Source organism: Sinobaca sp. H24, from assembly GCF_023845525.1.
Map to the genome: position 1 here is coordinate 56500 of NZ_JALBWT010000006.1, position 114670 is coordinate 171169.

Sequence of the window (114670 nt, forward strand, 5' to 3'; positions counted from 1 at the left end):
TTATAAACTGTAATAAATAATTCATTTTTCTCATTAAAACATTTCTTACTCAGCTTCTGCGCCTTTCTGGTTTTTCCATGAAAAAAGCTGGCCATAGAATGGACCAGCTCAGCTTTTTTATAATACGTCCTAACTAAGCATCATGCTTTTTACCTTTAGGAACTATACGTTTCTCTTTCTATTTAAACTTCTGGCCCAGTTTCTGGTCCTGTAGTCAAATTAAATGTCACCGTAGAACTATACGTTCCGGGAGAAGCATCAAGATAGTCTACATCTAAGTCAAGCAGTGATCCTGCAGCGTCAAATTCTCCTAAGCCTTCACCAGCAGCAGCATTCATAAGATTTATTCCTGTCGCATCGCCCAGACTACCCGCATTGGTAGTAATAGCAAGTGCGCTTGTAGAATTTTCTCCGGCGGTAACGGTTGGAGCCGTAATACTAAGGGCATTCTCCAGTACATTATCGCCATCTACAAGAGCAAGGTCTGTAGCGGACACATTCAGGTTCCACCCTTCCGATGCACCAGTTGTATCTGTTACAGCAAAGCTTCCTTCCGCGCCTCCAATAGCTTCACTTCCAGACAGATCTTCCATTGCAGACAGGTCAAACGAATCAAAAGCTATATCATTGATCTCAGAAAGAGTTAACGTTCCTCCTATAACCTCTGCGCTTACCCCGACGTCCGCACTATCTTCTGCTAAAGCAACAGTGGAAAAGGACACCGCTGCGATTGATACGGTTAAGGTACTAATAAGACTTCTTTTTAGAAACTTTTTCATTTCTCTTCCCCCTTTTTAAATTTTTTTTAGCTCAAATAACGAGTATCAGCGACGGGAAACTAATATTTTCACTATATTTTTTCTCTATAGAGAACGACTTGAGTAAAAAAAATAACTACTAAAAAATTTTTCCAGTAGTCAGCGAGGGGAACTTTCTGTGAAAAAGAAGAAAGTTTAGTATTCTTTTCTTTTAATGGTTTGAATTGCTTGGCTTCTATCACTCATACTAGCACTCTTTTTATAGATAGCAATGCTTGATTATCTATTTATACCTAATAAAATTCAAATTATTTCCATCAAAACCTTCAATACCCTACTAGTGAAGGGTATTCGTATGAAAAAAATCTTTTTTTATTAGTTTAAAAAGATTACGGACCGGAAACAAGGGAGAAAGTCACGGTGGATGAATAAGTCCCGGCAGCCGTGTGCTGCGGCTCGAAAACAAGAGATAACGACATATCAGACACTTCATATTGCCCCATCCCTGCTCCATCCTCTGCGGTAATTACATTTAATCCGCCTGGCTTATCCAATGCTCCTTTTTGAGAGATACTCATCCCTTCTGACGCGGACGATGCTCCTTTTTTCGCTGCTACAGCGACACTCGACATTGAGAAAGTCCCTTCTGGCAGAGAAGATCTTTCGCCAGATGTGCCCTCTGTCTGTAATGTTAAAGGGGTAGCCGATACATTCAAGGTCCAGCCCTGCCCCGTGCCACGTCCATCCTCTATCGTGAACGGCTTCATATCTGTTTCTATCGTCTGGGTCGTGCCATCAAGCGTTACGCTCTCCCCTAATCCCACATTTGATAAGCCTTCCAGCAGCAGCTCACCCTCTTTCAATGACGTTTCGACATCTATTTCCTCTTCAGCTGTTCTTTCTTCTTCGACCACGTTCTCTTCCCTTTGTTCTGTATCAGCTTCCTCTTCTAGCTCTTCAGTGTTTTCTTCTTCTTCTAATTCCTCTGTCTCTTCTGTATTTGCTTCCTCTTCTGTATTTGCTTCCTCTTCTGTATTTGCTTCCTCTTCTGTATTTGCTTCCTCTTCTGAAGCTTCTTTCTCTGTCTCTTCTGCGTTTGCTTCTTCCGGTTCTTCTACTTCTTCCGGTTCTTCTACTTCCTCCTCGTCTACTTCTTCTGTATCCTCTTCTATTGCTGATGGGGCGTTTTCATTTGCTGCGTTTATATTCTTGTTTTCCTCCTCTTCCAGCTCTTCCGGGCCAATTTCATTCGTTTCTTCAATATGTTCTTTGCTTTCTTCTTCTCCCGGTTCTTCTGCAGAAGTATTAACAGCCAGCATTCCCATCCATAGCCCTCCAATGAGAATTCCACTGGCAGCATATCCTTTTTTCATAACATTCACCTTCTTTCTCTTTCAATATGAAATTGCATTCCATTTATACTAAATTCACTATATAGAACATCGTTACCCTCAGTGTAAGTATTTTCCATTCATCTGTCTACAAGTTTTCAGAATTTTCTTTATTAAATGGAAACTAGAAAGACTACGGGTCGATTAACTTAAAAACAAAAAACTCTGAATGAATGGATAAATTTAAATCAAATTTATCCTGCTTACCTTGTTTCTTAATAAAATCATCGTCTTCATTTATGTTAAATGTAATAATAGAGAACAAATAATCAATAAATGGAAAGTCAATATATTGTGAATAGCAGCAGAATACGATTATCAAGAAAATATTAAGTGTTCCTATTAAATCTATTTTCAATGTTGGAGGCCAAATTTATGAATATTAGACCTTTTAGTGTTGCTATTTCTGATGATCAACTACTAGATTTAAATAGACGACTAGCGTTAACTAGATGGCCTGATGAAATTCCTGATTCACACTGGAGCTATGGGATACCATTGGATATCATGAGAAAGCTGGCTTCTTACTGGCAGAATCATTTTGATTGGAGAGTAGTTGAGGAATACATTAATATGTATCCCAATTACAAAGTCGAGATTGATGGTATAGACCTTCATTTTCTTCACATCCGAGGAAGTGGTCCTAAACCGATGCCCCTTCTTCTTCCACACGGGTGGCCTGGGTCGGTCTATGAAATGTTAGATATCATTCCTTATCTAACAACTCCTGAAAAGTTCGGCGGCGACCCTCAGGATTCGTTTGATATTGTGATCCCATCTATACCTGGGCACGGATTCTCCTCTGCCCCATTGAAACCTGGCTTTGAAGATCGACAGGCTGCAGATATATTTGTGAAATTAATGGATGTATTAGGTTATGAAAAGTTTGGAGCCCATGGCTATGATTTAGGAGCCAGCATTATAGGGTTAATGTGTCTGGATTATCCTGAAAAATTGATTGGTTATCATACTACTTCCCCGGTAATCCCAGTCCTTACATATCAGAGGAGACTCTATTATCAGAAGCAGAAGAAGAATACCTTACTTATTGCAAACAATGGTATCAAGAAGAAGCTGGATATGCTCACCTTCTTGGGACGAAAGCCTCAAACGATAGCCTATTCACTAAACGATTCTCCCATAGGTTTAGCTGCGTTCATACTGGAGAAATGGTATTTATGGACAGACCCGCCAAGCGGAGATCTTTTAAAGCACTTTGATAAAGAAACATTACTCGCCAATGTTTCCATTTATTGGTTTACCCAAACGATAAATGCTTCAAATCGATATTATTATGAAGGGCAATATACAAAGTGGCCGGGGAGAAATGACGTTTCAAAAGTACCTATAGGAGTTTCCCTAAATGCTACACAGTTTCATGAACGCCCCCCAAAAGAATATGTCGAAAGGTTATTTCCCAATGTTATTTGCTGGGAAGACCTAAAGACTGGCGGACACTTTGTGGCTACCGAGCAGCCAGAGCTAATCGCTAAGAAAATAAGAAGTTTTTTTAATAACGTTAATCAATATCATGGATAATACCTTGAAATTGATCGTGCAAAATCTGTTCTATTTTTTTATCGTAAAAAGCTAGTTAGTTGATTTTCCTTACTGGATATTTTTCTTCGGCAAACCCAGCGCAGACAGATCAATCGTTTCTCCTGCACCTATTTTTAGAACATGATGGAAGCGACTGAATCCCAGGGATTTCGTGAGGCAGCTTCTTTATAGGCAGCGCACGAATTCACCGCCTGCCCTCTTTTTGTGTTTCTCTTAAACCGTTATATTTTTCTAACCACTCTGTAACAGATTGCACTAAAACACTATTTCTTTTATTGATCTATCTTGTTTTATATATATTCGATTATCCTGTGAAAAAAAATAGCACAACCCCATCCTGAATAATCGAATACTTAAAAAATTTTAAAAATGTATTATCTCTTATTGACTTTCATCAAAAGCGATTGTATTCTAAATATTACTAATTTAATACACAACTATTTTATCAAGAGAAGTGGAGGGACTGGCCCTTTGACACTTCAGCAGCGGACTAGAAATAGTACTGTGCTAATTCCAGAAGCAGCAGGCTTGAAGATAAGAAGAGCAATTTGTCGTATTTCGTCAAACCCCCTTCTTTATTTAAAGAAGGGGGTTATTTTGTTAGACGAATGACAGGAGAATAAAGAATAATAGAGAGAAAAAGGAGAGTATGGAGATGAAACGCAGCTTAGAACAACGACTTAAAGAAGGAACGGTTATTGCCGGAGAGGGTTTCTGTTTGAACTGGAGCGCAGAGGCTATTTACAGCGGGCTCCTTTGTACCGGAAGTGGCACTGGAAAATCCGGAGCTCTAAAAGAACATACCGTGATTCATGAAGGCGGGGTCTGATGTGGTACTGGCTTTCACCTACAACGCCCATAGAGAAAAAATGCGCATCATCGGCAAGGAAGATTTGCTGGAACCGCTAACAGAAGTGCGATCCGCTTAGCGAAGGAAGTAGCTAAAGAACATCCGACGGAAGAAGCATTGGTAGCGGGTAATATCTCCAATACGAATATTTTCGATCCAGAGGACCGGAATCGAAAGAAAAAGTCAGAGGCATGTTTGCCTGAGATGATCGGATGGTGCAAGAAGAAGGCGTTGATTACATTCATGGCGAAACGTTTTACTACCATGAGAGGCAGAAATCGCACTGGAGGAAATCCAGAAGCAGGGACTGCCGGCTGTCATTCTGCTTGGACTAATGGGTGAAAATATACTACGGGACGGCTATAGCGTAGAAGACTCTTGCAAAAACTTCTGAGAAAGGCGCACTGGTCGTCGGAATGAATTGTTTCCGCGGACCGGATACGATGCAGCCATACCTCGAAAAAATATGCGCTCAGGTGGATGGTTACGTAGGCGGACTGCCCGTTCCTTATCGCACCACCGAAGAACATCCGACATTTTTCAACCTGCCTGATGGCGGATGCAGCTGCCATCTGCCGACCGAAACGACATTTCCAACGGCACTGGAGCGCTATCCCACAATCGGTATGAATTGGCTGAATGGGCAAAAGAAGCAAAAAAATCGGGGTCAATTACATCGGATTATGCTGCGGTGCTTCCCCGGCTATGTCGGGCGGTTGCTGAAGCAACAGGAATGGAAACCTCAATTCACAATACTCGCCTGATATGGAAAAACATTTTCTGTTCGGTAAAGACAAGACATTAAAACAGCACAACCTAAGCTATCGTTCAAAAGCCTAAAGAGTAGATGATTTTATATCTTATGTAAGTTGATTAGAACCAGATAGTACGACTAATGCCAGCTTGTCCTTTGGAATTATCCATGGGAAAGGCTGGCATTTTATTGCTGCCGCAGATCAACTTATCTCCCATTTGAATGGATAGAGAAATGCACTGGAGTATTTATTTAGATCTATACTTATACCTGTAAATTCAGCATAGTTTCCCCTCTTCACCCTGACGAGTACAAACTTATTTTCACTGCGTCTTTTCGAAAAAAGGAATTTAATACCAGCCGCCGAATATATCTAATAGCAGGTTGTAAAAAATCAATCAGCCATCTTTTTATTTTTGACTGTACAATCAGGCATATCTATTTAAGTTAAAGGAGCTATTATGACAAAATCCTGATAAGAAACTAACCATGTGGGCTTTTTTTGTAAACGCCTTGAGCGCTCCCAGAAAAAATATTAAGAAGGATCATCATTTAACGATTATAAACAGTATCTCTCTATTGTTCCTTCTTTTGCTTGCCTTTGTCTTATATGCAGTTAACCTAATCATTATGGGAACTTTTCTTCCTGTTTATGAAACATGGGAATATTTATGTACATTTTTTTGGGACAAACATTGTTTGTGCTAAGTGTTCCAGCCGTGCTTGTGAACTTTTATGTGATCCGCTGGTTCAGCAGGCGTTACTCTGCGACTGAAAGAAGTACGCAAAATTTTCAGTGATATGGTAACACTCTCTATTATGTATATTGCTTTATAATCTCAGTTTTTCTTTTTATTCCTACCTGGGTTCATGGCGGTCGATTACTTATCCCTTGGAACGTTGTTCATTATTCTCACGTTTGTTTTCTATTTCTGCCGCTCCTTTCATTTAGTAAAATACTACGTATCAGACAGCCAAAAAAATACCTCTATGATTATGCTTCTGTACACAGTAATACTTCTTGTCTTATTCCTTTTTCACTTAGGTATGTTTCTGTCGTTTGGTCCCTTTAATGTCAGCTGAAGACTGCTCTCAAATGGTCTGGTTCCATTTGAAGAAATTCAATTATAAAAGTGCTCCCCGTTCCTGTAAGTAAAGCATGCTTTCAGAAAACTTGGTCCACCAGCCGGAATAAATAAGATTGACATGTTCGTCAGAGAAGAGTACATTATAAGAAATAACTTGATATCCTTTGGAAAAAGGGGAGTAGCTTTTCAATAAAATCGTCAGTACGGGAGAAATCCCCGGTTTTATTGGCAGCCAGTATGCTGTTAGCGAGACCTTTACCTATGAGACAGGTGAAGGCTTTTTTGTGTACCTTCACCGACTCAGCGGTGAAGGTTTTTTGTGTGTATACGCAGAATTCATATCACGGCAGGATACTAAGTTTGTCTTGAAAAGGAGAAGATAAACGTGAAAATTTAGTCCGCTGATGGAATATGGATAGATGCCTATCGTTTTGATACTTATGGAAGGAATACTAAACACATTATTAAATATCTTGTGTTCTCTTTAAACTATTTAATAAAAACAAAAAAGGAACGGGGGATGGAGAAATGACTAAAGGGGATTATCAAGCAGGAAAAGAGACCCTGACCGTTATAGGGATCGGATTAGGTTTAATGATCATAGTGTTTACCATTATCCATTTTGCATTTGGAGTCCCAATCTTCCCTTCTTAAAGAGGAGCAATAGAAACTAAAGGAGAGTCTGTGGTGGAAGAATGGATTATCGACTTTATCGAACAATTTGGGTATGCAGGCGTCTTTTTCCTTATTGCGCTGGAAAACGTTTTTCCCCCGATTCCGTCCGAAATCATTTTAACATTTGGTGGTTTTGCAACGACTACCTCTTCTCTTCATATACCGGGTGTTGTGGCGGCTTCTACCCTGGGATCGGTCTTTGGTGCACTGATCCTTTATGGGATCGGGCGATTAATCGACATAGATCGTATGGAAATCCTCGTGGGAAAATACGGCCGCTGCCTTCGAATATCCAAAAAAGATATTCGGCGGGCTGAGTCATGGTTTACAAAGTATGGTGTATGGACCATCTTCCTCTGCCGCATGATTCCGTTGGTTCGAAGCCTTATCTCCATTCCGGCAGGGATGTCTAAAATGAATATATCCGTTTTTCTGCTATTTACAACGGCCGGAACTCTGATTTGGAACATTATTTTAGTAAATTTAGGAGCCGCTGTTGGAGAATCCTGGACAGACATTTTAGAATTTTTGGATATTTATTCGTCCATTGCTTACGTTTGTATAGGAATAGCCCTTTTATGGGTACTGTTTCTTTTTTCAAACGATTTCAAACAAATGGAAAGAAAGAAGAAATAAACAGGTAGTATACGAAACATAAAATTTATACTTTCGAAGTAAACAAAATAGCAGGAGTGATATCAAAAAATGAATTCATTTAATACTAACGCAAAAAAGAATCAGCTGGACTCTAACACCATAACACGTATAGCCTCAGGCACAGCTATACTTTTACTACTCAGCAGCTTGTATCTAATTATATTTAACTCCACCATCTTATATACCGGGATAGAGGGATACGTGGTTCTATTGCTTTTGATAGTACTCCTTTTATTATATGCGGTTAGTTTAATGACCGGAGAACTCTTTGCGGATTATATCATTAGAAAACGCAATAAATAAAAAATCCATCGTTTATCTCCGGCTTGGTATTACACGGTGAAAGATTTTATATAGCAAACCCTGCGTCGTGCAGATAAAGGCAGTTTCGTCTTATAATAATCACATAAAGGAGGAATATACATGACTGTAACCATTAAAGCTTTTTTGCAGGCGGAAGCTGGAAAAGAAAAAGACTTGAGAAAAGAGCTTAAAAAGGCAGTGGCTCCATCTCGTGCAGAAGCCGGCTGCCTGGAGTACGTATTATATGAATCAGAAGCGCAGGACGGGGTGTTTATCTTTTCGGAAAAGTGGAAAGATGAAGAAGCCGTTCAGCAGCACATCCAGACTGATCATTACCAGGCCTACCGCGAAAACACAGAGAATCTCGTTGTTTCCCGGGAAGTATATAAAGTACAACCTGTAGAATAACTAAAAAGAAGCTGCTCACCGGCAGCTTCTTTTTGTCTATTATTGCGGTTTTGCTTTTTTCGCATGAGCCGCAGCCTTCACTTCTTCAGGCGTGGTTCGATTGTCTTCTGCTTCTTTCTTCGTCGCTTCATCCCCGCACACAACGTGATCTACTTTATTCTTGAACGCTTCGTACCCCTGCTGTGCGACTAGCTCTTTATCGTTTTTGTTTCTTTCATCGCCGAAATACGTAGAATCCATACCGGCGTTATGATGGAAATCTGTATTGGTCGCACCGGGAAGCATCGCTGTTACATTGACTCCTGTTTCTTTTAACTCTTCTCTCAGCGATTCCGCGAACATAAATCCAAAGGCTTTAGAGGGACCGTATACTGTTTCATACGGAGTCGGCAGCGTCGCAGAGACAGATGACACGAGCAGTATGTTCCCCTCTTTATTTGGAACCATATGCTGCACGACGCGTTTTGCCATATGCACCGTTCCCTTAATGTTAATATCGATTAACTTTAATTCCTCTTCTAAATCATTCTCCAGAAAAGAACTGCCCATACTAACACCGACATTCAGCACAGCTGCATCCAGCTTTCTATTTTTGTTTTTACAAACTGCCAGAATGCTTCGACACCTTCATAGGTAGAGGCATCGGCCTGGAGAGGATACGCTTCGACTCCATAGCTTTTGATAGTCGTTTCTGCTTCAAAAATCCGCTCACTAGAGCCTGAAACCGCAATATCATACCCATCCTGAGCGAATAATTTTGCAAGTTCCAGCCCTAATCCGGAAGAAGCTCCTGTGATCATGACAAACGGACGTTCATTAGACATAGTATCTACTCCTTTTATCTTTCAATTGCTACCATGTGAAAAAGCACAGCTGGATTCCATTAGCTGTGCTTCTTCCATAAATGGCCCATAATACTGTTTATTTGTTATTGGTTAAGGCTTTTCATCTGCTCTGCAGGATAACGTTCGCCGGCAAAAGCACCACGAGGGGCTATTTTATCGATTTGTTCAAGGTCCTGCTTCGAAACGTTTACCTGCAGCGCCCCAAGGTTGCTGTCCAGATATTTGCGGCGTTTGGTTCCAGGGATGGGAACAATGTCTTCTCCCTGAGCAAGAAGCCAGGCTAGAGCAAGCTGGGATGGTTCACAGCCTTTTTCTTCAGCCATGTCTTCTATTTCTTTACCAGATCGATATTTTTCTGGAAATTCTCGCCCTGAAAGCGCGGGTTGTATCGGCGGAAATCGTCTTCTTCCAGATCATCGAACGTTTTTAACTGGCCGGTCAAAAGCCGCGGCCAAGCGGGCTGTATGGAACAAACCCAATGCCAAGCTCACGGCATAGTGGTAGAATTTCTTCTTCTACGTCCCGGCTCCATAGGGAATATTCTGTCTGCAGCGCAGTAATCGTATGCTCCTGATGCGCTTTTTTATTGTTTCGGGGAAGCTTCGGATAACCCTAAATAACGGACTTTGCCTTCTTTTACGAGTTCAGCCATGGCGCCCACGGTCTCCTCGATCGGCACCTCCGGGTCCACACGATGCTGGTAGTATAAATCGATATAATCGATTCCCAGTCTCTTTAAACTATCCTCACACGACTGCTTCACATAGTCCGGATGGCCATTTACTCCCTGAAAAGAGCCGTCCTGCCCGCGAACATTACCGAATTTTGTAGCCAGTACTACGTCATCGCGGCGGTCTTTTATTGCCCGTCCGATCAGCTTCTCATTGTGGCCGACGCCATACATATCGGCTGTATCCAGAAACGTGACTCCCTGATCAAGCGCGTGATGAATCGTTTGTATGGACTCTTCTTCGTTTCCTTTTCCGTAAAATTCAGACATGCCCATGCATCCAAGTCCAAGCGGTGACACTTCAAGTTCTGACATTCCCAGTTTTCTTTTTTGCATGTCTTGTCATCCTCTCTTTTTACGTACTTTCTATTCTTTAATAACATTTCGTAACTTTTTTGTACATAAGTAAACTTTCCTCTTTTTTAAATGTTTAAACCTTTTCCTTAAAGAAAATACTCTAAACGCAGAGGAATCATCATCCGTCTAATGAAGCAGACAGTATTTGCTTTTAAGTGGATAATTATGGAATATAAGGTTATAATTATTTTTGTTAAAAAAATTTAAATCAACCAGATACACTCAGAGGACGCAATGGACAATAAAGCAATGGATGCATTCGCAGAAATATGACGGAACAGCATAACATTCCCGGTACAATGATTGCCATAAATAAAGATGGTGCTGATTACTTACAAGAGAGGTCTTGGGTACCGCGATGTCGAACAAAAGCTTGCAGTGTCGGACGAGACGGTTTTCGGAATTGGAAGTATCACTAAGTCGATGACTTGTGTTGCCATCCTGCAATTACAGGAAGCCGGAAAACTCTCCGTCCATGACCCTGTACTTACCTATCTGCCGGGTTTCTCAAACGCCGGATGAATCGAAAACAAAGCAAATGACGATTCATCATTTCCATGACGCATTCTTCCGGTATTCCTCCCCTGCCCACCTTATTTTATGCCAACAAAAACAGCATCGAAATCGAAGGATCCAAAGAGCAGTATGAGGCGATGGGAATTACTTGGGATGAGGAAAAAGGATCCATTGAGACCAATGCAGATCTGCTCGCTTTTCTCGCTGATTTGGATTACACCCTTCTCGGAGAGCCGGGTCAATATATGAGTTATTCCAACGTGCCTACGCGCTTCTTGGTATGATCATTGAACGTGTGAGCGGTCAGACGTATGGTGACTATTGATCGAACATCTATTCAAACCGCTGGGGATGAAAAAAACATTCTTATCCCCCGACACGCTTCAAGATCAAAACGACGTTACCCTTCTTTATACTCCACAGCCAAATGGGGATATGGCTGCGTTTTCCTTATGGTGGGATGCCCCTCCTATGTATCCTTCCGGCTACGTTAAATCAACAGCGGAAGATATGCTGCCGCTATGGGAGCTTTTTTCGAATCATCACCCACAGGTTCTAACACAGGAGAACATTGATGCAATGATGTTTCCTCATATTCAAATGCAGCCCGGTATATACTATGGGTATGGCTGGATGGTTTCTCCGGATTATTTTGGAACGACTCTTATTGAACACAGCGGCGGCATCAAAGGAGCTTCAGCTTCTTTTGCAATTCTGCTGAGAAAGGCATCAAAGGAATCAGCTTATAACAAATGCGACAGGAGCGCCAGCCAACCCTATGCTGATGGTGGATTAAAATCGCAAATGAAAGAGAGCCAAATGAGAGTTATCTTCCATACGGCGATTATGAATCGAGTAAAACAGAACGCCAATCGATGGTTGGCACGTACACCAGCCAGGAAGGCAATAGAGTGGAAATGAAAGAGCAGGATAACCAGCTTCTCGTTGTCTTATATGGAATGGAAATTCCCGCACCCCGTCGGCCCCCTCCAGTGGACCATTCCTTTTCAGAATCAGGTTATCTACATCGGAGGCATACGTATCGATAACGAGATCAAACGCATTCACTTTGCAGGGCGTCAGTTATCGAGAGACGAAGGAAACAACTGCTAACATAACAATAGAGAGAAGACGCTTTAATAAGCATCTTCTCTCTATTTTTTAAATGGCTTTTATTTTTCTTCTTGTTTATGCAGTTCGAGTTCAAGGTGAATTTTTACATCTTCACCGACAAGAACGCCGCCTGTTTCTACTGTTGCATTCCATGTCAGACCAAACTCTTTCCGGTTAATGACGGCCTGGCCAGTTACTCCAGCTACTGTGTTTCCACTCATAGGGTCTTTGCTCTGCCCTTCAAATGTTGTATCAATCGTAATTTCCTTGGTCGTTCCTTTGATCGTAAGATCTCCGGTCACATCATATTGACTGTCTTTTGTTTTGTAATATTTTTCGCTTTAAATGTAATGTTAGGATGATTGTCCGCATCAAAGAAATCAGCAGAGCGAAGATGGCCGTCCCGATTTTCTTCGCGGTGTTTATGCTGGCAACCTCGATTGCTATTTCAGCCTCAGAATTTGTTAGTTCATCTTCATCTAATACGAGCGTTGCATCGAATGTTTCAAATGTTCCTTTAACCCTTGATATCATCATGTGCTTTACGGAAAAACCAATTTCACTGTGTGCAGGATCAATGGACCATACTGTTTTTGTCATTCAAAATTCCTCCTGTAGTTTTATTAAATAAACGATATACGATACATTCATATATCGGCAGAACATGTGTTATGTTTAATTATACCATTTTTAAAGCCGCTTCATGCCCGCTCGTTTCTTTATGTAATCTAAACTCATTACATGATAAAAGGCTGACTAGGATTCACACCACTACAATGTTAAATTTGGGGAGGATCATAATGGAAAAAAAAGCTTTACTGCTGGTTGATGTTCAAAATGCATTTTATGATTCGACATGGGGAGAGCGGAACAATCCAGATGCCGAAGAAAATATCAGTAGATTAGTAAAAACATGGCGGAAAAAGGACTGGCCGGTTATCTACATACAGCATGTATCCGACAATCCTTCATCGCTGTTTTATAGTAAGGGTACAGGTGTCGAAATCAAAGACATGGTTAAACCGCTGGAAAATGAAAAAATCATCAAAAAGAAGGTCAACAGCAGCTTTATAGGAACCGACCTGGAACGTTACTTACGAACAAACGGCTTATCCACAGTAGTTATAACGGGGCTCACTACACCGCACTGCGTGTCGACAACTACGAGAATGAGCGGTAACCTGGGGTTCGATACCTATCTCATTTCTGATGCTGTCGCAGCCTTTGGGATAACGGATCATACGAATACCTACTACGATGCAGAAACAATCCATACCCACTCTTTGGCTGCACTGCATGACGAATTTGCTGTTATTTTATCAACGGAACAGCTTTTGAATGATATTTATTAAAACATTCTCGTTAATATTAAGGGAATCTCTATGAGATCCCCTCTGCTTCTTTATTTTAAAAGGGAGATTTCCTCTTTTTTTAAGAACAGCAGGCAGCTGCATCACTTAATGCGTCTTCGGGAATGAATACTCTATTGTTCTCAATCTTATATGGAATATTATTATTATCCAGTCTTTCTACATTTGTATTTCCATTTTCTCCCCATTGTACGTATTCTCCATCGTACTCTGTTTGGCAGGCTGTCAGCGTTATACTCAGTAGAAATATAGTCATAAGGCCTACTTTCATCTTCATAAACCTCCACCTTCTCTGAAATAACTTGTTTAGTATTCAAGTCCATAAAGCACTTTACAATATTACTGGTTTAGCGGGCATATTCATTCCAGTATTATTCTCCGTTCTGGGAATAATTTGCGGTGCTTTTTCCAAGAAAGAAGTTCGATTTTTTTTGATTAGTATTAATTTTATCATTGCATTCTTACATGTATTCGTTATTCTTATTGCTGTTTTTGGTTTTACCAATCCTTAAATATAATTGCTGTTACGGTGTTTTCGTATTTTAAAGTAAAAATATGTCTCGCATACGCTTCCCACCCCTGCCAGGGTAAAGCCTATAATCATCCAGTTATTAAATGTAAAAGATTCATTAATAGAATTCGTAATTAAACCTACTAAAGCAATCGTCATTCCCAATTTAAAAATCAAAACACTTATTTTTTTCCCTGTCATAACAATTCTCACCTACCAGAAGTATGTTTAAATCTATTTAAGAAAAATCAGCCCTTGTTTTCATAAGAATGTGTATCTTGTTTAAATCTTTTAATTATCTGTTTCCAACAAGGAAATAGTATGTATAACAGAATAACAGCGCAGACAACTGACAAAAATCTCGACAAATTTGATGTACTAATAAAAAACGTATAGGCATTAACAAAAAAAGCAGGACAACATTATTCCAATAGCCAGCTCTCCAATAGAATCTCCATCGTTTGATTTATTTCCCATTATCCACCCTCCCAATTTATTTCCAGTTTAACATAAGACTCCCCTTCCTTTTTTATCACTATCCTATTAAGTGAACGCTTGAGAAATGAAATAACTAATCTTTTCCATAAGGTTTTATATATATTGTAAGCAATCGTATTGACTTTTTCTGCTATTTTAGATAGGTTATTTAATGTTGACTAAATCGATAGGTTTTTATAAAGGAGGGTTTCATTTGAAGCAGTTGATTAAAAAATATTTTGAAGTGTCATTGATTAAAAAAATTACCGTTGCTCTTATAGCTGGTATTGCAGTTGGACTTATATTTGGGGAAAATGCCTCTGTGCTTGAACCATTCGGCGATCTGCTGATGCGGCTCCTGCAGTTTATTATTATTCCACTTATTTTATTTACGCTTATTGTCGGGGTAAACCAGACAACGATAGAGGGACTTGGCCGTATGGGCGGAAAAGTATTTCTCTATTACGTCGTTACCTCCGCTGTTGCTATTATTGTCGGTATTTCTGTCGCCAGTCTCTTTAACCCGGGGACAGGAGTTACACTCGACGGCAGCGAAAGCTTTGAATCGCCCGACAGCCCGGGATTGACAGAGGTAATCTTGAGTATTGTACCGGATAACATCGCTGTCGCTTTCACCGAAATGAACCTGCTCGGAATTATTTTTACCGCGATCGTGTTCGGTATTGCGATTTCCTACCTGCGCTCCTCTTCTGCTGCAGGAGATATGGGAGAACGACTATACCGCGGCGCAGAAGCGTTGAATGAAATGACGATTACCGTCATGAAAGGAATTCTGCAGTATATTCCATTCGGTATCTTTGCTATTATTGCCGGCATCGTCGGCAGTCAGGGTGTAAGTACCCTGCTCTCACTTGGAAACTTTATACTCGTATTATATGTCGCGCTTGCTGTGCAGCTGGTCCTGTATATAGGACTGCTGCTGGCGACGAAAACCAAACTCGGCGCCTTTTTCAAAGAAGCCCGCACACCAATGCTCACTGCTTTTGTCACCCAAAGCAGCACGGGCACGGTTCCCATTACACTTAATGCCGCTAAAAATCTCGGTATTCGACAAAGTTTATACGGATTCAGTATTCCGCTCGGCTCTACAATCAACATGGATGGCGCTGCGATCCGCGTAGCTGTATCCGCCGTGTTTGCTGCTAACGTTATCGGCGAACCGCTTGGCTTTGTAGCGATTCTGCAGATTGTGCTGATCGGTACACTCGCTACCGTCGGTACAGCCGGAGTACCTGGAGCCGGAATTATTATGATCGCCACGGTTTTTGCCCAGCTCGGACTTCCGATGGAAGCTGTTGCACTGCTGGTAGCGGTCGACGTGCTGATCGGCATGGGTGCCACAGCGCTTAATGTAACAGGTGACCTGGTCGGAACTAGAGTTATTGATAAAACAGAGAAACACAAAACAGAAACAGACGCATAAAGAAAACGAGCAGGGAGATAAGTCCCCTGCTCGTTTTTTACTGTTCTTTTTGCTGCTGTTGAATAGTTTCTTTCAATTCCTGATACCCCAGCTTCATATTTAAATAATCATCAATCAGCCGAGTCGTGCGGTCCAGCTCTTCTTTATCTTCATTCTTTAGCTCATAGCCAATTTCCAAAGCCAGCTCCCGGTGCGCGTCCGCAAGGACATTCTCCGGGAATCCTTCGATATTCTGCTTCATAATCGTCAAATCAATAACGCGGGTTAATTTATAATCGAGCATAAAAAACCTCCTAAAGTCTATGACATAGAATACTTAAGAGTTCTATTCCCGGTTTGTGATTGTTTAAGCAAGTTTGCTTTTAAATGTTTTTAAGACTAATAATAAATGAACTAATGGTAAGGACCACCATGCATTATCCTAAAATTGTAATTTTATTAAAAAAGCGCACCCAGCCCTCCGGCTGCATGCGCTTTTTTCAAATCTTATTAAACTAAATTCCCCTGCTTTTTTTCTTCCTGTTCCAGGTTTAGTGCTTTTGCTGTGGATTCGTGCAGCTCGTCGACCAGTTCGGGGTGATCGGACAGCTGTTTGCCGTAGGATGGGATCATTTCCTTGATCTTTGGCTCCCAGCGGCTGACTTTGTCCGGGAAGCATTTCTGCATGACTTCCAGCATAACGGCAACTGCCGTAGATGCACCTGGTGAAGCACCTAACAATGCCGATACCGAGCCGTCGGCCGAGCTGACCACTTCGGTACCGAACTGCAGCGTTCCTTTGCCATCGGCCGTGTCTTTAATAACCTGCACACGCTGGCCGGCAACGAGAAGCTCCCAGTCTTCACTTTTTGCTTCCGGTACGAAGTCGCGCAGTTCTTCCATCCGCTGCTCTTTATTGAGCCTTAGCTGGTTAATCAGGTATTTTGTCAGCGGCATATTCTTCATACCTGCCGCTGACATCGTAATCAGGTTGTTGGCCCTGACCGATGTAAAGAGGTCCATATTTGATCCGGTCTTTAGGAACTTCGGTGAAAAGCCGGCGAAGGGACCAAAGAACAGCGACTCTTCTTTATCAATCAATCTTGTATCCAGATGGGGCACGGACATTGGAGGGGCTCCAACCGGCGCTTTACCGTAGACTTTCGCACGGTGCTGTTCAACAATTTCCGGCTTCTTGCATACCATGAACATGCCGCTTACAGGGAATCCGCCAATACCTCTGCTTTCCGGTATGCCTGTCTTTTGCAAGAGATGAAGACTTCCGCCGCCTCCGCCGATAAAGACAAACTTGGCCTGATGATGTTCTGTCTTACCGGTTTCCAGGTTCTGAATTTTCAGCTTCCATCCTCCGCCGCTCACACGCTTAATGTCTTCGACCTGGTGCCTGAATTTCATATTAACATTCTGGCTTTCCAGATGATTAAACAGCTTGCGTGTTAAAGCGCCGAAGTTCACATCGGTTCCCGCATCAATTTTTGTCGCAGCAATTGGAGCGTCCATTGAACGTCCTTTCATCATTAAGGGGATCCACTGCTTCAGCGTTTCCTCGTCTGTTGCATAATCCATTCCCTGAAACAATGGGTTTGTAGATAAGGCATCCAGTCTCTTTTTCAGAAAGTCCACGTTGTCTTTTCCCTGGACAAAGCTCATATGCGGTACCGGCATAATGAAGTCTCTTGGATTCTGAATTCTCCCGCTCGTGACAAGATAGGACCAGAACTGCTTGGACAGCTGGTACTCTTCGTTTACTTTGACGGCTTTACTGATGTCAATGGAGCCGTCCGGCTTCTGGTCCGTGTAGTTAAGCTCACAGAGGGAAGAATGGCCCGTGCCTGCGTTGTTCCATTCGTTGGAACTTTCTTCCCCTGCTCCGCTCAACCTTTCAAACATCGTAATGTTCCATTCCGGCGCTACTTCTTTTAAAAGTGAACCGAGCGTGGCGCTCATAATGCCTGCGCCAATTAAAATGACGTCTGTAGAAGTATGTTCTTTACTCATGTTATCGCCTCTATATCTTCATTTTTATTTGAGAGGATGTAAGCGTTTTACTTTTTGATCTTACATAACGTTGCCGTACATCCGCTTTATACACATAATTACCTCATTATATTGTATCATCATCGTTCCAAGATGAGAACACCGGGTCGTGTTTTAATACAGAAATTATTTTATCTATTGTTATAGTATACAGTAAATATATACCCATTTCTATGTTAAATTATTCACGTTCATTTTTCCGGTTTCTATAATATGGTACGATAATGAAAATACACTCAAGGAGAAAATATGGAGCATTTAATCATAGAAAATCATTCATTTACCAGACCTGCTATTGATTCCATGCCCGTACAGGCATTAAACAATCAACCTGTTATTTACATTTTGTATCAAAACGCTCAGCCAAAACCAACGGCCTATATCGGCCAATCTGTTCAGGCGGTGCGGCGTCTGCAGAACCATCTCAGCAACCCCAAGCGCAAAGGACTGCACTCTATTCTTATTTACGGGCATAAAACATTTAATCAGTCAGCTACATATAATATCGAATCCAACCTGATTAATTATTTTATTGCCGATAATAAGTACATGCTCCAAAATGTCAGCCAGCGGGCCTCCAGACAGATGCACCAGTATTACCAGAAAAGCTATTACAATGAGACTCTTTTTAAGGAAATCTGGCAGCACCTGCGCAGTATGGAGTTGGTTTCTTCATCGCTGGAATACTTAGAGAATAAAGATCTGTTCAAGATTTCTCCTTTTAAAGAGCTTTCTCCGGAACAGGTCGATGTGAAAGAAAAAATACTCGCCTACTGTAAAGAAAATAGTAAACAGACCGAGCATCAGGTTTTTATCATCCAAGGGGATGCCGGCACCGGTAAAAGCGTACTGCTCAGCTCTTTGTTTAACACCATCCAGGATGAAGCCGGTGATCCCGGATCGACGCTCTACAAAACGAAAAACTACCTGCTTGTTAATCATGCGGAGATGCTGAAAACTTATAAAAATATGGCAGACAGCCTCCCTAACTTAAAAAAGAATAATTTTGACAAACCGACATCGTTTATTAATAAAATGACGAAACTCGATCAAACAGCAGATATTACGCTCGTAGATGAAGCGCACCTTCTGCTTACAAAAGAAGATTCCTATAATAACTTCAACGCGGCCAACCACCTTCAGGAAATTATGAAGCGCAGTAAAATCACCATTATTATATTCGATCCAAGTCAGGTGCTGAAAATAAAAAGCTATTGGAACGAAAAGATAATGCAGGATATCAGCAGGCAGTATAAAACCAAAACGCTCCCGCTTACTTCTCAGCTGCGGATGACTGCAGATCAGTCCGTCGTAGACTGGATTAATGCTTTTCTTGAAAAACGGGTGCCGGCTTTTCCAAGAAACCGGCCGGACGACTATGAGTTTCAGCTCTTTGACGATCCGGATGCCTTCCGCAGTGCCATCGAGGAAAAAAATGAAGAGTACGGCCTCTCCCGGGTTGTATCAACATTTGACTACCTGCATAAAAAGGACGGCGGCACGTACTACGTTGATGAAGATGGTCTGAATATGCCGTGGAACCGGACAGAAGATAAAAAGACCTGGGCCGAGAGCCCTCAGACGATCAAGGAAGTAGGCTCTATTTATACCGTGCAGGGATTTGATCTAAACTATGCCGGTGTTGTGATCGGCCCTTCCGTAAGCTATGATGAACACACGGACAGACTGGTCATTGATACGGCGAAATACCAGGATAAGGGCGCATTCACGACTAGAAAAGATTATACCCAGGCACAAAATGAACAAATGAAAGAGGAAATTATTCTAAATTCGCTTACTATGTTAATGAAACGGGGAATCCACGGTTTGTTTTTATACGCTGTTGACCCTAAACTGAAAAAGAAACTACAGGCGGTCAGTAAAGGAGCGGACGATGAGCGACATTAATCAATTAATAGAAAGCATTAACCACTTTCGGGACGAAAGAAACTGGCGGCAGTATCATAACCCAAAAGATCTGGCAATTTCCCTTTCCATTGAAGCTTCTGAACTGCTGGAGGATTTTCAGTGGAAAACCAGTGACGAAGCACTACAAGCCAATGGAGACAATATTCAGGAAGAAATAGCCGATGTGCTTATCTATGCATTGATGATGTGCTCCGACCTGGATCTTGATGTGAAAGAAATTATTGAACATAAATTAACAAAAAATGCTGCTAAATATCCGGCTGATTCCAGCTGAACGTTTAGCAGCATTTTTTTATCTTGTTCGCTTAAATCATAACCTTCTCTTCTTGTTTAATCGAGCGCTTTACCGCATGCACGACTTTCATTGTTTCCAGCGCATCTTCTCCTGTGACAAAAGGCTTTTCTTCCTTATAAAGAACGTTAATAAAATGATGCAGTTCCCGGGCGATCGGATCATTCATATCCGGCTGTTGATTCTCATGCTGAAGCGGCTCATACCAGCCGTGCTCCTCTTCAGTATAGCGGTACACGTCCAACTGCGGAAACGAAACGCTGCCACGGCTGCCAAAGAGGTGGTAACAGTTTTCTTTATAGGACACATACTTTGGATTCTCCCGGGCAGTCACTTCGTAGGACCACGGAGAAGGAGCACCGTCTGAGAGGAAATACGTAAAGGATGGCCCTTCTTTAGTTTCGAGCAGTATCGACGCTGAATCTTCCACTACGTTTCCCCTGATACTGTTCTGCGCTGCAGCATAAACGCTCGTAAATGTCAGCTTGGTTACAAAACGAAGATTGTCTATATCATGGGTGCTGTTAATGAGCAGCGGTCCCCCGCCTTCTTCCGTACGCCACGCTTCGTTATAATACTCTTTATCCTTAGCGAGTGCCCACACCATCGTTCCGCCTATCAGCATTCCCAGCTCGCCCGAAGCAACGATCTGTTCCAGCCGGCGTACTTTACTCGAAAAGCGGCGGTGATGACCTACGGCAAGAGAGACCCCATACTCACGGCACACGTTAATAATGGCCTCTCCTTCTTCGATCGTCGGAGCCAGCGGTTTCTCCACCAGCACATCTATTCCCCGTTTGGCACAGGCTTCTGCCGCTGGCAGGTGAAGCTTGTTGGCAGAGCAATCACGGCCCCGTCCGCCTCCGGGTGTTTATCCAGAAGCTCCAAATAATCTTCATAGACCGGTACATCAAGCTCTTCTGCCTGCCTGCCGCGTCCCGCTGCGGCAATAAGAACGGCGTTCTCCGTATGCTTTACCGCTTTTGCAAACGCCCAGCCGTGATTCAGACCCAGTACTACTATTTTTTTCATATATCCTGTCTCCTTACCTAAAATTTCGGGCATAAAAACCGTCTGTTTCCAGACGGCCGGGTGCTTATTTTTCTAACTTTTCCTGTGCTTCCACTTTGCCATGAAGGTTTTTGGAAGGACCTGCCTGCAGCATGTAGCTTCCGCCGTCATGACCGATCAGGCGCCGTGCCTCTTTTGCGGACGCAATAACTTTATCCAGATCTGCTCCTGTCTCCACTCCCATTTCATGAAGTGCATGAACCAGATCTTCTGTCGCTACGTTTCCGGAGGCCCCCGGAGCATAAGGGCATCCGCCCAGTCCCGCGATGGAACTGTCAAAACGGGTCACTCCCTGCTCGAGGGCAGAGACCGTATTGGCAATAGCAAGGCCTCGTGTATTATGAAAATGCATAGAGAACGTTACCTGTTTGAATTCATCCTGAAGCTGGCCGAGCATGTCATACACCTGCTTTGGATTCGCCATACCTGTTGTATCGGCAAGTGATACTTCCTTGATGCCCATTTTTTCATACCGCTCGAGAATGGGACGAAGCTGCTCTACTGAAACTACTCCTTCGTACGGACAACCAAACGCCACCGATATCGATCCGCCTACTTTAACATCGTGTTTTTCAGCCAGCTCTATAATTGGCTCCAGCTTATCCTGGGCTTCTTTTACCGTGGCATTGGCATTGGACAAACTGTGCGAATCTGTTGCGGAGAGCATAAGCTTCAGCTTCGTAATACCGCTGCTGATCGCACGCTCTGCGCCTTTTACATTCGGTACGAGCGCCCGGAATGCCAGATTGGTTTCATCCTGTACAGCACGAACGACTTCTTCAGCGTCCCGCAGCTGAGGGATTGCCTTTGGATGAACAAATGATGTTACTTCCATCGAGGTAAGACCTGTCTGGGCTAGCTGGCGGATGATTGCTATTTTGGTTTCTGTAGGAATCCACGCATCTTCTGCCTGGAACCCGTCCCGCGGCGCCACTTCGCAGATAACTGCTTTTTAGGAAGAATCATAGAGGAGGTGCTCATCATTAAATCACTCCTTCTTCTTTTAATGCGGCTACTTCTTCAGCGGAAAAGCCTAGTTCGTTCGTTAGAATATCTTCGCTGTGTTCGCCAAGTTCCGGGGCACGCATACGGATACTTCCCGGCGTTTTTGAAAATTTGGGTACAACGCCCGGCACCTTTATTCTGCCGAGTCGCGGGTGCTCCACTTCTACAATATTTTCTCTTGCCTTGTACTGAGGATCATTAAAGATATCCTCAATGGTTAGAATAGGACTGACTGGTACGCCGTAGCTGTCGAGCTTTTCACTTATTTCCGCCTGGGTGAACTGCTTGATCCAGGTACTGACGATTTCCTGCACATCGTCATCATGCTTCAATCGCACGGCATTCGTGTAATAGCGGTCATCTTCGAGCATATCTTTGCGGTCCATCGCATCAGCAAGCCGGTCGAACGTCGAGTCTGTACTGCACACAAGCACCATGAACTTTCCGTCTTTTGTCTGATACGTGCCCGCCGGACTGGAATGGCCGGAAAGACCCGGGCTGCGTTCGCGTATTTTCTGATTCTGATCGTATTCTGCTACGAGAAATTCCAGCATACGGAATATCGATTCATACAGGCCCATTTCGACTTCCTGGCCTTCGCCGTCTTCACTTACATCCCGGCTGTACAGTGCACTTACTGTCGCAAGACCGATGTGAATGCCGGTAATATAATCCAGCAGGGAGTAGGATGGGCTGACCGGCGGACGATCCGGATATCCCGATATCCCGGTATGTCCGCTGAAGGCCGTTCCCGGGGTGCCGAATCCGGCTTTTTCCCGGTATGGTCCGGTCTGGCCGTAGCCGGAGACACGCGACATAATCAAATTTGGATTCATTTGTTTCAGCTCTTCGTATCCCAGTCCCCATTTTTCAAGCGTTCCGGGACGGAAGTTTTCTATCAGTACATCGGACCCTTTAATTAATGATTTAAAGATCTCTTTTCCTTTTTCGGTACGGATATCAAGCGTAATTGATTTTTTGTTCCGGGCCAGCCCCGGCCAGCGCAGAGGCTCGTCCCCTTTCCATGGGCCTACTGTGCGCAGGGTGTCTCCTTTTCCGGGGAGCTCTATTTTTATTACCTCTGCACCAAAATCACCTAAAAGGGTCGCGCCGAACGGCGCAGCAATCATTGTAGATATATCCAGTACTTTAACCCCGGTCAGGGGTCCAGCATTTTTTGCAGTCATGCTGAGTCCCTCCTCTCGTTTTGTATCTCTCGTCTTTCTTTATATAGAGTGTGCGGCATGTTGTTTTACAAACGATTTAGCTGACTCCAGACAGCGGCGGGCAAACTCTTCATGCCCGAGCTCCTGAGCTCGTTTAGTATGGGGAATTTCCAGTGAATAAGGCATATCCGGCAGTACATTTATCATTCCTGCCAGATCAATGCTTCCTTCTCCAACATATAGACGCTCTTCTCTAAGAATCCTGGTCATCTCTTCTTCAGATGCCGGCTCGTGTCCGGGGGCATCACAGAGGTGCATGTAGCGGAACCACTCTTTTGGTACACGGCTCAATGCTTCCAGCGTATCGCCGGACCGATAAAAATGATGGGCATCAATCATCAGGCCGGAATTGGGCTGCTTTGCTTTCTCGAGCATGTCCACCGCCCCGGCCAGCGTCGTAATGCTCGCAATCGGCACGAATTCAAGCTCCACGGTCAAACCGTACGTATCGGCAAGCTCGCAGACCTTAACAAAGTTGTTCAGGGCATAGTCGCTGTCATCGGTCCAGACGCTGCTCAGCACGTGACGCCCGCCGAGCTCGGCCGCTACTTCAAAGGCGGGCTCAAAATTTTTCGGATCAATTCCTTTATCAATTCGGGCCAGTTCTATATCAAGAAGACCCAGTCCGGTCTCTTTGAGAGCGGTTTTCGTATCCCGCAGCATTTTTTTATTAGCAGCCAGTTCATAATTCTTTTCCCCTGGCAGCCCCATATAGATCGGCCGCAGACTGACAAAGTCATACCCGGCGCGGGCCGCCAGATAGGTCAGCTCAGGTGGTGCATAGTCCAGTGCTGTTAGATGAGCCAGTGAAAATTGCTTATTCATGGCATTGTCCCCCTTTCTGGATGTCATTACAGGCTGGCGTGGTGTACTTTTTTATCAGGAGAGTAAATGTCCATAATGTTCCAGTGGCCATCTGTCGGTACTGGATTATTAATCATTGCCACATCGAGGACGAACGGCACATTCGCGTTCACTGCTTTTTCAAACGCCGGCTTAAATTCGTCTGCCGATTTTATTTTCAGCGATTCAATTCCGTATGCTGCAGCAATAGCAGCATAATCCGGAGTATACGTCTCTCCGTTGCGCTTGAAGACCGTTCCATAGGTCGTGTCATAGTGGGCTTTTTCCAGGCCGGCAATCGTTCCGTACGCTGAGTTATTCATGACCACCCAGATCACCGGTATATTTTCTTCCGCAGCCGTAGCAAGCAGGGCGGGGTTCTGGCCGAATCCGCCATCGCCTACCAGGCTGACAACCACTTTATCCGGCGCAGCAATCTTTGCTCGAGCGCGGCCGGTGCACCAAATCCCATCGTTGCGTATCCGCCCGGTGTAAGCACCGTGCCTGCTTCATATACAGGAAACTGCTGGCCCATACCGTTTTTATTCCAGCCTACATCTGTTGTGATATACGCATCGCGCGGGAGCACATTACGCACTTCTGCCAGAATACGCTGCGGCATCATAGGAAAGCTGTTATCTTCCACAAGCTCCTGGTTCTTTTCAGCAAAGTCCTCGCGGTATTCCATAATCCGGCGGCGTACGTCATCGTTTTTAAGACCTTCCGGGTGCATTTGTTTCGCTTTACGCAGCAGCACGCCCAGCGCCTGCTTTAAATCAGCCACGACTCCGATTTCTGCCGGGTAGTTGCGGCCGATTTCACCAGGTTCGATATCAATATGAATTAATTTGGTATCCGGAATGCTGAACGTGTACTCGTCTTCCCAGGAGCTGCTGTCTGCTTCAGCGAAACGAGTGCCAAGCGCAAGCATCCAATCCGCCGTTCTCGTATAATCATTAATGAATTTTGTGCCCCAGAATCCTGTCATTCCCAATGTGAGATCGCTTTCATCCGAGACAGCACCTTTTCCCATGAGCGAGTGGCTGACAGGGATACTCAAATGCTCCGCCAGTTCACGCAGCTCGGCAGCTGCATCTGCCAGCATAATTCCGCCACCCACATGGAATACCGGCTTTTCTGCCTTGGTCATTTTTTGAATAATTTCCTCAGCCTGCGTATCATCTATAGACGGCTTCGCCAGCGATTTTGTATGGGCGCGTCCTGAATCAAACAAAGACTCTTCTATCTCTTTGGAGAATATATCCATCGGAACGGAAATGAGAACCGGCCCGGGGGTTCCTGTTTCAGCCAGCTGGAATGCTTTGTTTAAAATCTGCGGGAACAGGTCTTCGCGGTCCACGCGCCACGCGCGTTTTACAAAAAGGACGGTAAACTTCATACTGGGAAGCATCCGAATGCATGTTCATTTCCTGATGCGGATGCTTTCCGTAAAAGTGACTCGGAATATCTCCTGCGATAACGACCATGGGAATCGCGTCAAGTGCAGCGTTGGCCACACCCGTTGAGGCGTTTGTCATGCCGGGCCCTACGTGGCTGAGAAGAACCGATGTCTTATTTTTTACTCTGGCGTACCCATCTGCCATGTGAGCGGCGACCTGTTCGTGCCGTACGTTTATAAAATCAATAGAGCTTTTTTCTACCTCTGCCAGAACCGCAATGTTCGTGTGCCCGCACAGTCCGAATAAATGCTCCACCCCTCTGTTTTCCAAGTCCTTTACGAGTAATTCCGACACTAACTTTTTCATCTTGCATCCTCCTTAAAGTTAATAATAATTTTTCCATAATGACCGGATACGGCATCTTCATAGGCTGTTTGATAATCTTTGAGGGCAAAAATCTTGGAAATGACCGGCTCTACATTCAGCGACGGGCGCTTTAAATAGTCCATGCTCGTTATAAAGTCTTTTGGCGCCTGGTAAATGATCGATCCATAGACCGTTACTTCCTTGCGTACTGCCTTGGACACTTCCAGATCTGCGTGCGGGGCCAGGCCGATAACGACGATCTCGCCTCCCGGCTTAACGATGTCGAGGCTTTTTTCAAATGTTCCTTTCGCTCCGGCCGCTTCAAGTACATAATCATACTGATTCTGCTCTGCCTGCCCGGGAGTCATTGTATGAACCTGCTTATAGTGCTGGTTTACTTTCTGCAGTTTTTCTTCGTTAATATCAATCGCTGTTACGTCGGCTCCGAGATGTTCGGCCAGCCCTATCGCAAGAATACCTTCGGTGCCGCAGCCTACGATTGCTATTTTTGTAGAAGCATCTACCCTAATTTTTCGAAATGCATGGACGATCACGCTGAACGGCTCCACGAGTACTGCTTTTTCATCACTCAGCTCTTCCGGCACGGGGATGGCATACTTTTCATTTATCGTAAATTGTTCCGCAAACCCGCCGTCTACGTTAATACCGAGGGATTTCTTTTCCGGGCAGATATTTGTCATGCCTGCTGCGCAGTACTCACATTCTCCGCAATAGGAATTAGGCTGAATCACAACCCTCGTCCCTTTTTGTAAAAGAGCATTTTCTCCTGTTTCAATAATTTCGCCGAGCAGCTCATGTCCCGGTCGCACAGGATAGCTTGCATGAACAATCTTTCCCTTATACACGCCTACATCTGAACCGCAGATGCCTCCGTAAAGAAGCTTAATTTTAATGTCCCTGTCCTGGAGGTTCTCTTCTGAAGCATAGGTCTGCATTTCGATATGACCAGGCTCTGTCATAATTAATCCGTACATAGTGTCACCAGCTTTCTTATCTATACTCATGAAAAATCGGGCAGCCGTAGTACAATCATTTTCATTTCTGTCATTTCTTCAATCGCATAACGCGGGCCTTCCCGTCCGATGCCGCTGTTTTTTACACCGCCGTAAGGCCAGTGATCAAGTCGGAAGTTGGACGTTCCATTAATAATGACCCCTCCTGCTTCCAGCTGATGAGCAGCCTGGTAGGCCAGATCAATATTCTTGGTAAAAATACCGGTTTGCAGGCCGAAATCGGAATCGTTGGCTTCGGCAATTGCATCATCGAATTCTTTATAAGGCACGAGGCTGACGATCGGTCCGAATACTTCGCTGTAAATAACCTGGCTGTTTTTGGAAGGATTTTTCAGCAGTGTCGGCTCCATTGTTGCCCCGGATTGATTCCCTCCAAACATTACTTCTGCTCCGCTGCTTACTGCTTCTGTTACCCAGGAATGAATGCGTCCTGCTGCATTGGTGTCGACCAGTGACCCGATATCGGTTTCCATGTCGAGAGGATCTCCTACTTTAAGCTGGCTGACCTGTTTCTGCAGAAGCTCTGCAAACTGATCCAGTACCTTTTCCTGAACGTAGACACGCTGCACGGAAATGCAGCTTTGACCGGAATTGCTGTAGCCGGTTTTCGCGCACATCGCTGCAGCCTTTTCCAGATCTGCATCTTCATGGACAATCGTTGCTGCATTGCCCCCCAGTTCAAGCAGTACCTTTTTCATGCCGGCTAAGCTGCAGATATTCTCAGCTGCTACAGTGCCGCCTGTAAACGAGATAACGCTTACACGTTTGTCGCTGACAATCTGCTGTCCTGTTTCTACTCCGCCAAGAACCATCTGCACGGCCTCTTCTGGAAAGCCTGCTCTAAGAAGGAGGTCAACAAAAGAGGTCGCAATTAGTGTCGTCTGCGGAGCCGGCTTCAAAATCGTCGTGTTGCCGCCTGCAAAAGCGGGACCGATTTTGTGGCACACGAGGTTCAATGGCGCATTAAAAGGAGTAATAGCTGCGATAACGCCTACCGGAACCCGGTGCGTGGAGGCAATCGTATTCTCTCCCCGGACTGATGCATCTCCTGGAATCGTTTCCCCGTGAAGTCGTTTGGCCTCTTCTCCGGATAATTCGAGCGTTTCTATCGATCTTGATACCTCATCTATCGTGTTTTTCATTGGTTTGCCAAGCTCTTTTGCAATAAGTCTCGCAAATTCCTGCTTTTCTTCTTCTAGAAGGGCCGCTGCTTGTTTTAAAATAGCTGCTCGCCTGCCGGATGAAATGGCTCTTATTTTCCCTCTTGATGCGTAAGCGGTTGCAAGAGATTGTTCGACATCTGCCTCTTCGGCAATATATTGTTCTCCTATCGTTTCCTGCGAATAAGGGCTAATGATTGGTGTGGTTTCGCGGCTGCCTGAGAGCCATTCCCCATTCACGAACGGCATTGCTTTTAATTGAGTCATATCCTTCATCCTCTCGCATTGGATCGATCTACTAGATCGATCTAGCAATTTAATTATAGAGTAACTTATTTTCCTGGAGAAGAGAAGGGTTTTCTTCTCTTCTTGGAAAATAGAATGCTTGCCATATTTTAAAAACCTATTGCAGAGCGGTTTCCACGCTTCTCACTAAATCGATTGGAATTTGTCCTGGAGCCGAACTGCTACTGCCGACGGCAAATGTAAGAACCGATCCATACTGCCAGCCGGTCAGCCGGGTAATGCCTCCCATTTTTCCCATTGCCATTGTAATAATCGGGATATTCAATGATCCGGAGGCTTCTTCTGTTACGGACAGCACATTCAGCACATCTGTATTTTTCTGAGGCATAACGGCGAGCTTGCCGAAGTCCGGGCTGCTCTTTTCCATATCTTTTAAAATCCGGAGCATCTCCTCTGGCTTCGGCGTCTCCTGGAAATTATGGTAGGACAGAATAGACTTTACCTCGTTTTCCCTGCAGGCTTGTTGTACCTGTTCCACCTGGTCTTTGTGATTGCTTAATTCATAATCGATGGCGCTGACTGTATGAGATGCAGCCACCTGTTTAATCAGTTCTATTTTACCTTCCTCTTCTAAATCAATAGTCTCTCCGCCTTCATGAATAGAACGGATCGTAAATATAATGGGAAGAACCCCTGCTCGTTCTCTAATATAAGAAGCGATATCCAGCACCTGCTTTGTATCAGCCAGCGTGTCCAGATGATCGGCCCGCCATTCCAGCACGTCCGGCTGTTTCGGCAGGATAATATCAAGTTCCCCGCCCAATTGTTCTTTCGTTTTACCTACCAATGCGGTACATACATTGGATTTATATTTCTGCAGATCAAGAGTCTGTGCTTTTGTTGTCATTTTATGTGTTCCTCCTCTTCGATTTGAGCTTTATGACGTGTCTGCTGTTTTTTATATCCTAGTCTAACAGATATTTCTTCAGCGCTTTTTTGGATTGTATCCTTAAGCCTCTCGTCATTTAACGGATGAAACCGCTGTGAAGGGCCGGACACGCTCAGCGCGGCCTCCAGCTTTCCACTTCTGTTAAAGATGCCGGCTGAGGCAGCCGCTGTTCCTGCTTCCCGCTCATCAACACTTACTGAATAATTAAGCTGTTTTATGAGAGCCAGCTCCTCATTCAGTCTTTTCTCCTCAGCTAACGCTTCAGCTGTAATGACTTTCTGCTGATAGGAAGAATCTTCAGCTGCAAGCAGCATTTTCCCGCCGGCTCCTACACTTAAAGGAAGCTGCTGCCCTATTTTAATCATATGGCGGACCGACTGTCTGCTTTCAAACTGCTGGATACAGACCCTGGCATCGTCATCACGAATATAAAGGTTGACCGTTTCATTTGTTTGATCACGCAGACAGCTCATCACCGGTTCTGCGATTGTTTTTAATTCCATTGAAGCACTCGCCGCGTGCCCGATAAAATAAGCCTGGCGTCCCAGACGATATTTAGAGGTGGAGGCATTCTTTTCAATGAAGTCATTATATTCCAGCGTATGAAGCAGCCGGGAGGTCGTTGATTTTGTAAGATTAACATCTTTTGCTATTTCGGTAAGAGTCATCTGCTGTTTGTCTTTTGTAAAGCTGTTTAGGATGTCGATCCCCCGCTGCAGCGAGCGGATGATTGGTACATCTCCCTCCATTTTTCCGCCTCCCTCTATATAAAACCCAAGCTATTATTTAGTTTATCGGAAACGAGCGGATGCTGTAACTAATTTTCCATTTTTTTCTGCACTTCCTTTAAGAGTTTCATTTGATGAAACAAATTTCCACTGGACGAAACTATAATTTTATATTATCATTTTATGTAATCGCTTTCAACTATTAATTTTTTACGGTGGACAAAGGGGAATATCTTCTCAATCGTTCAGGTTGATTCAAGCGGCCTCGATATTACGTATGAAAAGGAGAGATTATGACATGAAAAAAGAAATAATGCGTTCTAAACTGCTAATGCTCTCGCTTCCTGTTTTTGCACTAGCTGCCTGCGGAGGCAATGACAATGCAGGAGATGGTGACTCTTTTCCTGATCAGGACATTAATGGAATTATTCAATGGGGAGAAGGCGGAGCAACAGATAATATTTCCCGTACCCTTGCCCCCCTGGCTGAAGAGGAGCTTGGCGCAAGTATGGTAATGCAGAACCGTGAAGGGGCGAGCGGTGCTACCGGCGCACAGTATGTTTATGACCAGCCGGATGATGGCTACACCCTTTTATTCGGCGCGGAAAATCCTAACCTGTACCCTGTACTAGGCATTTCTGATCTGGATTATGTAAACGATTTTCAGCCCGTGTCCATTATTGGACAGAGCTACGCAGGCGTTGTTGTATCGGAAGACTCGGAATTTGAAACAATGGAAGATTTAGTGGATCATGCCCGTGAAAACCCGGATGATTTAACTATGGGAACTTCAGGGGAAGGCGGTCTTCCACACGTAGCCGGGGCTATGCTTCAGGCGGAGCTTGATACCCAGTTTAATACCGTTCCATATGACGGTGATGGTCCATTGGCAACGGCTTTGTTAGGAGATGAAATAGATGTAACGGTTCTTGCCGTGTCTGCAGCCCAGGAATATGTAGAGTCTGGAGACTTCAGAATGCTCTCTGTTATTAATGATGAAGAACTTGAGGCTACCGGTGATACACCAGCTATCAGCGACATTTATCCGGAACTTGAGCAGTATCTGCCATGGGGACCGTTCCAGGGAGTATTTGTTTCAGCTGACACTCCGGAGGATGTAGTAGAAACGCTGGCGGATGGTTTTGAAGCAGCGCAGGAAGACGAAGAATTCCAGAGCACCCTGGAAAGTCTTGGCGTGGATCCTTTAAATCTTAGAGGAGAGGAAGCGCAGGAATTTGTAGAACAGAATCAATCTACTTCAACCTGGATGCTTGAGGATGCTGGAGAAACAGAAACGTCTCCTGAAGAGTTTGATATTCCAAGAGTAGACGAATAAGCTGGGAGGATTGCGGAATATGGCTGTATGGAAAGCATCAGCGCCGGGCTTTATTATGGGTATTGTCAGTATCCTGATTTTTTCCCAGGCGCTTCTAATGGAAGGCCAGTCCATTGTTGATCCATCGAGCGGGAGCTTCTTCCCCGCTCTTATTTCCTTTATTATGTTCGGCACGAGTTTATGGACTATTTATCAATCAAATAAGTCGAGACGCTCTGCTTCTGATCTATCCTCTGAGGAAGTAGATGAATCAGAATTAGAGGAAGACCGTGAACCATTTTCAAAAAAAGACTACACGTTTATTCTATTGTATTTTGCTATAGTCGTTCTATTTGTATTACTGCTTCCACTACTATCTTTTTTCCCGGCCGCATTTATCTTTCTTGCAGCAAGCATGCTTTATCTAAGAAATGTAAGCTGGAAGCTTAACATAGCTGTGTCCGTTGTTTCCGTAACTGTTATCTTTTTTCTCTTTTCTGAATTTTTTAATATTGTGTTTCCTTAAGAAGGAGAATTTCTATGGAAAATATTCAACAATTTCTAGTTCCATTTTTCAGTATCGAACTATTGCTGCTCGTAGCTTTAGGTACGCTCGCGGGAATATTCGTGGGAGCCATTCCCGGTCTGTCCGTAACGATGGCCGTAGCTCTGCTTTTATCTCTCACATACACGTGGGATCTGCTTCCGGCTCTGGCTCTTATGCTGGGCGTTTACTACGGGGGCGTGTTCGGCGGGTCGCGGGCTGCTATTCTCGTAAATATGCCGGGTTCGCCCTCCTCTGTCGCCACCTCATTTGACGGCTATCCGCTCTCGAAAATGGGCGAAGCCAGAATGGCTTTAACTCTTACTACCGTTTTCTCCTTTTAGGTGGAGTTATAGGTGTGATTGTCCTTGCCACAGCTGCTCCTATTGTTGCCACTTTTGCTATTCAGTTCGGGCAGATTGATTACTTTCTTTTGGCCATGCTGGGACTGCTGTTAATAGGAAGCCTCAGCTCCGGCTCTCTAGCCAAAGGAGTGTTCGCTGCCGGTGCAGGTATTATTATCGGCCTCGTAGGAATGGACAGTATGGGAAGCGGCGCACGCTTTACATTCGGTTCGCTGCAGCTCATGAACGGCATCGATTTTGTCGTGGCTATTCTGGGCCTGTTCGGAATGTCGGAAATTTTGTATCAGCTGAAAACAGTAGATAAGACCGGCACGAAGGCAACCTTAAAAAAAATGGCGTTCCCGCCGCTGCGCTTCCTCTTGTCTTTCCTGCCTTTATCGATGCGTGTTTCTGTAATGGGCGTGCTTATCGGTGCACTCCCGGGCGCGGGTGGGGAAATAGCTGCACTGCTGGCATATGACCACGCGAAAAAACGGTTAAAAAGCCTAACCGTCCTTTCGGAAAAGGTTCCTACGCCGGAGTTATTGCCCCGGAAGCCGGAAACAACGCTGCTATCGGCGGTGCCTTAATTCTCTGCTTACTTTAGGAATACCAGGAGATGCGGTTACCGCCATATTTATTGGCGCCTTATTCATCCATGGCCTGCAGCCGGGACCATTGTTGATGGAACAAAGCGGCGATGTGTTCTGGATGATGGTGGGTTCTTCTTTATTAGCCAACGTGTTTCTACTTATTTTCGGACTGCTTGTCGTTTCCCTGTTTGTACGTATCGTTACCATTCCTAAACAGGTACTGCTGCCGATTATTGCAGTCATTACTGTTATCGGCGCATATGCATTGAACAACAGCGTAACCGACGTCTATTGGATGCTGGGTTTTGGACTTGTCGGCTTTTTTATGAAAGTACACAAGTTCTCTGTGGCTCCATTAGTGCTCGGCATCATTTTAGGTCCTCTCATTGATACTTCGTTTCGGCGGGCGTACATGGGAGCCTCCGGTCCGGCCGACTTTCTTTCCGGGTTTGTTAATTCGCCGATCAGCCTTATTTTAACCATCTTTTTCATCTTTACTCTCTTATCGCAGACCGCGCTCTATACGAAAATCAACGCAAGTTCCTGAAGAAAAAATAGTCCAGCAGTAAACAATATGGAAAATCCGTGAGATAATAGACGTTATCCGGCGGATTTTCTTTTTGATCCGCTGCAGCTGTAATTACGGGGAGGAGACCATGAGGCCAGTCATTATTGCACTATATTCCAGTTTAATACTTATCTACACGATTTCCCGCTTTTGGGAAACGCCGTTTTTATTTTATACAACAGGCGTTCTCGCCGTTTTATCGCTGGCCGCAGCCTCTTTACATGCAACCGGTCTTTATAAAAATCCGGTCTGGTCTTTCTCATATTGGCTTCCATATTGTTCTTCTATAACGGCTCTCCCTGGTCCTCTTTCCTTTTATATTTTGATTCCATGATCGGAATATTATCCCTGTTTTTTGTTCTGCCTTTTTTAAATTCGATTATACGTGCCGGCCAGTATGACACAAGCCTGCGCCGGCTATTGCAGAATGGTGTTAAAGACGTGCACACGCTGTACACACGCAGTTTTATGATTTCACATTTTCTGGGACTCTTTTTGAACATCGCTACCGTGTCTCTTGTTCATCGAACGTTAAAGCCGTCGCTTTCTGGAATGAAAACGAAAATGGCAGAAATATTCTATACCCGCAGCATTCTGCGCGGCTATGCGCTTTGTCTTGTATGGAGCCCCATTGAAATTATGGTCATTATTTCACTTGATTTAACGGGTTTTACCTATATTAATGTCGTACCGTTTCTTATCCCGCTCGTGCTGCTGATGTTTTTATCCGACTGGATATTTTCCCGCAGGCAATACAAGGGGATGCCCCTCGTGATGGAGAGCAGCGGAAGCATTCCTTTTAATAAAATTATCAAAAAAACCGCGCAGATGATGGGGATGCTCTTTGTGCTCGTGCTGACTGCTACGCTTTTTGAATATTTATTCGAGCAGGGATTTTTGTTTTCCGTTGTTATTTCTATTATTCCAATTGCTTTTATATGGGCGCTTCTGATCAATAGGCGCAGACGTTATTTGAATATTGCCGTTCCCGTTTTTAAGGTTCGCACCTTCTCTTTATCCAATTATTTCTTCATGTTTTTAAGCGCCGGCTTTTTTGTGGAAATGCTGTCTAGCTCCCCCTTTATTTCTTATTTGGAGATGGTCTTTCTTGCCAATACCGGCCATGAACTGTTGTTGTTCGGATTAATCGGTTTGTATTTTATTCTGGCTTCTTTCAGCGGGTTTCATCCGCTCGTATCTATTGCTTTACTCGGGGAAGTATTATCTCCTGTAATGGCCGATATTGCCTCGATCCCGCTGGCGCTCGTTTTAATTACTTCCAGTCTCGCGACAGCCATTTACAGTCCGTATAATTTGTCCGTATCGCTTTTGGCCGGGCAGATGAACCTTGTCCCTTTCCGGCTCAGTTTATGGAATTTCCCATTTTCTCTTTACTTTATTGTTTCAAGTATTCTGATTGCCTACGGCCTTACTTATGTTCTTTAAACTCACTCTGTAAAATAAAAAACAGACGATAAATCTGGATATGTACACTATAGACGAACAAACGTCCTCCCGATATACTAACTATATCCATTCTGTTACGTATAAGGAGAAGAACCTATGTCGTCGACCATTATTATCTACTTGATTATTGTCTGTCTTGCCACTCTATTAAGTTCTTTTCTTTCTATTTTCGGATTGCTGCGGTTCCGGAACGCTCCGGGCGGGCGGTTTTATATCATCGTAACCGCTCTATCTGCTTTCTTTACCTTTTCCTATGCCATGGAAATTTACAGCGTCACCTATGAAGGAATGCGTTTTTGGCTCCGTATGGAATATATTGCCCTGCCGCTTCTGCCTGTTTTTATTCTGCTCATGGCAGTAGAATACTGCGGGCATAAAATAAAGCTGTGGATGTCTTGTCTTGTGTTAATTATCCCTGTCATCACTATTATTATGCAGAACACAAACGAACTGCATTACATGTACTACACTTCTATGGGAGTACTTGTTAATAGCCCGTTTTCGGTTATCTATTTGCAGCATGGTCCTTTTTATATGCTGCACACCGTGTTTTTTTACAGCTGTGTCTGCATCAGCATTGTGCTCCTGTTCCTGCAGCTTCGGAAACTGGTTAAACCTTTTCGAAAGCAGACCTATTTAATGATTGTCGGTCTTATTGTACCGGGCATCGGCGGATTTTTAAATATTGTAAATAACGGTGCCGGCAGCATCGACATGGTACCTGTATTTATGAGCCTGTCTTTTGTGTTTCATGGACTTGCGCTTACTTCCCTGCGTATGTTTGACGTCGCACCGATCGCAAGGGATATTGTGTTTGAAAGCATTGAGCAGGGAGTTCTTGTGCTTAATGATAACGATATTATTATTGATTATAATACTTCCTTTACGAATCTTCCTCTCGTTGTGCCCGACACGCTTATCGGCCATTCGATACAAAAGGTGCTGAGCAGGCATAAGGATCTTATTGCTGTGGTAGAGCAAGGAGAAGAATGTGATTTTTCGCTGCAGTTAAAAGAGCAGCTTATTTCCCTGCACGTTCGTTTCTCTCCCGTTACCGATAAAAACAGCTATCGCGCCGGAACCGTTGTTACCTTTCTGGATGTGACAGAGCGTGTCGCGATGGAGGAAACATTAAAGCATATGGCCAGCACCGACGGCCTTACCCAAATATATAACCGGACGTTTTTCTCCGAACAGGTCCAAAACAGCTTGACCTTGCCTCAGGCTCCTCCAGACCAGGCAGCACTTATCTTATTTGATATCGATTTCTTTAAACAGGTAAATGATACATATGGCCATGATGCCGGAGACCAGGTGCTTATGAGTATTGCCCGTGTAATTAAAAGCAGCCTGCGTCCGTCTGACATTGCCGGCCGCTACGGAGGAGAAGAATTTATTATGTACATGCCCGGCGCTTCAAAAGCTGAAGCTGTAGAAACCGCCCACACCCTGCGTCTGGGCATTGAAAAGCATATCATTAGAACGGATAACATCGATATTCAAGTAACCTCTAGTTTCGGTATCGCCCACACGGTGCTTGAAAAGCCCGTGAATGGAACACAGGCTCTAAGCGATTTAACTAAAAAAGCGGACCTGGCCCTTTACGAAGCCAAGCAGGAAGGTCGTAACTGCGTGCGCGTCTTTAAACACCCTCAGCCTGAATCAGCCGGCTCTCGATAAGAAATCTCATCAATTGGATATTTCACCTCCTTTTTACTATTATTATAGGAATAACCATACCATTCGATATAAAGATTGTTTATACTATAAATAGTTCGTTATAACATATGATCCGCACAAAGCTATTTATAGAGGAGGATATATCGATGGGAGAATTAAACATTTATTTGAGCGCGGTTGTCTTCAGCGGCATTCTAAGCCTCGTACTCAGCATATTCGCTATTTATAAAATCAGTGCTTCTCCCGGTGGATTTTATTTTATTCTGGCTACGCTTTTTACCGCCCTTTATGCCTTTGCCCATACTTTTCGATTATCCTCCTCTTCTTTTGAAGATATTCAATCCTGGCTGAACGTGGAATATATATTTATCCCTTTTATCCCTCTTTTTATTTTATTTATGTGCGTCCGCTATGTCGGATTAAAAATACCATCCTGGCTTTTTCAGATGTTGTGCGTCCTCCCTGTGGTTACGGTCTTAATGAAGCAGACAAGCCACCTGCACTCTTACTTCTATGCTTCTGTTTCCTTGGACAACGGCGGACCGTTTGCCGTTCTGGACCTGGTACCGGGTCCGTGGTTCTATGTCCATTCCATTTTTATATTTTTCTGTCTGCTCTGCAGCGTTCTTATTCTGCTGAGACAGCTCCAGAATGTTTCGTCAAAATATAGGGTTCCTACCTTGATAATGGCGGCCGGCATCTGTATTCCTATACTTTCTGGTATTCTTCACATATTTAATATTCAACCTACAGGTCTTGACCTTGCTCCTGTATTTCTCGCCGTTTCCTTTTTATTTCACGGCTTTGCCCTTGTGATGTTTCCCTTTTTCCTGGTTGCACCGATTGCGAGAGATCGGGTGTTTGAAAATATGAAAGAACCGGTTATTGTGCTCAATAAAAGCGATATGATTATAGACTTCACCCGGCCCATGCAAAAGCTGGTGCCCGGACTCTCTGATGATTCCATCGGCAAGGCAGCAGATATTGTACTAGCAGACAGCCCTTATTTTCTTAAAATTATTTATCAGGAAAAAGAAGAGGACTTCACTTGGGAGACCGAAGATACGAATTACCATTTCAATCCACGTTTCTCCTCTATCTATGATAGAAATAATAAGGATGTTGGGAAAATCGTAACGTTGATCGATGTTACGGCGCGGGTGGAAATTGAAAAAGAGTTAAAAGAGCTTGCAACGATTGATTCGCTCACGATGCTTCTTAATAAAGCAGCTTTTATTGAACGTGCAAATGAGGCAAATAGAACATTAAGCCGAAAAGGCGGCTATGTCAGCATGATTATGTTTGATATTGACTTCTTTAAGGAAGTCAATGATACCTTTGGACATGAGGCCGGAGACCGGGCACTTCGCAATGTCGCGCTCACTGCCAGGGACAACCTGAGGGCATCGGATATTATCGGCCGTTTTGGGGGAGAGGAATTTATTATCTGTCTTCCTAATGTTCCATTAAAAACTGCCGTAAAAATTGCGGAGAACCTGCGCCGGAAAATTGCGGAGTCGTCCATCTCGATTAAAGATCAAAGTGTTTCGGTTACATCCAGTTTTGGTGTTGCATCTACCTACACGGCGGCCGGCACCCTGCCTCCTCCGCTCTGCCCCATCGCAGAACAAGCAGACCAGGCTCTTTATAAGGCAAAAAGCCGCGGACGCAATTGCGTGCAGTCGAACCTGCAGCTTGCTCCTTCGCGCCAAACCGAAAAAAAACGGAACCTCTTTTAAATAGAGGTTCCGTTTTTTTCAGCGCTGCTTGTTTTCGAATTCTTCACGTATTCGGCTGAGGCCTTCTGCGGAGCCTGCCACCTCTGCCATGGCGTGCTCCATCTCTTTCATAACCGCGGCAAACGTACCCAGCTCCATTTCAATTTTTTCGTTCTGTCCTTTTGACTCTTTCATCGCTGCCAGAATTTCTGCAAAGTATCGGTCTGTCTCTGCCATGCCATTTGTACCTTCGTGGACAAGGGAGTTGACTTTATCAACGGAATGAGACACATTTTTTACCTGTGCATTGGTTTTGGCAATCAGGTCTGATACAGTCGACGTGGAATGTTTTGTTTGAGTGGAAAGTGCCCGTATTTCATCAGCTACAACGGAGAAACCTTTTCCATGTTCCCCCGCACGCGACGCTTCAATCGCAGCATTAAGTGCCAGCAGGTTGGTTTTCACGGCAATATCCTGAACGATATCGATTACTTCGTTGATCTGCTGGGAAATGACCTGCAGTTCTTTGGAATCCTGCAGGATCGTATCCATGCTTCGTTTAATATAGGCCATGTTTTCACTTTGATGCTCCACCTGGGTTTTCCCGCTTAACGAAGACATTTCCGACTTGTCAGCAAGTTCCGATCCCTGCTGGGCAAGCTTTAGAATATTCTCCGACTGCGCTGTCGTCTGTTTGATGGAAGTGCTTGTTTCTTCGGAAATAGCTGACAGTTCTTCGGAGGTTATATTAACCCGTTCAATAAACGTATCTTTCACTGCTTGATCTGCCATACGAAGCCGTTCATTTTCCTCTTCGTATGCTTCGAGTACAATCTGCTGTTCAAAATTAATGAGCTTGCTTACAATAAGAATAGCCTGCGTTAATTCCTCCCGGCTTTCAATATGCGCTTCGGCTGTTTTAGCCAGTGAATTTAAAAGATCCTGAAATGCCGACATGTACCATTTTGTTTCCAGTCCAATTCGCACATGCGCATGGGCAATACGCTTTCTTTTTGCCAGGAATGTGTCATCAATAACACCATCAAACAGCTCGACAATATGGGATTTCAGCGTGGTTTTCAAACGTTCGACATGGCTGTGTTTTTCAATGATCGCCAGAAGGTTAGGCTGTTTCGTAATATTACCGTAAAACTGCTCGGTGATCCAATCTATGTTTTCTACGATAAGAGGCTTAAGCGATTTTACTATTGTAAGATCTGCTTCGCTTAAATTAATAATATGCAGCTGTCGGTGCATGTCACTGCCCGACGGAATCGATAATGTTCCTTTTCCCTGATAGGCGGGTGCTTGTCCATTTTCTTTTTTTCCTGACCTTCTCAAGCCTGCTATTGTTAGAAATGCCATTCGATTGTCTCCTTTTATCCGCTATAATATGATACATAGTCTTTTTCTTATTATCGGCAGAACGATGAAATATTTTATCTATAGGTATAAAATAATTTACTACTCAGCATCTCAATAGGGAGGACTATATGACAACCAGCTTAAAAAGCATTTACAGCAGCGACTATGTGGAACGTCTTGGTGGTACTCTTTCCAAACTAGCGCCATTTATCTCTCCAGCAGATTTCCGAAGCGCCGTGTATCAGGAGGACTGGGAGCAGCTGGAATTCAAGCAGAGAGTGACACGAATCGCCGAAGCGATGCACCACGTTCTTCCTGATGAGTATCTTGAAGCCCTCGAAATACTCGATCAGGCCGCTCCCTCTTTTCAGGGACTGGAAGGCCTCGCTTTTCCTGAATTTGCAGCACGTTTTGGTCAGGAACACCGGGAACGGTCTCTTCAGGCACTCGAAACGTACACACGCTACTCCACTTCGGAGTTTGCCATCCGCTCTTTTTTAAAAAATGACCTGACCGGCACATTAGCTCAAATGGCGGTCTGGACCAAAAGTCCAAATGAGCATGTCCGCCGTCTGGCAAGCGAAGGCAGCCGCCCTCGGCTGCCGTGGGGCGCAGGAGTTCCCGCGTTAAAAACCGACCCTGAACTCACGCTTCCGCTGCTGGAGGAACTCGCTCTGGATGCGTCTCTCTACGTACAGAAAAGTGTTGCCAATCATTTAAATGACATCTCCAAGACCCACCCTGATTTATTTATTGAAACGGTCACCCGCTGGAATGATACAGGAGGACGCACCAGCTGGATCGTAAAGCATGCGTCCCGTTCTCTATTGAAAAAAGGAGACCCGCGTATTCTAGGTTTGTTTGGATTCTATCCGGGCAGTACAGAAGTATCTGAACTTATGATCGCTCCCCTCACGCCGGCCATTGGGGACAGCGCAGAGTTTTCATTTCTCGTATCAGCCACAGCCCATACGAAAATCCGGGTGGAATTTGCGGTGGATTATGTAAAAAGCAGCGGACGCCGCTCACGGAAAGTGTTTCATGTAACCGAAACACAAATGCCAGCTGATACGCAGCGGCCGTTCATCAAAACCTTGTCTTTCCGGCAGCTGACGACCCGGGTCCATTATCCAGGACGGCATACACTCGCGATTTTGATAAACGGGGAAGAAAAACAAGCAGTGGATTTTGAACTGACAGATCGAGAAAAAGAGCCTCTTCCCTAGGAAGAAGCTCTTTCTATTTAATCTCTCTTATAGACATCATGCGGCTGATCTGTAATAAACATATGGCCCGGTTCATGAGTGATGGCGAACGGTACTTCTGCTTCCAGAAGCGCATTCTGCGGCGTTACGCCGCAGGCCCAGAAGACGGGCACTTCCCCCGGATGAACAGTGACTGCATCGCCGTAATCCGGCTTGGCCAGATCCGTAATGCCAAGCTCGGCAGGGTTCCCAATATGAACGGGCGCTCCATGCACATCAGGGTAACGTGCCGTTACCTGTTCCGCTTTTTGAACGAGTGCTTCGGGGATTGGACGCATGCTCACCACCATACTCCCCTGGAAAGGAAGAGAGGCTTCTGCCGGGATGGAGGTTTTATACATTGGTACATTTCGGTTCTCTTCCATATGACGGACCGGCACCGATTCCTTGAGCAGGGCAGCTTCGAACGTAAAGCTGCAGCCAATGAGAAACGTTACTAAATCCTCTCTCCACAGGTCCGCTATATTTGTACGCTGCTCTACATATATCCCTTTTTTGTATATTCGGTACTTGGGCACATCACTGCGGATATCGGATCCGTCTGCAAGCGAAGAAACATACTGACCTGCGGACATTTCCTCCAGCACCGGACAAGACTTTGGATTGAGGCGCGTGAATTCCCGAAAGGCGGCGGCTTCTCTTTCTGGAAGAATCACTACATTCGTCTGGGTGAAATCCGAAGCCAATCCAGCCGTGGGCCCCATATGTTTCTCGTTTCTTATGTGCCGACGTGCGTCTTCGGCTGACATCATTTGTTGTTTCCTCCTTCTCCTTTCTATCTATTTAATTATTTATACAAATCCGGTACTCTGCTCTTAAATATAGGAACCTCTTCCCTTACCCGTTTCACGCTTTCCAGATCAAGCGTGTTCTGCAGCACTTCCTCTTTATCCGCCGTTCCTTTCGAAAGTACGCCGCCAAACGGTTCTATAAACATCGAGCGCCCGGCAAACGTAGTACCGTTGTAAGATCCTATGCGGTTGCAGGATACAACATACATTTGATTTTCAATGGCCCGGGCTGTACTTAATGTTTCCCAGTGCGCTGCACGTGCTTCCGGCCACTCTGCTGGTATGAATAATACCTGAATGCCCTGCAGGGCCAGATCACGGATAATTTCAGGAAAACGCAGGTCGTAGCAGATGATAATTCCCATTTTTATGCCGTCCAGCTCAAATGCCTGAACTTTGTGCCTGCCGCCGCTCAAGTATTTAGGTTCATCCAGCATGGGCACGAGATGGATTTTATCGTACTCATATACGATGCGTCCTTTTCTATCAATAACAATGGCCCGGTTGTAAATGTTATCGTCTTCTTTCACCGCAATCGAGCCGCCGATAATATGAACGTCATAGTCTGTTGCCAGTTCTTTAAGAAAAGTAACAGAGGGCCCGTCAGCCGGTTCGGCGAGGTCCTTAAGTCTCTCCAGCGCATACGCGGTCGTCCACATTTCCGGCAGCATCACAATGTCTACTCCGTGATTCACATTCCGGTGAAACCAGGCCTTTACTTTTTCTCTATTGCGTGCCGGCTCTCCGGCAATTATATTCATTTGAAAAACAATAATATTCATACATAGTCCCCTCTTTTCACACCTTGTTTATTTAGTTATACCCTCTTCCTTTCTATATAAAAACAGGAGTTCGCCTCTTTATACGGCCTATAGAAAAAAGCAGAGCCCGTCGGCTCTGCTTTTTAGTCCGTATTTATATTCGTTTTACTGCTTTTTAATGAGTTGATGATCATGGTAATCGCACCGTCTCCGGTAACGTTGGCTGCAGTTCCGAAGCTGTCCTGCGCCAGATAGATGGCAATCATCAAGGCAACCGCTCCTTCGTCGAAGCCAAGCATGGTCGATAGTACCCCGACCGCCGCAACGACAGCGCCGCCCGGGACGCCGGGAGCCGCTACCATCATAACGGCAAGCGTCATAATGACAGGAATCATCGTAAGAAAGCCTGGAAACGAAAGACCGGGATATACGTACATAACGGCCGTAGAAGCTGTCACGATCGTAATCATGCTTCCTGATAAATGGATGTTCGCACAAAGCGGCACAACAAAGTTTGCTACTGCGTGACGCGCCTTTGTCTTTTTCACGGATTCCAGTGTTACGGGAATCGTAGCAGCACTGCTCATCGTACCCAGTGCTGTGAAATAAGCAGGAAGCATCGTCTTCAGCAGGATAAAAGGATTTGTTCGGTTCAGCGCTCCTGCAATACTATACTGAATCATAAGCCAGGCAAAATGCATGCCGACTGCCAGCAGCAGGACAATTCCAAACACGCCCAGCGTCTGGACCACAGTACCTTCATAGCTCATTTCTGCAAATACACCTGCAATATAGAAAGGAAGCAGAGGAATCAGCACTTTTCGGATAGACAGTTCTACAATGGACTGTCCTTCCGTAAAAAATCCCAGCAGCTTCTGCGAGCCGGTAGCGGCAATGCCAATACCGAACACAAAGGCCAGCACGAGTGCTGTCAGTACATCAAATACCGGCTCAATCGTGAAATCAATAAACCCCTCCATTTCGGAAGGCTGGGCTGCTTCTCCTCCCGTAAGTCCCAGAGCGGGAAGGACCAATAGAACGACCGTTAACGCAAAAGTACCCGCAAGCACCGTAGACGCGTACGCTGTGCCGACGGTAGCCCCGAGGATTCGTCCTGCTCCTCTTCCGAGGGAAGCAATCCCTGCCGTAATAAAAAACAGAATAATTAACGGCACCATAAAGAAGATGAACGTTCCAATCAGTTCTTTTATGGTGACCATCAGCTGTGCGGTCGTTTCATTTCCCACATAGCCAATAAGAGCTCCGGCGGCAATGCCGGCAAGTAAGCGAATAATTAATTTCATATGTATCCTCCATTAACTGCGTTAGACTCTTGATGCACCCCTCCCATTTTACCCGTATTCAGCCAACAAACAATCCTTTTCGTAAATTTGTCATAAAGAGCAGGATACTTTTATTTTCTATGTATTCGGGAGCTTCTTATTATTGATATTTGACGTATAGTACGGCAAAATGTTTGAGCATATCATGAATAGTCTGCTGATCATTTTTAATATGATGAAGCATGCTCATTACTTCCTCCTGTTCCTCCTGAGAAGAAGACAAAATAACCCCTATCATAAAATCGCTGTCTATCATATGAAGCTTATTATCGATCTCAAAGGTATAACGCTGTTTTTCAACAGGATGAAATTTAAAAAATGTTTGTATATTATTCATTGGCATCATCAGAAGCAGGACCGGCCCGCCTGTCACCACCTTTTCTATTAAATAGGAATGGTTATTATTATGCTATAAGATACCTGCTTCTGCAAGTCCTGCGTCTTATAAAAAAAGCGGCCTCCCGGGCCGCACTGTATTACTCGTTTTTATTCAGAAGTTTTCGAATGTCGTCTTCTATATTCTTCGGTTCTGTTTTTGGGCCGTATCGGGAAACGACTCTGCCTTCCTGGTCGACCAGAAATTTCGTGAAGTTCCATTTGATAGCAGAGCCTAACATACCGCCTTCTTCTTTTTTTAAGTATTTATACAAAGGGTGAGCATCTGCTCCGTTCACTTTTACTTTAGCAAACAAAGGAAACGTTACGCCAAAATTCACTTTGCACGTTTCTTCCATTGCTTCGTTTTCTACAGGCTCCTGGTTTAGAAAATCATTGGATGGAAACCCGATAACGGCAAGGCCCTCCTCTTTATAATTTTTATGAAGCGCTTCAAGCCCGTCAAACTGAGGAGCGAGTCCGCATTTTGTCGCTGTGTTTACAATCAGCATTACCTGCCCTTTGTAATCCGATAATGATTTTTCCTCGTCTTTAGGGGTTTTGACTGTAAAATCGTGTACACTCATTTTCATCCTCTCCTTTCTTCATTTACTATAAATAACTTTAAAAAGAACCGCAATCAATCGAGCTTCTCCGCAGGCGTTCTGCTTTCTGCGGACTTTATGATTTGGTACACTATGAGATGAGGCAGAAAGAAGGAGAGTAATAATACTATGAGTTATATGATCGTGAACTATGAACTGGCTATTACCGGCCAGCAGCGTGATTTCGGCGCGATTGAAAAGTATATCCGAACTTCTTTTAAATCCAGAGAACTGACAAGCTCCTGCTGGATGATAGAAACATCCTTCCGGCAGACGCCTGAGCAGATTGTAGCAGAGATTTATTCCCTGCAGGACGTGGACAAAGATCATGACCGTGTCGTTGCAGCTATCGTTAGTCCGAGCAATCCCGGCCTGTATTCTTCACGTAATGAACGCGCCAATAAGGCATAAAAAAGGAATCCCTTGGGGGATTCCTTTTTTATGCCTTTTCATTAATATACGTAATCAATTCCTGCAGTTCCATGTCAGCCATTGATTCCAGCTGATGGGACACTTCCCCGAATTCCATTGCTTTCGTGACCGTATTTGGGAAAACAACGCAGGCCATTCCTGCCCGTCTTGCGGCAAGCGCTCCGTTTGCCGAATCTTCAAATACGAGACACTCCTCCGGTGAAAGACCGAGCTGTTCTGCCGTTATTTGATAAAGCGTGGGGTCAGGCTTTACAATCTCCACATCATCTTTCGTGTTGATCGTCTCAAAATGATCATATAACCCTAACGTCCTTAAATGGCGGGACACCCAGGAATAATCAGAGCTTGAGGCGAGGCCGACTTTTAAATTCAGGTGTGACGCAGCCTGAAGATACTCATGAACGCCGGGACGCGGCTGTTCCGAGGAAAGCTTCTCCACGAAGGTTTCGTTCAGCCTTTTTTCCAAAGCTTCATGTTCAAGCGGTGTCTGCAGCTGCTCTTCCAAATAGGAAAACGGCCTGAATCCAGTATAGGTGCCAATCTGCTCCTGCCACAATGCGAGCGGAAGTTCGTGGCCATGCTCTTTGTATATTGTATTCATTGCTTCATATTGATGGGTTTCCGTATCAAGAATCAGTCCGTCAAAATCAAATATTACGCCTTTAATCATCCCTGCCACTCTCCTTTTGTCCCCTGAATTATAAAATACTTGTTCCTTTCTGGCAATGAAGAAAGCCCAAAAAAACACACCCCTGGGGGATGTGCGTTTTCATTATGCTTCTTGGTGCGCTTTATCAATCGTAGTCAGAACGACATCTTTCATTAAAAAACGATGAAGCGTTCCGGAGGAATCATGGAACTGCACTTCATTTTCAGCAAAAATACGGTTGCTGAAGGATTCAGAAGGTTCATCAGTTTTGACCATATGGACCACAGAAAAATCTTTGGAAAAATAATACGTTACGCGGTAATGCATACAGCAGGCACCTCCTTTTTTCTCTACTTCTTCTGTATTCGCCGGTTCCTGCGGTTATACCTTTTCTCTATACATAAACAACCATGGCTACTTCGTCACAGTTCGTGAATTTCGCGCAGTGGATGCAGTCTTTCCATACTTTCTGCGGCATCGTTTCCTTCTGGGTGATATGGAATCCGCACTTTTCAAAAAAAGGAACCTGATACGTCAGTGAGAGAAGCTTTTCGATGCGACGCTGTTTTGTTTCTTCTATGATCTTTGCTACAAGCTTGCTGCCGATTCCTTTACCCTGGCCGCTTTTATTCACAGCAAGCGACCTTATTTCTGCCAGGGAAGGGTCAAAGACGGTAATTCCCGCCACTCCATAAATCAAAGATGCTTCTTCTGCTACAAACATAGCTTCTGCCTCTATCTCCTGCCGAATCGCCTCACGGGTGCGATGAAGCATAAGCCCCTGCAGGGCATAATCGTAAACAATCGTATATATAGATTCTACATCCGCCGGCCGGGCTTTTCTTATCGTAACCATGAACTTTCTCCTTTATTCTTTTACTGTTTCATTCAGTGTAATGGATGCCGTCGCAAATGTAAATAAATAATCACATTTATGTATTTTTATTCAGTATTTTTTATAGAAATATTGTTCTATTCAGCGAATTTTTGTTTCAATTATCCCTTTTAAAGGTATAATAAGAGTAGTATCGTTCCTCTATATTCCCTCTTTTGATTCCATTTTTTCCTTTTTTCGTATTTAAAAATGTACATGCTGCATTTTAGTGCAACCCACTAACGAAAAGGAGTTGTTGAAAATGGTTTCTTCTCTTCCTACAAACTCAAGCAGATATTCTGACAAAAAAAGGGTGCGCCGGAAAGTATGGCGGATCTCGCTCGCATCCAGTATTGCCGCTGCAGGCTTTCTAACTTTATCTACAGCCGGCAATGCATGTGCATGCAGTGAGGATTACCGGGTTCAGCCGGGTGACACCCTTTATTCTATTGCCAATAAGCATAAAGTAACCGTCGAACAGCTTCAAAGTGTAAATGAACTGCATTCCTACATGATCCGCTCCGGCCAGACGCTTCTCGTGCCAATAGAAGCCGCCAATAATGAAAACGCCAACCAGGGAAGAGGCGTTCCGCTCGATCAGTTCCAAACCAGCAAAGCTGCTCCGGGAACCTATAAAGTAAAAGCGGGAGATACGATGTACCGTATCGCCCGGGCTCATCATATGACAGTTCCTGCTCTGCAGCAGTTAAATAAGAAAAAAAGCACGGCCATTTATATCGGGGAAACGCTTAAGATAAAAGCCTCCACGACTTCAGAAACGGCTAAAGCTTCCTATAAAGTGCAGCCGGGCGACACGATGTATTCACTGGCATCGCGGTTTGGGACGACTGTGCATTCGCTGAAACAATTAAATAATAAAAACTCCGCCGGTCTCCGCGCCGGAGAAAGCCTCAAAATCCCTGACGTCACAACAACAAAAGCTCAGTATGTCGGCCAGGGTGATAAGCATACGCTCTACTTTAAAATAAACAACAAAGAAACAGCGGTAAGCAAAGCATACAGCACCAACTACTCCTTGAAAGAGGGAAGCACAGTCACCCTTCATTACACAAAAAAAGGCTCACGTCCTGCAGTAGTATCTGTGCAATAACTCTGCCATCAGGCCCCCTTCTCTACCGAGGGAGGCCTTTTTAATGATTTAAAATAACGCCGATACTAGTCCCCCGCAGCACTTCTTTTCCGTTCTGGTTGCGGTATGATGAGCGCAGGGACACCAACTGACGGGCCTCTTCTTTTTCTACCGTAAGTATTTCCAATTCACAGGTTACCGTGTCCCCGCTGAACACCGGCCGCAGAAATTCACTAGTCAGCTCTCTAGCAATAAAATGAAGCCCTCCGCCGATTTTAGTCCCAATGCTTGCGGTCAGCAGCCCGTGTACCATAACCCGTCCCTTATCGTCTTCCTCCATATGATGCCTGCCGGTATCTCCTGTTATTTCGGCAAAATGACGTACTTCATCGCGCAGAAACGTCTTTTCTTCCCGAAATATATCTCCTGGTTTAATCATCTTTTTTCCTCCTTCATAATGAATGGTTATTCATTATTTTACCATAAAACAGGGAGACAGCGATGCCGGCTCTCTGTTTTATAATTCAGCTGGTCTTTAGAATAATTTTGCCGATATTTTTATTGGATTCCATTTTTGTATGGGCGTCGGCTGCAGATTCCAGAGGAAATACTTCGTCTACTATTGGCGCCAGATCCCCACGCTGGAATAAATGCATCGTGTGTTTAACAAAATCAGCGGTGAGTTCTGCTTTGTAGTCACTGCTTCTCGGCGTCAGCAGCGTTCCTGTAATCTGCACGCGCTTTAAGAGTACATCCATTAAATTCATTTTCTCCACAACGGCTCCTCCTAAAATGCCAATCAGCACCCAGCGTCCATCGGTGCGTACACTTTTTAGGTTTTTCTCCCAATAAGAAGCTCCAATAAAGTCCAGAATCAAGTCTGCCCCAACGTTATCTGTGACGCTCAGCACTTCTTTTTCAAATGCTTCGGTTTTGTAGTTAATGCATGCAGAAGCCCCAAGATCACGGCAAACGTCGAGTTTTTTCTGTGAACCTGCAGTTACTATAATTCGGGCCTGACTCAACTTATGCGCAAGCTGAACAGCGGCAGTTCCCACTCCGCTTGCCCCTGCATGAACGAGAACGGTTTTTGTTTTTGAAGCCGTCCGATCCAGTAAAGTGTCTGAAACGCTGTTAGAAAAAACTTCCGGTATTGCAGCGGCCTCCTCAAATGATATAGCAGAAGGTATCGGCATCGCCCGATCGGCAGGCATGACTGCATATTCTGCGTAGCCTCCGCCTTCTACCAGACCCATGACCCGGTCACCCTCCTGCCATGATCTGCTGTCGCTCTCCACTACTGTACCGGCGACCTCTATACCAAGAACTGGATTCTTCATGTATCCTGCTTTTCCTTCACGTGCTAAAATATCGGTCCGGTTAATCGCAGCTGCTTCTACTTTAATTAACAGCTCTCCCCTGCCGCGTTCCGGGACCGGGTGATCTATAACCTGCAGCTGCTCTGCACCTCCGGCTTCTTTTACTGTTACAGCTCTCATATATAAAACTCCTTCATTCATAATAAACAGCTTATGTTATATTCCTTCTATTTTCTATTACCAAACCTTACTGATTTTACAGCGTGTAACCACCATTATGTGGTAATCTATAATCTAAAGCATATGATTTTACGTGGAGGTGGTATCTTATGTCAGGTGTTGGCAATATTCCTTCAAACATGAGCTCCCGGACCATTCTTAACAGCATTGGAGAAAATGTCATGCTGTTAGATCGTGACTACACGATTATTTGGGCTAATACGCAGGCAGCTGTGCTTCTGCAGGAAGCCGCTCCCTTGTTTCATATGAGTGCACCAGAAGAATTTATCGGTGTTTCTATTCATCATTTTTATGATTTAAGCGCACATCAGCTTGATGTGATGAAGCATATGCAGCAGACCCGGCGGACGCGTATTACGATAAAACAAACAATTGTCGCCGATATTATCATTACTCCCCTCCAGGAGGAGCACAGCGTTATTGGCTTTGTGGTCATGCTGATGGATGTAACGTCACGGGCGGAGGAAGAAAAGCGAAAAGAAGCGTGGTACAGGAAGCTGTCTATTCCGATTGTACATATTTGGGACCGCACCATTGTCCTCCCTTTAATCGGGGAATTTAATGAAGAACGCGCAGGAGAGCTGCTGCATTCGCTTTTGGAAGAATGCAGTACGCACCGCATCGAATACGTTATTTTAAACCTGGGCGCCGTGTATGAATTTGAGGACCGTTTAAAGTATTATATTCAACGGGTTCATGACAGCCTGAAACTGCTCGGCACGCAGTGTATTGTCGTAGGTATGAACAGTAATCTCGCTATGACGATGGGGAAACTTGACCGGAATATCCCGACTTTCCCTCATTCTAAAACCGGTCTGAAATATGTGATGAAACAAATGGATGCATAAGCCTCTTACAGAAAAAAAGTCCCCGGCCTGAGACCGGGGACTGCAGATTCTATGCTTCCTTTAATTCACCGGCTCCTTGAAACACAAGGAGCTCTTTTTTTCGTTCCACGTTTTCAGACGTAAAACTGCGTCCGGTAAACATCGTATCGTCTGCCGTATAAAGCTTTAAATAATACTCATCGGTATGGTGAAGTCCTTCTTCTTCGAGGGTCAATACCGGAAGGCGCAGCTCAAAGCTCCAGCTGTCTTCGTTATTTTCTACAGAGAGAGTTCCACCTTCGCAGTCTATGAACTGATCATTGATATATACTAGCTTTATCTCAACGTCTCTCATACATAACTCCTCCCAGAAATACGTATTAGTTGGCGTTTTTCTTGCGGTCTTCTTCGAGCTTGTTCAATGAGGAAATAATATGCTTGTCCTCTGTATCATTGTTTACGCCTAAAGAAGCAATTCGTTCATCTTTCAGCCACTGCGTATAAATTTTGTAGCCGTTGGAGTTAAATTTATTTTTTGTTTCCTCTTTCGTGGCTTCTTCGTCAAATACAAACCCACGCTCTTTTAATACTTCTTCGTTGTACTGCTTCATAGACTATCGTTCCTTTCTATCCGTTGTGGGACAATTCTTCTTCTACCTCAGTTAAAGGCTCTGTTCCCTGAAATTTGTAATTATAAAGACCTTTGTTTTTTCTATCACCGTGTAAAGGAATCGGCCGCGCTCGTCCTTTGTATGTGCCGAATTTATCATTATCCGAGTAAATCGTCAATTCTACGCTTCCATCCTGTGCTTTTTGGAAATCCTTCAACGTCAGGTTCAAATACTGGACCTGAACGACCCACCTGCTGTTGGAATGCCATTCAAGCATCATTTTTTCCGCTTTATAATGGGTTTTTCCGTTGATCGCAATTTTAGTAATACCTATCTTTCTCATTGGGGAAGCCCTCCTTATGGTTATATAAAAACATACCCGTTTTTTAGAAACTTATACCTAAATTCGATTTTCATTATTATTAGTTTACATAATAATAATATATAAAAACTAAAAACAACTGCCTTTTTTAACTATTATCCATTTGTATCCCGTCTCGCAAAACCTATAAATCCGGCAGTCCCCAACATAACAGCAGTAAGAACCAATCCTACAACTGGCATGGTATTGACTTCATCCACCGGGTATGATGCCACCCATCCGAATGGCGTAAGTTCCGCTACCCAGTCCGGAAACTGAAAAATCCCTCCAAAGTAAACAGCCACGTAGGAATAGCCTAAATAAAGCCAGATGAGAAACGTATATTTAGGAAAAAAACCAATCAGCAAAACAGCCAGACCAGTCATAACCCATAAAGCTGGCAGATACAGAAAGGCCGAAGCAAACACCGTTGCGATGGTTATGCTTTCCTGGTCTATCGCAAGCGCCATCCCCCCTGCTGTTGCAAGCAGCATTAAGATACTAACCACAATGGAAAGAACAGTATAGCTTCCAAGCAGGCGGATCCGGGAAACCGAACGTCCCAATATATGCTGCATGCGTTCTTTTTTCTCTTCTGCTTTTATTTTCAACACAGCCAGGACAACGGGAATGGTTCCAATAAGAGACATCACAGCCATTAAAACCGGCAGAAACTGCTCGCTCAAGGTGAAATCCGAGGTCTGCGAAATCATGCCCTGCATCACATCTGTTGTTTCAAAAAAAGCCTCCGTATCGGTCAGTACCGATCCGTACGTAATACCAAGAAGCAGCAGGGCGCCGCTCCAGAACAGAATACCGGTCCGCTGCAGTCTGAAAACGAGTCCCCCCGTACTTTGCAGCAGAAGTCCGGCTTCTTTTTTTCCTTTTCTAGCTGAAAATAAACCGGCACCAGTGTCTCTGGCTGCGTTAATATACAAGGCAGCCACTGTGATCAGAAGAACTGTTCCCGCCAGCAGCCAGAGCGGCCACCAGATGTTATTGACAAAGACCTCTGTCTGCTGTGCCCATCCGATCGGAGACAGCCAGGAGAGAGCATTTTCATTCACATCTCCTATTGCGCGAAGTGCATAAGTTGTTATTAATAAGCCAAATCCTATACCAGACGTGGTTTTAGCTCCCTGGGCAAGCTGAGCGGAAAGAGCCGTTCCCGCTGCAAAAAAAGCCGCATAGTCCGATCGCGGCAGAATAGAGAAAAGCACCCGCCCCGTTAATACTTTCGATATTCAGCCCCATTAAAGCCGCTGTCATTGCTAGAACTAAAACACTATTTAGTAAAAACGCTGTGCCAAGCACCGAGGCCAGCGAAGACGTTCTTCCAATCGGCAGTGCCAGCAGCATTTCTGTTTTTCCATCCTCTTCATCGCCTCTTGTATTCCGGCTCACAAACAGTATATTCATAATGCCGGCTGCAAGAGCTGTCATAGCGAGCATTTGATGGCCGAGCATGGCGCCGAACGTATAATTATCCAATCCATAGCCCCGCCCCACCATTGCAGTTGTCGCCGGATTGACCATAGCCGAGGTAAGGGCCTGGCGTTCTGCTTCAGAAGGATAGAGCGATAAAAAAGAGGCTGCCGTTCCAGCAGTTAACCCAACCAGGACGACCAGCCATATAAGAAAACGTAGCCTGCTGCGTTTGATCACAAACCAGGACAATTTTCCCGTCTGGGCAAATAAAGACTGATACATCATCCTTCCCCCTTTTTATTGAGCTTTTGGACGAGCCGTTTCATAATGGCGTAAAAATAAATCTTCCAGTGTAGGAGGCGCACTTTCGAGCCGCGTAATACCGAAAGAGCTGACAAACGCCATCACATGCTCGAGCTCCTCTGTATCCACCTGAAACTGAAGTGCCTCCTCTTTATGGGTTATCTCATGAACTCCCTTAAGAGAAGAGAGTCCTTGCGGCGGTTTCTTCGTCTCCAGCAGCAGCGTCGTTCTCGTTAAATGACGGAGGTCGGTGAGACTGCCGGTTTCAATGATTTTTCCCTGCCGGATAATACTGACCCGGTCGCAGAGCTTCTCCACCTCGGAGAGGATATGGCTTGATAAAAGTACACTTTTTCCATTTTCTCTCGCCTCCAGTATCTGCTGTTGAAAAATTTTCTCCATAAGCGGATCAAGCCCGGAGGTTGGCTCGTCCATAATATACAAATCCACTTCCGAGGCAAAGGCAGCAACCAGCGCCACTTTCTGCCGGTTGCCTTTCGAATAGGTGCCGCATTTTTTGGCTGGATCCAGATCGAACAACTCGATGAGTTCACTGCGCTTTTTCGTATTCTTCGTTCCATGAAGCTTCATGAACAAATCAATAACCTCGCCCCCGGTTAAATTCGGCCAGAGATTCACGTCCCCGGGTACGTAGGCAAGCCGACGGTGCACGGCTACCGCATCCTTCCACACGTCTTTTCCAAAAATACGGGCCGTTCCGCTTGTTGCTTTAATCGCTCCTAAAAGCACACGGAGCGTCGTGGACTTCCCTGCTCCGTTCGGTCCGATAAATCCATAAACCTCTCCTTCTTTCATTTCGATACTAACCTGGTCAAGCGCCTTCACCCGTCCAAAGGTCTTTGTCAGCTCCGTCGTCTCCAGAATAGTCATGACCGCTTACCTCCTATTTATAGAAGCTTTTTTTTAATATATCTAGATAGTCATGAAATTCATCCAAAAAGGCTCCATGTTAATCTCGCTTATTGCCTTCCCGTGCAGCCGCTGCTTTATATCACTTCCATAGCCTTCCACCGCCCACGTAATCAGCTTGAATACTTTATCTACATCGACGTCATCCCGGAAAAGCGTCATATCGACATTGTCGTACATCTTACTGTAGCCCAATCTGATCAGCTCTTCATACTTTTCCCGCAGGGACGGGCTCCACTCTTTTTCGTCGGATAGAAACAGCGTGCCTAGAAAGGCAAAAATATACGGATGCGACAAATAACAGTGTAGTTTCTGCTCCGACGTTTTCCGGTATCTTTCGATAAAATCTCTTTCAGACTCATCAATATAGGCATAATATTCATTTTTAATAAATTCCATGCTGTAGTCGACTAAATAATCGTACATGCCTTTTTTACTTTTAAAGTAATAAAACAGCATTCCTTTGCCGATCTGCGCGTCTTTTACAATGTTGTTCGTGGACGCCTGCTTGTATCCGTTGTCGCTGAATTCCTTTAATGCGGCGTCCAGAATGGCTTTTTTCTTCTCCGGCTGAAGGTTTGCAAAAGATGTTGTAATAAGCCATTCCTCCGTTCCTTAATATTAGACCGCATTGGTCGACTTAAATATAGCATGTTCGACCAATCTGGTCAATTTACATTTTTCCTTAAACTATCTACAAAACCTGCCGATAACAGGAGTATGCCCCTGCCAAAAAAGACCCCTCTGCGCGTGATACCAGAAATACCAAAACATACATATGGAGGAATACATAATGAAAAAATCTTTACTAACTATTGCAGCTCCTGCTGTACTTGCCTGCAGCATCGTGCTCACCAGCGTTCCGGAGACAGCATTTGCCGAAACAAACGCCGCTTCTGTGACTGCTCAATCCTCTGCCGAAGTATTTACATGGCCGGGTGTTGTGCATTCCAACGTTTCCTTTCGGGACGTAAATGCTTCCTTTTGGGCAAAAACAGACATCGATAACCTATCTTCACGAGGCATCATTCAGGGAAGTGACGGCTACTTTAAGCCGAATGATCTATTAACAAGAGGTCAGGCCTCCGCTATACTCGGACGGCTCCAGCAGTGGAATAATACGCCGCAATCTACAAGCTTCAGGGATGTAGGAAGCAGTTATTTTGCTTCGAGCTATATTTCCTACGGATCGCAGCGCGGATACTTTAACGGTTTTGAAGATAACACATTCCGCCCGAATGACGATATGACAAGAGCGCAGGCCGCAGCGGTACTAAACCGGATGTATCAATTTACCAGCTCCGGGGACACTTCTAACTCTTTTAGAGATGTAAATGCATCTACAACTGGCGCAGCAGCCATTGGTTACCTGGCGCAGAATGATATTATTACCGGCTATCCGGACGGCAGCTTCCGGCCCAATGATAAAATAACGAGAGCACAGTTTTCTAAAATTATGAATAAGCTGGGAGCTCATCTAACAGGTAAAGTATCAGCAGAACAGTCGAATCCGCCAAAAGAACAAGTCGGCGGTGTTCATACAAATGTGATCGATAACGTTATTGCAAGTGGAGAAAGCTATATTGGCACTCCCTATCTGTTTGGAGCAGCTTCTACTACAACAGCAGCTTTTGACTGTTCCTCCTTCACGCAGCGCGTGTTTGCAGAAAACGGCATTACGCTTCCACGGACTTCACGCCAGCAGTATTTAGCCGGTACCCGTATTAATCGGTCGGACTTGAAAAAAGGAGACCTTGTCTTTTTTGATACAAACAAAGATGGCAGCATCAACCACGTATCCATTTATATTGACAGCAGCACCTTATTTCATGCCACGCTCAGCAGAGGTGTAAACTATACTTCTTTCTCCAACTACTGGAATGATGGATATGTCGGCGCTGTCCGTATGACACCGTAAGCCCATCCAGGTTTTCTTCTTTCTAAAACGGGTAGAACTATAGGAACTATGGGTTGAAAGAAGGAATCGGAGATGAAAAGAAATATTGATATTATCTTTGGTCATTATGAGCTGGAAATTTCAAAGATTTACCAGCTTTTGTATCAAATAAATGATATTATTATCGGGCTGATTTTTCTTATTGGAAGTTTTCTCTTTTTTTCCGAAGCCACTACTTACTATGGGACCTGGCTTTTTGTTGCCGGAAGCGTGCTGATGCTCGTACGTCCCTTCATTTCCATTATTCACCATATTCACATCTCCAGGGTATACAAACAAAGAGCTCTGGATGAGCGTGAAAAATAAAAACACGGCACCTTCTCCCTCTTTTGGGAAAGGTGCTGTGTTTTCGTTTGTTTATAATAATTTGGATGAAGGTCTTCCCACCCACGGGAACACTCATTCGTATATACTTAGAAAAAACCCGGATTTACTGTTTTGGAAAGAGAGGTTCACGATGGAAGATATAAAGATGATAGAAGAACAGCACCTTCAGACGGCAGACCGTTTTCTGCTCACCGAGCTGCTCGTGAACACCATGGAGAAGGACCGGTCGTTTTTTCTGGAAAAAACAATCAAGCTCGGCCACTACTACCAGGAGCTGTTTGATGTGCTGATTCTGCGTATCAAACAGGACCTTCACGATATAAAACAGGCCATGCAGCAGCATGGCATCCGGCTCGCCCGGGCGGATGCCGTGTATCCGGGCTTTATTGTATACGATATACTGCGACGGCCGGCACGAGCGTCTGCATCTGTTGAAGCTCAACATGAAAAAGCGCATCAGTGAGCTGCTCTGCTATTATCTCCTCGACGATTCTACGTTTTTCGATACGTATTATTCATTGAAGTAATAAACGGACAGCAGAGTAAATATTTAACATTACAGCGTTTACATAAGGGTGTTTAAGCTTTATACTTTGCGTAACTACTCTAGCAGGAGGCGGCTTATATGAAATACAATACGGTTGGAAAGACAGGCATTTCTGTTTCTGAGCTTTGTTTTGGCACGATGTCTTTTGGAGGAAATGCAGACGAGGAAACATCCAGAAATATGTTCAACCGCTGCCGTGAGGCCGGCATTAACTTTTTTGATACCGCCAACAACTACAATGACAGCCGCGCGGAGGAAATTCTCGGCGGCTTTATCGCGGAATGCCGGAACGAGATTGTGCTGACAACAAAAGTAGCCAACCCGACCGGGTCGGACGTAAATGCACGCGGACTCTCCAGGCGCCATATTATGCTGGAAGTCGAGAACAGCCTGCGCCGGCTGAAAACGGACCGGATCGACTTTTATTTTCTACATAAATTCGATCCCCTTACTCCGATGGAAGAAACCCTCCGTGCTCTTGATGACCTGCAGCGCCAGGGGAAAATTCTTTATCCCGCGGCCAGTAACTGGGCAGCCTGGCAGCTCGCCAAGGCGCTTGGCATTTCAGCTAAAGAACATCTCAGCCGCTTCGAGCTGATTCAGCCGATGTACAACCTGGCTAAGCGCCAGGCAGAGGTGGAAATCCTGCCGTTTGCTGATTCCGAAGAGGTTGGCGTTATCTCTTACAGCCCGCTTGGAGGCGGCCTCCTTACAGGCAAATACGGGGTGACAGACAGACCCGTTCAGGGACGTTTAGTGGAGCAGAAAATGTACACGGATCGTTATGCGGATACCATTAATTTCGATATCGCTGCACGCTTTTCTTCCTATGCAGCCAGCCACGGCCTCCATCCCGCTTCTCTCGCTGTTGCCTGGGCTAAATCACATCCTGGTATCACCGCTCCAATTATTGGAGCACGCAGCCCGGAGCAGCTTGAGCATTCTTTGAATTCGCTCGATATTACTATGACGCCGGAATGGCGTGATGAAATTTCCGCCCTGTCCCCTGCCCCGCCTTCGGCTACCGATCGCTCGGAAGAAATTATTACACATAAAGCCCATAATCACATTCTCTAGCTTCAGCGCTGGATTTTTACTACCTTTTTGAAGGAAATGATGGAATGATCCAGAATATATTTAATAACCAGTTCGAACGAGGGGTGATAAGAAAGAAGCATATAAATAACAAAAACTGAAACAGGAGATCACACTCCAGTTTCAGCCTTCATAAAACCAATTTTTTATTCTTTCACCAATTTTTCTTTATTGTGTTGAAACAGCTGCACACCCAGAAAGAGCAGCGATGTTAGCAGAAGAAGCATCAGCCAGTTGCCGTCACTGTAACTATTTGTCACAATAAGATAGGCAAATACAAAGCTGTACATGATATTCGCGTAAATCATTTTAGAGCCGGCACGCCCCTTGGTTTTTTTGTTATAGCGGGTGGCACCAACGGCCTTTGCTTCTTTCTTATATGTAAAATACCAATACAAAAAGGTGATCCCGCTCGTCCCGAGCTCAGTCCCCAGCTGACATCACTTTCTTTTACAACAAAGGTAAAAGGAACGGCAATGACAAAGACAAGGGCCGCATAAATAACAGCAAATTTTAATCGATCTTCCATAACCTCCTTCTCCTGTCTCTTCTATTCTTCTATTATAATCACAATCAACCTTTAGAACAATGGTCCCTTTCTTTTGAAAATCAGGTATGTGATACCACCTGTCCAAAAAAACATGGACAAATGGAAACTTCCTGCTATTTTTTCCTCCTTTTTCAACGTACAATAAAAACAATAACCAACCTTCAGAAAAAGGCTACGCTGTTGAAAAGCAGTTTCGCAAAGTTACAGGTCTAAGGCATAATGCTAAGATGGCTGGACCGCCTGAGGAATACTTCTAAAGGTGTGAGGGTTGATGAACAGACAGAATGAGAAAAAGCTGGACCGTGAATGGATGGATTTGATCCTCGAGGCCAAGAAAGCCGGCCTCACTGTTGAACAAGTCAGGAATTATCTGCAGACTGCCGATGACTCAAAAAAGAAGCCGTAACCATACGGCTTCTTTTTTACGCGTTATACAATATTAATTTGGTTTTTGCCAAGATTCTTGGCTCCATATAAAGCCCGGTCTGTTTTCTGCAATACATTTTCCATCGAATCTCCAATGGAAAAACAAGCCCCGCCTATAGAAATATTAAGCGTAATCGGATACGGATTAAGGCTGTTGCTGTTCTGCTCCTGTACCACTCTAAGTATGTCGGCCGCCACCTGCTCCAGCCGATCAGAATTGGTCCCCGGAAGCAGTACAGCAAATTCATCCCCTCCGACCCTGGCCGAAATATCCGTTTCTGTTGTAGATCCTTTAAGGAGAAGGGCAAGCTGCTTAAGAACAATGTCTCCTACCAGATGCCCGTACATATCGTTGACCATTTTAAAATTATCTACATCGATCGAAAGCAAGGATAAATCCGATCCGTTCTGGTGAAGCAGTGAGATTTCCTCCTCCAGCCGCTTTTCGTAATATCTTCGATTATACAAGCCGGTCAGCGAGTCTGTTTCCGCCTGCTGCTTTAGCTGCAGCTCCAAAAGCTTTTGTTTGGTTACGTCTACATGACGGAGGACAAGACCCCTCCTTCCGCTTCCATTTGCCAGCAGCGGCGTTGCCTGCATGAGATTCCACCTTTTTTCCGTTGGCGTGTGGCAGGAATATTCGTACGTGAAATATTCTTCTTTTCCTGAAAGAATGGAAAGCAGGCCTCCGTGTAAATGTGTATTGTTCTCAATCTTATGCAGGTAATTCACACCGATTCCATGTATGTCACGGAACTCGCTGCTTCTTGCGGACGCTCGAATCCATTCATCGTTTACAAAAATAATGGTTCCTATATGATCGATCACGCAGATTTGATCCCGAAGCGAGTTTAATATCGATGTACTAATTTCAAATTCTTCAGCCGGCTTTTCTTTATTGTCCATTTTCATAGCACGCATCCTCTCCAGAAAGAACTATCCGGACACTGTTCTCTAATTGTACATACTACTATTTTCTTCGATTATATATAATATACTACCTTTCCACTGAAAATATCCAATTAATTCCACTATTGTGTACTATCTTATATTTCTATTTATTTAAAGGATAAAGTTCCATTTACATATAGTATTCTCTCTTTCTCGTCTATTCCCTTTATTCAGCTCATTCTAACACTGTCTATATTAATGTAATACGAATAGAGACAACTGTATCCGCTCTACATAGCATTCTCTCTAAAAGAACTATCCATAGAAAAATGAAAGGTATAATATTATAATAAGTAACATGTTAAAATAAACGAGTAATAATCGGCAGACGTCCAGGTACGTTTTAGAAGGCAGCAAATGGTGAATAGTATTAAAAATATACCCGGCTAGACATTTTATCCACAGCAGTCCATCTATTACTATACAATCAGGGGGATATACTATGGCAAAAGCAGTGAACAATATTAAAAATGATGAAGTGACGTTAACGCTCGATTATGATGAGGTGGCCGTTCTACTAGGCATGCTGAATACGCTTCGCGGCGATAAGAAGCGAAACGTGCAGCCCTTCATAGACGAATTATCCAATCCGGAAGAAGTATAATTATCAGCCCCCTGATTCCTCCAAAAGAAATCAGGGGGCTTTTATTGTATCTTACCGGGAAGCTGCCACTTTACTTAACTCGGCGTGGATATCTTCCTTTTCGCATTCCCCGTATAGAAACGAGGCAGTCGTGCTCATGACGTCGTAGAAAGCCCGGTGCCCCTCTTTCGTATTTTCCAGTCCTACCTCTTTCATAACCGTCAGTTCAATATCATTAAATTCCTGTTCTTCCATCGCTTCTCCAATATATAATTCCATCGATGCAATATAATGATTCAGCAGTTCCTCTGAAATCGGGTTTTTCATAGATTATCCGTCCTTTATTCAATATGATTAGGCAAATATAACATGTCCGCGCCCGATTGTGAAAAGTCCCGCCGGAATGTCATATAATCTCCTGCGACCTTTATCCCCGATTCTTTTTTACTGACTTTCTGTAAGCGCTATCCGTTTTTTAACAAATAATGATATAATTTTCAAAAACATTCCTATACAAAGGGGACTTCCGATGAGCAGCCTGATTGAACGCGCCGAACTGGCCAACTACTTGTATAAAGAGTTATTCGACAAGATCCATGCAAGCACGAATAGAACCTTGTACTATCCTGCCCCTTCTGACCGTACGACATTAACCGGCTGACCTTATATTTTTCCAATAAACAAGAACTCACCGATTTCTGCAGCCGCCTCGAAAACCATTATCGTGCCTGCGATTCGGCCCAGCTTAAACCGCTGCTTGTCTATGATATTGACCGGGACCTTGCTCTGGCTGTCAAAGAAGCCGGATTTTCCATACATAACGGGGAAGAAAGCACCCCCATTCCGAAATCAACGTTTCTTGCGATAAACGGAGCCCGGCATACTGCAGCACCTGATGGCAGCCACATATTAGATTTAACGCTGAAGCTTTTCCCTAAGGGAGCCTGAGGAAGCCGTACTTTTTTATAAGTACGGCTTTTTCTTTTTCTGGTTTTACAAAGTTGTTAATCTATTATAATGAAGGAGAGATAGGATGAAAAAGCATTGGGTCACTACGATGTTATTTGGCACAGCAGTTCTTCTGGCTAGATGCGGAGATCAACAAACCCCGGAGGAAGAACCAGTCGAGGATACGGAGTCAGCAGTCGAAATAGAAGAAAACGCGTAATAAAAGAGCACCCCTTATAAAAGGAGCGCTCTCCGTCACTTTATATATTTATCTATCGGCACCTCAATGCTCTCTTTACGTTCGGCAAAGTCTTCCTCTGTCGTCAGCTCTTGTTTTATTAGTATTTCTTTCAGCACTTCCACGCTTTTAGCAACGTCAATTAACGTATCCCGATTGTGAAAGGCCACGGCTTCTATTTCTTTTATGCTTTTCTCAAGCTCTGCTGCATCTTTCCCTTTCATCCTACCCCTCCTAAATAAATCCTGACCCCATCTTGTAAGGAAACAACATAAAAAGCCAGTAATCTGTTTATGATGTAAGAGATTATCACATGAAAAACCTTATAGATTCGCAGCAATATCTAAGGATTCTCTTCTACTTTTATATCTGGATGCTCCTGCCGGAATGCCGGTCGTCCTGTAACCTGCGATACTGTTATATGTACCATCTGTCCCCAGTCGGGCTCTAGGATGTATCTTTTTTAGACGGAAAATACATCATATTCTTCTTTTTCTCGATCAATAAAAAGCACCCTCATACGAGAGTGCTTTCTTTTACTTATCTTCCTGTGCCATATTTCTAATCTGCAGGTCATCTTTAACCATGATTGCACGCTCGTTCTCCCCGTTCGGTCCATCCGTCTCAACGGCCATGCCTTGATCCCGGATAAACTCTATAAAGCTGTTCAGTTCCACCGTGGATAAGCCCTCGATCTCGGCACGATCCAATAACTCATCCCAGTCGTTAATGTTTTCATCCAGGCATTTTTTGACAAAGAAATCGATCACTTCATTATTAAATTCCATGATGCGTCCCCTTTCTATTTTACCTACTTGATTAAACTGGTCAGCTGCCTGTGCAGCTCGGCATCGAACTCCACTACATATTCTGTGATGGCAGAAGCGCCTGAGGTCTCTCCGTTATCGACACAGAGATATTTCTGGTTCTTCTCGACGGATAATCCTTTCGCTTCTTCACACGCTGTATCTTTCAGCTTCAAATGCGAATAAGAGCCGTCAATCAAATCAAACAGCGGCTGCGGCTCGGTTCCCTCGTGAATATCTTCTGCAATGCGCTCTCCTTTTTCGTACACTCTAATACTAACTGACATGGTATTCCTCCTAAGGTATTTACTAAAGCTATACCCTATTTCTGACAAAATAAAATAATAACGTTATTCGGTATCCTCATGGAACGTTACGTTCACAACCTCGTCCGAATGAAATTCGGCATGCTCATTGTCGCTTCCCAGTATCTGATACCTTCCGCCATTTTTCATTAACTCGCTTCTTATTTCGTCCTGATCGGAATCACTCGTTTTATCTCCCGGCAGTACAATGTCTTTCGTACTTCCATCCAACAGTACAACTCTTCCAAACATGGTATGTTCCTCCTTCGATAGTGGGACTGCTTAACCTATTCCCGATTCGAGAGGAAACTATGTACAATCACTTTCCGAAAACTTTTTCTATTGCATGCCCTGCCTTTTGGTAAAGCTTCTTATAAAAATCATCCAAATAATGCCTGGTCATCCACCTTACCATCGAGAAAAAGGCAGCCACGACAGCCAGGATAAGCAGAATAAGTACTCCCTGTTCTATTGCATCCATGCGAATCACCCTTTAAAATCTTTTCTTCATTACCCTATGGTTCGATGACTCTTTTCAGCTTTATATAATGAAAAAGGTAAATAAGATAAACAAAAATACCACACCTGTGAATATATTATATTTTTTCTTATCGGCCTGATAATCAATAAAAGAAAGGATAACGAAGGCGGACAGGACGATAGGAGCTACAATGGAGAAGTCTGCGAAAAAGAAACCCAGCGCCAGTATGACAATAATAATGCGCGCTATAATCTGCGCTTTTCTCATACGTGCCATCCCTCCTTACCAACACAGTATTTCATCAGATTAGAAAATCCATAGAATCAGCAGAGCGATCATAAAGATACCGGCAGCTGTAAAAACAATAAATTATTATTAATCATTAAAGTAATATGGTACTTTACAAGATTTAAAAGTCGGTAACATTATATTTATTTAAAATCGACCCCTTTAAGGAAATACCTATTAGGCCCGAACCATTGTTAACGTATTACCCTTTTTTCGCAATTTTTTCCCTTTTAATCTGTAAAAGTGTACTTTTAGGCACGGTATGACATTCACATTTACTGTTGAAAAGAGATAATGTAAGAAGGCCAACCCAGAAGATTTTTGAAGCGACTTGTTCTTGCGGCATTGGTTACTTTTTTCTAAGAAATACATAATTGACTATAAGATTCATGACAAAAAAGATGCCCACAAAAAGTCCCCAATACATGATTAAGCTGTCGTACGACCAAAGCAGTAATCGATAGATAACTTTATGTAGGGCTACGGTTAGAAGGATCAAAACAACATTGATAAGAGACAAGCTAATCGTTCTCATATTTCCACTCCTTTTTCTTTAGATAAACGAATAATACGGTCCGATTGAGCGGCTACGTCGTGATCGTGCGTCACGCAGACTACCGTCTTTCCCATGCGCTGAAATTGTCGCAGGAGATCTGTGACGATTTGTTTATTGAGAGGATCCAAATTGCCGGTTGGCTCATCGGCTAAAATAATAGTGCACGGTTTTACCATCACCCGGGCGATGGCTACGCGCTGCTGCTCTCCGCCGCTTAATTGATACACTTTCTTCTGCAGAAAAGAGACCGGCAGCCCCACCATGTCCATCGCTTCTTCCATGCTTTTCGTAGAAAATCCTTTGTTATACTTTTTGGAAAGGAGTAAATTCTGCGCGACGGTATCGTTTTCCATTAACACGTACTGTTGAAAAATATAACCGTAATGGAACCGGCGCAGCGTCTGCAGCTGCTTCCCCGTTGGGTTTCGGATACCGGCAATGGTAACGTCGCCCTGGTCGGGTTGATCGAGCGCTCCCATGAAGTTTAACAGGGTAGTTTTGCCCGAACCGCTCTCTCCAACGATAGAGACGAATTCTTTTGCTTCTATCTGTAAAGAAAAGTTGGAAATCACTGTTCGATAAGCGTAGCGTTTCTCAACCTGATCCAATGTAATCATACATGCTCTCCTTTAATACGGTTTGAATGTTTCTATGCATCAATTGTTGACTAAGAACAGCGACTATCGAAGCCTCTAAAAGCAGAGAAAACAGGATAATCGGAAAGAGGATCGGCATAGAGAAGAAGGCGAATACGATACCACCAGCTACCCCATGGGATAGTAAGATTCCTAGCAACAGCTGTTTGTTTCGGTCCCAAAACGAAAATCCGTGCAAGTACATAAGGAGTAAATCATAAGCTCTAGCTTTGTAATAGGCCCACATCATAAAGCTTACCAGCACAGTAGACACGATCCCCAGAATGATCAATGCGATGGTTTGTTGGAGGAGTCGCTGCGTTTGCTGCACAATGGCTTGGTTCGCTTCATCATACACAGAAGCAACAGCTGGGATTTCGGTTATTTCTTCTTCTTCGAGGAGAGGGCGAATTTGTTCGAACGCTTCTCCTTCCGAGTCATCCTGAAAATATAAGGAACTACTGACATAAGCCGTTATCGTCGAAGGGTCCAGACTGTCATTATAAATAACAGCAATAGGGTCTATCACTTGGTTCTCCGCGTTCCCGGTAGCACTGTTAAAGGTAAAATAAGCTTGCTCAGAGGCCGTATAAATAATTTGAATCGACAAGGCCTCTTTGCTAGTCGTATTAAGGGGAGAACCGATGGCTTCATTGTACAGATTATCCACTTCTACTTTCAGAAAATAAAAGTACTCTAAGTAATGTTCTTTAATGTCTTTCTCTATCTTCCGGTAGGATTCCGGCACTAAAAGCGTGAGGGTATTCTCGTCATTAGCCATCTGATGGATTACCTCCTGATTATTGCTCCCTTCGATAGGATTGATCTCCAGATAGTTGGCATTAATGGTTACGCGCTCGCCATCAGGTGAATACCGGGCTTCTTCTGCGCTCATATACTCTTCATAGAAGTATTCCCGCTCCACGCCATTCCAGCCCTGGACATTATAATTCTCCGACTCCATCAAGAATGCGTCCTCTTCAATTTCCATTCTTTGATAAAAAGAAAGCATGCGCTGATTGAGCTCTCTGTCTTTTTCTAAATCGTTTAAAATCGCATCTGTACTAGATGATAGCGTTGTGCGATAGGTATCCTGGGACTGGTTCCAGTAGGCCAGATTTTCTACTTTTTCTTGCAGTTGATGCCATTGCAGCAGTGAAGTGGCGACGACCCAAAAGAGAATGGTCGTAAGAATGACTTTTCCTCCTAGGGCCCCCCAATGAAAATGCGCAAACGGCAGTTTTCCTTTTAGCGTTCCCTGACTGATAAAGCCATCGACTACGAAAACAAGGCCCATCGTGCCGGCAGCCAAAAGAAGGAGGGTCCCGGTAAGCGTACCAACTGCCAAAAGGCTGTAAGAAGAGACATACGGCCACTGATTTTTCATACAGGGAAAGGCGCCTGTGCCGAATAAAAGGAGCAGCGAAGCGAGCAAGGCCGGTTTGACGAACAATAAGGGAAGAGAAGCTATTCTTTGAACTGTGGTGTATCCCCATAAGTCGGTTAACAGCAAGAGCTTTCTCCTTTGCAGAATAAAGAAAAACATCCCGAGCCCAAAAACCAAAAAGGCCAGAGCAGCTAAATAAACCAAAGTGGGATGAATCAAGGAAAGGGGGAGATACTTTCACTCTCCCACGTGACCTCCCCATAGTCGGAAAAATAGGCCTCGACCCTTTCCAACGTTTCCTCTGTTTCGACCCCGTTAACATAAAAGGTATCTCCCAGCCCTACATTAACCGCCGCGTCCATCGGGTAATAGCGAACATCCCATTGGGAAAAAGGAAACGCAATCGTGCCTGACTGCTGATGAGACCCTTCGGTCTGAACCTCTTCTTCCGCCAGAAATTCACCGGTGTCAGGCATAGAGCCGCTGGTTAGCGTAAGCGAAGGGTCTGCTTGAAGATTGGCCGCATAAATATGTATCCGCTCTTCATCTAAGTAATTGTATTGGGCGATACTCACCCGTTCTTCATGCGAAAAACGCTGCACTTCTTCTAGACCTAATGCTTTTTCCCCCTCGTAAATAATCGAAAAGACGAAGGGGTCGGTATACAATCGGTCACTGGCTTGTTTTTGGCTGAAAAAATGAAAACTAAAGATCGTGGTGCTGATCAGAACGAGTAAAAGCAGGCTGTTTACTATGTATTTCACTACGGGCATCTCCTTCATACAAAATCACTAATAAGCTACATGCAACTTATTAGTGATTCAACTGATCTATCTTGTCGCCCCAGTTCGCTTTATTTCCTCGCAAACTACTGGCAATAGTTGCTCTTGCTGTTGTCCTAGGGTTTACCCAAGCTCTTCTTACAGTAGCTCGATTATTGCCGACACTTTAATATAACTGGAACTTTAACAGATAGACAAAAACGAATTTGGAAAGCAAGTCAAAACTTTAATTTGATATTCTCTTTTTCGTATTTTTTTCTTTGGATCTTCTGAATGTTGTAAAGATGTGCTGCATAATCAAATGAAAAATAAACCAGGCCTATTATTAATGATAAATAAATCATTATATTTAAAGATACGGGGGTATAAGATAGAGCTGCGGAAAGCTCATACTTGTCCCCATACAGTAGAATCGATTACACTCAATGAAGCCCCAAGGTACTTATTTACAACTAAGACTGATCTTTCTTATTGAAAAAATAAAAGTAAATTTGAATAAGTATACCAACCCCTATAAATGCTCCAGCCAAAGTAAGCCACACTATATTTGTTGGAGAATCCGGTTGAGTAATCAAACCGGTTACAAGAGAAACAACAAGAATTACTAAACCTATATTCATTACATAACTGTCAGCTTTCATCCGTTGCCTCCTTTCAAACCGCTGTCTAATTAACGGAGGTTGACCCACTTAAAAATGAAAGAATCCCTATAGCTACTAATAGGAGAAAAACTATAAACAATCCTGCCACTACATAAAGAAAAATTTTTCATTGGTTTCTCCTTTTTATTTCTTCTTTAAAAATATTAAATATGTAAACAAGAAAAAAGAATAGTAAAAATTTAGATGTTATATCGTGATTCATTATAAATAAAATATAAATTCCTAGTATAAAGTACAAAATGCTTAGCAAAATAAAATAGCGATTTTCAAGCAATACCATATGTTAGCCTTTCTTAAGTCATTTTTGAATTTTTCGTAGTATACTTTAACCTACCTTTCAAAAAACCTCCCATTTTTTGAAAATATATGTTAACTATATACTATAAAAGGATATTTTTGTATGTATTGTTTAAATAACTTTTAGGCTGCAGTTTTGATAACAGTTAGCCGTTATTGAATTAAGTAAACAGCATATCAGGCTATTATTTATTGAAGGAAAAAGACAGCAATAGAATAAGACTATATACGATTCATATAAAAAAGCATTGGCTTTCATCACACCTTCAGTTCAAAAATGTTCATGGTTTTTTTAGTTTACGAACTACAAAGAAAGAGAGAAAATGTGCAATCAGCAGCATCTTCTCTCTTTTTGTTTGTAAAATGGTTCTTTTCCAAACATATTAGAACCTGTATGTAAATAGATTCACTAATGTTCCATATTTTGTTAAAATTAATCTTTCATGGTGTTAATAGTATCAAGGAAAATAGAATGGTAGCAGTGGCGGTCACGTTAGCGAACTGGTTTAGGATACGATAAAAGATTTATTTAAGTTATGTACGTTATAACGAAGAAGGAAGAATAACGAAATTTTCTGTCCTTTATTACTATTTATAAACATTTCAATATAATACGTAAAGGAGATAAATACTATGGATTACGGAATGGCTCGATTAGCTCAACTACTTATTTTTTTTATAATGTCTTTACGATTGCTTATTTTGTTCGTCGCTCTCTTCGTTCAAAAAGGAAATAAAAATCTCTGACAACGATAATCGCAGGAAAAGTGAATCTTCCTTTCCGCAGTTTTTTGAGAAATAAAACAAACAAGGTAATTTTTGTAGATCGAACGTCCATATTTCTTTTCACTTTTTCTGAAAAAATCGTTCTCTAAGCCGCCCGTTTGACTAGTAAGAGGGCATTTTTTCATATTAATTAAACAATAGCACTTACTTTTTCATTATTTTTTAATGAAGTAAATGATGCAAGTGTTTAGACTTTTCCTCCTTTACTACATATACTTCATTTTCATAACCAATATAGACAATAGCGTACTTACCATTTTCTAACTCTTCAAAATGCATTCCCTCGTATTTTCATCTCCATAATCAACATGTACATCATAATCAGATGCTTCTAATGTTGTATCCTCAGCCTCTGCATGATCTATTACATTTCGAATAACTTGAAGATCTTTTTTCTCATTTCCTTTTTTTCTGTAAGCTTTTTCTCCGGGGTAAGGTAAATTCCCAAAAGACAGCCAAAATCGTTCGTGAATAAACTGCCGCCTTTATTTGTCATTTTAATGTCGTACATTTCATCATCATAAAAGAGGCACCATCTATCCTCTTCATAGACTTTTAAGAAAATACCTTCTATATCTTGACCATTTTCGTAATAACCTACATGGATGAAAAAAAACAAGCTCTACATCATGCCTACAAAAATAACGCATGAGAATAATAGAGTTAATTACCGTTCACAGTAAAAATAAGCAGCATGTAGAAATCATCTGCACTCTGTATCATCACTTAAGACTTTTTGAACAGTTCTTTAGTAAAGGGAGTGACCTTTTGAATATCTTCTTTTTCTTTAGAAATAATGTCAATAACATCTGTACTGATATACATTAAAAATGTTTGATTATAAAAAACAATATAAGAATCCTTATGGCCCGAAGCCACTCTTCTACCATATTTATAAATGTCATCGGCATCTACATTCTTAATGGTAGCTATAATAAAGCTCATATCAAGTTCGCTGTGATAGACGATGTCTTCTTTCCAATTTGTGATATGAAAAAATTTACCTATCCCTGTTTTTATTGGGATTCTTTTATTGTTGCGTATCGTTCCTACTTCCAATGTAAGGTTTGTTTCACTATCTTCATGGAAAAGAGTGTATATTAGATTTTTGAGATGTTTCCAATTTTTATTATTATAATTATCACAACTTATACGAATCCGATTATCGGGAGAAGCTTGGTAATACGGTGTGCTATCGAAATCATCAAATCTCACATGAAACTTTTCTATGTTTTGCATCTTTATTACCCTCCCGTTCTTTTCAGCTGTGCATTATAAGTACCTGACCTCGTTGTTTTACTTCCTGGAGTTTTTATAGAGGCAGCGCCTTTCCATAGATCTCTCTTTAGTAGAGGCTTCATCTTAAACCATAACCTCATTGGTATTAATTTCTTCTTCATTTAAGATGCTGGTATTTTCTTTTTCGATATAAGTGGATAATCCAGGTTCTCCTAAGTAGTATTGATCGATGCAGGTATTGTTATCGATAAGCACACGTAAATGCAAATAAATCCCTCTTTCTGTAAGTTAGTTTAATTCGTACATATTTCTTTTGAAAACTGTTATGTAACTATATTGCCTTGCATCTTAAAAATAAAATAACTAAAAAAATAACAAATAGAGATACCTTCTACAACACCAAACCTCATTGATACTTTATTGTAAATTAATGGAACATTATTTCATAGGTAACTTTGACAAACTTTCAAAATCAAAGCCTTAAACTCTTTAGATAAAGCCTTAAGCTCTTATTTGCTTTAACTAGATAGGGTTTTTTTAAAATAAATAAAATTACTGCAATTAATAAAAAGGGGCTGCTTCTATGTATATATTAACGATAAAAGAAAGCTCGAACTTTGCTGAAAAACATGATATCTTTTAAAACAGGAATAAAGAGAGAGTTCACAATAAACTCTGGACCGAAGAAGAAATACGTGAGTTTGTCCTCTGCAAGATGGAGCAGCGAAATGAATAATGTAATAAGTAATCGGCGGCGACCCGTTACTTATTTTTTTGTTTTCAACATTTACTTCCAATTAATAATATTCAATTGAGGGATAACATGAAAAAGTATTTACTGTATACGTTGGCGCTGATAAGCCTTTTAGTTTTCGGGGCCTGTAGCGAATTAGAAGAGTCCAACGAGAGAGAACTTCCGGAAGAAAGTAAAAGTACTGCCAAAGCAGAAAAAGAAACTACTGCTCCTGAAAGTACTGCAAACAAAATATCAAAAGAAATATTTGGTGATGCCCTTATAGATACCGAATATTATGAGGCAAGTAATCATGTTAATATTTATGTTAATTTAACTAACCTCAGTGATAATTTAACTAATAACATGATAAAAGCCGAGGCCTACAATGATGTAACTGCTTTATTAATAGAATTACAAAATGAATATGTTTTTGATGATATTTATGTTCAATTTGAAACTACCCTGGTTAGTCATTATGAAGAAAGAAAAGATAAAGTAATTGCCATTGATTTTGAGAAAGAGACAATAGAACGTATTGATTTTGATACCTTTTTGAGTCCTGATATTCCCCATGCGGCTGATCATTATTGGGAGCATCCGTTATTGTAAACGATAAACTAGAGAGAGCAATTTATCACAATTAAGACAGAGCAGGTTTCCACAAATAAGATTGACCAATTTCCCTACAAATATGACACTTTTAATAGGCTGAGGCTAGTTTATTGAAAGTGAGGAAATTGGAGTGAAGCGATTTATGAAATATGCAGAGATCCGGCAGTTACATGCCGAAGGGTTTTCCATTAACTCGATTGCAAAAAAACTAAATATGTCGAGGAATACGGTAAAAGATTATATGGGGATGGCCCCGGAGGAATTTGAGGATTTTCTCATTTCCCTGCGCCACCGGTCAAAGAAGCTGGATCCCTTCCGGGATCCGATTCTCCACTGGCTGCAGGAGCACCCGGATTTGACTGGGGCCCAGGTCCATGACTGGTTGGAAGAACGGATGAGTTTTCGAGGTGCTACGGAAAATACAGTCCGTAATTATGTGAATGAGCTGCGCGAGATGTACCATATTCCCAAAAAAATACAGCACCGAAACTATTCGGCCACTCCTGAAAGTTTTCCGGGGCAGCAGGGGCAAGTCGATTTTGGACAAACCGTCGTGAAAAAGAAAACGGGAGGACACAAACGCCTTTACTTCATTGCTTTTGTCCTGTCCCATTCTCGCTATAAGTATGTCGAGTGGCTGGATCGTCCCTTCCGCACGGCTGACGTCGTAAGATGTCATGAAAATGCGTTTGCCTATTACGAAGGAATGCCGGCGGAGATGGTTTATGATCAAGATGCGCTGCTCGCCGTCAGTGAGAACGCCGGAGATCTCATTTTAACAGCCGAATTTACCAAATACCAAACAGCACGAGGCTTTAAAGTGTACCTTTGCCGGAAAAGTGATCCAGAATCAAAAGGGAAAATCGAACAGGTCGTGAAGTTTGTGAAATACAACTTCAGCAAAAACCGAGTGTTCGATCAATTAGCGACGTGGAATGAAGCCTGCTTGGCCTGGTTAAAGCGGACCGGCAATAGGAAAGTGCATCACAACATAAAAAAGAGACCTTTCGAAGTGCACGCCCTGGAAAAGCAACACTTACAAAAAGTCTCTACTACTTACCTATTTGAACATCATCTTTCCTCCAGTATACCAAGAACGATTCATAAGGACAATGTCATTCGTTACCTGCAGAATCGATATAGCGTGCCCTCAGGCACGTATCGAGAACAGGCATCAAATAAAGCATACCTCCAGATCATAGAGGGGCGTACCCTTTTGATTCGCTTAAAACCAACGGGCCCTGTGTTAGCAACACACCCTCTTTCCGAGAAAAAAGGGATCGTTATTTCAGACCCGCGGCATCGAGTGAAAAGCGAATCCAAGCGCAGTCTTTTAATTCATGAACTGTCGGACGCTTTTTCTAACAAAGCAGGTATTCAGTGGTTTATCGAAGCATTAACAGAAAAATACCCACGGCATTTGATCGATCAATTGAAGGTGATTCAACAAACCATTCGAGCCCATCCAAACAGCATAGAAGCAGCTCTAAAAGATATTCAAAAGCTCCAATTAATCAGTGGCAACGATTTTCGCGATATGGCTTATTCCCTGGACCGGCAGGTCCAGCTCTCTTCTTCTCCTGACGTTTCACTCAACCCAAAATACATGGAATGGAAAGCGCCTGAACGATCAAGCGATACATACTTGAACGTATTGAAGGGAGGGCGAGGGTCATGAGCCATCCTTTTGAGTTGTTACAACAGCAATGCCGAACCCTACGGTTGGCTGAAACAGCCAAAGAGCTGCCGACTCTTCTCCGTAAAGCAGAAGCTAAAGGGTGGACGTATCATGAGTTCACCCATGAACTTTTGACGTACGAGCTCCAGTGTCGGGAACAAAAAACCATCGAACGACTCATGAAGTGGGCAGAGTTTCCAGAAATAAAAACACTAGCTGCGTATGATTTAAAAGAACAAAATGCATTAGGAGAAAAGCAATTCAATGTCTTGAAAGATCTTCATTGGGTGGAAGATGATTTCACGCTCATTTTGATGGGACCGACAGGTGCAGGCAAAACACACCTGTCCGTCGCATTAGGCGTGCATGCCGTCGAACGAGGGTTTCAAGTCTCTTTTATTTCGATGGCCAATCTGATGTATATCTTAAAAACACGAGAGCACATCAAAAAATCCAACACCCGGTATAAACGGATCATTGGATCGGATCTCATCATCATCGATGATGTCATGTATATGACGTACGAAATGCATGAAGCGCATCTTTTCTTCCAATTTATTTATGACCTCTATGGAAAGGCTGCCTTCATCTTAACGTCAAATAAAGGACCGAATGAATGGGGAAAGTTCTTAGGTGACCCTACCCTGACCACGGCGATCTTAGATCGCCTCCTTCACCGCAGTGAAATCATTACGTTTGGCGAAGAAATGGACAGCATTCGCATGAAATATCGAAAAACATTGTTTCCCGAAACAAGTGGTCTATCTTAATTGGTGAAAGTTGATCTATCTTATTTATGAAAAATTGATCTATCCTACTTGACGGTTACATTATTCTCAGAGTAATGTTTTCCCCTTTTTAAATAATACATTCTCAATACAAGGAGAGTAAGGCTAAGTAGGTGTAAGCCCGCACTCATCTGTGGGCTCCCTGTATTAAAGCATATAAAAAGCACCCTCACCTGGAGAGTGCTTTTGTTTTATTTTTCATACACAATAGATATCTCTTCATCGACAAGAATTTGATCATCCTTATCTTTCTGAAAAACCATTAAATCGGCAGGAACCATCATCTTGTATTTAAAATCACCTGAAGGCTTTAAGTAAACCCCGAATTTATCGCTATACATTCCAGTTAAAGAGCCTTCTGCTCCATACACTTCAACCATAACTCGTTTTAAAGTCATAAAATCCCTCCTCATTATTTGGACTACCTTCACTATGAGAGGAACAATCGGTAAAGTCAAAGAAATCGGGAGAGAAAGATTTTTGCTAGTCTTAGTTATGTTAATCTTTTTTGCAGTCCGACTCATACTAAGCCCCTCCGCTATATATATGAGATAACACTTTCTTTGTCGAATCGGCAAATCAGAAAAGATTTGCAGCAGCGTTTGTTTCTGGTCATCGGTTAAATGTATCTCCTTATTGTTAATATCAATCTGTTCTACTATGTCAGGGATCATATACGCTTCTTCTAGCTCCATTTGCTGATAGATACCCCGTTGTCACCCCCACGAAATAAACCCGGTTGTCGGCCTATCTCCATCCACTCAATAGCAAACGCCAGGCTATCAATCATACTATTCACTTTCGATTTATCTTCTTTGTCCTAGGGATCCGTGGAATCATATTTGTTCGTGAACTGCTGCAGATTTCTTTTATTTTCTTCAATGAGCTGGTCTGTGAATAGCATGTATTTTCTCCTTTAAATAAAAAAGAGGACATCAAGCAACAGCGGTATGCTGTCGTTCAGTGTCCTTCAGATGGTTGGTAGAACTATGACGATTAAAATTCAATAGCTTTTTTTAGAATACTTTTTTTGTTTTCTATATAATGCAGGCCACACCACTCTGGTAGATCCTCGGCAGAGTTAATTTTTATAGTGTCTTTAATATCAAGCACAATAGCCTGACCTGGTGTTAATAATAAATGTTCTATTTCATTATGAGAAGTTTTATAAGCTTCATTTATTTTATTATTAATATCGATAACTGGGGTATTCATATTATTAGTTTCAAGTACAAGCTTTTCTAATACCTTAGGAACTTCACTTTTATTATACATTTTTAAACTAATAGAAACATTCAAATTAAGACCGCCATCTGGTATTTCTAAATTATTTTCTTTCTCTAAAAACTCACTATAAGAGATTTCGTCGGAATACTGATACTCTCCCTCAACATTTGTAACTGCATGCATTATTCCGGTATATGTTAATTCTACAGGCTCTTTATTAGCAGCCGAAAATAATAAGAAACTAAACCTGCTACTATAGCACTTACTAAAGCACTAATAGCACCACTCAATATCGATATACTCAATTCAATTAAACCCCCTATTTAAGAATCCTCTCAAGATAGATGACATTATTACTCATCATTCATAAAATAAAGTGTTCCTAAGTTTAATTTTTTTACCATGTTATCCATATGAGTTGTACTTCTTTTTGTAGTGATTTTTAAATGTTCAATATCACTTCTTAGGTCTTTAATTGTAATTATATTGTTACTTTCATCATCATACAGTTTATTTTTTATAATTTTTAATGCTTCTAAAAGCATTTCAAATTCGTAATTAAAACCACTGAATTCTTTTTGTATTGAAACATGGTATTCGTAAGCTTTACCTATATCTTGATTTAAACGAGTTCCATAATGGTAGCCCATGGAGAATATAGCTCTAAAGATTTTATTTTCTTTCAAGTTATCGTTTTCATTTATGATTATTTGTTTGTAATTAGCAATATCTAAAACAAGTCTAAACTGCTTAGCAAAAAAATTTATTTTTCTTCTTGTCTCTTCTAGCTCAGTTAATAATAAATCCTTTGCTTGCTTTTTATAATGGTGAGAAGCCACAAAAAAAGCTCCTATAACACTAATAACTGAACCTATAAAACCCATCCAACCGTTTGGGTCAACTTTAGACAAAAAATAATAAATTTTATCTAAATTAACACTAACAAAACTAATTAATATAAAAATCAATATATAGTAAATTATTCGATGTTTCTTTGTATTTAATAATTTTTTTATTTAAAATTCCTCCCTATTAACTTACCTGGCTCTTTTGAAATGAGTTATTTAAATAACTAGTAAGATTAACCTTCGTTTATATCTTTTTTATTAAAATGCTTATAAACCTCTTGAACCTTTCCGTAAACTATCATCACAGAATTTATAAAATGATCAGGAGTATTTTTCATTTCAGGTTGACTATACAAATTTACTAAAACTAAATTAAGGTGACTTATTGCTTCAAAATCTTCGTTATAATCATTATATTTTTTCTTATTTTTGAACCTGTTTTTTATTGTTTTTATTTCTGTATAGTTTGAATGCAATTGTTTTACTGAAGGTTCAGTTTTATAAAAGAACTCTTCAATAATTTCTTCTTTTGAGGTATCTATTTTTGATGGAAATTTTTTATTCTTTATATCTAATAATTTTCCGTTATGAAATTGATTAATAGTATTAAAAATGACTTTTAAATTTTCACTTGCTTCTATTTTTTCGGTTTCTAAAACTCTGATAGTGATATCATCTTGTCGTTTAGTCGTATATATATGCAATAACCAACCACTAATTAAGGTTAACAATGCACCTAACAAAACTCCTAGAATCGTACTATTATTTTGTAACATTTCGGCATTTTCTATAGTAATTTGTATTGGTTCTGTCAAAACTCTTCCCCATCATCCTGCCTCACTCTTTTAACTTTCCACTGATGGATAACAATCTTCGTTTCTCCAAACTCTGGTAATTCCTTTAACTTAGGCCTACGATCGCTACACACGATGGCAACGGCTTATCTCTCTCAAGTATATCAATATCAAGGTTTCCCGTCTGCATATCGACATCAATATTTTCCATATTAGCCAAATATTCCACCCCTATAACTCATTTAATTTAACCGGTTCCACTTCACTCACAGTATCATTATTTTTTACCTGGAACGAGATCACATTATCCGCTCGTATGTTTAACCGATCCAGCTTCTCTTTTAAGTCTGCGCTGTTTCTTACGTAAGCTGTATATCCATACTTCATCCCGTCTTTGTAGCGGATCTATACGATCATCAACATATTCCTCTCTGATTACCTGTTTTTCGAATGCTAACTGTGGCTCGCCGTTAAGCTAATACAACAATCACCAGCTCCTTTATGTGAAATCAATACTCCCAATATCCTTTCCTTCTGTTCCTTCTCTAAGCTTCAGGGGGGGGCAGCGTTTTTGTCGTCATCCCTATTATTTTATGTAGAAATTTATAAAACAAAAAATCCAGCCCCTTCTCTTTTCAGAGAAAGCACTGGATTTTTATACATATTAACAGCAATCGCTGTCGGATCCGCCGTCCATCACAAGGCCGGACTGCCCGTCACTATTGGTTTGTACGTCCAATGTGATATTTTCGACGTGTGGTAATACCTGCTTCTCAATGGCTACGTCAATGCCGTTAATTTCCCGTCTTTCATCGTCCTGTGCTGGCTCATCCAGAGCCAGTCCCAATTTAGGGCCTCCTCAGCCCATGCCGGAAAAGACGACGCGGATGTTACCGGCGCTGTGTTCTTTCATCACGCCGTGAATAAATTCTTTTGCCTGGTCGGTAATATTCATGGTATCTCTCCTTTTCTAATCTATACCTTAGTATAAGGGTTTTTTTCTACGGTTTAAACAGGATTATCCTGTTTTTTTACCTTTATTGCGTAGGCAATCGTTTCGCTGCTGTTTTTGAGCATCCATCCGAGCGACGGATGGTTGTCCAGCACCGGCGACGGCTTAATCGCCTCGTAGGTATCTTCGTCGGTTGTGACGGCATATGCTTCATTATCTGATTCCACCGGAACCAGGGAATATTCCCGTATGCCTTGTCAGCCGCCGGTAAGCTTTGATTCCAGACGGAAGGCCCGAGTGCTGCCGGGCAGACCCTGCATGGTTTGTTCGGCTCTCTCGGTTAATGGAATACTATGCATGAGTCATTCCTCCTTTATCCTATTACTGAATATTGTAGATTTCAGACCATCAGAACGCAAGAGAAGAGGCTCCCCCGTTGGAAGCCTCTTCTGAAACTCGTGTACTATTATAGGGCAAAGCCTATTGGTAAAGGCTGATGAAAAATCTTTACGTAGGAAGGGACATGCCCGCTCCTCTTTGCTTCCACTAACGGTCGTACATTCGTTTGCCGCCTACGGCATTGGCTGAATGAATCGTAATGCAGTCAGGAAAAATCTTATGTTCCAGTAGATGCAGTACTACTTCAAATCCGTTCTTTGCATAACTTCCTAAATCATGATCCAGCGATAAATGAGACACCAGCTTTTTGGATCGGATCATGGCAATACATTCTGCTACTGTTTCTACTAGAATATACCCGCTCGGACAAGGCCTCACATCATCCAGGAAAATATTGTACTTTTGTACGTTTTCCATACATCCTCCTTCATAACACGAGAAATGTGTGTGTTCATGTCTTAGTGGCCGTTGAAACTATAGTATAACAGAAAATATGCCTCTTTTCTACCTATTATCCAAATCGTCTCTGCAGCTCGTCTCTTGCCTGTACTACATCCTCTATTGTAAACGTGATGTCCGCGTCTTCTTCCATCTGCCTGCTCGTTTGAATACTCTGCTGCCACGCAGAGGCGAAATCAGCCCACCACGTCTCCCACTGCCCGGTAAAATGAAGACGCATCCGCTCCCATTCTTTTTCAAGCAGCTCATCTGCCGGCGGCGCAGTTCCTCTTCCAGCTCGTCTTTAAACGGCTTAATCTGCTGGTCCATGAAAAACGCACTGTAGGACGTATAGCGGTTGAAAAAGGAAAATGCCATCTGTTCCAGCTGCGGTTCTGAAGTGGAGGCAAAGCTGTCAAATGCCGGCCGTTTCCAGTGAAAAGCACTCCACATCGACTCCGGTATCCGTTCGGCAAAGGCGTCCGTCATGCGGCGGCTGCGCTCCTTCATATACTGCTCCATCCGGTAGCCGGTCGCCTGCAGCTCCTTGTCGAATTCAAGAAATACTTCCTGCACGAGGCCATTGGCCTGCCGCTTCAGCTGATCGGAAAAGGAACGCTCTTTTTGAAAGGTATAGGGAGTGAAATAGTCTTTAAATAAGTCATAGTAACGGTAAAACACACGCTGCTTCACATAAAACAGCAGCTCCTCCATCTCCCGGTGCATCATGTCGAGCTCCAGCGCAAAGGAATAGGCCTTCAGCTCGCTTTCAGCCTCGGTGAGGGATGCAAGCCGCTCCTGCTTTTTTTCCTGCTGGCGCGACGCATCCAGCGCCGCTGTGTCGATGATGTTATCCAGCGTCCGGACAGCCTGACGGATTTCTCCCCGTCCTTCCTCCAGCACGATTCCCTGCAGCTGCTCGTAGGAAAACTGTTCAAAGGCGTCCATAAAGTCATCCATGCCGGACACCGGCCGGCTCTCTCCGCCGGCCTGCAGGCTCGATACCGGGTACACCGGCGGATTTTCCAGGCCAAACGATTCCAGCTCACGCTTTACGTACTGAATCACGCTGTCCAGCTCTGCTGCATCCTCTGCCAGGTCCGCCGCATTCACGAGAAAAAAGATCTTGTTATAGGAAAAATACTGCGTCAGCCGGCCGAGCTGGGTGAGAAACATAATGTCCGCGCGTGAAAACGCATGGTTGTAATACGTCGCAAAAAAGATCGCATCGGCCTTTTTCATTTCTTCGAACGCCAGCAGCGTATGGCGCTTGTAAATGCTGTGCACGCCGGGTGTATCCGTCAGCGTATAGCCCTTTGAGGTGAAAACGCCGGCGGCATCCACGTCCGCCCGGTCAATCATCATCGCCTCTTCGGCATTTCCGGTCAGCTGCTGAAAGGCCTCCAGCTTCATTTCCATGCGCTCCCCCTGTCGGTCTTCGTAGTTTCGAAACGACGCTTCGTATTCATCGAGACGGTTTTTTTCTTCCTCATCCAAAAGCCGCAGCGGATCGATCCATTCTTCTTTTTTGCTCTCTTTATCGTCTTTTTCTTTTTCCTTCTTTTCCTGCTGCTCTATCAGCTTTTGGCTGCGGTCAGCTTTTAAGGACGCCCATTCGTCCATTGATGCAATGGACGTACTGGTTTGAAACAGCAGCTCATTCATCTCTTCGACCACCCGTGCTTCGGTTTTATACACAACCGATACCGTGCCGTGCTTTTCCTCTGCTGCGGGACGGATCGTCGTCACAAAAGCGGTCGTCGGATGCGAAGACACAGGAAGAAGCGGATCGCCTATCAATGCGTTGGCAAATGTCGTTTTGCCGGAGCTGAACGCGCCAAACAAGGCAACCCGGTAGGCCGCCTGCTCCAGGCGCTCTGCCTTGCTCTCCAGGGAGGCGGCCGCCGTCTCAAGCGCCTTAAACTCTTTCATCAGACTCGCTGCCTGCCGCAGCTCGTGAGGGGCCTCTTCGCGGGGCGGCTGGGTCTGCCGGTTTCTTCCATGCTGCTCATACCATTCCCGGATCGGAAACGTCAGCGGAGCCTTCACATTGCCTGCTTCGATTTGATACGCGTCCGACGTAAGCGATTCTGCCGCTTCAAAGGGCACAGCTGCCTCCCGGAAGGCGTCCATCCACTCCTCCACTATAGCCACCCACTGCTTCTGTCTCTTCTGCCAGGCCTCTGCTTCCTCGAGAAGCTCTGCCGTATGGACAAAGCGGGCTTCCAGTCGCTCCGCTTCTTTTTTCTGTTCCGCGGCGAGCAGGGTTTTCATTTTCGGGAGCAGGTGGATCAGCTGCTGCTTATAGACCCGCTTAATTTCTTCGGTAAGCCAGCGGCTGAAGCTGAGCACGTACCCCTGCGTGAAAGAAGCACCGGACCGCTCTGCCTGACGGATTAATTCATCGTCGATCGTACAGGTCATGTCCAGCAGCCGGCGCTGCAGATCCTGGTCCTCCACACGGTACGATGCCAGAAGATTGGTCATCTGTTCGCGCAGCGGAATATCGATATAATTGCGGGCATTTTCCGTCAGGCTGTTCTTCAGCGCCTCCAGCCTCTCTTCGCGGGAGCGGCGGGTTTTATTCTTGCCGAACAGCCCTTTAATGCGATAGGCCGGCTGCCGGGATTCCAGGTAGTCCCTTGCTGCATTGCGGGTATGGTAAGGCGTCAGCTTGGCATTCGTAAATATTAAATCGACTGTCGCAAATATTCTTTTTTCCAGCGTGTCCTGCCACTCTTCCATGTCTTTTTTCTTTTGGGCGGCCTGCTCCTGCTCTTCATGCAGAGCCTTCAAATCCGTATACCGGCCCAGCTCACGTTCTATATCCTTTGCCGGATACTGCTGCTTTTCTTTCTGTTCCGCCGCCGCTGCCATCACCCGGTATATGCTTTTGGCCGCGGTCTGTGACACCTGAACGCTGACAGGTACTGCGGTGGAGAATAAGTACTTCATCAGCCTGTCCCATTCGCCCGGCGTCTGTTCTGGATAACGGGAGGAAATAAAATACACCTCTTCATAACGGATGCCCCGCTTTTGAAAAGAAGCTTCCATCCGCTCCCGGAAGGCATCGATCGTTCCCTGTTTTTCATTATGTTTATCCGCCTGGTTTACAATAAGGAGCGGCCGGATATCCATATGATTGAGCTTGCTTAAAAAGGCAATGTTTTCCTCGGACTCGACCTGCTGATAATCCATCACGTAGCAGACGATGTCGGCTTCCGGAAGTCGTGATTCGGCAGCGAGCTGATGGGCTTCGACCGTGGAATCAATGCCCGGTGTATCGATCAACTCCACGCTGGTCGGAAGCTTGGTGTTTTCGTCCTGCAGGTACACTTCTTTCACATCGGCTCCCTGCTGGAACCAGCTGGTATCCCAGTCCCGAAGATTTGTAAAAACAGTATCCGGACGTTCCTCCTCGTGCACGAGCGTAATGCCGGGCTCTCCTTTTTCAAAATGAACCACGTTGGCACTTGTTGGAATCGGATGCGACGGTAGATGATCCTCACCGATTAACCGGTTAATAAACGTCGATTTCCCGGCCGAAAATACACCGCAGCACAATATCGTCTTCCGGTCGGCGGTCCATTTCTCTTCGATGCTATCGAGGACATTCTGCTCGTCCGGGTCCGTCCACTCGTTCAGCCGGGCTTTAATATCCAGCAGCGGTTCTTGTATAAATTGATGGCGGGTCCAGAAGGTGTCCCGCTGCGTCTGGGACAACAGCACATCCTGAACGGAAGGCATTTTCATCGATTCAGAACTCCTCTCTACAAAACGGATGCTTCTGCTCCAGCAGGTCAGCAAACGCTTTCGTGTTTATTCTAAAAAAAGAGGCCTGCGGAAGGCCCCTAAATTAAATGATCTTTTTCAAATAAGTACTCATACGGAATATCGATAAACACGTACAGGTCATCCGTCAGCGGATGCGAATACGTGCGGATCATTTCATTCTGGTGGATATCAGAATACAGATCAGAAAGAATACCGCGTTTTTCAAAATTCATGCGCACAATATTCTCAAGAAAATACGGGCGCCAGCTCCAGTTGCGGTTCCGCCCCTCCGGATGGTACGTCCAGCCTTCGATTTCCTTTAAGGCGTTTCCTGACTTCTGGTATCCTTCATGATCGCAGATATAGACGCGAAAAGAGATATCCTCCAGAGCGTTTGCAATGTTCATCGTAAGGGCATCCACGTCGCTCCATTGCCCTTCCTTTTTCAGAATCGCTCCCAGCCGTTTGTTCATCGACGTCATTAATTCAATCTGGGCTTCCATCTTTTTACGCTCGAGCGTAATAAAATGATGAAAGTCCTTGCGGAGCACTTCGGTCAGCATCTGCTTGTCGCTGAATTCATTTCTCGGCTTGCGCAGATAATCGCCCTGGAAATAGCGGGCTCCGTTTCTCCAGGCATAGTTAAGCTGGTTAAAGCCATTCACCTCTTCGAACAACAGCGAGGCTCCGATTTTTCTCGACAGCATCGACAGCGAATGCAGCACGTCCCGAAACATACTGGGGATGGAATTCTCTTCTGTAAAAGCGAGATCGACTTTTATAATATTAGGCATCAGGTAGGCGATCTGGTCGAGATTGGTTGTGTTTTTCCCCACATCGTCCAGAGCGACTTTAATCCCCAGGCTCTGCGCATACTGCACAAAATGCTTGAGCTGGGACTGATCGCCGATAAAGTGATGTTCTTTAAGCTCCAGTACAATTTTATCGAAGGTGAGACCTTTTTCCTGAAACTCCTTCAGCCGCTCGACAAAGCTTTCTCCGCCATCCTGAACAAGAAGGTTCACATCCACATTCAGGAACAGCACTTCATCGCGCCCTTCTTCCAAATAAGCGTTCAGCGCCTGATCGTGGATATGGTCCTCCACCTCCTGGCGGTACTCATCGGGAATAGAATGATCCTGAAAAAAAGCGCGCAGGCTCATGCTTTCCGTGTCATTTTCATGAAACCGTCCCATCACTTCATATCCGGTAATTTCCAGAGTATCGGCGCTGACAATCGGTTGAAAATGGGCTACGACTTTTTCTTTCTGCATAACAATATCTAACGCATCCACATGTATCACCTTCTTTTTCAGCCCTTTTCTATAGAGCTTCACGCTCTTTTTATTTTTAGGTCAGATCAAATGGCGTTTCCTGGTATACGTAATAGTTCAACCAGTTGGTAAACAAGAGATTCGAATGGGCGCGCCAGCGCATCGGCGGATTAAGCAGGTGATTGCCTTTTGGAAAATAATTTTCCGGAAGCGCTGTGGAAATGCCGCGGCGGCTGTCCCTTTCAAATTCCTCGCGAAGCGTTTCCCGGTCGTATTCGCCGTGGCCGGTCATGAAAATCTGTTTGCGGTCCTTTGTTGCCAGCAGATACAGTCCCGCATCATCTGATTCAGACAACACATCAAGCGCATCTATTTTTTCCACATCCTCGCGGCGGGTTTCCGTATAGCGTGAATGAGGGGCCCAGAATACTTCGTCAAAACCGCGCAGCAGCTTTTCTTCCGGCATCTGCACCGTATGCTCATAAACGCCGAATTTCTTCTTTTCCATCGGATGCTTCGGGATGCCGAAATGATGATACAGCCCCGCCTGGGCGCCCCAGCATATATGAAGCGTGGAGGTGACATGCGACTTGCTCCACTCCAGTATACCAGTCATTTCTTCCCAGTAGTCCACCTGTTCAAACGGCAGTTTTTCTACAGGGGCCCCGGTAATAATCATTCCGTCAAATTTTCTTCCGCTTACTTCATCGATCGTTTTATAAAAGGCAGCCAGGTGTTCATGCGGCGTGTTTTTGGACGAATGGGTGTCCGGATGAAGAAACGACACATTCAGCTGCAGCGGCGTATTACCAAGCATGCGGAGGATCTGGGTTTCTGTAGCTTTTTTCAGCGGCATTAAATTTAAAATGAGTATATCCAGGGGACGGATGTCCTGATTGTAGGCTCTGCTTTCATTCATGATAAAAATATCTTCTTTTGTAAGAATGTCTTTAGCCGGTAAATGGTCGGGCACTCTAATTGGCATTAACTCTCCTGCTCCTTTATCTCTATTTAAATTTGGTTCGAATAAGTGGTAGATAATGTTAGAAAAGTATCACGAATAGACGTGAAACGCAACTGTATGTATGCTTCTCCTTCACAGGAGAAGCGCAGATTCCTAAAAAAACAGTACGACAGAAGCTTCTGCCGCACAGAATACCTGCTATTCTTTCCACCAGTCATCATGAATGGTGACCGGCTCGGTGCGTTTATGCCGTGTTTTCGTATAGTAGTTGATCAGCTTCTCTGATGCTTCGGCTTCAATCTCCCTGCCTTCCAGAAAATCATCAATCTGGTCGTAGGTAAGGCCGAGTGCTTCTTCATCAGAAAGTCCGGGCTTGTCTGACTCCAGATCAGCCGTTGGTACTTTCTCAAATGTTTCTGCCGGCGCACCTAGCTCTCTTAATAGTTCCTTGCCCTGACGCTTATTCAGGCCGAACAGCGGAGCTACGTCGCACGCACCGTCGCCATGCTTCGTATAAAATCCGGTAATTGCTTCTGCAGCGTGGTCGGTTCCGATCACCAGCAGTTTATAGTGGGCAGCCACGTCGTAATGCACTTTCATGCGCTCACGGGCTTTGGTGTTTCCTTTATTAAAATCGGTCATCTTTTCGCCGGTGCCTTCAACAAAATCGCTCTCAGACGCATCGACTGCTTTTTCGATATTTATCGTAACTGTGCGGGATGGTTCCACAAAAGAAAGGGCCAGCTGGGCATCCTCCTCATCGTGCTGAACGCCGTACGGCAGACGGAGGGCGATAAATTCATAGCCTTCTCCGGTTTCATTCAGTTCGTCGACCGCCATCTGGGCGATTTTGCCGGCAAGCGTCGAATCCTGGCCTCCGGAAATGCCGAGTACAAACCCCTTCGCTCCGGTCTGGAGCAGGTAGTTTTTCAAAAACTCTTTCCGGGTGGTTATTTCTTCTGCGGCCTGCACAGACGGGCGGACCTCAAGATCATTGATAATATGCTTTTGTGTAATAGTCATGGTAGTCCCCTTTCTTTTTATGTTATTTTCCTTATTTCATCCATCTTTAAACCTTACTGGAAGAAAGGCGGAAGCGGGTAATTGCCTCGGAATGCCCGCACGCTTCGAGCACCTCTATCTGTTTGGGACCGCGGATATCAAAGTGGGAATATTCCTCACGGTAGTGAATCCAATGGGGGTGAAATCCGAACTGCTTTCCCCATTCGAGCAGTTTATCGTGATCTGCACAGGCAGCTTTCGTTACCGTATGAAATTCCGGATAGCGCGGGTCATACCAATAGTGGGTGATCAGCGCTACTTTCCCTGAAGCGGCTCTGTTCTTCCAATCGGCCAGTTCTTTTTTCGATATTCCAAATGCCATAATGGCCTCCTAATGCGACACTTCCCGTGTATACATGTCATGCCACTCCGGAAGGTGTTTTTTGATGGAAAGCGGGCGGAAGCTGTCTTTTAATACACAGACATGCTCGGACGATCCTTCCACACACGTTTCCCCTTTTTCGTTGCTGATTCGGTAGCCGTATTCAATACGGACGCCGCTGTAGTCTTTCACCCAGGTCTGAATCGTGACCGTTTCGTCGTAGACCGAGGATTTCTTATACTGCAGGTTGATGCCGGTCACCGGGGAGAGATAGCCCTGTTTTTCCAGCTCATTGTAGCGGAATCCCAGTTTTTTAATAAGCTCTGTTCGTCCAAGTTCGCACCAGATAACGTAGACCGAGTGATGGACAATCCCCATCTGATCTGTTTCCGCGTAGCGGACCGGCACCGATGTAGAAGCAGTTGTGCGTGTCATTTAACGGTCTCCTTTAATGCTCTCTTTTTCTTTATAGGCTGCTGCTTTTTCTGCATCATTTTCGTTAAGCTCATGCAGGTTTTCTTGCTCCCCGTTCATTACCCGTCCGGCCTGCTGCTGGAACATTTCTTCGGCCATATCTTCAGCGAAGCGGGCGTTCCCGGAGGTATCCATATGCTCGTAGGCGCGTTTCAGCACATCGAGCGCGTCTTCCGTGCACGTATAGCCGTATTCTTTTGTTTTAAGACGGGTGATTTCGAGAAGTTCATCGGTGCTGTAAGGCGGGAAATAGAATGTTTTTTTAAAACGGGAGCGCAGGCCGGGATTGATCTCGAACAGCTGATCCATTGGGCCCGCGTAACCGGACAAAATCACAACTAAATTTTCGTCGTGCTTGGTCATCTCTTCAACGAGCGTGTCCAGTGCTTCTTTGCCGAAGTCGGATCGGCTTCCGGCTGCCAGGGCATAGGCTTCATCAATAAACAGAACGCCGCCCAGTGCTTCCCGGATTTTTTTCCTCGTTTTCACAGCGGTCTGGCCGGTGTATTCAGCAACCAGGTCGCTGCGTCCGCATACAACCGTGTGGCCACGTTTTAAAAAGCCCATGTCTTTTAAAATGCCTGCGTACAGCTTTGCTACCGTCGTTTTTCCTGTACCTGCCTCACCCGTAAATACGGTGTGCAGCTGCAAAGGAACACTCGGTGCGCCTTGTTCTTTTCTTTTCTTCTGAACGGAGATAAAGCTGGCAAGCTTTTTAAGCTCGTTTTTCACTTCTTCCAGACCGATCATTTCCTCTAATTTTATCATAGGTTCTTTGCGGGTGTCTTCATCCGGAGAAAAAGCCGATCCGCTCATATCATCCGGTGTCAGAACAGAGTAATCTTCTACGCTGACATCTGTCTTTTCACCAATTTGAGAACCCTTTTGGAAGATGGCATCCATAATGATGTTTTTAGCGGTGCGTCCATTTCCGAATGTTTCATCCACCTGTTCTTTTTCCAGGCGCTCCTGCAGGACGCGCCGGCTTGCTTCATTCAGCATGAAATCGTTGTCGATTGCGGTTTTCTCGGCAATCTGGGTAAGCTCTTTCATTGAATAATCCGGAAGGTGAATATGGTTGCTCTCCGGGAAGCGGCTGCGCAGGCCGGGATTGGAATGCAGAAACTGGCGCATTTCCTCCGGGTATCCGGCAAGGATAATCGCAAAGGAGCCGGCGTACTCGCCGCTCGTCATGGCAGAGACGAGCGTGTCTACCGCAGTCTGTCCGAAATCATTGCCGGACATCCCTTCACGCCTGAGGCTGTATGCTTCATAATAAACAGAACGCCGCCGACGGCTTCCTTCACTAAATGCATCGTTTTTTCTTCCGTCTGGCCGACATAGGCACCGACAAGCTGGGAACGATCTGCTTCGAGCACTTCATCCCGGGGAAGAATGCCGAGGTGATGATAAATTTTGGCAAGCATCCGGGCGAGCATGGTTTTTCCCGTTCCCGGGTTTCCCGTCAGAATCATATGAAGGCTCCGCTCGTCCTTCCACTGATAGCCCTGATCTTTTCGCTGCTTTTGATACTGCAGGTAGTGATACATCCGGTGGACGTTATCTTTTACCTGCTCGAGCCCGATCATCTGGTCGAGCTCCGTTAATGGATCTCCCGGCATCATGGTCGTATATTGATCAAGAGCCGCAAACTGGCTTTCCCATTCCTGCTTTACTTCTAACAGCTCCTGAATCGACAGCTTGAGCTTTTTCACCTGTTCCGGCGAATAAAACGATCCGGACGCTGTTTCCAGGTATTCCTCCGCCTCATCTGCTACTCTTTTATACAGCGACAATCCTTTTTGGACCGCTTCGAGGATGCCTGGCAGATGATCGTTCAACAGCTCCGTGTCCATAGTGGACTGCTGCAGCACTTCTTCAGCTTGTTTCAGCTGTTCACGTTCGCTGTCTGCGCTTGCTTTCAGCTGTTCAGCCGCCTTTTTTCTGGCTGAGCTCTGATCGGTTTCCCGGATCGGGGCCATTGTGCGGCTGAATGCCATATCACGGACCGCAAATAACGTTTCCAGCCCTTTTAAAAACAAAAGATCTTTCTCGGTATCGTCCCACTCCAGTCCCTGCTCCACCCAGCTGCGGATCAGCGGGTCAAAGCGGTCTCTTCTGGAAAAGCGTTCTTTGGCCAGTACTGCATAGGCTCTGGCCGCCAGATGCCGCTGCTCGGTATCGGCAGGGTCAATCTGTCCGATAAATTCCTGAACCGCATCAATCGAAAGAGATGAAGGCTGTTTCTCCCATCCCGCCACCTTTTCGTTGAGCTGATCAGTCAATGAACTATTCATAAGAGGTCTCTCCTTTTATACGAAAGCGCGCCTTCAATAGAAAGCCCACGCTTCTGCTTTTATAACAAAACTCCAGGGAAACTGCCCTGGAGTCTTTTCTATTTCTTATTATACTTGCCTGTAAGCCTGCGTACAAATAAGGCCATCCACGTTCCTAAAACGCCGCCTGTTGTATTTAAAATAACATCATCAATATTGGATACCCGGTACGTAAACATAAACTGAGCCAGCTCAATACTGATGGAAAGCAGCATCGCCAAAAGAGGCACAAGCCAGATCACTTTCGCACGTGAGTACAGAATCAATCCCAGCAGAAAGCCGAACGGCATGAACATAATGATGTTTCCGGCCAGAATAATCAGTGGATCTATCACGTTATCACTGTATAAGGCAATATTCATAATGCTCTCGAACGGATGCAGGTTATAGTTCCGGCTTCCCGGCCCCTGTGCTCCGTAAGAAGAGCCGTAGTTCCATGCTAATAGGGTTACGTACAACAGCGCTGCCATATAAATAATAAAAACAATGATGATACCTCTTCGAAATCTAGGTTGTCTGGGTGCTCTTGATGCTGATGTTTCCTCAGTCACGGTTATACCTGCTTTCTTCTGATAAGGTCATTTCTATATTATCATTTTTTCCAGCAGTTATAGCAATAGATATATTTACACTATTTTATTTCACAATGTCTGCCCATTAAAAAGCCCTCCACGCCTGGAAGGCGGGAGGGCTTTCTTTGTATGCTTAGTTGTCGCGTGCTGCTTCTGTTTTCGCAAGGTTGTTGCGAAGTACCATCTGCAGAATGCCGCCGTGGCGGTAGTAGTCCATTTCGATTTCGCTGTCAAAGCGGGCAATAACCTGGAACGTTGTTACTTTTCCATCTTCGTCTGTTGCCACTACTTCGATCACGTCACGAGGACGCACGTTGTTTGTTACTTTTACATCAAAGGATTCTTTACCGGTTAATCCAAGTGATTCCGGGCTGTCTCCGTCTTTAAACTGAAGCGGAAGAACTCCCATTAACACAAGGTTACTGCGGTGGATACGCTCAAAGCTCTGGGCAAGAACGGTCTTAATTCCTAAAAGGTTAGTACCTTTAGCAGCCCAGTCTCTGGAGCTTCCCATACCGTAGTCGTTTCCGGCGATAACCATAAGATCCGTATTATCTTCCTTATACTTCATAGCAGCGTCATAGATGGCCATCGTTTCGCCGTTTGGCCAGTATGTCGTATAGCCGCCTTCTGTACCTGGAGCAAGCTGGTTCTTAATACGGATGTTGGCAAATGTTCCTCTCATCATCACTTCGTGGTTACCGCGGCGGGAACCGTACGAGTTAAATTGAGCAGGAGACAGGCCTTTTTCGATCAAATAACGGCCGGCCGGGCTATTTTTCGCAATCGCACCGGCTGGTGAAATGTGGTCTGTTGTTACACTGTCGGCAAATTTACCGATGACACGAAGGCTGTTAAGCGGCTTAATGTCTTCCGGATCTTTCGCCATGTCTACGAAGAATGGAGGATTCTGAATATACGTAGATTCCTCATCGAAATCGTAAAGCGCAGCATTTTCATCAGACTGAAGGTCATTCCAGCGCTCGTTGTTTGTGAAAACATTTTCGTATTCTTCTTTAAAGAGCTTAGGAGATACGTTGTTGTGAACGGTGTTTTTGATTTCTTCCGTTGTAGGCCACAGTTCTTCGAAATAGATATCGTTTCCGTCTTTGTCCTTGCCGAAGCTGTCCTTGTAGAAATCAAAGTTTACATTTCCTGCAAGTGCATAGGCTACAACAAGCGGCGGCGAAGCAAGATAGTTTGCTTTCACAAGCGGATGAATACGTCCTTCGAAGTTTCTGTTACCGCTTAGTACGGAAGAAACGAGCACATCGTTGTCTGCAATTGCTTCTTCTACTTCAATTGGAAGCGGACCGCTGTTACCGATACATGTGGTACAGCCGTACCCGACAAGGTTGAAGCCAAGCTCATTAAGGTAAGGCATAAGACCGGCATCCTCAAGGTAGCGGGTTACAACTTTAGAACCCGGTGCAAGGGATGTTTTTACATATTCCGGTACTTCGAGTCCGCGCTCGATGGCTTTCTTCGCGAGCAGACCTGCACCGATCATAACGTAAGGGTTGGACGTGTTTGTACAGCTTGTAATAGCTGCAATCGTAACAGCGCCTGTGCTTAGCGTTGTTGTTTTTCCGCTTGGGTGTTTCACTTCTACTTCTTTTTCTACATCTTCAGGAGCCAGGCCGAATCCCTGGTTTCCGGCTGGAGCAGTAAGTGCTTCGTTGAACTTCTTCTTCATGTCAGTCAGTTCGATAAGGTCCTGTGGACGTTTCGGACCGGAAAGACTTGGAAGAATCTCTTCAAGCTTCACTTCAAGCACTCTTGTAAAGTTAGGCTCTTCGCTGCCATCTTCATAGAAGAGGTGGTTTGCCTGGCAGTAATCCTTTACAAGCTGAATGTGATCTTCGTCACGGCCTGTAAGGCGGAGATAGTTTAACGACTCTTCATCTACCGGGAAAAAGCCGCATGTTGCGCCATACTCCGGAGCCATGTTGGAAATCGTCGCACGGTCTGCAAGAGGCATTTCCTTAAGACCCGGTCCGTAGAACTCTACGAACTTGCCGACAACGTTTGTTTCACGAAGCACCTGTGTTACTTTAAGCGCAAGGTCCGTTGCAGTGGCGCCGTTAGGAAGCGATCCTGTAAGCTTCACGCCGACTACTTCCGGTGCCGGGAAATAAGAAGGCTGCTGCAGCATGCCTGCTTCTGCTTCGATACCGCCTACGCCCCAGCCAAGTACGCCGAGTCCGTTGATCATTGTTGTATGGGAATCCGTTCCGACCAACGTGTCCGGGAACGTTTCAATTTCTCCGTTTTCTGACTCTCTTGCGTGTACTACGGATGCAAGATACTCCAGGTTTACCTGGTGTACGATACCCGTAGCGGGCGGTACAGCACTGTAGTTGTCAAATGCTTTCGTGGCCCAGCTGAGCAGTTTATATCTTTCTTCATTTCTTTCAAATTCAAGATCCATGTTGCGGCGGAGGGAATCTTCCGCGCCAAAGCGGTCTACCTGAACAGAGTGGTCAACAACAAGGTCAACTGGAATCGCCGGATTGATTTCCTGCGGGTCTCCCCCGATGTCTGCCATTGCTTTACGAAGCGACGCCAGATCCACTACGGCTGGTACGCCGGTGAAGTCCTGGAGAATAACACGGGAAGGCTTAAATGGTACGTCCTCTTCGTTGTTATTTTCTGTTCCCCATTTAGCAAGGCTTTCTACATGTTCCTTCTTGATTACTTTTCCGTCAAGCTGTCTTAGAACAGACTCAAGCAACACCCGGATAGAATAAGGCAGCTTAGCTACATTACCTACTCCAGCGTCCTCAATAGCTTTTAAATCATAATAATGATATGACTTGCCGCTCGATGAGAACGTTTTGCGTGCATTGAACAAATCGTGGTTTTCACTCATATGTAGCATCCTCCTTTTAGTTGTATCATATAACAGACGGTGTTAAATGTCGAAAAAAATATCTCGCTCCTGGATTTCGTAACCTGGCTTTAGTCGATATGCCATTTCCGTCCACCCCTTTAGAATAGCAAAATTTCGGACAAATATAAATGACTTTCCGAAAAAATTAATCGGTTACACATAACGTTACCCTTTTTCTAAACGCCTAACCCTTCTTTTTCCAGTTCCATTAAGAAGACGGCAATCTCCATAATATCAGCGTCCTGCAAGGTTCGCATATCAAACAAAAGCTGTTCTTTACTGACACGGGCAATGACTGGACGTCCATTTTTCAGCCGCAGCGCACGGGCTGCCTGCTCTGCTGTTATAGTTTCTGTATTAAGACGCACTGCGGTGGTAGGCAGCGTCACATCCGGCATCGTTCCGCCTCCGACCTTGGACTCGTCGACCGTTTTAGTAAGCGTCCAAGTCTGGAGACGGCATTCGTTTAAAAATAGGTCCGCTCTCGCTTCCAGCTCTTCGTTTTCCATCAGCAGCATATGAACGGCAGGAATGTTCTCTTTGCCTGACTGACCGGGCAGATAGGCTTTAATTGTCGCTTCCAGCGCCGCAAGCGTCATCTTGTCGCAGCGGAGAACACGGGCAAGCTGATGTTTTTTCAGCCGGTCGATTAAATCTTTCCGGCCGGCAATAATGCCTGCCTGCGGCCCGCCGAGCAGCTTATCACCGGAAAAGGACACCAGATCGGCCCCAGCATCCAGAGCTTCTTTAACAGTTGGCTCTTCTCCAATCCCATGCGTGCGGAAATCGTACAGTGCACCGCTTCCGAGATCTTCATAAACGAGCAGGTCATGGTCTTTTCCAATCCGGCTCATTTCTTTTGTGGACACATCGCTCGTGAACCCGTGCATCGAAAAATTGCTCGTATGCACTTTCATGAGCATCGCTGTCCGCTCGTTCACAGCACCTTCATAATCATATGGATGCGTTTTGTTTGTAGTTCCTACTTCTTTCAAAACGGCACCGCTTTCTTCCATTATAGAAGAGACCCGGAATGAGCCGCCGATTTCAACGAGCTGGCCCCGGGACACAACAACTTCTCTTTCTGCCGTTAAAGCGCGCAGGACCAGATACACAGCTGCGGCATTATTATTGACGGCCATCGCAGCTTCCGCTCCAGTCACTTCACAGAGCAGGTCTTCGAGAATGTCGTGCCTCGATCCGCGTCTGCCGGTCTCTACATTGTATTCTAAATTGGAGTACCCGGAGGCAGCCTCAACGACTTTTTTAACAGCATCGGGTCCGAGCGGAGCCCGCCCGAGGTTGGTATGCAGAATCGTGCCCGTCGCATTAATGACGCTGTGAAGCCGCTCCGCAAAAAAGCGCCGAACCTGCTGCCCGGCGTGTTGAATAATCATTTGTTCCGCTTCCTCTTTGGAATCAAGCGCCATTCCGTTCAGCACGGCGTTCCTGAGCTTATCTGTTTCAGTCCGGACTATATTTGTGACGGTCTGTTCGTCCTGCACTTCTTCTATCAGCTCACGAATTTGACTATTTTGAAGCAGGACATGAACGGAAGGAATATTTCTTGCATCCGGCATGATTGTGACCCCTTTATTTATGAGGGCCCATAGCCTCTCAGTTTTTCGATTAACTGCTCTTCGTTTGGAAATTTTTTCGTTTCTTTTTTGGAATGCACTTTTTCTTCATTCACATATACTTCAAACACACCGCCGGAGGACGTAATCAGCTGTATTTCCTCAATTTTTCCTCCATAGGCTTTATACAATGCATCCGTGAGACTCACGGCTTTTGGGGAAAAGTTTCACTGCATGCAGAATTCGATCATTATTTTCATCGGAGACACACTCCTTTGCTTTTATCTATTATTATTGTAGTGTATGATTTGTGTTCTCGCAAATAGAGCGCTTATACTGGAAAAGTAGAAACAAGGAGGGTTCGAGAATGACAAAAGAAGAGCAAATACGCCTGACGACGCTTTCCTCGAAAGCTGGTTGAGGCTGCAAAATAGGTCCTGAGGACCTGGCGCAAGTTTTGCGTCATATACCAAAAACCGCCCCCGATCCTGCCCTTCTCGTAGGGACAGATACATCGGATGACGGAGGCGTTTACAAGCTGACGGATGACATCGCGCTTGTGCAGTCCGTTGACTATTTCACGCCGATTGTCGATGATCCTTACGAATTCGGACAGATCGCCGCAGCGAACGCTCTGAGCGATATCTACGCAATGGGCGGAACCCCGAAAACGGTGTTAAACATTGTTGGGTTCCCGATTAAGAAACTGCCTGATCATGTTCTCGCCGGTATTATGAAAGGCGCTGCCGACAAAGTTAGAGAATCAGGAGCCACTATCGTCGGCGGTCACTCGATTGACGACGATGAGCCAAAGTTCGGCCTTGCCGCCACTGGTATTGTGCATCCGGAAAAATTCTGGGCCAACAAAGGCGCCAAGCCCGGCGATGTGCTCGTGCTTACTAAACCACTCGGTGTCGGCATCATGACGACCGGAATTAAACGACAGGCCGTTACAAAAGAACAGGAAGCCGCAGTCACGAAGGTAATGGCTTCTTTAAACAAAGAAGCAGCGGAACTGCTTCACGCGTATGAGCCGCACGCTGTAACCGACGTTACCGGCTTCGGGCTGCTCGGTCACTCCTATGAAATGGCATCGGCCAGTGAAGTGACGTTCCGTTTTCACTCGAACCAAATTCCTCTTTTGGAAGGTTCGTATGAGCTCGCTGAGAAAGGCATCATTCCAGGCGGCTCTAAATCCAATGAGTCCTACCTGATCGATCACATCCATCGTGCAGACGATGTAACAGCCGTCATGCAGCAGGTTCTATGTGATGCCATTACTTCAGGAGGTCTGCTTGCTGCTGTATCGCCGGAACAGGCAGAAAACTATGTAAATGATCTTCATGCAGCCGGCATTAAAGAAGCGGCTATTATTGGAGAAGTAGAAGAAAAATCTGATTACTACCTGGAAATCGATTAATAGCAAAAAGACGCATTCCGTTAATAAACGGTCTGCGTCTTTTTTTCTGCCATCATGTTTTTTCCGTAAATTCGTTCAATAATGCTGTCATCGAGCCGGTTTGGTGTACCGTCGAACACTACTTCTCCTTCGGACAAACCGATGATCCGGTCGGAATATATTCGAGCCAGCTCAATGTCATGAACATTAATCATTGTAACCAGATTATTTCGTTTGTGCACCTCTTCAATGAGAGAGAAAATCGACCGGGAGGTTCCCGGGTCAAGACTTGCCACCGGCTCATCTCCCAAAAAGACGTCAGGATCCTGGATCAGGGCTCTTGCCACGCCGACACGCTGCTTCTGTCCGCCGCTCAGCTGCTCTATCCTGCGGTCTTCCATTCCTTTGAGACCAACCTGTTCAATTACCACAGCGGCCTGCTTTTTTTCGTCTTTGGAGAATACGCCCCCTAGATTGGCCCAGGGCGCTTTTTTTCCAAATAAGCCCGATAGTACATTTTGTTTAACCGTAAGCCTTGGAATAAGATGAAAATGCTGAAAAATCATGCCGGCCCGGCTGCGCCATTCCCTCTGCTCCCGTTTCGAAAAACCAGAGAGAGATTTACCGTCAATCAGTACTTCCCCACCTGTTACAGGCTGCAGGGCGTTAATCGTACGGATCATTGTAGATTTCCCGGCACCGCTCGGCCCCAGCACACTGACAAATTCACCGCGCTCTAAAGAGAGATTCAGCTTCTTCAACGCAGGTTCCCCGCTTTTCGTGTATTGAACCGAAACATCTTTTAATTCAATCATGCTGTCCTCTCCTCTCTAGATTACGCGCTTCCGTACAAAAGCACCAAATAGGTCTACTAAAATAACCATTGCCATTATGCTGAGTACGATTACACCAACAGCTGGATAATTAAAGCTTTCAAAATCATTAATTAAACGCTGGCCAATGCCTCCGCCTCCGATAAATCCAAGCACGAGCGACGTACGGATCGCCACTTCAAACCGGTAAAAATACTGGGACAGTATGTTGGGCCATATCTGCGGAATAATCGCAAACAGATTGCCGACTTTTCTGGAGGAGCCGACCGATTCCATCGCTTCCTGCGGCCCTCTGTCTGACGCTTCAATGAGCTCGGAGATCAATTTCCCTAATACGCCGATGTTGTGAAGAAAAATCGCAAATACAGCGGGGAACGGACCGAGACCCAGCACCACCACAAAGATAAGTCCGAAAACAATTTCCGGCACCGAACGGAGACCGGAAAGAAAAAAGCGGTTAATATAGTAAAATACTGGACTGCGGCTCGTATTTTTTGCTGATGCAAAGGCAAGCGGCAGTGCCACCAGCAGCGCAAAAAATGTACCTAAAAATGCAATCGCCAGAGTGACGAGCATCGGGTCAACCAGTGAGGGAAGAATCTCCCAGTCCAATGGAAGAAAGCGATCGCCGATAAAAGCAAAGGCATTGGCGAAGTTCGCAAAATTCCCCCATTCAAATTCGGTTTTCCCTATGGCCCACCATGTGGCAATAATTAGAATAACGGTATAAATAATAAGCCTTTTTCGAAACCAAATCATGTAATGAACCCCTTTTTATCTAAAGCAGACGTTCTAGTCCTCAATCGCGTCCATGTCGAGCATGCCGAAATCTTCCGCGGCACGCGTTACGTCTTCATAGTAGCTGTGATCGGTTTCTACAAAGGCGGAAGCGCCTCCGAACACATTGAGTATTTCTTCGTCTTCAATATTAATGAATGCTTCTTGAATATCGGCTTTTAAATCCTCATCCATATCCTCCGGTACAGCCCAAGGGTACTGATACAGCTGATCGGATTCCCATATTGTTTTAATCTGGCTTTCATCAATAGCACCTTCTTCAACCAACTCGTTATAAATGGCACTATCAATCGCTCCGGCATCCACATCCTGGGACTGAACCACCTGGGCTGTTACGTCATGAGACCCGGTATAACGGACAGATGCAAACTCATTATCTTCTTCTGATTCAAATACGCCCCGCTCGCGAAGCTCCAGTCCTGGAATAAGGGAGCCGGAAGTAGAAGAAATACTGCCGAACGCGAAGTCCACTTCTTCGCTGTCTTCGAGCATCTCATCTATTGATTCCCACGGCTGGTCGACGTGTGTAATAATGTAGGAATAGTAGTAAGGCTCTCCGTCAATCTCCTGCGTTAAAATAGCTTCCGCACCGCTTTCTTCGTGAGCCACCACATAGGTAAGCGGTCCAAGGTAGGCAAGATCAAGCTCTCCATAGTTCAATGCTTCTACTACCGCATTGTAGTTTGGGTATGTCTCTACTGTAACGTCCTGATCCAGGCTCTCATTTAATGTGTCTTCAAGGCTTTGAACGCCGCTTTCCATTTCACCGGATGACTGGGCCGGAATAACCGCAACTTCCAGGGTATCCTGGGTCTCTTCCCCGTCTCCTGATTCTTCTCCACCGCCGCACGCGCCTAGTACAAGAACGCTTCCTGCGGATACTGCTGTCAGCCATTTTTTCATTTTTCTTTTCTCCCCCGTTTTTCCAATATGTAATAAGAAGTATGCGAATTTTGAATGTGTTTGCGTTAATAAGCTATCATTGATTATGATAAAAGTAAAGACAAACGCCCCTATGGAGGATGCGCTGATGAATGAAAAATGGCTTCATGTATTTGTTGTGCTGGCGCGGGCCCGAAGCTTTTCGATCGCCGCCCGTGAGCTCGACATATCCCAGTCTACGGTAACGAAGTACTTACAGCACCTGGAACGTGAACTAGAGGTGTTATTAATAGAACGAAAAACGGTGACGCTCACAGCAGAAGGAGACGCTCTTTATGCACAGGCCGAGCAGTGGCTCCAGGACTGGTACAGGCTCCGCAGCCAGTTTAATAAAAATAACAAACCCCACGCAGAAACACTTAAATTAGGGGCTAGTACGACGCCCGGGACCTATTTCCTGCCGGGGCTGTGCGCTAAATGCCACGACCAGTTCCCAGGAACTAAATTTTACCTTCAGGTGGATGACTCAAGTATGATCACCGATCTGCTTTTACAGCGGGAGGTGGATGCCGTTATCATCGGCCAGGCCTTTGAGCATCCCGGCGTGCAGACGACTCCGCTCTGGAAAGACCATCTGACGCTGATCGGACCGCCCGGTTCTTCTGTGGAAGCGGCAGGTTCTTTTTCAGATATCAGCCGGTATCCTTTTATTAAGCGGAAAAAAGGGTCCGGCACATACCTGGCTGCAGAGCAGAGCCTGCAGCAGTGGGGCGGATCATTGCTGGACCTAGAGACAGCGGCTGTAGTGCCGAATACAGAGAGCGTTCTGTCCCTCGTACAGTCCGGCATCGGGTACGGTATTATTTCCGAGTACGCGCTTGCCTCTGCCCTTTCAAGAGGCTGTGTCAATAAAGGACGTCTTCCCGGATTCCGCCACCTGCACCTTTCTATTCTCAGCGACCGGACCGAGGAGCCGATGATTCATGCTTTTTCCGAACTGGCCCGCTCCTTTCAGGCGCCGGTTATCTCATCTACTTGAACAAAAACAGGCAGCTCCTTTAAAGGGGCTGCCTGTTTTTTTACCTTTTTTTATTAGATATTTCTTTATAAATAGCCTGATACTGCAAGGCTTCTTTGTCGCTGGAATGTCGATCCAATACATCTGTTTTTGCCTGCCGGGTCAGCCTTACGATCAGATCAGGGTTGTCGAGGAGCTGTTCGAGCTGCGCATGAAACGTTCGTTCATCTCAAATAACAGGCCGTTTCGTCCATCCTGAATGACACTTTCATTTCCTCCATTGCGTCTGGCAAGGACAGGGACCTTATGCATCATGGCTTCGAGCACGGCCATCGGCTGTCCCTCAGACAAGGATGTATTAATCACCACATCTGCCCAGTCGTAAAATGCAGGCATTGCTTCCATTTCCACGCCTTCGTGGTAATGCATCCAGCTTCTTGCTGCAGCCGCCTGAACTACTTCACGCTTGACCTGCTCTTCCATTGCTTCTCCTACGATTAAAAATTGAATCGCAGGAAAGCGGACCCTCAGCTCTTCTAATACTTTTAACCCAAATAGTACATCCTTTACGCTTCTTAATCCAGCCGGAATTAAAATATTCGGCGTGCCGCTGTGATCCTGCAGCCAGCGGACAAGGTTTTCATCATGGACTGCTGCAGAAGGATCCACCCCCTGAGGAACGATTTGTATACTGCGGCTCAGCTCCGGGTAGGCATGGTCCAGTTTGTTTACGCCATCACGGCTGAAAACGGTTATTTTATCTGCCTGCCGTACAAACGCTTCTAAATCAGCCGCCTGCTGCTTCTGCTGAATATCTACGTTAATATCCGTACCTCCGCTCGTTAACACATAAGGCACACTGATGCCGGTCTCTGCCTGCTGCAGCCATTCATACGTACGGCGGATATGGAGCGCGTGAACAACGTCTGCCTGTTCGAGTAAGACGATACCTTTCGCTGCGGGCTCTTCTTCATAGGAAAACATCTGGATCGGCTGTCCTGTTCTTTTCATGGAAGATTCCAGCCTTCTTGCGGTTGTTGCGTTGCCGCGTCTAGAGTGATAATAAGGCGTTAGAAACAATACATTCAGCAAGGAAGTCATTTATCCAGCCACTCCCTGACGTCATCCCGGCGTTTTGTCCATCCCGCTGCATCCAGCGCTTCCAGATATGGAACCATGTATTTGCGGCTGAGCGGCAGTACTTCTTTTGCCTGCTGCAAAGTAAACGATTCTGGAAAGGCTTCTTTTAAAGAAGCTGCCTTTTCTTTAAACGTATCTATTGGCCAAATATGGACATCATCCATTTTGACGGCCTGGCCCCGTTCCAATAAAGACCATTTCAGCTCTCTTCCGATTTCTTCAGGAAGCCCGGCTGCTTCCGTATATTCGTTCCACCCTTTCACCTGCAGGCCATCCGCCTGCCACTGCTCCTGCAGATTTTCTATTCTTCGTTCCCAGCCTTTTGGAGCGCCGGGAGAAAACTCTGGCAGCGCAATAAACTGCTGATGGGATACAAGTTCTCCATGATCGAGCGCCTGCTGGATCAACTGGGCAGTAAATTCTTTCGGTATCCCATGCGAAACATGGGATTGAATGACTTCTTGACGATTCTGTCCAGAGCGCAGAGAATGCTCTGCATGAAACTGCTCCAGCTGCTCTTTAATAACAGCGAGCGTCTTCTGCTGTTCCTGCAGCGACGTTACTTTTTGTTTTCCCATCGATATAAGGCTGCCGCTTTGGATTCCCTGCTCAATCAGCTTTTCTATATCCTCTTCAGGCTGGCCCGTCTGCAGGGCCGCCTCTTCTTTCGTAAGCCATGCATGGATTCGGATCGCTTCCAACAGCTGCTCCTCCGGAGTGTCCTCCATCATTTTCTCGAGTGCTTGTATGGTATCCGTGCCGAAGCGGTGCTTGTCCGCCTGGGCCTGAATCACCCAGCCGCCGGCAAATGTCTCTGCCGGGGAAGGGCGGCGCAGAATGAAGGCGTCCCCTCTTTTCGTAACTACTTTTTCTTCAAGCTCCAGCTGACAGATCACCTGATCAAACCCGGGTTCCAGCGTATTTCGGTCAAAGAAGATCACTTTGCCATATACTTCCGCCGTACCGAGATGAAGCATGACGTAGCTGCGCTGTTTTACAGCGTATTCTGCAGCTGACGCACCGTGCAGGACAACGTCCAGCCGATCGGTTGTTGTGTAGTGCTGTGCAGCCACAAGAACGTCACCGCGGTGTACCTCCTGTTTCGACACGCCGCTGATGTTGAGCGCAAGTCTCTGTCCGGCACTTCCCGACTTTACCGGCTCATGATGAACCTGAAGCTGCCGCACTTTCACGAATGTCTGCTGAGGAAGAAGCTGCAGGGATTCTCCTTCTGCAACACTTCCTTCATATACTGTACCTCTGACGACAGTTCCCTGCCCGTGCACGCTGAATACATTATCAATTGGCAGACGAAAGGCGCCGCGGGGATCACGGTCCGGTACTTTTTCCAGCATATGAATCAGCTGCTGTTTCAATTCGTCCAGACCTCGTCCGCTCAGGCTGTCTATAAAAACCATTTCCGCGTTGGCAAATGGCGTACCTTGTACTTCATCACGGATATCTTCCCCAGCCAGCTCCAGCAGTTCCTCATCCACCTTATCTGCCTTTGTTACAGCAATGACGCTCCCCGGAATGCCGAGAAGCGTTAATATCTCCAGGTGCTCTTTTGTCTGCGGCATAACGCCTTCATCGGCTGCAACAGTTAAGATCACCCCATCAATTCCTGCGACTCCGGCAATCATCTGCCGGATAAATCGTTCGTGCCCCGGCACATCAATAATAGAGACATCCATATCTTCCCGCAGGGTAAGCGGGGCAAACCCCGGTTCAATCGATATGCTGCGATCCTTTTCTTCTTTCAGTCTATCCGTATCTATATTGGTTAATGCTTTCGTTAACGTTGTTTTGCCGTGGTCAATATGCCCGGCCATTCCTACTGTAAGCATTCGTTTTGCCATGCTGGTCCCTGCCTCTCTCGTCCGGCGCTTTTCTACTGTTCCATCTTACTATCCCGGCGGCTTCCCAATCAAATAAAACAAGTCCTGCTTGTTTCTTCAACGGACTTGTTTTAGGGTAACACTCAGCCTTTAGGTTAAATAGTTGTAATTCCCTTAACGGGATAGTAGAATAGCGAAGTGCACCAATAAAAACAGATGGGGCTGGTTGTGTAGCTGGTGCTTACCGAGGTCTTCAAAACCTTCAGGGAGGCGCGTGTCGTCTCCGGTGGGTTCGATTCCCACACAGTCCCGCCATACATAAAACATTTATTAAAAATAAATGCATATCGACCATCCCGAAAACCCTTCTATAAACTAGAAGGGTTTTTATCGCTGCTAATTAAAATTCAACCGGTAAATTTTTCTCGGCCGGCCTCTTTGTCCGGACTGTTCGCCGCCGGTGCGTTCGGCTATGTTCATTTCTTCAAGCTTCGCCAGAATTCGGTTGCCGTTGCGGATCGAGCTGTTCAGCCAGCGTGAAATATCCTGGGCGGTTACGAGATCCTGTCCATAGTAGCGGCTCAGGGAATTGACTTTATTGATCATCGCCGGACTCAGCGCCATATCCGCAGAACCGGCTTCGTTTATCCTGCGCATGTCATAGGATATAGCCTCTTCATCCGGCTGATGCTCGGTTCTTCTTTTGTCCTCATCTACATGAATAATACTACCGTTATTATTTTCCTGAGCCTCTTTCAAAGCACTTCTAGCATTGCCTTCCGATTCCATTGCCGTTTTACCGTATCCTACTACAACATTGGTTTGAAGACTGGCGTTAGCCTCTGCATCCTTCATGAATTGGAACCACAATTTGTCCCCGTACCACTCCAGTTCTCCCCGGGTCGTATAAATAAAAAAGGTTCCGTCTCCAATCTGCATGTAGGAACCGCCGACCTTTTCCGCATAATGCAGCAGCCACCGCTTTAGATCCAGCTCCTGGTATTTTCTTTTCATAGAATAAAAAGAAGCTTCCTTCTTGTCTGTTCGTTCTCTCACTTCAATCGCAACAATGGCGATCTGCGCTTTTTGATACAGCATCGACTGTGCTCTTTCTTTAATGTATTTCAACGTCAGCTGAATCGATAATTTTGCAGGAGTTACTCTGAAACAGGGAATCCCCTGTTTCTGCAGCTCTATGTATACTTCTCTTATACAGGTGAATGCGGCTTCAATCTTATTCTGCTCATAGAGATGCTTGTGGAAGGCAATAATTTCTTCAGAAGGCTTGTATCCTGAGTAGGAGAGCGTATGGACGGTAAGCTCCGAAGGCAGAAATTCCTTTTTGACCTCATTTACTTCCTGCTCCTGAATCGTGTCCAGACTGATGGACTGGAATAATTTATTTTCCCGGTACTGCCCTTCGACGAGACGGCCCAACAGGCTTGCCCCGTATAAAGGAGGAAAGCCTGCATTTCTGCTGTCTACGAGGCGATTCGAAACCGCCATATCATAAGGGGCCTGTCCGGAGAAAAGCCAGTATGTGATATCTGTCTGATCTTTTGTAAGAAGTTCATTAATTTCTTTTGTCTGCTTGTAGCAAAATGGTACCGCTTCAAATTCATCGTATTTTTTTACTTCATCCATAAGAAGCTTTACTGAATCATCTGGTCCGACTGTTCCAATTTTAATTTTCACAGTCCGATCCGCCTGCTTTTTTTTTGCATAATGTGTCATGATTTTAACTCCCTTTTCTAAATCTTCTATGTCTGCGTGTTCAGCCGGGTGATGGCTTATTCCATCTCTGCATGGAATAAATAGAAGACCCGAGGCCCATTTGGCTGACATGTTCATAATATCATGTCCTGCGCCGCTGTTCATAGAATAAGAAAGAAAGCCCGCTTCCTCGATTGATTCGCGAAGCGATTGATGGACCTGCTTGTCGAGAAAAACGGAAGGATTATTCACTAATTCCTGTACTTCGGTTTCTACGCCAAATTCCTCTTCCATTTTAACTAATTTTCCACGGATGCCGTCCGCCATTTTCTGCTTCAACGCATCGTCGACACTTCGAATATCTATGCCCAGTTCCACGGAACCCGGGATGACCGTCATCGAATTCGGCGTGCATTCAATTGAACTGACGGTGGCTACTAAAGGAGTAGCTGCTTCCGCTTCCAGTTCAACAGCTTTCGCTGCTGTATAGCTGATGATTGGAGCGGCAGCGAGCAGAGCATCTTTTCTGTTATGCATCGGGGTCGTGCCCGTATGACTGCTTTTTCCGTTTATTGTGACAATTAAGCGGATGGGACAGGCGATAGCCTCCACTGCTGCTGCCTCCCTGCCCGCTTCTTCAATCTGCGTGCCCTGTTCAATATGCAGTTCCAGCACGCGGTGATAGCGGCTATTGCTTTTTTCCGCCTGCTCCATGTTGTCCCATTTTAAACCAGTCGCTTCGACGGCTTCCCGAATAGATACTCCATCTTTATCTAATAAGTCAGCTAGTGATGCTTTCGCCTCCGTATTCAGTTTCCCGGCGGCCGCTTTGCTTCCAAGTGTTGACACACCAAATCGGTCAGACTCCTCTGAAGCAAAACAGATCACTGCAATCGGACGTTCCGGCTTGAATCCTTCATCCTGAAGGCTTTTCACTACTCCGAGCCCGCACAGCACCCCGGCGACCCCGTCATACCCTCCTCCGTTTGTTACAGTATCCACATGCGATACAAACGCAAGCAGCGGCTTATCGCTGCTTTCCGGATTCCATACGGCGTGTATATTTCCTGCCTCATCCCGCTCTATTTCCATATCCAGAGAGGAAGCTGTTTTTTTAAAAGCATCCATCGCCTCCATTTCCTCAGCAGAATAGCCCAGCCGGGTGAAGCCGTCCGGCTGCTCCATCGTTTCCGTCGTATTTAATTCAAGTAAATGTTGATACAGCCATTCTTTCATTACTTCTCCTCCGATGCTGTCCATATTTGGGTTACTAAAGGCTGAAGACAGGCAGCTGCAGCGGTTTGCAGCACTTTTTCGTCAAAATCAAATGCCGGATGATGATGTCCGGCTTTAAGCGGCGTGCCAAATATCATATACGTTGCTTTTCCGCCTTGCTTTTGTACATGATTCATCATAACCGTAACGTCCTCCGAGGCTCCGACAGCCATAGACGCATGAACATTCGTAATCAGGCGGCTGTTCTGTAGAGCAGCCGGCACCCATTGCTTCCACTCCTCATCACACACTGCCGCTTCTCCCTGTCCGACTATCGTAAACTGATAGTCAACGTTATGCATCAGTGCAGAAGCTTCAATAATCCGCCTCGCTTCTTTTATCATAAACGCATTAATGTCAGTGGTGCTGCCTCTGGTCTCTCCATGAAGCTCTGCCGTATCGGCAATAATATTACGACCGGATCCGGCGTTCAGGTAGCCTGCATTAATGCGGGAGGCTCCCGCGGAATGCCTCGGTACAGCATGAAGCTGAGTCGCAGCTGTAGCGGCTGCTAAAAGCGCATTGCATCCTTCCTCCGGCTTTGCTCCTGCATGGGCGGATGTTCCATGGAACGATACATTAAATTTCGTCGTAGCCAAAAATTCACTGCTGGTTGCTGCAATTTCCCCGACAGCAAGAGAAGCGATGCCAATATGGCCACTGAGAAAATAATCAACGTCGTCAAGCCACCCCTTATTAACAACGGCTTTTGCCCCCCGGCTTCCTTCTTCTGCCGGCTGGAAAATCACCGTAATTCTACCAATAAGATCTTGCAGATGCTCCGATATATATGTCGCTATCCCTAAACCAATGGCTGTATGCCCGTCATGGGCGCAGGCATGCATCGCACCGGGAATCTGCGACTGAAATTCGTTTTTTACCGGCTCATGTGCTGCATCCTTGGACTCTTTAATGGGCAGGGCGTCTATATCAACCCGGTATGCTACATGAGGACCGGACCGGCCGGTATCAAATTGAATGACAGCACCTGTATGCCCTTGTTCTAATTCAGCAATAAAGGAAGCGGGTACGCCATTTTCTTCTGCACGTTCAGCTGCTCTGTCCCACTCCTGCTCATTAATCATGCCCTGCCTGGATTTGGTATCTATGAACGTTTTGCCATATGAAACGTCACCGTTTAAAGACTTCAAGTGCTCTACAATAGAAAACGTTGCCATAATTTCGGTCCAGCCCACTTCCGGAAGCTGATGCCTGGTTTGACGCCAGGCATTAGCATTGTGCTGTGTTCCATTATCCATTTTTCTACATCGGGTATTGTGTCAGCCATTCTGCAGCCTCTCCTTTTCTTTGTTCAGATGAGCCAGCCCATTCAGCGCATTAGCTGTCATTAATTCCACTCCGTACAAAAGGGCCTCTTCATTTATATCAAAAGATGGATCGTGGAGAGGTTTTTGGACTTCTCTTTCCGGTATAGCAGTGCCAAGCCAGTAGTAAGCACCTGGATACTGCTGCAAAAACCGTGCGAAGTCCTCTCCCCGAGACTCGGCTCTATTTCGGGAAGGGATTCTTTTCCGTAAAGATGATCCGCGGATTGGCGGATCACTTTCACCCATTCCCGTCATTTACAGTGGCCGGGTAACCGTCGAGGTATTCCATATCAATTGTAAGGTTAAATACCTCTTCCAGCCCGCAGATGATTTCGGTCATTCTTTTTTTCACCTGGTCTTTTACTTTCGGGCTGAACGTCCTCACCGTCCCTTCGAGGACAGCCTTTCCCGCAATAACATTATAACGCTCTCCTGCATGAAGCTCTCCAATCGTCACAACAGCTGAATCCAATGGATTGACGTTTCTGCTCACAATCGTCTGCAGGAGCGCTATCATCTGGCCGGCAGCAATAATCGCATCATTGGTTTGATGAGGCATGCTCGCATGGCCGCCGGAACCTTTTATTGTAATCGTAAATCTATCTGAGTTACCCATCATTGGACCTTCGAGGATACCGAATGTTCCAACAGGCAGATCAGGCCAGACGTGCTGGGCTAAGATAGCGTCCGGCTGATAATGGGAAAAGACGCCATCCTCCATCATAGCCGCCGCTCCTCCTGTCGGTGCATTTTCTTCAGCTGGTTTGAAATACACAGAGTACAGTACCCTCTATATTCTCCCGGTGATCGTGAAGCTGTTTGGCTGTCACGAGCATCATCGCGGTATGCGCATCATGGCCGCAGGCGTGCATCACATTGTCTTTTGTGGATTTGTATGCGGATTCTACCTGTTCCTGAATAGGCAGGGCGTCTATATCAGCACGAAGCGCTATCGTTGCTCCTGCTCTTTCCCCTTTGATCACAGCCAATACCCCTGTCTGTGCATAGCCATGAATATATTCAATTCCATTCTCTTTTAAAAAGGCTTTTATACTCTCTGATGTTCTGTATTCTTGTCCGCTCAATTCAGGATGCTGGTGAAAATCCCGGCGGAGGATTGTAGCTTCATTTAATACATTCTTTTTCTCTATTTCATTAAAAGGTGTAATCTGCATAAACGTCTCCTTTAATACTTGTTAATCTAATACATTTCAACACCCGGTCCAATAGGCAGCCCTATTAACGTCCAGACGATAAAGATTACAATCCAAATACCTAAAAAGATTAATGCGTAAGGAAGCATAATGGAAAACAACGTACCAAAACCAGCACGGTTATCATAGCGTTTCATAAATGCCAATACCATCGGTACATATGGATTTAACGGGGTAATAACATTAGTGGAAGAATCGGCAATCCGATACGCCAGCTGTACAAAGGCCGGATTATAATCCAGGTACATAAACATTGGAATAAAGATTGGAGCCATCAATGCCCATTGTGCCGAACCACTGAAAATGAATAAATTCAATACCGCAGCCAGCAGAATGAATCCTACCAGCACCGGCATGCCGGTAAAGTCGGCAGAGGTCAATGTTTCAGCTCCGGTTACAGCGAGAAATGCTGATAGGTTCGTCCAGCCGAAGTAGGCAATAAACTGAGAGGCTGCGAAAATAAGAACAATGTACCCTGACATATCTTTCATTGCCGATGCCATAAAGTCGGGAACATCCCCCGGCTTTTGAATAGCTTTGACCGTAACACCGTAAGCTATCGCTACTGTAATAAAGAAGAATAAAATAATAGGAATAATGTTATCCAGAAAAGGAGATTCAAGAACTGCGCCGCCTTCCCCTCTCAGAATACCGTTGGGAGGGACAATGAGAGCTGCGGCAGCTGCCACGTATAACAGTCCAAATATTCCCGCATTTCTAAGCGCTCTGTTTTTTTCAGGAGTGATTTGTTCGATTTCCTCAGATGTTACGGCATCGTCCCCAAATTTCGGATCATAAACACCTAATCTCGGTTCAACAATACGCTCTGTAATCCATGCACCAATAATCATAAGCATTAACACAGAAAACAGCATAAAATACCAGTTGTCTACAGGTGATACCGTTATTTCCGGGTTTACCGTCTGGGCTACTTCAGTCGAAATACCAGACAGCAGGGCATCTGTTCCCGTAATCATGACGTTAGCCGTAAAACCGGCACCTACCCCGGCAAAACCTGCAGCAATCCCTACAAGCGGATGCCTGCCCAGTGCGTAAAATACCATCGCTGCAAGTGGAGGAATAATGACGAACGCTGCATCGGAAGCCAGGTTTCCAATAACACCTGTACCAATTACAGCATATGTAACAAAACGTTTAGGTGCCTGCAGAATTGTCTTTTTCATAAACGTTTCCATCAAACCGACCTTCTGAGCCAGGCCGATACCAAACATCATAACAAGCACAAGGCCAAGCGGTGCAAAGCCTGTGAAGTTTTCCAGCATGGAAGACAGCATATATTCCAGACCCGATACAGAAAGCAGCGGCTGAATAGCAAGAGTGTCCCCTGTCTGAGGATCTTCAAAGCTAACATTGAACCAGCCTATGACGGATGAAATTAAAATAACGCCAAGCGCCAGGTAAACAAAAAGCATAAAAGGATGGGGAAGCTTATTTCCCATTTTTTCCACCCAGTCCAAAAACTTCATAAAAAACGTAGATTTTCCTTTACCTTCACTATTATTCACATTATACACTCCTTTTAAGAAATTGTCTTTAATTGTTCTTTAAATAAAAGTAGCATACACATCTATCAATTCCAATAGAAGATTCTAATAATTTTAAATTTTCCAAGCAGATAATCTCACAAGGGTTTTTATGAAGAAATAAAAAAGCACTCTCTGCGAATAACATCACAGAGAGTGCTCATTACATATGTTTATTTATATAGGGAACCACACTAAGCTTACTGCTGTTAAAAGAACGCCGCCCATAAAAACTATATCTTCTTTATGGTAAGGCATGGCCTGATAGCGGGTGCGGTTTCCGGCCCCGTCAAATCCTTTCACTTCCATAGCAGCTGCCGTTCTTTCCGCTTTACGGATGGCTCCGGCCATTAATGGTATAGCGTACTGTTTCCACTTCCATACACTTTGCTTGTTTCCCATACTGCGCATGTGATGAGCCCTTTTTATCTGCCTGAACTCTTCATGCAGCTGAGGCAGGAATCGATACGCAGCCATCAGCCCGTATCCTATGCCGGGCGTAAGTTTCCATTTTTCCATCAGGCTCAGCACTAAAGCAGTTGGACTCGTCGTTAACACAAACAATAACGACCAGGAAGCGAAAACGAGCGCACGCAGTCCGAGCGAAAGACCAATTTCGATATTTTCAGCAGCAATGGGAAGGCTGCCGATTTGAAATAACACTGTCTCCCCCCGCTCCTCCGGAAACACGGCCTGCAGCCAAACAAAACTAAACCCAAAGAACAGGAATGGCAGCAGAATAAGAAGCAGACGCTGAATAGGAACACGTCCTAATACCGCAATAGCAGTCACTGTAGCTGTTAGAAGTAACAATGGCCGCCATACGTCGTATATAGGAATCATGCAAAGCATTATTATTAGAAGACTCAACAGCTTCACGGTGGGATGTACACGCTGCAAAAATGCGTTCTGGTGCTGATACGCTTCAAACATAGATCAATCGTTCCTTTTCTTGTCGCATCTCCATGCAGGCTGGTATTACCCCGCCGGCACGATGAATCTGATCTGGATGATGGAAAAAAGAGGCTGTGTCTCCTTCATAATAAACAACCCCTTCATCTATCGCAATCACACGACTGGCATAGGAATAAACAACATTCAAATCATGTGTAATCATGACAATCGTCTTGCCTTCTTCCTGCAGCTTTCGAAGTATCATTAAAAGGGCATCGGTGTTTCTCTGGTCCAGGCCAAACATCGGTTCATCAAGCAAAAGAATCGACTGACTGCTTGTAAGCATGACAGCTGTCGAAAGTCGTCGTTTCTGTCCCTGACTCAGCTGAAAAGGATGGCTCATTTTTTTGTGCTGCAGGGCAAACAGATCGAGTAATTCCTCCACACGTTCTTTTATAGCTTCTTCTTTCCATCCTTCGATTTCCATGCTGTGTCTCAGCTCTTTTTCCACCGTTACATGAATAAACTGATGTTCCGGCTGCTGAAACACAATACCAATCGCAGATGCGATTCTTTTCATCGATTTTCGGGTGAGCTTTTCCCCGAACAAAGACACATCCCCCTGCTCCTGTTTCAGCCAGCCTGTAAGCAGTTGAAACAGCGTGCTTTTCCCTGATCCGTTGCGGCCGACTATCGCGTGGAACTCTCCCTTATAAAACCGGCAGCTCAGCTCATCTATTACTTTGGTGCCTTTATAGCGGAAACTGAGCTTTTCTCCCTCCAGCACTATATTTTTATCATCAATCCTCCCGCTTCCAGCTGGGACAGGAAGCACGCGGTTGATTATTTCTGCAGGGAGATGCCTTGTTCCCTCCTGCCACTGCTTTATAGTTACAGGCATCCTCCTGAACAGTTCCGGGTGCTTATTCAGCAGGGCATAGGCTGTTTTTGTAACAGACGGCAGCCGAATACCCATGCTTACCATAGCCTCTGTATGTTCAGTCAACACGTCCCGCGGGGCACCATCTGCAAATACGGACCCTCTATCGTCCATAACAATCAGCCGGTCTGCCAGCTCGACAACCTCATCGAGCTGATGTTCAATCATGATCAGCGTCTTTTCTGCGTCCTGTTTAATTACCTGCAGGCATTCAGCCAGACTGCGGCGGGCGGCAGGATCAAGCTGGGACATTGGTTCATCAATAATCCATATATCGGGGTCCTGGCACCAGAGAGATGCCATCGCCGCTTTTTGCTTCATCCCGCCGGATAAAGCATGTATCGCTGTATCAATATGCGCTTGCATTCCCACCGCTTTTAACGCGCTTTGCATTCGGCTGTCCATCTTTTCTTGAGCAATGGCTCTGTTTTCCATTGTAAATGCTAATTCATCACGAATGACTGCCATGCAGAACTGAGTATCCGGATCCTGAAACAATACGCCTGTTTTAGCGGCTGCTTCCATTATGCTTCGATGTGATGGTATTTCTCCGTCCACCTGAAGCTCTCCTGCCACGTCTGCTTCTACCGATCTCGGGAGAATGCCCTGCACAGCCAGAGTGAGCGTGCTTTTACCCGATCCGCTTGGACCAATTACCAGCACATTTTCTCCACTCCTAATTCTTGATGTGAAGCCGGCCATCGCTGGTTCCTTCGTAAATGGATAAGTCACTGTAAGCTGATCGGCTGTTATCATGAGATATCCTTTTCCATCGTTCGGCTGCGGTACTGCTTTCCTAATGCAAATCGATCGAGCACCCCTGTTTTCACCAGCGCATCACTAAAGCTTTTTCCCGCCCATCCGGCTAAAAGTGCTCCGCTGATCAGCATCGTCCCCATCATCGCTGCAGCAACAATAAAGGAATACTGGTTGATTCCATATAAGAAGTACTGCGTCCAAAAAGCCGCAAAGGTGCCTCCCATACCCGCCAGCATTAAGACCGGCAGCGAGAAATAACGGTAGAAGAACAAGGCGAAAATAAGCTCAGCCCCAAGTCCCTGAGTAAAACCAAGAATTAATACGGCACCGGCATTTACCGAGCCAACCATAATTTCCGTTCCGGCTGCAATCATTTCAGCAAGAAGAGCGGTTCCCGGTTTCTGGATAATATACATACACACAATTGGAGCCAGTATCCAGAAGCCGGCCATCAAACCGCCGCCTACCGGCCCTATCACACCACTCACTACCTGACCAAGCAGAACCCAAAGCAAATAAAGTACGCCAAACACGGCTGAAATAAATGCAATGACTACAATGTCCCGGAGATTTAGTTTCTCAGCTTTCATCCCTTACGTCCTGTTTCTTCCAGCGTGCGCTCAAACGGCCAGTCCGCCGCATGAAAAGCCATGTCAAAAAACATATACTCCAGCTGGCAGCCTTCCATAAATAACCGGCGCCATCTATTTTTTTCTTCTTCCCCTGCCGTCTCTGCCAGTTCATCAAGCCGATCAATGTATTTATACATTTCCCGCTCCTCCCTGTCTCCGTAAAAACGGATCCAGTCGTTAAATGGATGCTCCGGTCCCGGGCTGACCTCTTCCATGAGCTTCTCTCCTACATACAAGTACACCCATGGGCATGCAAGTGTAACAGCTATCACATCTCCAAGGGTGCCTGTCGAGGAATAATGCAGCATCTGCAGGGTATAATGCTGGGCTGCCGGCGCCAGGTCATATCCCTGCAGCGATTCATAGGATACTCCTGCCTGCTCACACAAATTATGGTGTGGATGTGTTTCACTGTTTAATACAAATTCAATCGTATCGTTAAACATGGCCATATCTTCTCTTGAATTACATTTAGTTATGCCATATGCTTTTGCTTTGATCATGGCATTCAGGTATTCATAATCCTGTTTCACATAGTGTGTAAGAGAAGCAGCTGGCAGCTCCCCTTCAGCAATACCCCGGATAAACGGGTTGTTATAGCTTGCTTCAAATAAGTGTTCTGTGTCCTTCCAAAGCTGTTCAGAAAATTTCATGTCAAAAGACCTCCTTTGATGCCATAAGCATCCGCAGGTGATACCGACAGAACAACCGGAGGCACAAAAAAGGGCCACCCCGTTGTGGAGTGGCCCTGAACATATATAGTCTAAAAAATAACCATACTGCAGGATGCCGTCTCCACTTTCCTACGCTGGTATTAACCAGATCAGGTTCAAAGGGACCAAGATACATCTTGTCTCAGCCATTTACGGCACCCCTAGCGGATTACTTATGAACTTGCCACTACTATAGCACAATAGATAAAATATTCAACCTTCTTTTTTGAAAAAAATACCATTAGCACTTCTTTTTAATTGACAGAATTTTCTGTAACAATTATACTTACAGTATATAGAAGGATCGCTTCCCCGGGAAAGGGTGATGCCTGTGAATAGAGAGTTTTCACTCGCTGTGCATAGTTTGTTATTTCTCGATACAAAGCCGGAACGCTATGCAAGAAGCACTGAAATAGCTTCCAGTGCCCAGGCTCATCCGGTCCAGGTAAGAAGAGTTCTGAGCGTTCTTAGAGACTGCGGATACGTGGAATCTAAAGAAGGCATCGGCGGCGGTTTTTCTCTAATAGGAGACCCGTGCCGGATCAATTTATGGGATATCTACCAAATAACTGCTGAAGGCACACTGCAATTTAAGAAAACAGAAGAGAGTGTATCGTATTCGCTTTATTCGTCCACAAATACGCTTCTTTCGATCATTCTGATTGATGCTGAAGAGCATTTAGGAGACTTTTTAAAAAATTATACGATCGCTGATTTATCCGATCTGCTCGATAAAAGCAGATAAGTTGACGGTGCCTTACCCCAGTAAGGTACAATAAGAATTAATTAACCGCATTCCTGCTATGGACCCGAAGACAAGGCACTCTCTATTTTTAGATATCCTTTGAGGAGGTTTACAGAATGCTCACAAATAAAAATACGCTTCAATATGGTGATTGGGTAAAAGCTGTAACAAACAATGATGAGCTGATTTTTGGGTATGTCGATCACGTTAATTCCTTAAACGAAACGGTAACACTGGTTGTCGTATCTTCCGATAACAAAGCATCTATCGGCCGTAAGATAGCGCTTATTCAGCAGAAAGTAACGAAACTCGAAAATGCAGGCCTCGATTATGAAGCCGGTCTGCTCAATATGATAGATCTGGCACTCGAATCCAATGACAAACCGTGGTTTATGGAGCTGACCGCTTCTCTCTACGAGCTCCAGCAGCGGGATCCTTCTTCTTCCGGCTTGCTGCTGCTTGAATCCAACCCAAACAACAATACACAGAGCAATAACCCATAGACGCATAAAAGCTCCGCTTCTCGTATAAAGAAGCGGAGCTTTTTTATGCTATTTTTCTTTCTTCCAGCATTTTCAGTATATTATCTATGCCAATGATGCTGGAAAAAAGAATAATAGATCCCAATACAAGGTAGAGACCATTTCTCTCTGTTGTAAGGATACCGCTCAGCAGAAGGCCAAGCAGCAGAATGGAAAAAAGAAACAAAATGCTATGACAGATACATAAAGCAGCAAAACGTGCTTTGGATATTTCCATAAGCCCTCCCTTATCCCGAGCTTCTAATACTATATCACGTTTTCACTAATTTGCTGCATGGCTTTTGGCCGCTTCTGTAACGATTCCGTGCTCTCTCATGTAGGCATTCAGCTCATAGGTATCCTGATATTCGCTTAAAAATCCGATATGTCCATCGGGACGGATAAAGCAGAGAGCATCTTCGACGAGTCCCGCCTTGGAAGCTCGCTTATCCCACGGCCATTTAAATAAAGAAATATGGTGCCGTGACGCAAATTCTTTCATAGAGTCACTTGCCTGACCATATATATGAATCTGCCAGTCCATTTCATTCAGCGCATCATAGTTATAGCCCGTATACGGGAGGCGCTGGCCGGCGTGCAGCCTGTTTTTGTGTCCATAGCTCAGATCGCTTTTTTTATAATTTACACGAATCTGGGAAAGAATATTAAATACAATCCGCCGGATAAATCTGGAATAATTTAACAGAGGGATCCCGGCCGGAATAATATTTTTACGAAGCAGCTTGCTCGGTTTATCTTTTGCAACGATTCTTGTAAACGCACGGTCGGTGCTTGCCACAAGGACCTTAGCAAAGGTACGTCGCTCCGGGCTGTATGTTTCCAATATAGATGGATGTGCCCGTTGTTGAATGACGGATGCAAGCTTCCAGCCCAGGTTCACCGCATCACCGATTCCCGTATTCATTCCTTGTCCGCCGGCAGGACTGTGTATGTGCGCGGCATCCCCGGCTAAAAACACACGACCCTGTTGAAAGTGTTCAGCCACACGATGATGAACGCTGTACGT

Annotated in this window: 119 protein-coding genes, 1 tRNA gene, 10 pseudogenes and 3 riboswitches (1 of these 133 cut by a window edge); of the genes and pseudogenes, 38 read left to right on the forward strand and 92 right to left on the reverse strand. The window is 44.7% G+C overall.

Annotated features, from left to right (window positions below):
• Positions 1-182: 182 nt before the first annotated feature.
• On the reverse strand, positions 183-779 hold the full coding sequence (locus MMY81_RS10310) for a WxL domain-containing protein (RefSeq protein WP_252312797.1): 597 nt from the start codon (positions 777-779) through the stop codon (positions 183-185).
• A gap of 368 nt (positions 780-1147) precedes the next feature.
• On the reverse strand, positions 1148-2131 hold the full coding sequence (locus MMY81_RS10315; RefSeq protein WP_252312798.1) for a WxL domain-containing protein: 984 nt from the start codon (positions 2129-2131) through the stop codon (positions 1148-1150).
• A 393-nt stretch (positions 2132-2524) separates the two neighbouring features.
• On the opposite strand from MMY81_RS10315, the gene MMY81_RS10320 reads away from it, so the two are divergent.
• From MMY81_RS10320 to MMY81_RS10340, 4 genes and pseudogenes are all read left to right on the forward strand, one after another.
• Complete coding sequence (locus MMY81_RS10320) at positions 2525-3688, forward strand: epoxide hydrolase family protein (RefSeq protein WP_252312799.1); 1164 nt, start codon at positions 2525-2527, stop codon at positions 3686-3688.
• A 460-nt stretch (positions 3689-4148) separates the two neighbouring features.
• A riboswitch (SAM riboswitch) is annotated at positions 4149-4250 on the forward strand.
• A 114-nt stretch (positions 4251-4364) separates the two neighbouring features.
• Positions 4365-5399, forward strand: a pseudogene (locus MMY81_RS35150) (homocysteine S-methyltransferase family protein).
• A gap of 1689 nt (positions 5400-7088) precedes the next feature.
• Positions 7089-7712 carry a DedA family protein gene (locus tag MMY81_RS10335; RefSeq protein WP_252312802.1) on the forward strand — a complete coding sequence of 208 codons (624 nt, stop codon included), beginning with the start codon at positions 7089-7091 and terminating at the stop codon, positions 7710-7712.
• Between the two features lie 444 nt (positions 7713-8156).
• On the forward strand, positions 8157-8444 hold the full coding sequence (locus tag MMY81_RS10340) for a putative quinol monooxygenase (RefSeq protein WP_252312803.1): 288 nt from the start codon (positions 8157-8159) through the stop codon (positions 8442-8444).
• Positions 8445-8483: 39 nt separating this feature from the next.
• On the opposite strand, the pseudogene MMY81_RS10345 reads toward MMY81_RS10340, so the two are convergent.
• Both MMY81_RS10345 and MMY81_RS10355 read right to left on the reverse strand, forming a co-directional pair.
• Positions 8484-9268 (reverse strand): annotated as a pseudogene (locus tag MMY81_RS10345) (SDR family NAD(P)-dependent oxidoreductase).
• 104 nt (positions 9269-9372) lie between these two features.
• A pseudogene (locus tag MMY81_RS10355) lies at positions 9373-10355 on the reverse strand (aldo/keto reductase).
• 339 nt (positions 10356-10694) lie between these two features.
• Between MMY81_RS10355 and MMY81_RS35155 the strand changes: the two are divergent.
• From MMY81_RS35155 to MMY81_RS10365, 3 genes are read left to right on the forward strand one after another with little or no spacing between them, the layout of a single operon-like run.
• On the forward strand, positions 10695-10898 hold the full coding sequence (locus tag MMY81_RS35155; protein ID WP_374561640.1) for a serine hydrolase domain-containing protein: 204 nt from the start codon (positions 10695-10697) through the stop codon (positions 10896-10898).
• A gap of 35 nt (positions 10899-10933) precedes the next feature.
• Positions 10934-11176 carry a hypothetical protein gene (locus MMY81_RS10360; protein ID WP_252312806.1) on the forward strand — a complete coding sequence of 81 codons (243 nt, stop codon included), beginning with the start codon at positions 10934-10936 and terminating at the stop codon, positions 11174-11176.
• A 37-nt stretch (positions 11177-11213) separates the two neighbouring features.
• Entirely contained in the window at positions 11214-11813 is a 600-nt protein-coding gene (locus MMY81_RS10365) for a serine hydrolase (RefSeq protein WP_256497882.1), read from the forward strand.
• A gap of 251 nt (positions 11814-12064) precedes the next feature.
• Here the strand turns inward: MMY81_RS10365 and MMY81_RS10370 are convergent.
• A pseudogene (locus tag MMY81_RS10370) lies at positions 12065-12605 on the reverse strand (YceI family protein).
• 194 nt (positions 12606-12799) lie between these two features.
• Here MMY81_RS10370 and MMY81_RS10375 point away from each other — a divergent pair.
• Positions 12800-13357, forward strand: coding sequence for a cysteine hydrolase family protein (locus MMY81_RS10375; RefSeq protein WP_374561677.1), 558 nt, complete (start codon positions 12800-12802; stop codon positions 13355-13357).
• Positions 13358-13436: 79 nt separating this feature from the next.
• Here the strand turns inward: MMY81_RS10375 and MMY81_RS10380 are convergent, their stop codons facing one another.
• Positions 13437-13652: a hypothetical protein gene (locus tag MMY81_RS10380; RefSeq protein WP_252312809.1), complete on the reverse strand. Its 216-nt coding sequence runs from the start codon at positions 13650-13652 to the stop codon at positions 13437-13439.
• A 925-nt stretch (positions 13653-14577) separates the two neighbouring features.
• On the opposite strand from MMY81_RS10380, the gene MMY81_RS10385 reads away from it, so the two are divergent.
• On the forward strand, positions 14578-15807 hold the full coding sequence (locus MMY81_RS10385; RefSeq protein ID WP_252312810.1) for a dicarboxylate/amino acid:cation symporter: 1230 nt from the start codon (positions 14578-14580) through the stop codon (positions 15805-15807).
• A gap of 37 nt (positions 15808-15844) precedes the next feature.
• Here the strand turns inward: MMY81_RS10385 and MMY81_RS10390 are convergent, their stop codons facing one another.
• Positions 15845-16090: a hypothetical protein gene (locus MMY81_RS10390; RefSeq protein WP_252312811.1), complete on the reverse strand. Its 246-nt coding sequence runs from the start codon at positions 16088-16090 to the stop codon at positions 15845-15847.
• Positions 16091-16296: 206 nt separating this feature from the next.
• Positions 16297-17805, reverse strand: coding sequence for a malate dehydrogenase (quinone) (gene mqo, locus MMY81_RS10395; RefSeq protein WP_252312812.1), 1509 nt, complete (start codon positions 17803-17805; stop codon positions 16297-16299).
• A gap of 288 nt (positions 17806-18093) precedes the next feature.
• On the opposite strand from mqo, the gene MMY81_RS10400 reads away from it, so the two are divergent.
• Positions 18094-19752: a DUF2075 domain-containing protein gene (locus MMY81_RS10400; protein ID WP_252312813.1), complete on the forward strand. Its 1659-nt coding sequence runs from the start codon at positions 18094-18096 to the stop codon at positions 19750-19752.
• A complete protein-coding gene (locus MMY81_RS10405; RefSeq protein WP_252312814.1) occupies positions 19739-20047 on the forward strand; it encodes a nucleotide pyrophosphohydrolase in 309 nt (102 codons plus the stop codon). Before MMY81_RS10400 ends, MMY81_RS10405 begins: the two co-directional genes overlap by 14 nt.
• Before the next feature lie 31 nt (positions 20048-20078).
• Here the strand turns inward: MMY81_RS10405 and MMY81_RS10410 are convergent, their stop codons facing one another.
• The 10 genes and pseudogenes from MMY81_RS10410 to MMY81_RS10455 all read right to left on the reverse strand — a co-directional run bounded on the left by MMY81_RS10410 (position 20079) and on the right by MMY81_RS10455 (position 30114).
• Positions 20079-20849 (reverse strand): Gfo/Idh/MocA family protein, encoded by a 771-nt coding sequence (locus MMY81_RS10410; protein ID WP_252312815.1) that lies wholly within the window; start codon positions 20847-20849, stop codon positions 20079-20081.
• A 2-nt stretch (positions 20850-20851) separates the two neighbouring features.
• On the reverse strand, positions 20852-21097 hold the full coding sequence (locus MMY81_RS10415; protein WP_252312816.1) for a Gfo/Idh/MocA family oxidoreductase: 246 nt from the start codon (positions 21095-21097) through the stop codon (positions 20852-20854).
• A 64-nt stretch (positions 21098-21161) separates the two neighbouring features.
• Positions 21162-22070 (reverse strand): hydroxymethylglutaryl-CoA lyase, encoded by a 909-nt coding sequence (locus tag MMY81_RS10420; RefSeq protein ID WP_252312817.1) that lies wholly within the window; start codon positions 22068-22070, stop codon positions 21162-21164.
• Between the two features lie 49 nt (positions 22071-22119).
• The gene (locus MMY81_RS10425; RefSeq protein ID WP_252312818.1) at positions 22120-23328 is read right to left on the reverse strand and encodes a CaiB/BaiF CoA transferase family protein; all 1209 of its coding nucleotides are present in this window, start codon (positions 23326-23328) and stop codon (positions 22120-22122) included.
• Between the two features lie 39 nt (positions 23329-23367).
• On the reverse strand, positions 23368-24192 hold the full coding sequence (locus MMY81_RS10430) for a sugar phosphate isomerase/epimerase family protein (protein ID WP_252312819.1): 825 nt from the start codon (positions 24190-24192) through the stop codon (positions 23368-23370).
• A 26-nt stretch (positions 24193-24218) separates the two neighbouring features.
• Positions 24219-25976: pseudogene (locus tag MMY81_RS10435) on the reverse strand (thiamine pyrophosphate-binding protein).
• Positions 25973-26971 carry a zinc-dependent alcohol dehydrogenase gene (locus tag MMY81_RS10440; protein WP_252312820.1) on the reverse strand — a complete coding sequence of 333 codons (999 nt, stop codon included), beginning with the start codon at positions 26969-26971 and terminating at the stop codon, positions 25973-25975. The pseudogene MMY81_RS10435 and the gene MMY81_RS10440 overlap by 4 nt, the downstream one beginning before the upstream one ends.
• Before the next feature lie 26 nt (positions 26972-26997).
• Entirely contained in the window at positions 26998-28437 is a 1440-nt protein-coding gene (locus MMY81_RS10445; protein ID WP_252312821.1) for an aldehyde dehydrogenase family protein, read from the reverse strand.
• 136 nt (positions 28438-28573) lie between these two features.
• Positions 28574-29323, reverse strand: coding sequence for a type I 3-dehydroquinate dehydratase (gene aroD, locus MMY81_RS10450; protein WP_252312822.1), 750 nt, complete (start codon positions 29321-29323; stop codon positions 28574-28576).
• Positions 29320-30114, reverse strand: coding sequence for an IclR family transcriptional regulator (locus MMY81_RS10455; protein ID WP_252312823.1), 795 nt, complete (start codon positions 30112-30114; stop codon positions 29320-29322). The genes aroD and MMY81_RS10455 overlap by 4 nt, the downstream gene beginning before the upstream one ends.
• 277 nt (positions 30115-30391) lie before the next feature.
• Here MMY81_RS10455 and MMY81_RS10460 point away from each other — a divergent pair, with 277 nt between their 5' ends.
• From MMY81_RS10460 to MMY81_RS10490, 7 genes and pseudogenes are all read left to right on the forward strand, one after another.
• Complete coding sequence (locus tag MMY81_RS10460) at positions 30392-31429, forward strand: Bug family tripartite tricarboxylate transporter substrate binding protein (protein WP_252312824.1); 1038 nt, start codon at positions 30392-30394, stop codon at positions 31427-31429.
• A gap of 19 nt (positions 31430-31448) precedes the next feature.
• Positions 31449-31934, forward strand: a complete 486-nt coding sequence (locus MMY81_RS10465) for a tripartite tricarboxylate transporter TctB family protein (protein WP_252312825.1) — start codon at positions 31449-31451, stop codon at positions 31932-31934.
• A 14-nt stretch (positions 31935-31948) separates the two neighbouring features.
• A pseudogene (locus tag MMY81_RS10470) lies at positions 31949-32886 on the forward strand (tripartite tricarboxylate transporter permease).
• Positions 32841-33436, forward strand: a pseudogene (locus MMY81_RS10475) (tripartite tricarboxylate transporter permease). The pseudogenes MMY81_RS10470 and MMY81_RS10475 overlap by 46 nt, the downstream one beginning before the upstream one ends.
• Before the next feature lie 351 nt (positions 33437-33787).
• Entirely contained in the window at positions 33788-34903 is a 1116-nt protein-coding gene (locus tag MMY81_RS10480; RefSeq protein WP_252312826.1) for a hypothetical protein, read from the forward strand.
• 117 nt (positions 34904-35020) lie between these two features.
• Positions 35021-36604, forward strand: a complete 1584-nt coding sequence (locus tag MMY81_RS10485; protein ID WP_252312827.1) for a histidine kinase N-terminal 7TM domain-containing diguanylate cyclase — start codon at positions 35021-35023, stop codon at positions 36602-36604.
• Between the two features lie 146 nt (positions 36605-36750).
• A complete protein-coding gene (locus MMY81_RS10490; RefSeq protein WP_252312828.1) occupies positions 36751-38343 on the forward strand; it encodes a histidine kinase N-terminal 7TM domain-containing diguanylate cyclase in 1593 nt (530 codons plus the stop codon).
• Between the two features lie 18 nt (positions 38344-38361).
• On the opposite strand, the gene MMY81_RS10495 is transcribed toward MMY81_RS10490, so the two are convergent.
• Positions 38362-39687 carry a globin-coupled sensor protein gene (locus MMY81_RS10495; protein ID WP_252312829.1) on the reverse strand — a complete coding sequence of 442 codons (1326 nt, stop codon included), beginning with the start codon at positions 39685-39687 and terminating at the stop codon, positions 38362-38364.
• 128 nt (positions 39688-39815) lie between these two features.
• Between MMY81_RS10495 and MMY81_RS10500 the strand changes: the two genes are divergently transcribed.
• Positions 39816-40913 (forward strand): DNA alkylation repair protein, encoded by a 1098-nt coding sequence (locus MMY81_RS10500; RefSeq protein ID WP_252312830.1) that lies wholly within the window; start codon positions 39816-39818, stop codon positions 40911-40913.
• A 17-nt stretch (positions 40914-40930) separates the two neighbouring features.
• Here the strand turns inward: MMY81_RS10500 and MMY81_RS10505 are convergent, their stop codons facing one another.
• From MMY81_RS10505 to MMY81_RS10525, 5 genes are all read right to left on the reverse strand, one after another.
• Positions 40931-41704 (reverse strand): putative hydro-lyase, encoded by a 774-nt coding sequence (locus MMY81_RS10505; protein ID WP_252312831.1) that lies wholly within the window; start codon positions 41702-41704, stop codon positions 40931-40933.
• Positions 41705-41739: 35 nt separating this feature from the next.
• On the reverse strand, positions 41740-42525 hold the full coding sequence (locus MMY81_RS10510; protein ID WP_252312832.1) for a carbon-nitrogen family hydrolase: 786 nt from the start codon (positions 42523-42525) through the stop codon (positions 41740-41742).
• A 122-nt stretch (positions 42526-42647) separates the two neighbouring features.
• Positions 42648-43808, reverse strand: a complete 1161-nt coding sequence (locus tag MMY81_RS10515; protein WP_252312833.1) for a dicarboxylate/amino acid:cation symporter — start codon at positions 43806-43808, stop codon at positions 42648-42650.
• A 139-nt stretch (positions 43809-43947) separates the two neighbouring features.
• Positions 43948-44184: a hypothetical protein gene (locus MMY81_RS10520; protein WP_252312834.1), complete on the reverse strand. Its 237-nt coding sequence runs from the start codon at positions 44182-44184 to the stop codon at positions 43948-43950.
• Positions 44185-44323: 139 nt separating this feature from the next.
• Positions 44324-44809 carry a glutathione peroxidase gene (locus MMY81_RS10525; protein WP_252312835.1) on the reverse strand — a complete coding sequence of 162 codons (486 nt, stop codon included), beginning with the start codon at positions 44807-44809 and terminating at the stop codon, positions 44324-44326.
• Positions 44810-44956: 147 nt separating this feature from the next.
• On the opposite strand from MMY81_RS10525, the gene MMY81_RS10530 reads away from it, so the two are divergent.
• Complete coding sequence (locus MMY81_RS10530; RefSeq protein ID WP_252312836.1) at positions 44957-45238, forward strand: hypothetical protein; 282 nt, start codon at positions 44957-44959, stop codon at positions 45236-45238.
• Positions 45239-45266: 28 nt separating this feature from the next.
• On the opposite strand, the gene MMY81_RS10535 is transcribed toward MMY81_RS10530, so the two are convergent.
• The 3 genes from MMY81_RS10535 to MMY81_RS10545 all read right to left on the reverse strand — a co-directional run bounded on the left by MMY81_RS10535 (position 45267) and on the right by MMY81_RS10545 (position 46764).
• The gene (locus MMY81_RS10535) at positions 45267-45929 is read right to left on the reverse strand and encodes an HAD family hydrolase (protein WP_252312837.1); all 663 of its coding nucleotides are present in this window, start codon (positions 45927-45929) and stop codon (positions 45267-45269) included.
• A gap of 102 nt (positions 45930-46031) precedes the next feature.
• Positions 46032-46235, reverse strand: a complete 204-nt coding sequence (locus MMY81_RS10540) for a hypothetical protein (RefSeq protein WP_252312838.1) — start codon at positions 46233-46235, stop codon at positions 46032-46034.
• A 67-nt stretch (positions 46236-46302) separates the two neighbouring features.
• Entirely contained in the window at positions 46303-46764 is a 462-nt protein-coding gene (locus tag MMY81_RS10545; protein ID WP_252312839.1) for an N-acetyltransferase, read from the reverse strand.
• A 280-nt stretch (positions 46765-47044) separates the two neighbouring features.
• Here MMY81_RS10545 and MMY81_RS10550 point away from each other — a divergent pair, with 280 nt between their 5' ends.
• Positions 47045-47893, forward strand: coding sequence for a LysM peptidoglycan-binding domain-containing protein (locus tag MMY81_RS10550; protein ID WP_252312840.1), 849 nt, complete (start codon positions 47045-47047; stop codon positions 47891-47893).
• A gap of 40 nt (positions 47894-47933) precedes the next feature.
• Here MMY81_RS10550 and MMY81_RS10555 read toward each other — a convergent pair whose 3' ends face one another.
• Complete coding sequence (locus MMY81_RS10555) at positions 47934-48311, reverse strand: hotdog domain-containing protein (RefSeq protein WP_252312841.1); 378 nt, start codon at positions 48309-48311, stop codon at positions 47934-47936.
• Between the two features lie 85 nt (positions 48312-48396).
• Entirely contained in the window at positions 48397-49371 is a 975-nt protein-coding gene (locus MMY81_RS10560) for an NAD(P)H-quinone oxidoreductase (RefSeq protein WP_252312842.1), read from the reverse strand.
• Positions 49372-49520: 149 nt separating this feature from the next.
• On the opposite strand from MMY81_RS10560, the gene MMY81_RS10565 reads away from it, so the two are divergent.
• Complete coding sequence (locus MMY81_RS10565; protein ID WP_252312843.1) at positions 49521-50279, forward strand: PAS domain-containing protein; 759 nt, start codon at positions 49521-49523, stop codon at positions 50277-50279.
• A 49-nt stretch (positions 50280-50328) separates the two neighbouring features.
• On the opposite strand, the gene MMY81_RS10570 is transcribed toward MMY81_RS10565, so the two are convergent.
• The 8 genes and pseudogenes from MMY81_RS10570 to MMY81_RS33980 form a co-directional block, all read right to left on the reverse strand.
• Positions 50329-50613, reverse strand: a complete 285-nt coding sequence (locus tag MMY81_RS10570) for a hypothetical protein (protein ID WP_252312844.1) — start codon at positions 50611-50613, stop codon at positions 50329-50331.
• 25 nt (positions 50614-50638) lie between these two features.
• Entirely contained in the window at positions 50639-50869 is a 231-nt protein-coding gene (locus MMY81_RS10575; RefSeq protein ID WP_252312845.1) for a hypothetical protein, read from the reverse strand.
• A gap of 16 nt (positions 50870-50885) precedes the next feature.
• Positions 50886-51212 carry a hypothetical protein gene (locus tag MMY81_RS10580; RefSeq protein ID WP_252312846.1) on the reverse strand — a complete coding sequence of 109 codons (327 nt, stop codon included), beginning with the start codon at positions 51210-51212 and terminating at the stop codon, positions 50886-50888.
• Positions 51213-51346: 134 nt separating this feature from the next.
• Positions 51347-52450 carry an ABC transporter permease gene (locus MMY81_RS10585; protein WP_252312847.1) on the reverse strand — a complete coding sequence of 368 codons (1104 nt, stop codon included), beginning with the start codon at positions 52448-52450 and terminating at the stop codon, positions 51347-51349.
• Positions 52362-52943, reverse strand: a complete 582-nt coding sequence (locus MMY81_RS10590; RefSeq protein WP_252312848.1) for a hypothetical protein — start codon at positions 52941-52943, stop codon at positions 52362-52364. Before MMY81_RS10590 ends, MMY81_RS10585 begins: the two co-directional genes overlap by 89 nt.
• Before the next feature lie 12 nt (positions 52944-52955).
• Positions 52956-53852 carry an ABC transporter ATP-binding protein gene (locus MMY81_RS10595; protein WP_252312849.1) on the reverse strand — a complete coding sequence of 299 codons (897 nt, stop codon included), beginning with the start codon at positions 53850-53852 and terminating at the stop codon, positions 52956-52958.
• A gap of 42 nt (positions 53853-53894) precedes the next feature.
• Entirely contained in the window at positions 53895-54350 is a 456-nt protein-coding gene (locus MMY81_RS10600; protein WP_252312850.1) for a TetR/AcrR family transcriptional regulator, read from the reverse strand.
• 18 nt (positions 54351-54368) lie between these two features.
• Positions 54369-54488: pseudogene (locus MMY81_RS33980) on the reverse strand (TetR/AcrR family transcriptional regulator); the annotation flags it as partial.
• A gap of 196 nt (positions 54489-54684) precedes the next feature.
• On the opposite strand from MMY81_RS33980, the gene MMY81_RS10610 reads away from it, so the two are divergent.
• From MMY81_RS10610 to MMY81_RS10625, 4 genes are all read left to right on the forward strand, one after another.
• Complete coding sequence (locus tag MMY81_RS10610; protein ID WP_252312851.1) at positions 54685-55809, forward strand: S-layer homology domain-containing protein; 1125 nt, start codon at positions 54685-54687, stop codon at positions 55807-55809.
• 72 nt (positions 55810-55881) lie between these two features.
• Positions 55882-56154, forward strand: a complete 273-nt coding sequence (locus MMY81_RS10615) for a YrhK family protein (RefSeq protein ID WP_252312852.1) — start codon at positions 55882-55884, stop codon at positions 56152-56154.
• The gene (locus MMY81_RS10620) at positions 56138-56638 is read left to right on the forward strand and encodes a YhjD family protein (RefSeq protein WP_252312853.1); all 501 of its coding nucleotides are present in this window, start codon (positions 56138-56140) and stop codon (positions 56636-56638) included. Before MMY81_RS10615 ends, MMY81_RS10620 begins: the two co-directional genes overlap by 17 nt.
• Before the next feature lie 162 nt (positions 56639-56800).
• On the forward strand, positions 56801-57799 hold the full coding sequence (locus MMY81_RS10625) for an aldo/keto reductase (protein WP_252312854.1): 999 nt from the start codon (positions 56801-56803) through the stop codon (positions 57797-57799).
• Positions 57800-57963: 164 nt separating this feature from the next.
• On the opposite strand, the gene MMY81_RS10630 is transcribed toward MMY81_RS10625, so the two are convergent.
• Together MMY81_RS10630 and MMY81_RS10635 are read right to left on the reverse strand one after the other, a co-directional pair.
• A complete protein-coding gene (locus MMY81_RS10630) occupies positions 57964-58125 on the reverse strand; it encodes a hypothetical protein (RefSeq protein ID WP_252312855.1) in 162 nt (53 codons plus the stop codon).
• A complete protein-coding gene (locus MMY81_RS10635; RefSeq protein WP_252312856.1) occupies positions 58122-58346 on the reverse strand; it encodes a hypothetical protein in 225 nt (74 codons plus the stop codon). Before MMY81_RS10635 ends, MMY81_RS10630 begins: the two co-directional genes overlap by 4 nt.
• 181 nt (positions 58347-58527) lie before the next feature.
• A riboswitch (cyclic di-GMP riboswitch) is annotated at positions 58528-58611 on the forward strand.
• A gap of 27 nt (positions 58612-58638) precedes the next feature.
• Here MMY81_RS10635 and MMY81_RS10640 point away from each other — a divergent pair.
• Positions 58639-58773, forward strand: a complete 135-nt coding sequence (locus MMY81_RS10640) for an anti-repressor SinI family protein (RefSeq protein ID WP_252312857.1) — start codon at positions 58639-58641, stop codon at positions 58771-58773.
• Between the two features lie 23 nt (positions 58774-58796).
• Here MMY81_RS10640 and MMY81_RS10645 read toward each other — a convergent pair whose 3' ends face one another.
• Positions 58797-59705 (reverse strand): sensor domain-containing diguanylate cyclase, encoded by a 909-nt coding sequence (locus tag MMY81_RS10645; protein ID WP_252312858.1) that lies wholly within the window; start codon positions 59703-59705, stop codon positions 58797-58799.
• 481 nt (positions 59706-60186) lie between these two features.
• Between MMY81_RS10645 and MMY81_RS10650 the strand changes: the two genes are divergently transcribed.
• Entirely contained in the window at positions 60187-60348 is a 162-nt protein-coding gene (locus MMY81_RS10650; RefSeq protein WP_252312859.1) for a hypothetical protein, read from the forward strand.
• 51 nt (positions 60349-60399) lie between these two features.
• Here the strand turns inward: MMY81_RS10650 and MMY81_RS10655 are convergent, their stop codons facing one another.
• Complete coding sequence (locus MMY81_RS10655) at positions 60400-60654, reverse strand: hypothetical protein (RefSeq protein WP_252312860.1); 255 nt, start codon at positions 60652-60654, stop codon at positions 60400-60402.
• A 202-nt stretch (positions 60655-60856) separates the two neighbouring features.
• On the opposite strand from MMY81_RS10655, the gene MMY81_RS33335 reads away from it, so the two are divergent.
• Together MMY81_RS33335 and MMY81_RS33340 are read left to right on the forward strand one after the other, a co-directional pair.
• Positions 60857-60988 (forward strand): hypothetical protein, encoded by a 132-nt coding sequence (locus tag MMY81_RS33335; RefSeq protein ID WP_256497883.1) that lies wholly within the window; start codon positions 60857-60859, stop codon positions 60986-60988.
• 372 nt (positions 60989-61360) lie between these two features.
• Positions 61361-61495 (forward strand): hypothetical protein, encoded by a 135-nt coding sequence (locus tag MMY81_RS33340; protein WP_256497884.1) that lies wholly within the window; start codon positions 61361-61363, stop codon positions 61493-61495.
• A 35-nt stretch (positions 61496-61530) separates the two neighbouring features.
• On the opposite strand, the gene MMY81_RS10660 is transcribed toward MMY81_RS33340, so the two are convergent.
• The 14 genes and pseudogenes from MMY81_RS10660 to MMY81_RS10720 all read right to left on the reverse strand — a co-directional run.
• Positions 61531-61737, reverse strand: a complete 207-nt coding sequence (locus MMY81_RS10660) for a hypothetical protein (RefSeq protein ID WP_252312861.1) — start codon at positions 61735-61737, stop codon at positions 61531-61533.
• 312 nt (positions 61738-62049) lie between these two features.
• Positions 62050-62301, reverse strand: coding sequence for a hypothetical protein (locus MMY81_RS10665; RefSeq protein WP_252312862.1), 252 nt, complete (start codon positions 62299-62301; stop codon positions 62050-62052).
• A gap of 23 nt (positions 62302-62324) precedes the next feature.
• The gene (locus MMY81_RS10670) at positions 62325-62606 is read right to left on the reverse strand and encodes a hypothetical protein (protein ID WP_252312863.1); all 282 of its coding nucleotides are present in this window, start codon (positions 62604-62606) and stop codon (positions 62325-62327) included.
• 63 nt (positions 62607-62669) lie between these two features.
• Complete coding sequence (locus MMY81_RS10675) at positions 62670-62876, reverse strand: hypothetical protein (protein ID WP_252312864.1); 207 nt, start codon at positions 62874-62876, stop codon at positions 62670-62672.
• Between the two features lie 67 nt (positions 62877-62943).
• The gene (locus MMY81_RS10680; protein ID WP_252312865.1) at positions 62944-63105 is read right to left on the reverse strand and encodes a hypothetical protein; all 162 of its coding nucleotides are present in this window, start codon (positions 63103-63105) and stop codon (positions 62944-62946) included.
• Between the two features lie 60 nt (positions 63106-63165).
• On the reverse strand, positions 63166-63372 hold the full coding sequence (locus MMY81_RS10685) for a hypothetical protein (RefSeq protein ID WP_252312866.1): 207 nt from the start codon (positions 63370-63372) through the stop codon (positions 63166-63168).
• A gap of 370 nt (positions 63373-63742) precedes the next feature.
• Positions 63743-63928 (reverse strand): bacteriocin-like WGxF protein, encoded by a 186-nt coding sequence (locus MMY81_RS10690; protein ID WP_252312867.1) that lies wholly within the window; start codon positions 63926-63928, stop codon positions 63743-63745.
• Positions 63925-64566: an ABC transporter ATP-binding protein gene (locus MMY81_RS10695; protein ID WP_252312868.1), complete on the reverse strand. Its 642-nt coding sequence runs from the start codon at positions 64564-64566 to the stop codon at positions 63925-63927. Before MMY81_RS10695 ends, MMY81_RS10690 begins: the two co-directional genes overlap by 4 nt.
• Entirely contained in the window at positions 64544-65971 is a 1428-nt protein-coding gene (locus tag MMY81_RS10700) for a DUF1430 domain-containing protein (RefSeq protein ID WP_252312869.1), read from the reverse strand. Before MMY81_RS10700 ends, MMY81_RS10695 begins: the two co-directional genes overlap by 23 nt.
• A gap of 215 nt (positions 65972-66186) precedes the next feature.
• Complete coding sequence (locus tag MMY81_RS10705) at positions 66187-66735, reverse strand: hypothetical protein (protein WP_252312870.1); 549 nt, start codon at positions 66733-66735, stop codon at positions 66187-66189.
• A 470-nt stretch (positions 66736-67205) separates the two neighbouring features.
• Positions 67206-67394, reverse strand: coding sequence for a hypothetical protein (locus MMY81_RS10710; RefSeq protein ID WP_252312871.1), 189 nt, complete (start codon positions 67392-67394; stop codon positions 67206-67208).
• A 1468-nt stretch (positions 67395-68862) separates the two neighbouring features.
• Positions 68863-69117: a DUF3986 family protein gene (locus tag MMY81_RS35160; RefSeq protein ID WP_374561652.1), complete on the reverse strand. Its 255-nt coding sequence runs from the start codon at positions 69115-69117 to the stop codon at positions 68863-68865.
• A 107-nt stretch (positions 69118-69224) separates the two neighbouring features.
• A complete protein-coding gene (locus MMY81_RS10715) occupies positions 69225-69737 on the reverse strand; it encodes a hypothetical protein (RefSeq protein ID WP_252312872.1) in 513 nt (170 codons plus the stop codon).
• 5 nt (positions 69738-69742) lie between these two features.
• Positions 69743-69832: pseudogene (locus MMY81_RS10720) on the reverse strand (toxin C-terminal domain-containing protein); the annotation flags it as partial.
• A gap of 728 nt (positions 69833-70560) precedes the next feature.
• On the opposite strand from MMY81_RS10720, the gene MMY81_RS10725 reads away from it, so the two are divergent.
• The 3 genes from MMY81_RS10725 (at position 70561) to istB (ending at position 73533) form a co-directional block, all read left to right on the forward strand.
• Entirely contained in the window at positions 70561-71082 is a 522-nt protein-coding gene (locus MMY81_RS10725) for a hypothetical protein (protein ID WP_252312873.1), read from the forward strand.
• A 133-nt stretch (positions 71083-71215) separates the two neighbouring features.
• A complete protein-coding gene (istA, locus tag MMY81_RS10730; RefSeq protein ID WP_252312874.1) occupies positions 71216-72763 on the forward strand; it encodes an IS21 family transposase in 1548 nt (515 codons plus the stop codon).
• On the forward strand, positions 72760-73533 hold the full coding sequence (gene istB / locus MMY81_RS10735) for an IS21-like element helper ATPase IstB (protein ID WP_252311436.1): 774 nt from the start codon (positions 72760-72762) through the stop codon (positions 73531-73533). The genes istA and istB overlap by 4 nt, the downstream gene beginning before the upstream one ends.
• A gap of 209 nt (positions 73534-73742) precedes the next feature.
• Here the strand turns inward: istB and MMY81_RS10740 are convergent, their stop codons facing one another.
• The 20 genes and pseudogenes from MMY81_RS10740 to MMY81_RS10830 all read right to left on the reverse strand — a co-directional run.
• A complete protein-coding gene (locus MMY81_RS10740) occupies positions 73743-74246 on the reverse strand; it encodes a hypothetical protein (RefSeq protein ID WP_252312875.1) in 504 nt (167 codons plus the stop codon).
• A gap of 301 nt (positions 74247-74547) precedes the next feature.
• The gene (locus MMY81_RS10745; protein ID WP_252312876.1) at positions 74548-74961 is read right to left on the reverse strand and encodes a hypothetical protein; all 414 of its coding nucleotides are present in this window, start codon (positions 74959-74961) and stop codon (positions 74548-74550) included.
• Positions 74962-75131: 170 nt separating this feature from the next.
• Positions 75132-75617: a hypothetical protein gene (locus MMY81_RS10750; RefSeq protein WP_252312877.1), complete on the reverse strand. Its 486-nt coding sequence runs from the start codon at positions 75615-75617 to the stop codon at positions 75132-75134.
• Between the two features lie 242 nt (positions 75618-75859).
• Complete coding sequence (locus MMY81_RS10755; RefSeq protein ID WP_252312878.1) at positions 75860-76441, reverse strand: hypothetical protein; 582 nt, start codon at positions 76439-76441, stop codon at positions 75860-75862.
• Positions 76438-76554, reverse strand: a complete 117-nt coding sequence (locus MMY81_RS35165) for an XtrA/YqaO family protein (RefSeq protein WP_374561655.1) — start codon at positions 76552-76554, stop codon at positions 76438-76440. Before MMY81_RS35165 ends, MMY81_RS10755 begins: the two co-directional genes overlap by 4 nt.
• A gap of 530 nt (positions 76555-77084) precedes the next feature.
• Complete coding sequence (locus MMY81_RS36255) at positions 77085-77375, reverse strand: iron-sulfur cluster biosynthesis family protein (RefSeq protein WP_483882487.1); 291 nt, start codon at positions 77373-77375, stop codon at positions 77085-77087.
• A gap of 53 nt (positions 77376-77428) precedes the next feature.
• Positions 77429-77599: a hypothetical protein gene (locus tag MMY81_RS10765; RefSeq protein WP_252312880.1), complete on the reverse strand. Its 171-nt coding sequence runs from the start codon at positions 77597-77599 to the stop codon at positions 77429-77431.
• 319 nt (positions 77600-77918) lie between these two features.
• Entirely contained in the window at positions 77919-78188 is a 270-nt protein-coding gene (locus MMY81_RS10770) for a cyclic-phosphate processing receiver domain-containing protein (protein WP_252312881.1), read from the reverse strand.
• A gap of 141 nt (positions 78189-78329) precedes the next feature.
• Positions 78330-81962, reverse strand: a complete 3633-nt coding sequence (locus MMY81_RS10775; protein WP_252312882.1) for a dynamin family protein — start codon at positions 81960-81962, stop codon at positions 78330-78332.
• A 98-nt stretch (positions 81963-82060) separates the two neighbouring features.
• The gene (locus MMY81_RS10780; RefSeq protein ID WP_252312883.1) at positions 82061-83278 is read right to left on the reverse strand and encodes an EAL domain-containing protein; all 1218 of its coding nucleotides are present in this window, start codon (positions 83276-83278) and stop codon (positions 82061-82063) included.
• A gap of 55 nt (positions 83279-83333) precedes the next feature.
• Entirely contained in the window at positions 83334-84242 is a 909-nt protein-coding gene (metA, locus tag MMY81_RS10785; protein WP_252312884.1) for a homoserine O-acetyltransferase MetA, read from the reverse strand.
• Positions 84243-84419: 177 nt separating this feature from the next.
• Complete coding sequence (gene nadE, locus MMY81_RS10790) at positions 84420-85244, reverse strand: ammonia-dependent NAD(+) synthetase (RefSeq protein WP_252312885.1); 825 nt, start codon at positions 85242-85244, stop codon at positions 84420-84422.
• Between the two features lie 46 nt (positions 85245-85290).
• Entirely contained in the window at positions 85291-85605 is a 315-nt protein-coding gene (locus MMY81_RS10795) for a hypothetical protein (RefSeq protein WP_252312886.1), read from the reverse strand.
• Between the two features lie 9 nt (positions 85606-85614).
• Positions 85615-86040: an acyl-CoA thioesterase gene (locus MMY81_RS10800; RefSeq protein ID WP_252312887.1), complete on the reverse strand. Its 426-nt coding sequence runs from the start codon at positions 86038-86040 to the stop codon at positions 85615-85617.
• On the reverse strand, positions 86041-87324 hold the full coding sequence (locus MMY81_RS10805; protein WP_252312888.1) for an AAA family ATPase: 1284 nt from the start codon (positions 87322-87324) through the stop codon (positions 86041-86043).
• A complete protein-coding gene (locus MMY81_RS10810) occupies positions 87291-88376 on the reverse strand; it encodes an AAA family ATPase (protein ID WP_252312889.1) in 1086 nt (361 codons plus the stop codon). The genes MMY81_RS10805 and MMY81_RS10810 overlap by 34 nt, the downstream gene beginning before the upstream one ends.
• Before the next feature lie 98 nt (positions 88377-88474).
• Positions 88475-88966, reverse strand: a complete 492-nt coding sequence (locus tag MMY81_RS10815) for a VanZ family protein (protein WP_252312890.1) — start codon at positions 88964-88966, stop codon at positions 88475-88477.
• Between the two features lie 154 nt (positions 88967-89120).
• Positions 89121-91859: an aconitate hydratase AcnA gene (gene acnA, locus MMY81_RS10820; RefSeq protein WP_252312891.1), complete on the reverse strand. Its 2739-nt coding sequence runs from the start codon at positions 91857-91859 to the stop codon at positions 89121-89123.
• 197 nt (positions 91860-92056) lie between these two features.
• Positions 92057-93460: an L-seryl-tRNA(Sec) selenium transferase gene (selA, locus tag MMY81_RS10825; protein ID WP_252312892.1), complete on the reverse strand. Its 1404-nt coding sequence runs from the start codon at positions 93458-93460 to the stop codon at positions 92057-92059.
• A gap of 17 nt (positions 93461-93477) precedes the next feature.
• Positions 93478-93672, reverse strand: a pseudogene (locus MMY81_RS10830) (Rdx family protein); the annotation flags it as partial.
• Between the two features lie 152 nt (positions 93673-93824).
• Between MMY81_RS10830 and selD the strand changes: the two are divergent.
• The gene (selD, locus tag MMY81_RS10835) at positions 93825-94877 is read left to right on the forward strand and encodes a selenide, water dikinase SelD (RefSeq protein WP_252312894.1); all 1053 of its coding nucleotides are present in this window, start codon (positions 93825-93827) and stop codon (positions 94875-94877) included.
• A gap of 20 nt (positions 94878-94897) precedes the next feature.
• On the opposite strand, the gene phnC is transcribed toward selD, so the two are convergent.
• Genes phnC through phnD form a run of 3 tightly spaced genes read right to left on the reverse strand, consistent with a single transcriptional unit; the run spans position 94898 to position 97390 of the window.
• A complete protein-coding gene (gene phnC / locus MMY81_RS10840) occupies positions 94898-95671 on the reverse strand; it encodes a phosphonate ABC transporter ATP-binding protein (RefSeq protein WP_252312895.1) in 774 nt (257 codons plus the stop codon).
• A gap of 15 nt (positions 95672-95686) precedes the next feature.
• Entirely contained in the window at positions 95687-96448 is a 762-nt protein-coding gene (gene phnE / locus MMY81_RS10845) for a phosphonate ABC transporter, permease protein PhnE (RefSeq protein WP_252312896.1), read from the reverse strand.
• Between the two features lie 33 nt (positions 96449-96481).
• Complete coding sequence (gene phnD / locus MMY81_RS10850; protein ID WP_252312897.1) at positions 96482-97390, reverse strand: phosphate/phosphite/phosphonate ABC transporter substrate-binding protein; 909 nt, start codon at positions 97388-97390, stop codon at positions 96482-96484.
• A 127-nt stretch (positions 97391-97517) separates the two neighbouring features.
• Here phnD and MMY81_RS10855 point away from each other — a divergent pair, with 127 nt between their 5' ends.
• Positions 97518-98408 carry a selenium metabolism-associated LysR family transcriptional regulator gene (locus tag MMY81_RS10855; RefSeq protein ID WP_252312898.1) on the forward strand — a complete coding sequence of 297 codons (891 nt, stop codon included), beginning with the start codon at positions 97518-97520 and terminating at the stop codon, positions 98406-98408.
• Positions 98409-98561: 153 nt separating this feature from the next.
• On the opposite strand, the gene MMY81_RS10860 is transcribed toward MMY81_RS10855, so the two are convergent.
• Entirely contained in the window at positions 98562-99488 is a 927-nt protein-coding gene (locus MMY81_RS10860) for a glycosyltransferase family 4 protein (protein WP_252312899.1), read from the reverse strand.
• Positions 99485-101386: a selenocysteine-specific translation elongation factor gene (selB, locus tag MMY81_RS10865; RefSeq protein ID WP_252312900.1), complete on the reverse strand. Its 1902-nt coding sequence runs from the start codon at positions 101384-101386 to the stop codon at positions 99485-99487. The genes MMY81_RS10860 and selB overlap by 4 nt, the downstream gene beginning before the upstream one ends.
• Before the next feature lie 197 nt (positions 101387-101583).
• Here selB and MMY81_RS10870 point away from each other — a divergent pair.
• Positions 101584-101680 (forward strand) — tRNA-Sec (locus MMY81_RS10870).
• 81 nt (positions 101681-101761) lie between these two features.
• Here the strand turns inward: MMY81_RS10870 and MMY81_RS33985 are convergent.
• From MMY81_RS33985 to tenA, 10 genes are all read right to left on the reverse strand, one after another.
• Positions 101762-104314: a M20 family metallo-hydrolase gene (locus MMY81_RS33985; RefSeq protein ID WP_308215299.1), complete on the reverse strand. Its 2553-nt coding sequence runs from the start codon at positions 104312-104314 to the stop codon at positions 101762-101764.
• Positions 104314-105612 (reverse strand): amidohydrolase, encoded by a 1299-nt coding sequence (locus tag MMY81_RS10880; protein WP_252312901.1) that lies wholly within the window; start codon positions 105610-105612, stop codon positions 104314-104316. Before MMY81_RS10880 ends, MMY81_RS33985 begins: the two co-directional genes overlap by 1 nt.
• A 21-nt stretch (positions 105613-105633) precedes the next feature.
• Positions 105634-105828 carry a hypothetical protein gene (locus MMY81_RS33990; protein WP_308215300.1) on the reverse strand — a complete coding sequence of 65 codons (195 nt, stop codon included), beginning with the start codon at positions 105826-105828 and terminating at the stop codon, positions 105634-105636.
• A gap of 91 nt (positions 105829-105919) precedes the next feature.
• The gene (locus MMY81_RS33995; protein WP_308215301.1) at positions 105920-106456 is read right to left on the reverse strand and encodes a M20 metallopeptidase family protein; all 537 of its coding nucleotides are present in this window, start codon (positions 106454-106456) and stop codon (positions 105920-105922) included.
• Positions 106437-106856: a M20 metallopeptidase family protein gene (locus MMY81_RS34000; RefSeq protein WP_308215302.1), complete on the reverse strand. Its 420-nt coding sequence runs from the start codon at positions 106854-106856 to the stop codon at positions 106437-106439. The genes MMY81_RS33995 and MMY81_RS34000 overlap by 20 nt, the downstream gene beginning before the upstream one ends.
• 26 nt (positions 106857-106882) lie before the next feature.
• Positions 106883-108382, reverse strand: coding sequence for an AbgT family transporter (locus tag MMY81_RS10890; protein WP_252312952.1), 1500 nt, complete (start codon positions 108380-108382; stop codon positions 106883-106885).
• 234 nt (positions 108383-108616) lie between these two features.
• Entirely contained in the window at positions 108617-109372 is a 756-nt protein-coding gene (locus tag MMY81_RS10895; protein WP_252312902.1) for an energy-coupling factor transporter transmembrane component T family protein, read from the reverse strand.
• Positions 109365-111029, reverse strand: a complete 1665-nt coding sequence (locus MMY81_RS10900) for an ABC transporter ATP-binding protein (protein ID WP_252312903.1) — start codon at positions 111027-111029, stop codon at positions 109365-109367. The genes MMY81_RS10895 and MMY81_RS10900 overlap by 8 nt, the downstream gene beginning before the upstream one ends.
• A complete protein-coding gene (locus tag MMY81_RS10905; RefSeq protein ID WP_252312904.1) occupies positions 111026-111622 on the reverse strand; it encodes an ECF transporter S component in 597 nt (198 codons plus the stop codon). The genes MMY81_RS10900 and MMY81_RS10905 overlap by 4 nt, the downstream gene beginning before the upstream one ends.
• Positions 111619-112317, reverse strand: coding sequence for a thiaminase II (tenA, locus tag MMY81_RS10910; RefSeq protein ID WP_252312905.1), 699 nt, complete (start codon positions 112315-112317; stop codon positions 111619-111621). The genes MMY81_RS10905 and tenA overlap by 4 nt, the downstream gene beginning before the upstream one ends.
• Before the next feature lie 130 nt (positions 112318-112447).
• Positions 112448-112550: riboswitch (TPP riboswitch) on the reverse strand.
• Positions 112551-112708: 158 nt separating this feature from the next.
• Here tenA and MMY81_RS10915 point away from each other — a divergent pair.
• Both MMY81_RS10915 and MMY81_RS10920 read left to right on the forward strand, forming a co-directional pair.
• On the forward strand, positions 112709-113122 hold the full coding sequence (locus MMY81_RS10915; RefSeq protein ID WP_252312906.1) for an RrF2 family transcriptional regulator: 414 nt from the start codon (positions 112709-112711) through the stop codon (positions 113120-113122).
• 116 nt (positions 113123-113238) lie between these two features.
• A complete protein-coding gene (locus MMY81_RS10920) occupies positions 113239-113625 on the forward strand; it encodes an IDEAL domain-containing protein (protein ID WP_252312907.1) in 387 nt (128 codons plus the stop codon).
• A 43-nt stretch (positions 113626-113668) separates the two neighbouring features.
• Here the strand turns inward: MMY81_RS10920 and MMY81_RS10925 are convergent, their stop codons facing one another.
• Both MMY81_RS10925 and MMY81_RS10930 read right to left on the reverse strand, forming a co-directional pair.
• Positions 113669-113881 (reverse strand): hypothetical protein, encoded by a 213-nt coding sequence (locus MMY81_RS10925; protein ID WP_252312908.1) that lies wholly within the window; start codon positions 113879-113881, stop codon positions 113669-113671.
• 45 nt (positions 113882-113926) lie between these two features.
• Positions 113927-114670 carry the 3' portion of an FAD-dependent monooxygenase gene (locus MMY81_RS10930; protein WP_252312909.1) on the reverse strand. 465 nt of this gene lie beyond the right edge of the window, so 744 of the gene's 1209 nt are visible here — the last part of the coding sequence; its start codon lies off the right edge, out of view; the stop codon is at positions 113927-113929.

Bases quoted from the DNA above. Each gene is read 5' to 3' on its own strand.
- MMY81_RS10740 (WP_252312875.1), bottom strand. From the start codon at position 74,246: ATGGAGCTAGAAGAAGCGTATATGATCCCTGACATAGTAGAACAGATT.
- MMY81_RS10920 (WP_252312907.1), top strand. From the start codon at position 113,239: ATGCTCACAAATAAAAATACGCTTCAATATGGTGATTGGGTAAAAGCT.
- MMY81_RS10430 (WP_252312819.1), bottom strand. From the start codon at position 24,192: ATGAATAAGCAATTTTCACTGGCTCATCTAACAGCACTGGACTATGCA.
- MMY81_RS10660 (WP_252312861.1), bottom strand. From the start codon at position 61,737: ATGAAAGGGAAAGATGCAGCAGAGCTTGAGAAAAGCATAAAAGAAATA.
- MMY81_RS10635 (WP_252312856.1), bottom strand. From the start codon at position 58,346: ATGGAAGATCGATTAAAATTTGCTGTTATTTATGCGGCCCTTGTCTTT.
- MMY81_RS10895 (WP_252312902.1), bottom strand. From the start codon at position 109,372: ATGTTTGAAGCGTATCAGCACCAGAACGCATTTTTGCAGCGTGTACAT.
- MMY81_RS10700 (WP_252312869.1), bottom strand. From the start codon at position 65,971: ATGAAAAATCAGTGGCCGTATGTCTCTTCTTACAGCCTTTTGGCAGTT.
- selA (WP_252312892.1), bottom strand. From the start codon at position 93,460: ATGCCGGATGCAAGAAATATTCCTTCCGTTCATGTCCTGCTTCAAAAT.
- MMY81_RS10540 (WP_252312838.1), bottom strand. From the start codon at position 46,235: ATGCATTACCGCGTAACGTATTATTTTTCCAAAGATTTTTCTGTGGTC.
- MMY81_RS10340 (WP_252312803.1), top strand. From the start codon at position 8,157: ATGACTGTAACCATTAAAGCTTTTTTGCAGGCGGAAGCTGGAAAAGAA.
- MMY81_RS10770 (WP_252312881.1), bottom strand. From the start codon at position 78,188: ATGGAAAACGTACAAAAGTACAATATTTTCCTGGATGATGTGAGGCCT.
- MMY81_RS10530 (WP_252312836.1), top strand. From the start codon at position 44,957: ATGAGTTATATGATCGTGAACTATGAACTGGCTATTACCGGCCAGCAG.
- MMY81_RS10925 (WP_252312908.1), bottom strand. From the start codon at position 113,881: ATGGAAATATCCAAAGCACGTTTTGCTGCTTTATGTATCTGTCATAGC.
- MMY81_RS10650 (WP_252312859.1), top strand. From the start codon at position 60,187: ATGGCAAAAGCAGTGAACAATATTAAAAATGATGAAGTGACGTTAACG.
- MMY81_RS10380 (WP_252312809.1), bottom strand. From the start codon at position 13,652: ATGAAGATGAAAGTAGGCCTTATGACTATATTTCTACTGAGTATAACG.
- phnD (WP_252312897.1), bottom strand. From the start codon at position 97,390: ATGAAAAAATGGCTGACAGCAGTATCCGCAGGAAGCGTTCTTGTACTA.
- MMY81_RS10575 (WP_252312845.1), bottom strand. From the start codon at position 50,869: ATGAAGCAGTACAACGAAGAAGTATTAAAAGAGCGTGGGTTTGTATTT.
- MMY81_RS33985 (WP_308215299.1), bottom strand. From the start codon at position 104,314: ATGAAAGAATGGCTGTATCAACATTTACTTGAATTAAATACGACGGAA.
- MMY81_RS10640 (WP_252312857.1), top strand. From the start codon at position 58,639: ATGAACAGACAGAATGAGAAAAAGCTGGACCGTGAATGGATGGATTTG.
- MMY81_RS10620 (WP_252312853.1), top strand. From the start codon at position 56,138: ATGAGCGTGAAAAATAAAAACACGGCACCTTCTCCCTCTTTTGGGAAA.
- MMY81_RS10710 (WP_252312871.1), bottom strand. From the start codon at position 67,394: ATGAAAGCTGACAGTTATGTAATGAATATAGGTTTAGTAATTCTTGTT.
- MMY81_RS10615 (WP_252312852.1), top strand. From the start codon at position 55,882: ATGAAAAGAAATATTGATATTATCTTTGGTCATTATGAGCTGGAAATT.
- MMY81_RS10570 (WP_252312844.1), bottom strand. From the start codon at position 50,613: ATGAGAGACGTTGAGATAAAGCTAGTATATATCAATGATCAGTTCATA.
- nadE (WP_252312885.1), bottom strand. From the start codon at position 85,244: ATGACTATTACACAAAAGCATATTATCAATGATCTTGAGGTCCGCCCG.
- MMY81_RS10690 (WP_252312867.1), bottom strand. From the start codon at position 63,928: ATGAGAACGATTAGCTTGTCTCTTATCAATGTTGTTTTGATCCTTCTA.
- MMY81_RS10535 (WP_252312837.1), bottom strand. From the start codon at position 45,929: ATGATTAAAGGCGTAATATTTGATTTTGACGGACTGATTCTTGATACG.
- MMY81_RS10810 (WP_252312889.1), bottom strand. From the start codon at position 88,376: ATGAATAGTTCATTGACTGATCAGCTCAACGAAAAGGTGGCGGGATGG.
- MMY81_RS10405 (WP_252312814.1), top strand. From the start codon at position 19,739: ATGAGCGACATTAATCAATTAATAGAAAGCATTAACCACTTTCGGGAC.
- MMY81_RS10460 (WP_252312824.1), top strand. From the start codon at position 30,392: ATGAAAAAAGAAATAATGCGTTCTAAACTGCTAATGCTCTCGCTTCCT.
- istB (WP_252311436.1), top strand. From the start codon at position 72,760: ATGAGCCATCCTTTTGAGTTGTTACAACAGCAATGCCGAACCCTACGG.
- MMY81_RS33340 (WP_256497884.1), top strand. From the start codon at position 61,361: ATGAAAAAGCATTGGGTCACTACGATGTTATTTGGCACAGCAGTTCTT.
- MMY81_RS10665 (WP_252312862.1), bottom strand. From the start codon at position 62,301: ATGGAATTTAATAATGAAGTGATCGATTTCTTTGTCAAAAAATGCCTG.
- MMY81_RS10545 (WP_252312839.1), bottom strand. From the start codon at position 46,764: ATGGTTACGATAAGAAAAGCCCGGCCGGCGGATGTAGAATCTATATAT.
- MMY81_RS10560 (WP_252312842.1), bottom strand. From the start codon at position 49,371: ATGAGAGCTGTAACAGTAAAAGAAGCCGGAGGTGCAGAGCAGCTGCAG.
- MMY81_RS10485 (WP_252312827.1), top strand. From the start codon at position 35,021: ATGTCGTCGACCATTATTATCTACTTGATTATTGTCTGTCTTGCCACT.
- MMY81_RS10805 (WP_252312888.1), bottom strand. From the start codon at position 87,324: ATGTCCGGCAATGATTTCGGACAGACTGCGGTAGACACGCTCGTCTCT.
- MMY81_RS34000 (WP_308215302.1), bottom strand. From the start codon at position 106,856: ATGCAGATTACACCTTTTAATGAAATAGAGAAAAAGAATGTATTAAAT.
- MMY81_RS10685 (WP_252312866.1), bottom strand. From the start codon at position 63,372: ATGAGAAAAGCGCAGATTATAGCGCGCATTATTATTGTCATACTGGCG.
- MMY81_RS10580 (WP_252312846.1), bottom strand. From the start codon at position 51,212: ATGAGAAAGATAGGTATTACTAAAATTGCGATCAACGGAAAAACCCAT.
- phnC (WP_252312895.1), bottom strand. From the start codon at position 95,671: ATGATTGAATTAAAAGATGTTTCGGTTCAATACACGAAAAGCGGGGAA.
- MMY81_RS10800 (WP_252312887.1), bottom strand. From the start codon at position 86,040: ATGACACGCACAACTGCTTCTACATCGGTGCCGGTCCGCTACGCGGAA.
- MMY81_RS10595 (WP_252312849.1), bottom strand. From the start codon at position 53,852: ATGACTATTCTGGAGACGACGGAGCTGACAAAGACCTTTGGACGGGTG.
- MMY81_RS10670 (WP_252312863.1), bottom strand. From the start codon at position 62,606: ATGTCAGTTAGTATTAGAGTGTACGAAAAAGGAGAGCGCATTGCAGAA.
- MMY81_RS10390 (WP_252312811.1), bottom strand. From the start codon at position 16,090: ATGCTCGATTATAAATTAACCCGCGTTATTGATTTGACGATTATGAAG.
- MMY81_RS35155 (WP_374561640.1), top strand. From the start codon at position 10,695: ATGGTGCTGATTACTTACAAGAGAGGTCTTGGGTACCGCGATGTCGAA.
- MMY81_RS10445 (WP_252312821.1), bottom strand. From the start codon at position 28,437: ATGACTCAATTAAAAGCAATGCCGTTCGTGAATGGGGAATGGCTCTCA.
- MMY81_RS10510 (WP_252312832.1), bottom strand. From the start codon at position 42,525: ATGAATATTATTGTTTTTCAAATGAATATAATTGCCGGAGAGCCGGCA.
- MMY81_RS10455 (WP_252312823.1), bottom strand. From the start codon at position 30,114: ATGGAGGGAGATGTACCAATCATCCGCTCGCTGCAGCGGGGGATCGAC.
- acnA (WP_252312891.1), bottom strand. From the start codon at position 91,859: ATGAGTGAAAACCACGATTTGTTCAATGCACGCAAAACGTTCTCATCG.
- MMY81_RS10500 (WP_252312830.1), top strand. From the start codon at position 39,816: ATGACAACCAGCTTAAAAAGCATTTACAGCAGCGACTATGTGGAACGT.
- MMY81_RS10505 (WP_252312831.1), bottom strand. From the start codon at position 41,704: ATGATGTCAGCCGAAGACGCACGTCGGCACATAAGAAACGAGAAACAT.
- MMY81_RS10775 (WP_252312882.1), bottom strand. From the start codon at position 81,962: ATGAAAATGCCTTCCGTTCAGGATGTGCTGTTGTCCCAGACGCAGCGG.
- MMY81_RS10900 (WP_252312903.1), bottom strand. From the start codon at position 111,029: ATGATAACAGCCGATCAGCTTACAGTGACTTATCCATTTACGAAGGAA.
- MMY81_RS10795 (WP_252312886.1), bottom strand. From the start codon at position 85,605: ATGGCATTTGGAATATCGAAAAAAGAACTGGCCGATTGGAAGAACAGA.
- metA (WP_252312884.1), bottom strand. From the start codon at position 84,242: ATGCCAATTAGAGTGCCCGACCATTTACCGGCTAAAGACATTCTTACA.
- phnE (WP_252312896.1), bottom strand. From the start codon at position 96,448: ATGATTTGGTTTCGAAAAAGGCTTATTATTTATACCGTTATTCTAATT.
- MMY81_RS10480 (WP_252312826.1), top strand. From the start codon at position 33,788: ATGATCGGAATATTATCCCTGTTTTTTGTTCTGCCTTTTTTAAATTCG.
- MMY81_RS10645 (WP_252312858.1), bottom strand. From the start codon at position 59,705: ATGAAAATGGACAATAAAGAAAAGCCGGCTGAAGAATTTGAAATTAGT.
- MMY81_RS10315 (WP_252312798.1), bottom strand. From the start codon at position 2,131: ATGAAAAAAGGATATGCTGCCAGTGGAATTCTCATTGGAGGGCTATGG.
- MMY81_RS10440 (WP_252312820.1), bottom strand. From the start codon at position 26,971: ATGTACGGATTAATTATGACAGAGCCTGGTCATATCGAAATGCAGACC.
- aroD (WP_252312822.1), bottom strand. From the start codon at position 29,323: ATGACAACAAAAGCACAGACTCTTGATCTGCAGAAATATAAATCCAAT.
- MMY81_RS10400 (WP_252312813.1), top strand. From the start codon at position 18,094: ATGGAGCATTTAATCATAGAAAATCATTCATTTACCAGACCTGCTATT.
- tenA (WP_252312905.1), bottom strand. From the start codon at position 112,317: ATGAAATTTTCTGAACAGCTTTGGAAGGACACAGAACACTTATTTGAA.
- MMY81_RS10655 (WP_252312860.1), bottom strand. From the start codon at position 60,654: ATGAAAAACCCGATTTCAGAGGAACTGCTGAATCATTATATTGCATCG.
- MMY81_RS10625 (WP_252312854.1), top strand. From the start codon at position 56,801: ATGAAATACAATACGGTTGGAAAGACAGGCATTTCTGTTTCTGAGCTT.
- MMY81_RS10675 (WP_252312864.1), bottom strand. From the start codon at position 62,876: ATGTTTGGAAGAGTTGTACTGTTGGATGGAAGTACGAAAGACATTGTA.
- MMY81_RS10890 (WP_252312952.1), bottom strand. From the start codon at position 108,382: ATGAAGTTTTTGGACTGGGTGGAAAAAATGGGAAATAAGCTTCCCCAT.
- MMY81_RS10630 (WP_252312855.1), bottom strand. From the start codon at position 58,125: ATGATTTACGCGAATATCATGTACAGCTTTGTATTTGCCTATCTTATT.
- MMY81_RS10515 (WP_252312833.1), bottom strand. From the start codon at position 43,808: ATGAAATTAATTATTCGCTTACTTGCCGGCATTGCCGCCGGAGCTCTT.
- MMY81_RS10320 (WP_252312799.1), top strand. From the start codon at position 2,525: ATGAATATTAGACCTTTTAGTGTTGCTATTTCTGATGATCAACTACTA.
- MMY81_RS10415 (WP_252312816.1), bottom strand. From the start codon at position 21,097: ATGAAAAAAATAGTAGTACTGGGTCTGAATCACGGCTGGGCGTTTGCA.
- MMY81_RS10600 (WP_252312850.1), bottom strand. From the start codon at position 54,350: ATGCTGTTTTATTACTTTAAAAGTAAAAAAGGCATGTACGATTATTTA.
- MMY81_RS10880 (WP_252312901.1), bottom strand. From the start codon at position 105,612: ATGGATAATGGAACACAGCACAATGCTAATGCCTGGCGTCAAACCAGG.
- MMY81_RS10525 (WP_252312835.1), bottom strand. From the start codon at position 44,809: ATGAGTGTACACGATTTTACAGTCAAAACCCCTAAAGACGAGGAAAAA.
- MMY81_RS10860 (WP_252312899.1), bottom strand. From the start codon at position 99,488: ATGACTTCCTTGCTGAATGTATTGTTTCTAACGCCTTATTATCACTCT.
- MMY81_RS10495 (WP_252312829.1), bottom strand. From the start codon at position 39,687: ATGGCATTTCTAACAATAGCAGGCTTGAGAAGGTCAGGAAAAAAAGAA.
- MMY81_RS10590 (WP_252312848.1), bottom strand. From the start codon at position 52,943: ATGATGTATCAGTCTTTATTTGCCCAGACGGGAAAATTGTCCTGGTTT.
- selB (WP_252312900.1), bottom strand. From the start codon at position 101,386: ATGGCAAAACGAATGCTTACAGTAGGAATGGCCGGGCATATTGACCAC.
- MMY81_RS10725 (WP_252312873.1), top strand. From the start codon at position 70,561: ATGAAAAAGTATTTACTGTATACGTTGGCGCTGATAAGCCTTTTAGTT.
- mqo (WP_252312812.1), bottom strand. From the start codon at position 17,805: ATGAGTAAAGAACATACTTCTACAGACGTCATTTTAATTGGCGCAGGC.
- MMY81_RS33335 (WP_256497883.1), top strand. From the start codon at position 60,857: ATGAGCAGCCTGATTGAACGCGCCGAACTGGCCAACTACTTGTATAAA.
- MMY81_RS10610 (WP_252312851.1), top strand. From the start codon at position 54,685: ATGAAAAAATCTTTACTAACTATTGCAGCTCCTGCTGTACTTGCCTGC.
- MMY81_RS10310 (WP_252312797.1), bottom strand. From the start codon at position 779: ATGAAAAAGTTTCTAAAAAGAAGTCTTATTAGTACCTTAACCGTATCA.
- MMY81_RS10465 (WP_252312825.1), top strand. From the start codon at position 31,449: ATGGCTGTATGGAAAGCATCAGCGCCGGGCTTTATTATGGGTATTGTC.
- MMY81_RS10520 (WP_252312834.1), bottom strand. From the start codon at position 44,184: ATGAATAATATACAAACATTTTTTAAATTTCATCCTGTTGAAAAACAG.
- MMY81_RS10360 (WP_252312806.1), top strand. From the start codon at position 10,934: ATGACGCATTCTTCCGGTATTCCTCCCCTGCCCACCTTATTTTATGCC.
- MMY81_RS10680 (WP_252312865.1), bottom strand. From the start codon at position 63,105: ATGGATGCAATAGAACAGGGAGTACTTATTCTGCTTATCCTGGCTGTC.
- MMY81_RS10905 (WP_252312904.1), bottom strand. From the start codon at position 111,622: ATGAAAGCTGAGAAACTAAATCTCCGGGACATTGTAGTCATTGCATTT.
- MMY81_RS10745 (WP_252312876.1), bottom strand. From the start codon at position 74,961: ATGCATGCAGTTACAAATGTTGAGGGAGAGTATCAGTATTCCGACGAA.
- MMY81_RS10855 (WP_252312898.1), top strand. From the start codon at position 97,518: ATGAATGAAAAATGGCTTCATGTATTTGTTGTGCTGGCGCGGGCCCGA.
- MMY81_RS10425 (WP_252312818.1), bottom strand. From the start codon at position 23,328: ATGACTGCAAAAAATGCTGGACCCCTGACCGGGGTTAAAGTACTGGAT.
- MMY81_RS10695 (WP_252312868.1), bottom strand. From the start codon at position 64,566: ATGATTACATTGGATCAGGTTGAGAAACGCTACGCTTATCGAACAGTG.
- MMY81_RS10550 (WP_252312840.1), top strand. From the start codon at position 47,045: ATGGTTTCTTCTCTTCCTACAAACTCAAGCAGATATTCTGACAAAAAA.
- MMY81_RS10555 (WP_252312841.1), bottom strand. From the start codon at position 48,311: ATGATTAAACCAGGAGATATATTTCGGGAAGAAAAGACGTTTCTGCGC.
- MMY81_RS10715 (WP_252312872.1), bottom strand. From the start codon at position 69,737: ATGCAAAACATAGAAAAGTTTCATGTGAGATTTGATGATTTCGATAGC.
- MMY81_RS10565 (WP_252312843.1), top strand. From the start codon at position 49,521: ATGTCAGGTGTTGGCAATATTCCTTCAAACATGAGCTCCCGGACCATT.
- MMY81_RS10490 (WP_252312828.1), top strand. From the start codon at position 36,751: ATGGGAGAATTAAACATTTATTTGAGCGCGGTTGTCTTCAGCGGCATT.